We start from the raw sequence: 115,343 nt of genomic DNA on the forward strand, positions 1-115,343 counted from the left end.
CCCCCTTCCTCGTCCGAAGAGCGGTTCACGGATGTCGTGCCAACCCCACGACGACACCCTGCATCCAATCCGCGATGTCGGCAGTGACCCGCGCGTGCACCGGCTCGTGCAACAGGTCGTGCCCTGCGTCGATGTACTCCCGTAAATCTACCGATTCGTGGCGGCTAGTCCAGACCCTGATCGCATCGATCGGCGCGCGCCGATCGTCCACGCCGTGCACGGCGAGCACCGGAAGTTCGCGCGGCAGTGGCGTTCCCGGCGCGCCCGGCGCGCCACCGCCCAGCGCGCGCTTCGGAACGCCCGACAGCACCAGGCCCGTCAGAGCGCCTGCGGGCAGCGCGGGCCGCAGTGGGTAGTCCCGTTCCAGTACCGTCGAATGCGTTGTCGCATCGGCCGGATCCGGCACCGCCGCGCCGAGCATGCCCAGCACGGTCACCGCGCCGAGCGAATGGCCCATCAAGATCAACGGCCGATCCGCGCGAGCCAACTCGACCAGCCGCAGCGCGTCCGCCACCAGTTCGGCCAGCGTGCCGGGCCGTTCCGGATCGCCCTCGCTCAACCCGTGCCCGGCGGTGTCCAACGCCCATACCTGCGCCCCGCTGGGTTGCAAGGCGCGCGCGAAACGATGGTAGTGCCCGCTGTGCTGGCCGATTCCGGGCAGCAGCACCACGGTGCACAAGGAGTTCTCTGTCGACCACCGCCGATAGTGCATCCGGCCGCGCGCGCCGTCGAAGAATGGCATTCACCGATAGTGCCAAAGATCGTGTCGCGAATGGGACCGCACGATTCGGCGTCGAGCGGTTAGGATCCGCGGCGACTCCCACCTACCCGAGCCCGAGGTGCCCGCGTTGAGAATCCTCCGCCGTCCAGGCGCTCTTGTTCTGTCCGCCGCGACGTCGACACTCACCGCGATACTCGCGCCGGGCGCAGGCGCCGCGCCGCCGGTCGCCGCCTGCGACCCCGCGGTGGCGGTCACGGCCGTTCCGGCGCCCGTTCCGGTGCTCGACTGGTCGGAGAATCTGGGTTACGACGCGCAGGGCAACCTGTGGGTCTCGCGGCTCTATCGCAACGAGGTCCAGCGCTACGACGCCGCGGGCACGCTGACCGCGACCGTTCCGGTGGAATTCCCCGGCGCGGTCCGGCTCGGCCCCGACGGGCTGCTGTATGTCGTCTACGGTGACGCGCCGGTCAGCGTCGTCCGGCCGGGCGGCGTGGTCCGGTTCGATCCGGCGGCGGCCGTGCCGAAGCCGGAGATCTTCGTCTCCGGCTACACGATGCCCAACGGCGCGGCCTTCGACCCGAGCGGCAACCTCTACGTCGCGACCGTGTCCGGCGTGGTCAAGATCCGTCCCGACGCGTCCGTCGACACCGCGTGGGGCGCGCCGCTGGCGGGCCTGGCCGCCAATGGCGCGGCGGTGCACGACGGCGCGCTGTATGTCACCGCCAACGGCGGCCCGCTCGGCCGGATCGTTCGCATCCCGCTCGACGACCCCGCGGCCCGCGCCACCGTGACCGACTTGACCTCGCGGCTGCCCGGCCTCCCGGATTTCGCCGACGACCTGCTGATCGACCCGACCGGCATCCTCTACGCCACCACCCTCACCGGCCGATTGATTCGCATCGATCCCGCTACGGGCGCGGCCTGCGCCGTCCTCGAAACGCAGCCGCTCACCGCCGTTGCCGCCACTCCGGCCGACCCCCGACAACTGATCGCAGGCACCGAATCCGGTGCTCTCCTCCGCATCGACCTTTCCCGCTGAGCCCTCGGTCGGATGTCGCGGAGACGGTCGGGCGTCCTGAGCGGATCCGGAAGGGTGCTGGCCGAGACCCCGGACGACTCAGATGTATTCGGCGACGACTCGGTAGGGGGCCGGGTTCGCGGCGGCCGGCTTCGTAGGGGCGATGACCCTCCGATATCGCGGATCGAAGCGGCGCGGTCGCCGGGCCGCGCCGGATGCTCAGGCATCGGCACGGGGTGGCGGATTCGCGCCGATCGCGCGCCCGGCGCGGTCGGCGATGGCGCGCAAGTGTGCGATCAGTTCCGGCGGTTCGTGTACCTGGAAGTCCGCTCCCAGCTCGAGCAGCCGGTGGGTCAGCCATTCCGGTGCGTCGTCCCGCAGGGTATCGATCCGGCAGGTGCCGGCATCGATCGCGACGACCTCGCCCGGGTTCTCGCCCAACCGTCCCGCGACCAGGTCGGCGGGAGCGTGGATGGTGAGGCGAAGACGGAAGGTCGGTGAACCCCAGTCGGTGCGGCGGCCCGCGACGTAGGCGGCGGCATCGGCGGAGGGGAGCGGGCGCGGGGTGAACCGGGCGGCGGTGGGCTGCGGACGGTCGATCCGGTCGATCCGGTCGACGCGGTACACCCGCCAGCCGGCCCGGTCGAGGTCGTAGCCGACCAGATACCAGCGCCGCCGGGCGGGCACCAATCCCACCGGCTCGGCATTGCGCCTCGTTTCCGCCCCCGCCTCGTCGCGATAGGCGAAACGCACCCGCTCCCGGTTGGTCACGGTCGCCGCGAGTGTGGTGAGCACGTCGGGGTCGGCGGCGGGTCCGCGGCCGGTTGGCGGGATCAGGGCGGTGGCGAGGACCCGCACTCTGCGCCGCAACTTCGCGGGCAGCACCTGCTCCACTTTGGCCAGCGCCCGCACCGACGCCTCCTCGATCCCGGCCACCCCGGCCCCGGCGGCGGCGCGCAACCCGACCGCGATGGCGACCGCCTCGTCGTCCTCCACGAGCAGCGGCGGCATCGCCGCGCCCGCCCCCAGGCGATAGCCGCCCATCGCGCCGAGCGTCGCGGTGACCGGATAGCCGAGTTCACGCAGCCGGTCGACGTCACGGCGCACCGTGCGATCGGTGACGCCGAGACGTTCGGCCAATTCGCTGCCCGGCCATTCGCGCGGCGTCTGAAGCAGCGACAGCAGACGAAGCAGCCGGGCGGGGGTGTCGTTCATGACATCGAGGATGCCGGAAATCTAGGACCTGATCAGTCCTAGATGGTCCTTAACGTCGTCCTCGTACCGCAGCACCGACCGGCAAGGAGCCGACCGAATGACCGATATCCGCCCGTTCCGCATCGAGATCCCGCAGGCCGACGTGGACGACCTGCACGACCGGCTCGCCCGCACCCGCTGGACCGCGCAGCTCCCCGGCTCCGGCTGGGATCGCGGCGTGCCGGTCGGCTACCTGCGCGAGCTGGCCGAGTACTGGCGGACCGGATTCGACTGGCGCGCACGGGAAGCGGCGCTGAACGAGTTCCCGCAGTTCAAGACGCGCATCGACGGGCTCGACGTGCACTTCCTGCATGTGCGCTCGCCGGAGCCGGACGCGACGCCGCTCATCCTCACGCACGGCTGGCCCAACTCGTTCGTCGAATTCTCCGAGACCATCGGCCCCCTCGCCGACCCGCGGGCGCACGGGCTCGATCCGGCGCAGGCGTTCCATGTAGTGGTGCCCTCTGTTCCGGGTTTCGGCTTCTCCGAAGGGCCGCGCGAACCCGGCATGACACCCGCGACGGTGGCCGGGATGTGGCTGACGCTGATGGACCGGCTGGGCTACCGGCGCTTCGGCGCACAGGGCGGCGACCTCGGCGCCTACGTGACGCCGGAACTCGCCATCGCCGCACCGGACCGGGTGATCGGCGTGCACCTCGACGGTGGGATCGGGATGCCGACCGAGGCGGACGTGCCCACCATGACGCCAGAGGAACGCGCCGAGTGGGACCGGATGCAGCAGTGGATGACCGGCGGCGTGAACCATCACGTCCTGCTGCGCGCCGCCCCGCAGACCTTCGCCCACGCGTGGACCGATTCGCCGGTGGGTCTGCTCGCCTGGCTGATGCAGAAGTTCACCGAGTTCGCCCCGCTCGCCGACCGGGTGGAGGACGTGATCAGCCGCGACCATCTGCTGACCGGCATCAGCCTGTACTGGTTCACCGACACCGTGGCCTCGTCGTCGTGGCCGATGTACAACGGCCTCGGCGACGGGGGATTCGTCTGGCCGAAAGGCCAGAAATCGGTGCCGACCGGCACTTACGGCGGCGGTTCCGCGCTGATGCGGCGGCTCGCCGAACGCGACAACACCATCGTGCACTGGCCGGAGGGCAACACCGGCAACCACTTCATCGCGATGGAACGCCCCGACGCGCACGTCGCCGACATCCGCGCGTTCTTCGCCGCCCTGGATTGAGTGTCGCCGCCGACGGGTCCGGCACGGTCTCACTCGGTCCGTACTCTCGTGCCCCGCTGTCGCCTGCTGCGGACTGATGCTTGGGTAGTCGAAGGAACTCGACGCCCCGCGAGTTGCTCGGGTGCGTGACACGTGGATCCGGTTACTCGGGCAAGCAGGACCGTGACACGAAAGGCTGGACGTATGTCAGTTCTCCCGTATGACTCCGTGGCGACGTCGACGGACTTCCACCTCGGTCTACACCACGTCCAGCTGGCGATCCCGCCGGGTAGTGAGCCGGAATGCAGGCGGTTCTACGTCGAGGTACTCGGCTTGCGGGAGGTGCGGAAACCTCTTGTGCTCGCGGCTCGCGGCGGCTTGTGGGTTCGTGGCGACGGGCTCGAGATCCACCTCGGTGTCGAACAGGATTTCCGTCCTGCGCGCAAGGCGCATCCTGGCATTCTCGTGGGACGTCTCGACGAGTTGGCCCAGAGATTGACCGAAGCGGACGTCGAACTCTCGTGGGACGAAGAATTCCCGGGATTTCGTCGGTTCTACGCATTCGACTGTGTGGGCAACCGGCTCGAATTCATGTCCCCGCTCCATGAATCGGCACCGGAACATGAAATCGACTCGAGCAGTTGACGAAAACCATCACGCGCGATTCGCGCGGTAGCGATTACCGGGCATCCCGTCGCGGTGCGGCGGGCGTCTCGCCGAAACCGGCGTTCGCCACGCCGGTCCCGGCTAGGGAGCGGGCGCGGGCTGCGGGGCCGCCGGTGCCGGCTGAGGCGCCGCGGGCGGCGGAGCCGGGAAGTCCGGGACGGTGAACAGGCCGACGGTGGGGGTCATCACGCAGTGGGCGAACGGGTAGTCGATGATGCCCCACATCGAGGCGAGTACGGTGCCCGGTCCGCTCTTGACCGTCTTGGACAGCGTCGGCAAGTGGTACTCGGTCACGTCGTCGAGCGGGTCGAGGCCGCTGGCGCCGGTGTTCACGTTCACCCATGCGACGACGAGCCCGGAAGCCAGGGGAGCGCCGGAGTGCGACGGTGTCGCGCTGAACCGCAGTTCGCCGGGCGCGACGTTCAGGTCCCGGCCGTTGCCTGTCCCCTCGGTGGTCGCGGCCGCGATGATCGTGGTGATCGGCCCGTTGCTGCCGCAGCCGAAGGTGGGCGCGGCGTAGGAGAACGGCGTGAACACGCTGGAGACGTCACGCAGGTGCGCGGCGTCGATCAAGCCGGCGTATCGCGTGAGCGCACCGATACCCTCCTGGGCGGACGGGTCGGCGCCCGCGATCTCGGTCAGATGGGCCAGGCCGGAGTCGACCGGCGCCAGGTTCTGCTCCGCGCCGGCCGGCGCGGAGAACGTCAGCACCGCGCCGATGCCGAGGGATGCCGCGGCCGCCGCGGCGCGTGCGATGGTCCTGCCGTTCACTCGTTCTCCTCGATACCGAACCCTGTGGGACCCCGACCCACGTGCAGCAACGTACCAGCTCGCCGCTATCGCCGTCCCGGGGAGCGGCGGGGAATCCGGCCTGGTGACCGGCCCGGGCGGCCCGCTCCTGTGATCCAGTCGACAACGGAGGATTACCGAGGGGTAGGTTTGACTCGGACGTACGAGACACGCAGGGAGATGCGTATGAAACTATCCTTGTCCCCCGACGACGTCGCCTTCCGCGACGAACTGCGCAAGTTCTATCGGACCGAGATCCCGGTCGACATCCGCGAGCGCGTCCGGGACGGCCGTGAGCTGTCCCGCGACGACATCGTCACCGCGCACAAGATCCTCAACGACCACGGTCTCGCGGTGCCGAACTGGCCCGTGGCCTGGGGCGGCAAGGACTGGACGCCGATGCAGCGCCACATCTGGCAGGACGAGATGCAGCTGGCCTCGGTGCCGGAGCCGCTGACGTTCAACGCGCAGATGGTCGGTCCGGTGATCGCCCACTTCGGCTCGCAGGAGCTGAAGGAGCGTTTCCTGCCGCCCACCGCGGCGCTGGACATCTGGTGGTGCCAGGGCTTTTCCGAGCCGGACGCGGGCTCCGACCTGGCTTCGCTGCGCACCACCGCGGTCCGCGACGGTGATTCCTACATCGTCAACGGCCAGAAGATCTGGACCACGCTGGCCCAGTACGCGGACTGGATCTTCTGCCTGGTGCGCACCGACCCCAGCGCGGCGAAGAAGCAGGCGGGCATTTCCTTCCTGCTGTTCGACGTGAAGTCGCCCGGTGTCACCATCCGCCCGATCAAGCTGATCGACGGCGGGCACGAAGTGAACGAAGTGTTCTTCGAGAACGTGCGCGTGCCCGCCGATCAGCTGGTCGGCGAGGAGAACAAGGGCTGGACCTACGCCAAGTTCCTGCTCGGCAACGAGCGCACCGGCATCACCGGTGTCGGCCGCACCAAGGTCAAGATCGGCGTGGCCAAGCAGTACGCGGCGAAGACCAAGTCGGGCAATGGCACGCTGCTGGAGGACCCGGTGTTCGCGGCGCGGGTCGCCGAATTGGAGAACGAGCTGCTCGCGCTGGAACTCACCCAGCTTCGGGTGGTCTCCAACTCCTCGGACGGCAAGCCGAATCCGGCCTCGTCGGTGCTGAAGCTGCGCGGTTCGGAACTCCAGCAGGCCGCCACCGAGCTGCTGCTCGACATCGCGGGACCGGACGCGATCCCGGTGGGCGCGGACGATATCGCCTCGCCCGGGTGGGCGCAGCGCAGCGGCCCCGCCTACCTGAACTACCGCAAGACAACCATCTACGGAGGCTCCAGCGAGGTGCAGCGCACCATCATCGCCTCCACGATCCTCGGATTGTGAGGCGACACCATGGATTTCGATCTGACCGATGAACAGGTCATGCTCCGCGACACGGTCCGTGACCTGCTCGCCCGCAACTACGACGCGGAGTCGCGGCTGAAGGTCGTCGACTCCGAACTCGGCTGGAGTCGCGACGTGTGGCGTCAGTTCGCCGAACTGGGCGTGCTCGGCCTGAGTTTCGCCGAGGAGGACGGTGGCGTCGGCGCCGGTCCCGTGGAGACGATGGTGGTGCTCGAGGAGGTGGGCCGCAGACTCGCCCCCGAACCGATCCTGGACGCGGTGCTGGTGCCCGGCGGGCTGGTCGCCGCGGTGGGCAGCGCCGAACAGCGTCAGCGGATCCTGCCCGAGGTCGCGTCGGGAACGAAGCTGCTGGCCTTCGCCCACACCGAGCCCGGTGTGCGCTGGTCGTCGAGCGAACTGGCGACCACTGCCGCGGCGCAGGGTGATTCGTACACGCTGACCGGTGTGAAGAACCCCGTCCCGCACGGCGACAGCGCTGACGAGCTGGTGGTCAGCGCCGCGCTGCCCGAGGGCGGGGTGGGGCTGTTCCTGGTCGCGCCCGACGCGACCGGTGTGGTCCGCAAGTCCTACCGCACGGTGGACGGCCAGCGCGGGGCGCAGTTCGAGCTGACCGACGCGCCCGCCGAGCGGCTCGGCGGGGCGGACGCGGCCGAGGCGATCGCGTCCGTGCTGACGCACGCGCAGGCGAGCCTGTGCGCGGAGTCGGTCGGCGCGATGGAAGAGGCGTTGCGGCTGACCGCCGAGTACCTCAAGCAGCGCAAGCAGTTCGGCGTCACGCTGTCGAAGTTCCAGACGCTCACGCAGCGGGCGGCCGACATGTACGTCTCGCTGGAGCTGGCGCGCAGCATGAGCCTGTACGCCACGGCGTCGCTGGCCGACGGGGCCGACGATCCGGTGATCGCGTCGCGCGCGCGGCTGCAGGTCGGCCGCGCGGCCCGGCACATCGGGCAGGAGGCGATCCAGATGCACGGTGGTATCGGCGTCACCGCGGAGTACCCGGTGAGCCACTACGTGGCCCGGCTGACCGCGATCGAGCGCACGCTCGGCAGCGGACTGGAGCATCTGCGCGTGCTCAGCTCCCGGGTCGGCGACTACGAGCAGCCGGAACTGTAAGGACTGCCGCGGTGGTGCGTGCTTGCGCACCACCGCGTCTCACTCGTCGTCGCCCGGCGTGGCCCGCAGTTGCGTGGGCGCCTCGCCGGTCGATTCGTTCGTGGGCGTCCGCGCGGTGCTCGTCCTCGGTTCCTCGGCCGGTGCTGTCGCCTGCGAGGTGTCCTCGTGCGGATTACGTGGGGACGGCTCGGCGGTGGTGCTGCTGACGAAGCCCGCGAACGGGGTCGGGTGCTTCTGATCGGCCGGCGCGATCCGCCAGGTGGGGGATGGCGGGATGACGACCCTCGGGGTCGTCGAGCCGCCGGTAGTGCTTTCGTGGACCACCGGCTCGGCGTACTCGCCCGCTTTCAGCGGCGGGGGCGGCACGTAGGTGTCCTGTCTACCGACGCCACAGGCGCCGATCAGGACGAGTCCGATGGAAACCGCTCCCGCGGCGATCGCCGGACCGGCGATCTTGGCCCTGCTGCTTTCCAACGGTGACACTCCTCGTGTGTATCGAGTGGACTCACCTTAATCGAGGCCCGTCGGCCAGGCGAGGCGAGAGGTCGCTGGGGATACGCCGCGCGGCGCATATAAAACGGTACTAATTCAGATATCGAATTGGTCTCTTCGGCGTGTCGTGGGCACGTGTCGCTATCTTCCGGCGTCCCGGAGTCGTAGCGTGTGTGAGCAAAGTTACGCGTGAGACGCCGGTTTCAGGATGAGAGACACGTTGTGTGAGAACGTGATAGTGGTTCTCTTACCGGCGTCATCGAGGAGTTGATGATGGGAGCTTACTCGACAGCGTCGCGGCGTGGTTCATCCCGCGCCGCCGAGGATGTGGTGTCGGCAACGGCACAGCATCCCGCGTCGAACCAGCAGGGGCGCACGCTGTCCACGATTGTGTCGCGGACGCTCGCCTGGTTGATCTTCATCGGCGGACTCGTCGGGGCGGTGCTCGGCATCGCCGGACTGCACGTCGAAATCACGGTCGCCGGACTCATTCTCGCGTGCACCGCGGGACTGGTTCTGCTCAAACTCCGCGAGGGTGGCGGCGAAGCCGACTGAGGCGAACCGGCCGGTCGCCCGGTCGCCGGTCTCGGATCGGCCGCGAGAAAGCAAGGCGCGCAACACTTCAGGCGCCTACCGTGATTTCCATGAGGATCGAGATCACCACCGACGCCGCCGAGTTCCGCTCGGTCGCGGGGTCGTTCCTGCTCCGCGATCCGTTGCGGCACACGGTGCTCACCACGACCGTCGCCAACCACGTCATGGGCATCGACGCCCCGGCCGAGGTATCGCGATTTCTCTCCGTCCATGGCGAGGATGCCTCGGTGGTCGGTGCCGCCATGCGCGTAGCCGGTCGCGACGTGTATCTCGGCGCGCTACCGCCCGAGGGCATTCCCGCGGTGGCTCGCGCGCTGGCCGACATCGTCCCCGAGAGCGCGGGTGTGGAGGGCGTCGTCGCCGACGCCACCGCTTTCGCTCAGCGCTGGGGCGCCCTGCTGGGGAAAGGTTTTCATCAGTCCTACCTCACCCGGCTGCACCGGCTCGGCGCGCTGCGGATCCCGGACGTGGCCGGAGCGCCGCGCCGCGCCGTGGAATCCGATGTCGCGCTGTGCGGGGACTGGCTGACGGCCATGCGCGAGGAGTCCGGAATGGCGTCCGGGCTGGACGAGGCCGCGATCCGGCGTCGTGTGGACTCGGGCCGGTGGTGGCTGTGGGAACGCGACGGGAAACCGGTCGCTCTGGCCGCGCACCACGTTCCGATCCAGGGCTGGGCGCGGATCGGGCCGGTTTACACCCCGCCGGACGCGCGCGGGCACGGTTACGCCAGCGCGCTGACCGCGCATGTCGCCGAGCTGCTGCGCGCCGAGAGCCTGGACGTCTGCCTGTTCGCCGACATCGCCAACGCCACGGCCAACCGGATCTACCGGACGATCGGCTTCCACCCGACCCACGAGTTCGCGCACTACGTCTTCGAGTAACCCGCCGGGACGGTGCGCAGGGTCGCGGTGAACCAGGCGACTCCATGTTCCTACCTCGCGTCTCCCCCTGGGGGAAACTCAATTCAGCGGCGCGGATTTCCACCAATCCATGAACTCGGTGTCGGTGGCGATGAATCCGGCGCTGTACATCAGCATGGCTGCCCGGCCAGGATCCGAGGGGAACGCGGTGACCATGCGCGGGCGCAGGTCGCGGCTGCCGCGCAGGGTGTAGTTCGGGTAGCTGCGGCCACTGTCGGTGGTGGCGGTCGCGTGGTCGTTGGCCGGTAACGCGGCGAGCACCGCCTGGGCGTCGGCGGGCGAGCCGTAGAGGTAGAAGTCGAAGGACGCCTTGTTCGGGCCGCCGAAGCAGCTCCACATCACCAGCCAGGCACCGAAGTCGGGGTCTTCCGGGTCGCCGGGCGCCGGGGAATCCGGTGTGTGGGCGAAACAGCCCGCCTTGTTGTATCCGGTTCCGGAGTGCACAAGGCGCTGGGCGGAGGTCTCCGGCAGCATGTCCGGGAACGCCGCGCTCAACTCGGCCGCGCGGGCGCCGATCGTGGCACGGTCCGTGGTGGCCGCGACGGTCGTGGCCGGACGGCCGGTGACCGAGGGCGCGGGGGACGCGGTGTTCCGCGGGCGGGCGGGCGTCGTCGGTGCGGCGGTACCGGAGGAATCAGGACTGCTGAGGGCCATCGCGACGGCGCCGCCGAACAGGGCGACCACCAACAGCAGACCGATCCAGCCGCCCACCGAAGCGTGCCAACGGGAACGTCGTGCCGGGCCGAGGTAGGCGCGCGCCGGTCGCTGCGGGACGGCCGCGTCGGCCCGGGGCGGAGACGAATTCGGCGGCGGCGGTGGTGGCCACGGTGCCGCGGGCGCGGTCAGCGCCTGCCACGCGGCGGCGGCGAACTCCGTGCACGAGTCGAAGCGATCGGCCGCGTGCTTGGCCATCGCCTTGGCCAGCACGCCGTCCAGTGCCACCGGCAAGCCGGGCCGCAGCCTGCTGACCTGCGGTGGCGGTGCGCTGAGATGTCCATGGATCACCGCGACCGGATTGGTGGCGTCGAACGGCACCGTGCCGGTCAGCAGGCGGAACAGCGTGCAGGCCAGCGAATACTGGTCGGCGCGGTGATCCAGCGGCGCACCGGACAGCTGCTCCGGGGCGGCGTAGGCGAGGGTGGCGGTGAAGGTTCCGGTCTGGGTGAGCCGTCCGGTGTCGTCCCGGAGTCGGGCGATGCCGAAGTCGGAGAGGAAGACGCGCTCCTGCCCGCCTTCCACCCGCTCCAGCAGGATGTTCGCCGGTTTCACGTCGCGGTGCAGCACGCCGCGGCTGTGCGCGAAGTCCAGCGCCGTAGCCGTCTCGGCGATGATCTGCGCCGCCCGCTGCGGCGGCAGCGTCCACGCGTCCAGCGCGGCGGCGTCGGTGCCGTCGATATAGCGCATGCTGATCCACAGTCGATCGCCCTCGACGCCCCGGTCGAACACCGTGACGATGTTCGGGTGGTCGAGCCGCGCGACGAGGTCCGCCTCCCGCTCGAAGCGGGCGCGGATCTCCTTGTCGTCGAACAGCTCCGGGTTCAACAGCTTCATCGCCGTCAACCGGGGTAGCCGCGGATGCCGGGCGAGGTACACCGATCCCATCCCGCCGCGGCCGAGCAGGCGTTCGATGGTGTATCCCGCGAAGACCTCGCCGGTGTGCAGCATCGGGTCAGTTCAGCGGCGCCGAGCGCCACCAGCGCAGCGCTTCATCGATGGTGGTGTGGGCGAAGCCGTCGGTGTACATCAGGAACTGGGTCCGATCCGGGTCGCCGGTGAACGCGGTGACCATCTTGGCGCCCTCGTCGACGTACTTGTAATTGGTGTAGGTCTTCCCGCCGTTGGTGTCGCTGGACTTGGTGGCCGACGAGGGGAGCGTCTTCAGCACCGCCTGGACGTCGGCCGGGGTCTTGTAGACGTAGATGCGGTAGTACGGATCATCGTTGTTGCCGCCCTTGAAGCAGCGCCACTGCGCGGCCCAGTCGCCGAAGTCCGGGTCGCCCTTGGACGGCGAGGGCGGCGAACTCGGCGAAGCCAGCCAGCACTCCGCGCCGTTGTATCCGACATCCTCGGTCTGGGAGGCGGGCACCATCCGCGGGAATTCCGCGCTGATCGACTCCGGTGTCGCGTCGACGAGGTTCGGCTTCACCGCCGACGTGGTCGTCGTGCCCCCGTTGTTCGAGCCCGAATCGGAGACGGCGCCGATGATGCCGAGCACCACCAGGATCAGCACGACCACGCCCACCGCGAGACCGACGATCAGCCCGGTGTTCTTCTTCGGCGGCGGCGGGGCCGACGGGTGGAGGTGCGCGCCGTGCGGGGGTGCCGGTGGGGCGGCGAAGCCGGAGAACCCGGATTGCTGCCGGCTGTAGGGGTTGGTGGCCGTCGGCTGCGGCGCGGGGCCGGTCTGCGGCCGCGAGTTCACCACCGGCGCGGGCGGCGGAGTCGCTTGGGCGGCCGAGGCGGCGAGCGCGTTCGGACCGCTGGTGTGCGGAGTGTGCACCTGGTGACCGGGGCCGCTGACGTAGTGACCCTGCGCCACCGGATACGGCGAGCCGGTCGTCGGGATCTGCGGCCCGGTCGTCGGGCGCGGCCCTGCGGTCGGGTGCTGCGGCCCGGTGACCGGACGCGGACCGCCCACCACCGGCATCGACGGCGCGCTCGAACCGGTCAGCGCCTGTTTGGCGGCCGCGGCGAATTCCGCGCAGCTGCCGTACCGGTCGTCGGGCCGCTTGGCCATCGCCCTGGCCAGGACGCCGTCCAGCGCGAAAGGCAATCCCGCCCGGACGCCGCTCAGCGCGGGCGGCGCTCCCTGCAGATGTCCCTGGATGACCGCGGCGGGGTTCGTCGCGGAGAACGGGCCGGTGCCGGTGAACAACCAGAACAGCGAGCAGGCCAGCGAGTACTGGTCGGAGCGGTGGTCGAGCGAGGCGCCGGTGAGCTGCTCGGGGGAGGCGTAGGCGAGCGTCGCGGTGAAGGTGCCGGTCTGGGTGAGATGACCGGTGTCGTCACGCAGCCGCGCGATGCCGAAGTCGGTGAGGTACACCCGCTCACCGCGACCGGCGGTGGAGCGGGCCAGCAGGATGTTGGCGGGTTTCACGTCACGGTGCAGCACCCCGTTGCCGTGCGCGTAGTCCAGCGCGTCGGCGGTCTCCTTGATGATCTGCACCGCGCGTTCGGGCGGCAGCGACTTCGGTTCCACCGAGGCGGCGTCGATACCGTCGACGTACTGCATCGAAATCCACAGCTGCTCGTCGTCGAGCCCGCGGTCGTAGACCGTGACGATGTTCGGGTGATCGAGCTGGGCAACCAGATCCGCCTCCCGTTCGAACCGCGCCCGCACCTCCTTGTCGAAGCACATCTCCCGATTCAGCAGTTTCAGCGCGGTCATCCGCGGCAGCCGCGGATGTTTCGCCAGATAGACCGAGCCCATGCCACCACGGCCGAGTTGCCGCTCGATGACATAGCCGGCGAAAACGTCACCGCTGGCCAGCATGACTGCTCCACTTCCCGCCGCCCGCCGGGACCCACCGGCGAACAGGCGTACAGCATAAGAATGCGTGGCCGGAATGGGCCCGACCACGGAAAACATCGAAACCATAGCAGTAGTCGCGCGCCGCCTATCGCTCGTCGAGCATGGCGACGTGCGGGCGATCGGCGTGCGCCGTACCGCCCGGCGGTGGCCGGGGGTCCGGAGGTTGCTGGTGCTGTCGCACCGCGGATCCCGGGCGCATGGGCAAGTTCGGCAACTCGATCAGGCCGGGATGAACGGGACGGCGCGGCGGCAGGAAACTCGGCAGCGGCCGAGCGGTTTCCGGCTGCCTCGGCCGCTGCGGGGGCGGCGCGGCAGTGCGGTGCGTCGGCTCGGCCGCGCGCCCGTCGGCGTGGACGGCGTGCGGCGGCGCCGTCCAGTGCCCGGCGTGGTGTCCGCCGAGAGCGTGTTTCGCCGCGGCGGCGAACTCGGCGCAACTGGCGAATCGGTCCGCGGGCCGCTTGGCCATCGCGCGAGCCAGCACCGGATCCAGTGCGGGCGGCAGTGCGGGGCGCACGCGGCTCGGTACCGGGATGGGTGCGTACAGATGGTTGTTCACCACGGCCGCCGGGTTGGCGCCGGGATACGGCGGCGCGCCGGTGAGCATCCAGAACAGTGTGCAGGCCAGCGAGTACTGATCGGCGCGATCGTCCAGCGGCTGTCCGATCAGCTGTTCCGGAGCGCCGAAGGCGAGTGTCGCGGTGATCGTGCCCGACGAGCCGATCGTGGACTCCGCGCCACGGATGCCCGCGATCCCGAAATCGGTGAGCAGCACCCGCTCCGGCTGTCCGATCGGCGCTTTCGCCAGCAGGATGTTGGCCGGTTTCACATCGCGGTGCAGTACCTGGTTGGCATGGGCGAAGTCCAGTGCCGCGGCGGTATCGGCGACGATCTGCACCGCGCGGCCGGGCGCGAGCACGTCGACGTCCGCGCAGGAGGCGTCCGCGCCGGGCACGTACTGCATGGAGATCCACAGCTGCTGATGCTCGGCGCCGCGATCGAACACCGTGACGATGTTCGGGTGGTCCAGGCCCGCGACCAGATCAGCCTCGCGCTCGAAGCGGCGGCGGATGCCGGTGTCGGCGTAGAGCTCCCGTTCGAGCAGCTTCAGAGCCGTCAGGCGGGGCAGCCGAGGGTGCTGGGCCAGATACACGGTGCCCATGCCGCCCCGGCCGAGGACGCGTTTGATGACGTAGCCCGCGAAGACATCGCCGGTCTGCAACACCGCTACACCCCCTTCTCGAGTCGAGCGCGCGAACACTACCCATGTATCTCGGCGAGCCATGGGGATGCAACAGTCGCGGCGCAACTTCGATTGTCGTCGGTAGCTGCCAGTATGGTGGCCCGCATGCGCATTGGAGCACACGTCCGGCTCGACAGCGACCCGATCGGCTTCGGGGAGAAACTCGGCGCCGACGTCATCCAGATGTTCGTGGTCGATCCGCAGAGCTGGGACAAACCCACGCCGCATCCGCGGACCGAGGAGATTCTCGCCAGCCCGATCGATGTGGTGGTGCACTCCTCCTATCAGATCAACGTCGCGAGCCTGAACAACCGGTTGCGCATGCCGTCCCGCAACGCGGTGGCGCAGCAGGCGAAGGCGGCCGCCGAACTCGGCGCGTTCGGCCTGGTGGTGCACGGCGGGCACGTGCGTTCCGACGCCGAGCTGGAGACCGGGATCGACAACTGGCGCAAATTGTTCGAGCGCCAGCAGGACAAGGGCGGATTCGCGGTGCCGATCCTGATCGAGAACACCGCGGGCGGCAATCACGCCATGGCCAGGCATTTCGATTCCATCGCCCGGTTGTGGGACGCGGTCGGCGACTACGGCGCGGGCTTCTGCCTGGACACCTGCCACGCCTGGGCGGGCGGTGAGGAACTGATCGGCGTCGTCGACCGGATCAAGGCGATCACCGGGCGGATCGACCTGGTGCACCTGAACTCCTCGCGCGACGAGTTCAACTCCGGCGCCGACCGCCACGCCAACTTCGCCGACGGCACGATCGACCCGCAACTGCTCGCCGAGGTGTGCCGGACGGCAGGCGCGCCGGTGGTCCTGGAAACCCCGGGCGACGGCCTCGCGGAGGATCTGGCGTACCTGCGCGAGCACTGTGTTTGATTGGTAGCGCCTGCGGCGCTGCGTGTCGCGGCCCCGGGAAGTCTCGGGTTCGAGCGACCGGGACTCGCGACTGCGTCGCATGCGCTTCGGTCACTCGAACCCGAGACGGACCGCGAACTGCGCTCGTAAGACGCTGTGTCGGTTTTTGCAGCGACGGGCCGCGAACGGCGCTCGTAAGACTCGCACCCGTCGGAGGCGGGTCCGCTCGGTGGCGGCGGATTGGCTAGCTCGGTCGCGCGCTGAGCCGGATACGGTGTGCGCCGTGTTCGGGTGACGGCTGCTTCGTTTCGCATGCCCTGTTTGCGATCAGCGCGACGAAAACCCTGGTCAGCGGGGTGGTCTCGGTGATGTGCTCTGGGGAGCAGTAACCGATCTCGACAGCGAAGGTGATCTCATGACGGTCGCACCCGCCACCCCATCCACCGCCGTGGTGGCCAAGCTCGGCGCCCGTATCGGCGCGCGCGTCGACAACGTCCGGCTCGGCGGCGATCTGGATCCGGTCACCGTCGAGGTGATCCGCCACGCACTGCTGGAGCACAAGGTGATCTTCTTCCGCGGGCAGGACCACCTCACCGAGGACGCGCAGTACGAGTTCGCCGAGCTGCTCGGCTCACCGACCACGCCGCATCCGACGGTCACCTCGCACGGTGTGAAGAGCCTGGCGATCGATTCCGAGCACGGCCGCGCCAACAGCTGGCACACCGACGTCACCTTCGTCGACCGCATCCCGAAGGCGTCCATCCTGCGCGCGGTGCGGCTGCCCTCCTACGGCGGCGCCACCACCTGGGCATCCACCGTCGCGGCCTACGAGTCGCTGCCGGAGCCGCTCAAGCGGCTCGCCGAATCCCTGCGCGCCGTGCACACCAACGTCTACGACTACGCCCGCGTCGAGGAGACTCCGCGTCCCAACACGGCCGCCTACCGGGCGGAATTCGAGTCCACCTACTACGAGACCGAGCACCCGGTGGTGCGCGTGCACCCGGAGACCGGGGAGCGGGCGCTGCTGCTCGGCCACTTCGTCAAGCATTTCGTCGGGCTGTCCAGCACGGAATCGCACGCGCTGTTCCGGCTGTTCCAGGACCGGGTGACCCGGCTGGAGAACACCGCCCGCTGGAACTGGGCGCCGGGCGACGTCGCCATCTGGGACAACCGCGCCACCCAGCACTACGCCATCGACGACTACGACGACCAGCCGCGCAAGCTGACCCGCATCACACTGGCCGGCGACGTCCCGGTCGGCGTCGACGGCTCGACGAGCACCGTCATCGCGGGCAACGCCGAGCACTACTCGATCATCGAGGACACGCGGCTGCTCGCGTCCTGAGCGTGGGCCCCGCATGGTTGCCGGGACTTCCGGCTGTTGAGGGGCCATGCGGTGTCTTCAGTCGCCGAGCAGGGAGTTCTCCGCAGCCGTGATCGAGGCGACACGCCGTATCGGCGGGTCGGTCAACCGAACGCCGTCAGCCATCGGATCGCGAAGCGCGGGCTGGTGCGATCGAAACCGTCCTATGGCGTGCCGGGCTTGGAGCAGCGGCCCGGCTCACGGCACGGCGGGCGATGCGATCGAGTCTCGCTCGGATACGACTGAGGAAGGGGCTGGTGAACGCAGCGATGCCGGTCGCCGCACCAGCAATGTCCGGACGCAGCACCCGACTCGACCCCGTCGAGTGCGAGTCCTACGAGCACGTTCGCTGCCCGTCTCGCGTCCGAGTGACCGAAGCGCATGCGACGAAGTCGCGAGTTTCGGTCGCTCGGACGCGAGACTTCTCGGGGCCGCGAACACGCGGCGCCGCAGGCGCCGCAAAACCAACACGGCACCTCATGGTCCAGACTGGTTGCCATGAGTATTCGGCCGCTGGACGGGGTGCGCGTCCTGGAACTCGGCAATTACATAGCCGCGCCGACCGCCGGGCGCATCCTCGGTGACTTCGGCGCCGAGGTGATCAAGGTGGAACGCCCGAAAGCGGGCGACGAGCTGCGCAACTGGCGGCTCTACGGCGGCGACACCTCGATGCTCTACCGGACGATCAACCGCAACAAGAAGTCGATCACGCTGGACCTGCGCACCGAGGCGGGGCGCGGGATCGTGCTCGACCTGGTCCGCCGTTGCGACGTGCTGCTGGAGAACTTCCGGCCCGGCATGCTGGAGAAATGGGGCCTGGGCCCCGAGGTGCTGAACGAGGTGAATCCGGACCTGGTGATCACCAGGATCTCCGCCTACGGGCAGACCGGGCCGCTGTCGGAGCGTCCCGGGTTCGCGGCGGTGGCCGAGGCGGTCGGCGGGCTGCGTGAACTGGTGGGCGATCCGGATCGTCCGCCCGTGCGCACCGGCGTCTCGATCGGTGACTCGATCGCGGGCATCTACGCCGCGTTCGGCACCGTGATGGCGCTGTTCCAGCGCGAGCGCCGCGCCGAGCCGGACGCGCCGGTCCCGCTGCGGGAGCGGGTGATCGACGTGGCGCTCAACGAGGCGATCCTGTCGGTGATGGAGTCGCTGGTGCCGGACTATCTCGCCTACGGCATCCAGCGTGAACGTGTCGGCGGCCGGATGGAGGGCATCGCGCCGAGCAACGCCTACCCGTGTGCGGACGGCACCAGCATCATCATCGGCGGCAACGGCGACGCCATCTTCCAGCGCTACATGGCGGTCATCGATCGGCCCGATCTGGCCGCGGACCCGGAACTCCAGGACAACGCGGGCCGTTGGCGCCACCGCGAGCGGCTGGACGCGGCGATCGGCGAGTGGACGGTCCGGCACACCCGCGCAGAGGCGCTGAAACTGCTCGACGCCGCCGCCATCCCGTGCGGCCCGATCTACACCGCGGCCGACATCGTGGCCGACGAGCAGTATCGGGCCCGCAACATGATCCAGCCCTTCGCCGTGGATGTCGGCGCGCCGGAGCCGAAGGTCGTCGGCTTTCCCGGCATCGTCCCGGTGATCGGCGATCAGTCCCTGCCCATCCGGACCGTCGGCCCCGACCTGGGTGAGCACACCCGGGAGGTGCTGTCCGGTCTGCTCGGCCTGAGCGAGGCCGAGATCGACGCGTTGGAGGTGCGATGAGCACGCAGCCGCACGATCGGAGGCGTCCGAAGGGACGCGGCGCGCGGGAGCTGCTCTCGCCGGGCACCAGCAGGCCCGCCGTCCAGCCGAATCCGACCGGGGCGGGGGAGAAGCCCTGGGGCGGCGTGATGTGCGGGCACCACCGGGCTCGGGAGCAGCGATGACCGCGCCGGTGCTGCGCGACGTCACGTTGCGCGACGGGCTGCAACTGACCGGCAAACTGCTGCCCGTGCAGCGCAAGGTGGACATCGTGCGCCGCCTGCTCGCGCTCGGGGTGCCCGCGCTGGAGATCGGTTCGATGGCGCGCCCGGACCTGGTCGCGCCGATGGCGAACACCATGGAACTGGTCGACGCGTTGACGCCGGAGGAACTGCGCCGCTGCTGGGTGTGGGTGGCGACGCCGCGCCATGTCGAGAAGGCCGCCGCGGCGGGCGTGCGCAATTTCCAGTACTGCTTCTCGGTCTCCGACGCGCACAACCGGGCGAACATCGGGCGCGACACCGCCGACAGCGTCGCCGCCATGCCGGACGCGGTGCGCCTGGCCCGCGAGGCGGGTGGGTCGATCCAGCTCTGCTTGGCGACGGCTTTCACCTGCCCGTTCGACGGCCCGGTCGACCCGGAGCGGGTGCTGGCCATCGCCCGCGACTCGCGCACCGAGGGCGCGGACGACATCGTCCTGGCCGACACGCTCGGCCAAGCCCATCCCGGCGAGGTCGCCGCGCTGGTCGCCGCGGTCCGGGACCGGACGCCACCGCGCCGCGTGGTCTTCCACGGTCACGACACCTGGGGAATGGGCGTGGCCAACACCCTCGCCGCCGTCGCGGCCGGCGCGGACATGGTCGACGGCGCACTCGGTGGACTCGGCGGCTGCCCCTTCGCCCCCGGCGCGAGCGGCAACACCGCATCCGAGGACATCCTCTTCGCCACCAGACCGGATTGGTTCACCCCCGCCACGCTGGCCGCGTTGGTGAACATGTCGGAGGAGTTACTGGCCGAACTCGGCGAACCCAACCGCTCGCGCGCCCTCGAAGGCGCCCGCTCGAAAGCCTCGGCTTTCGAGTGGGTCGTGAGTAAGGCGTAGTCCGACCGGCCAGACCTGGTGACCCGAGCATCGGTGCGGCTGTGTAGGTAGCCGCGCGGTTCGAGGCCGAGTGGCGGGCGAAGCCCAGGCGCGGCAGGGGTTCCACAGCAACGAATTTCAGACCGGCACCCAGACCGGTCCGGCGATAGGCTATGTCGGCAATCATTCGGCATACGGTCGTTCGAGCAGGAGTTACGCCGGTGGACAAGCCTCACCTGACGGTGGAGACCTCGACCACGCACAGTGTCGAACCGGGCGAACGCGCGGACTATTGGGCGGAACTCATCACCTCCTACCACCGGCGCCTGGCATACGAATTCCCTGGCGGAAGCGACTTCAACGGGCGCACGAAAATGTGTCGCACCAGCAAGTACCAGCTGGTGGGCTGGAAGTCCGACGGCGTGACTTACATCCGGACGCCCCACCACGTGCGCAGCGACAGCGACGACGACTTCCGGCTCCTGCTCACCTTCACCGGTCACACCGAACTTCACGGCGATGACGGCCGAGCACATCTGCCGAGCGGCGCCGGCTGCCTGGTGGCCCTCGATCGGCCGTTCGGGTTCCAGCTCGGGCAGGGCACGAGCGGTGTGCTGATGACCATTCCGCGAAGTGAGCTCGAACATCGCCTCGACATCGGAGATTCTCTCCTCGCGCGACCGATGGACTTGACCGCGGGGCTGGGGCGGGTGGTGACCGATATGCTCACCGGACTGCTCGACGAGAGCGATGCCCTCGACGGATATCAGTTCGACGCCGCCTCGTCCCGTATCGTGGATCTGCTCTGCATGCACGCCCGGGCTCGGCTGACGACGAGCACCGACCACCTCGACGAACTGGACGCGGCGATACGGCATCACGTGCGATCGCACGCGACAGATCCCGACCTTTCCAGCGCGAGCATCGCGCACTCCCTCGGTTGGTCGATCAGACAGATCCAACTCGTTTTGCAGCGTTCGGGAATTACCCCGCGCGAGTTGATCCGAGAAGAACGCCTGCAATTGGCGCACACGCGGCTGAGCGATCCCTCGTCTCGTCACCAGAGCATCGCCTCGATAGCAGGCGGGCTGGGATTCGGTTCGGCCAGCGCGTTCAGCACCATATTCCGGCGGCGCTTCGGAGTCAGCCCCCGCGATGTCCGCCACTCGGCACTCGCTGACGGCAGGTGAGATCGGCGCCGGGCGGCACATCGTTCGAACCGTCCGGCGCGGGTCGACCCGCGCGACTGCGTGCGGTCGCAACGGACGCGGATCAACTTGCCGAAAACCCCGCACCGAGCGGCACGACCTCGCCGGCACCGCGGGGTTGAGCCGGAACTCGCGGCGCGCACCGCATTCGTCTCGCCGTCGAAGTGTCTCTGCAGCGTATCGACGAGACTCTGCGTGCGGGAGCAACATCGGTTCGCGCGGGAGCAACTGATGCCCGACGGCGGCGATTACCGTCCGAATCGCCCACCGAGGCGGCGTACCCATGGTGGATCGCAAGGAGGATCAGGTGCGCGAAGCTCTTACCACGACCGTCGGGGATTTCCGATGAGTCGCGTTCGCGCGGTCAGCGTTCCCGCCGACGTGAAGCGGTGCACGCTTTGACCATCGCGGTAATCGACAGACGTAAGCCGGCATCATTTCCCCCGGAAGTATGGATCGTTTCGGTCACCACTTTTCTCAGTCGGTCGGTGGGATTCCTAGCGCTGTACTCCACGGTGTTCTACAAATCGATCGGGCTCGGTGCCTCCGCTCTGTCTCTGGCGTTGTTCGCGGCCGGGTTCGCCGGCGTGCTCGGCTCGCTGGTCGGCGGGTGGTCCGCCACACGCTTCGGGTCGACCGATGTGCTGATCGCAGGCTCCCTACTCAATGTTCCGCTGTTGTTCGTGCTCGGGCTGGTGTCGAGCGAGCCAGTCTGGGCGATCATGTCGGCATCCCTGAGCGTTGCGGTGACACAGTCGTTCGCCGGGCCGGCGGCGGCCTTGATCACCGGATCCGGCTATCGGGGCGACACCGTGACCGTGGTCGCCTTTCACCGGATATTCCTCAGCAGTGGCGTCACGGTTGCTCCGATCGTTGTCGCGGTAGTCGGCGAAGACAACTTCTCGACGTTGTTCTTCCTGTCGTCGCTCGGTTCGCTGCTGACTGCGGTGCTGCTGCTGAGTGAACGTCCGAGGCTACGGGCGTCGGACAAACGCGCGCGAATGCGGGGGCGTGCACCGGAATTCGACGCGCTGCCCGCGGTGGCGACCGAATACGACACCTTCGGGGCGGCGCGGCTGTGGGCGGTTGTCGGGGTGTTCGGAACGGCCATGGCCATCTACGCCCAGAGCATGAGCGGAACACCACTTTCCGTCGAACGGATATCCGGTGGTGCGCAACTGTACGGCATTCTGATCGTGGTGAACTCGATTTTCATCATCGCTTTCGAGTTGCCGCTCAGCTTCATGACGTCCAAACTGCGATGGAATTACGCGCTCGGGCTCGGAATTCTCGTCACGGGGCTCGGCCTCGCCGTCTGCGGCCTCGGAACGAGTTGGAGCGTATGCATTTTCGGATTCGTCCTGTTCTCCCTCGGAGAGGCGATTTTCATTCCGCAGGCGAGTGCGGCGATAGCGAAGCTCTCCTCGCCATCGGAAAACCCCAGGTATCAGGGGTATCTCTCGGCCGCCCAGGCGATCGGGTTCGCGGTCGGGCCCGGGATCGGCGCCTTCGGAGTCCTGCACGATCTCTCGCTGTACTGGGCGCTGGTCGTCCAGATCTCATTCGTCACGGGGGCGGTAGCGGTAATAGCGGGGGTAAACAAGAACAGGAGCCCGGACCGTGTCGAATAAGTCGGTCTTGATCGTCGATCCAGTCAGCTCGGGAACGCTGTACCCGTCCCTGCTCGAAGAACATGGAATCGACACGATACTGCTGGATACCGACCAGGCGCTGGTATCGGGGTTCCGCACCGCGCCCACCCCCGGAGCGTTGAATTTCGAGGAGGACTTCGGATCGAACTACCGGCTGCTTCTGCGGATGTGTCTGGAGCGTTCGGTGAAATACGTGATCGCCGGGTCGGAGCCCGGCGTCGAGCTGTGCGAACGTCTGCGCTCGGACCTGCCGGACTGCCCTGGCAACGATACGACTGTGCCGATGCGACGTTGGGACAAGCAGTACATGTTCGAAGCATTGGCGGCCGCCGGTGTTCCCAGTCTGACGACACGGTCTGTCGACGCACGCCGGAACACCGTGCCGTCCGAAGCGTTCGCGGAACTGCGCCGCGGCCGGAAGCTGGTGGTGAAGCCGGCCCGGGGGGCCGCCTCCGTGGACGTTCGATTGGTGGAGACTCCGGATCAACTGGCCGCCGCCGTATCCGCGATCACCGACAACGCCGGACTCTTCGGGGCCGGCTCGGCCGCTTTGATCCAAGAAATGTATCCCGCGCCCAGAGTCGAATACGCCGTGGATACCTTCTCCACCCCGAACGGACACGAACTTCTCTGTGTCAGCGTGTACGACAAACGGGTCTCGGCTTCCGGCGACTTCGTCTACGAGAGGGGAAGGTGGGTCGAGGGCGATGACCCGGTGGTGGGCGAGCTGACCGATTACGCGAGGCGCGTGCTCGACGCGCTGGGTGTGCGCATCGGTCCCGCGCACATGGAGATCATGTCCGGTGCGCTCGGCCCCCGCCTGATCGACTTCGGCGCACGAGCGCACGGCATCGGCCACCCTCGGCGGACCTATCTGCTGACGGGGAACTCCCAGATCCATCGCGAATGCCAGTACGTCGCGGAACTGTTCGGGATCCGCGCTCCGGCGCCGGAGCGAAATGCCGGTTATGCCCTGTCCCAGCGCGGCGCGCTCGTGCTCTTCAGCATTGATCACCAGGCCCGATATTCGGGTGGGGCGGAAGCCGAACTCGGGGGGCTTCCCGGCGTGCTCGAGGTTCGGATGACGGCCGAGCCGGGCAAAACCTACCCGGCTACCAGATCCATGATGGATTCGATGTCGCTGGGACTCGCCTTCGTCGTCGGCGACGGCATGGACGAACTGGACTGCAGGTGCGCCGAAGTCCGCAAGCGAGTCCGAGACTTTTTCACGGCCGCTTGACAGAAGGCCAGGTTGTGCATCGCCGGCTGGGGAGGGTGGGCCATGGATCGAATACCGGCCTTATACGCCTTCAGATCGGCCCGACTCCCGGTTTCCAGCGAAACGAGACCGTGCTCGCAAATCCAACACAGGGTTTTCCCTGATGGCATGTGGAGGCCAAGCCGGTAAGACTGGACGGCATGACTTCCCAAGCCTTGGGCGCCGACATCGCCGACCTGGCGGCATCGACCGATGTCGCGGCCCACGCTATCGAACTGACCAAGGTCTACGGATCGGGTGACACCCAGGTCAGGGCATTGGACGGAGTGTCGGCCGAGTTCGCGAAGGGAGAGTTCACCGCGATCATGGGCCCGTCCGGATCGGGCAAGTCGACCCTCATGCACTGCCTGGCGGGGCTGGACAGCGCCAGTTCGGGCACCGTCCGCATCGGTGAAACCGACCTGACCAGTCTGTCCGACAAGCAGATGACGCGCCTGCGCCGGGACCGGATCGGCTTCGTCTTCCAGGCGTTCAATCTGGTGCCGACGCTGACGGCGCTGGAGAACATCACGTTGCCGCTGGATATCGCGGGGCGCAAGCCCGACCAGGAGTGGCTGGACACCGTGCTGAAGCGGCTCGGGCTGATCGATCGGCTCACCCACCGTCCCAGCGAGCTGTCCGGCGGACAGCAGCAGCGGGTGGCCTGCGCCCGTGCGCTCGCGGGCAAGCCGGAGATCATCTTCGGTGACGAGCCGACCGGCAACCTCGACTCCCGCGCCTCGGAGGAGGTGCTGTCGATCCTGCGCGCCGCGGTGGACGAGTTCGGGCAGACGGTCGTCATCGTCACCCACGAACCGCACGCGGCCGGGTTCGCCGACCGGGTGGTGTTCCTGGCCGACGGGCGCATCGTCGACGAGATGCGCGATCCGACCGCCGAGACCGTGCTCGACCGGATGAAAGCGTTGGATCAGGCGTGACGGGGCGTTCGCGGGAGAATCGGGGGCGGGCGTGATGGCCGGAAGTCCGATGCGCAAAGTCGCGCTGCGCAACCTCGCCGCGCACAAGGTGCGGCTCGCGCTGACCCTGTTGTCGGTGGTGCTCGGGACCGCGTTCATCGCGGGTTCGTTCGTGTTCACCGACACGCTGCAGAGCACTTTCGACGGAATCTTCGCCAACGAGGCGAAGGGCGTCGACGTCCGGGTGAGCCCGAAGGAGCGCCAAGCGCAGGGCGTGCCCAACAACGTGGTGGACGAGCTGGTGAAGTATCCGGGCGTCCGCACGGTCGCGCCGAGCGTGAACGGACCGGTGGTCCTGCTCGATCCGTTGGGCAAGAAAGCGGTGCAGACCGGCGGGGCGCCGACGTTGGGCAAGTCGTACCTGCCGCCGGAGAAGGCCGTCGCGGAGCCGGAGAAGTTCTTGCAGGGCGTCCCGCCCGCCCGGCCCGGCGAGATCGCGCTCAATACCGGCGGAGCCGAGCGGGCCGGGCTGAAGATCGGTGACCGGACGAAGATCCTCATCCCCTCCCAGCCCGATCCCATCGATGTGACCCTCACCGGCATCTACGAAGTCCCGTCCGACACCGGCGGCTTCATCGGGGTGCTGTTCGACGACACGCAGGCGCGCAAGTTGTTCACCGACGGCTTGCACGTCGCCTACGTGGATCTCGCGGCCACCGGCATCCCCGGGGACGAACTGCGCGACAACCTCGCGCAAGAGCTGACCGGCTACAAGGTGCAGAACGGCGACCAGGTGCGTGCGGACCTGAAGAAGGAAGTCTCCAACGCGCTGAACTTCATCAACTACTTCCTGCTCGCCTTCGGCGCGATCGCACTGATCGTGGGCACGTTCATCATCTACAACACGTTCTCGATGATCGTCGCGCAACGGCTGCGGGAGCTGGCGCTGCTGCGCGCGGTCGGCGCGAGCAGGCAGCAGGTCGGCACGTCGGTGGTGGCGGAGGCGTTCGTCATCGGGTTGATCGGCAGTGTGATCGGCCTGGCGGGCGGTGTCGGGCTGGCGTTCGGATTGTCGGCGGTGCTCAACGCTTTCGACCTCGGGTTGCCGACCGGCTCGATGGCGGTGCGTCCGCGCACCATCGCGGTGGGGCTGCTGGTCGGTCTCGCGGTGACGATGGTGAGCGCCTACGCGCCCGCTCGCCGCGCCTCGCGGATTCCGCCGGTGCAGGCCATGCGCGAGGAGTTCGCGTCGGCGGGGGAGTCGCTGCGCCTGCGCACGATCTGCGGCGTGGTGCTCGCCGTGCTCGGCGCGGGGTTCGTCGTGCTCGGTGCGCAGCGCACCGGTGGCACGGCGGCCGCCACGGTCGGTGTCGGCGCGCTCGGGCTGATCTTCGCGGTGCTGCTCGCCGCGCCGGCGCTGTCGCGGCCGCTGGTCGGTGGGCTCGGTGCGCTGGTGCGCCCGTTCGGACCGATCGGGCGGATGGCGCGCAACAACGCCTCACGCAATCCTCGCCGTACCGCCGCGACGGCGTTCGCGCTCACTCTGGGACTCATGCTGGTCTCGGCGATCGGCATGCTGGGCGCCTCGGCGAAGGCCAGCGTCGGTGTTCTCGTCGACAAGGGCGTGCGCGCCGACTACGTGCTGGCGGGACCGCAATTGCTCGGCGTGCCGTTCGGCGCGGCCGACGCAGCGCGCACCCAGGTGCCGGGAGTGGAACAAGCTGTGGGCATGCGGGGCGCCGGGTTCAAGCTCGGCGACGAGCAGGTGTTCGCCTCGTCGCCGGACGGTCCGCTGGCCGGCGTGCTGAACTACGAGATCGTGCGCGGCAGCGACGCCCTGGGCGCCAGGGACGTGCTCGTGTCGGAGGACGAGGCCGGTGACCGGGGATGGAAGGTCGGCGACCAGGTGACCCCGACCAGTGTGGACGGCAAGAAGGTTCCGCTCACCGTGACCGGGGTGTACAAGAAGAACCCGCTGCTCGGTCCGATGGTGGTGTCGCAGACGGTTTACGACGAGGTCGTCCCGCTGAACTTCCGGACCAACTTCCTGGTGCTGATCAAGGCGCAGCCGGGCGCGAACCTCACCCAGATGCGCGCCGACCTGGAGAAGGCCACCGAGCAGTTCGTGGTGGTGCAGGTGCAGGACCGCGAGGAGTTCAAAGGCGCGCAGGGCAAGCAGATCAACACCCTGCTGGCCATCCTGTACGGCCTGCTCGCCTTGGCGGTGGTGATCGCGATCCTCGGCATCGTCAACACGCTCGCGCTGTCGGTGGTGGAGCGACGCAGGGAGATCGGCATGCTGCGCGCGGTCGGTATGCAGCGCGCCCAAGTGCGCCGGACGATCTACCTGGAGTCGATGCTGATCGCGGTGTTCGGCGCGATCGTCGGCATGCTGCTCGGGCTGGGGCTCGGCGTCGGTTTCCTACGCACGCTGCGTGATTTCGGCCTCGACCAGATCGCCATCCCGTGGGGTCAGCTGGTGCTGGTCCTGATCAGCTCGGCGGTCGTCGGGGTGCTGGCCGCCCTCTGGCCGGGGGTCCGGGCGGCGCGCACGCCGCCACTGGCGGCCATCGCCGACCTCTGAAAGGCCCGTGCGGCGCACGTCCATCGTGCGCCGCACGCGGCGGTTGCCGACCAGGGGCCGGTATACCGCCGAGTTGTCACATCTGTGCGAAGACGTCCACGCCCTCCCGGATCTCTCCGCGACTCGGCGGTCGGCGCAGCGGAGGATGAACATCGCGTTGTCGGTGACGGATCAGCCGGTCGGTGGCAGGCCCCGGTACTCGCGCCGGGGTGTGCCACGGTGACCGTGTTCCCGAAGACGACTTCGTCCCCTCGGCGATTACATCCTCGATCGGCCGGAACCGCCGCCGATCCAGGATTCCGCCGCGATCATCGGCAACGGCATCAGGGATCAGTTCCCTTTCGCGCGGGCACCGGACGGCGATAGATCGCTTCAGCACAGCTCCACGTACCCGGTGACACCATCACCGACGCTCTCCGATCGGGCGGCATGAATCGCGAGTTCACTTGTGTCGCAAGTGAACTCGTTTCTCGGCGTGCCGGTGTCTGTCCCGTCACATCTTGCTGAAGTTGTCGGTTTCGTAGTGTTAGGTTAAACGGAGGTTACCACTCCACTTAATTCTCGGTAAACGGCCTGATTCAACGGGGAAGGAGGCCGCGCGATGGTCGCTGTGGACTTCGGTGCCGGACTGGAGTTCGCGCCGGGGGGAGTCGTCGAACGGGTGCGGGCGGCCGTACGCGGTCGCGGCGGCGAGGCGGTCGGGCAGCTCGTCCTCATCACGGTGCTCTACCTCGGCTATCGCGCGGGACGGCTGATCACCGCCGACGACACCGGGCGCGCGATGGTCAACGCGCACGGTCTGCTCGGCTTCGAAAGACGGCTCGGCCTGCTGGACGAGCGCACGGTTCAGGCATTGTTCCTCGACCGCGAGTTCCTCGCCGTTCCGGCCAACTTCTACTACGCCAGTGCGCATTTCACCGTAGCCGTCGGGGTCTTGTTATGGCTGTGGGTATTTCGCCCGGGTCACTATCGCTGGACCAGGAACCTCATGGTGGCGCTCACCGGAGCCGCGCTCGTGGTGCACATACTGGTCCCGCTCGCACCGCCGCGCATGCTGCCCGATCAGGGCTTCATCGATCTGGCCGCGCGGTACGGCCAATCCGTCTACGGCGACGCCGATTCCGGCGGGCTTTCCAATCAGTTCGCGGCCATGCCCTCGCTGCACGTCGGCTGGGCGCTGCTGCTCGGGGTGGCGGTGGTCGCCGCGACTCGCACGCCGTGGCGCTGGCTCGCGCTGGTCCATCCGGTGCTGACCACGGTCGTGGTCGTGGGCACCGCCAACCACTATTGGCTGGACACGATGGTCGCTGTCGGATTGCTGGCGGTGTCCGCCGCCCTGCATCCCTTCGTGGTCCCCGCTGCGGCCACCGCCTGGGGCGTGATGGGTCCTGTCTCGAGGAAACCCGTGCCGAACCGCTCGTAGTGGTTGCGCACACGCCCGGCGGAGCTGCCCGGAAAAGCTCGCCGCGGCGCGTACGATCGCAGAGCCGTCCTGTTCGCCCGTCCGGACAAGGAGTTGCCGTGGAGCCGATGACGATCCCGAATCTGCTGTCCTGGCTTGCGATCCAAGTGTTCTCCCTGCTGGGGGGATTCCCCGGGGGTTACCCCGGCTGACCCGTTCCGGCCGCGGCTCGCGCGCCCTCCGTTCCTTGACCGTCGTCGCGGTGTGCAGGCCGATTCAGTGGCGGGCGGCGTTGGCGTGCGCCCAGGCCTGGACGTCTCCGCGATCGAGAGCCAGCGCCAGTAGCTCCGGGAATTTGTCGGGCGTGCAGGCGAAGGCCGGGATACCCAGCGCGGCGAGGGCCGCTGCGTTGTCGTGATCGAAGGCGGGCGCGCCGTCGTCGGAGAGCGCGAGCAGCACGACGACCTGCACGCCGGACTCCTGCATCGAGCGGACGCGGCGCAGCATCTCGTCGCGGATGCCGCCCTCGTAGAGGTCGGAGATCAAGACGAACAACGTGTCGGCCGGGCGGGTGACCAGGGACCGGCAATAGGCGAGAGCCCGGTTGATGTCGGTGCCGCCGCCCAGTTGCGTGCCGAACAGCACCTCCACCGGGTCGTCGAGTTTGTCGGTCAGATCGACGATCTCGGTGTCGAAGACCACCATCGAGGTGCGCAGCGACCGCATCGAGGCGAGCACCGCGCCGAACACCGACGCGTAGACGACGCTCGCGGCCATCGAACCGGACTGATCGATGGCCAGCACCACATCGCGCCGCACCGCTTGGGCCTTGCGGCCGTAGCCGACCAGGCGTTCGGGGACCACGGTGCGATGCTCGGGCAGGTAGGTGGCGAGGTTCTTGCGAATCGTGCGATCCCAGTCGATGTCTCGCAGTCTCGGCCGGGTGACGCGGGCAGCGCGGTTCAGCGCGCCGGAGACCGCGGCGACGGTCTGCGCCGCGACGCGCTGCTCGATCTCCCGCACCACTTTCTCCACCACCATGCGCGCGGTCGCCTTGGTGGTCTCGGGCATCACCCGGTTCAGGCTCAGCAGGGTGCCGACCAGGTGCACGTCGGGCTCCACCGCCTCGAGCAGTTCCGGCTCCAGCAGCAACTGGGTGAGGTCGAGCCGTTCCACGGCGTCGCGCTGCATGACCTCGACGACGGAGGCGGGGAAGTAGCTGCGAATGTCGCCGAGCCAGCGGGCCACCCGAGGGGCCGAGCCCTGCAAACCGCCGGTGCGCTTGCCGGGCGAGGTCTCGTCATCGGTGTTGTACAGCGCCGACAGCGCCCGATCCATGGCCGCGTCCGTGCCGGAGCCCAGCCCGCCCAGTCCTTCCTCCGCGGCCGCGCCGAGCACCAACCGCCATCGCCGAGACTGTGCTTCGCCGGTCATGCCCTGTCCTCCCCGATGTGAGGGCGGACTCCGCGGCCGTCTGGCCGCGCTGCCTGATCACTCATGCTCTGTCCTTCCCGGCAGGTCCAGGGGTACTCGGTGGTTGGGCTGCGCCGCCGCCTCCGGTTTTGACCTCTCATACCGTCACCCCCAAGATCTCCGCCGCAGTGCGCACCGCGGCTGTGGCCCGGTCCACGTCGATGCCCGCGACGGCCGACGCGGCGGCGACCGATCCGCCGTCGCGGACCGCCTGCCCGATCGCGCGGCGCTCACCCGATTCGAACGCGCCGAACGTGCGGCGCAGCAGCGGCAGGGTTTCCACGAATGTGTCGTCGCCGAGCCCGCGCAGCCAGTCGTCGATGAGCCGCAACAGTTCCCGGTCGTGCACCAGCAACAGACCGCGACCGCCGAGAAACCCGTCGATCCACGCCGCCTTGGCCGCGGCGGTGGCGCCCACCGACAGCGCCGCGGAGAGTCTGCGCGCGGCTTCGGCGTCGTCGATGCGGCCCGCGTCGGCGAGCAAACGGACGGCGCGCCCCACCAGCGCGCCGTGCACGTCGTCGCGGTCGGCGACGCGGCGCAGCGCGGCCAGCCACTCGCCGGTGGCCCAGTCGTCGTCCCTGGTGTGGATGGCGGTGTGCGCCGCGTCCAGGAGACCGCGCAACTCGGTGGCGGCGTCGGTGTCCAATCCGGTCACCGCCGCCGACAGGCCCGCGCAGATGCGCACCAGCAGCCCGTCGGCGACATGGGCCAGAGCCTTGGTGTCGGTGCCGCGCACATCGCCGTAACGCAGTGTCCGGATCAGGCCGGGCAGCGCGGCCAGCAGGTGGGTGACGTCGTGGTCGAGCGCCGCGGTGGATTCCAGCCGGGCGATCAATCCGTCCGTGGCGCCGCCCAGGTCGGCCAGCAGCGCGACTTCCAGCTCGGCGGTCAGTTCGCCGACCGAGCGGTCGGCGCGGCTCGCGGTGTCGAGGATCTTCGACTCCGCCGCGCTGCGGATGGTGGTGCCCCAGCGCGAGGCCTCGATGATCGAGATCGCGTACTCGGGATGCCATCGCAGCGTCCAGGTCTCCCGGAAGGTGCCCGTGCTGCGGACCTCGCTGGTGGTGAGCGTGCCCCACTCGATGTCCAGGACCCGCAGCCGGTGCAACAGACGCGACCGCTCGACCTCGCGTTCCTTGCGCAGATCCAGGTCGACGGTGCGGATCGAGGGCTCCTGCTTCATCCGCAGCGACCGGATGGTGGCGCGCAGGTCAGCGTCCAGCGGCACGGTCGGCGTCTGCTCCGGAACGGCGCCGAGCGCCTCGCCGACGACGAGTTCACCGATCACCAACCGCAGCATCGTCTCGTCTCCGCCGCACAGCACTGACCGCGTGGCCTCGGTGACCTCCGACAGACCGGCGAGCGGGCGGGCGCGCAACGCGGCGAGGGCGTCGGCGAGCCGGACGGCTTCGATGACGTGCGCGCTGGAGACGGGCAGATCATGGGCGCGCAGCACGCCGGCCACCTTGGTCAGCCAGCGGGCGATCGGCCGCTCGGTCGCGGTGAACAGATGGTGGTACCAGCCGGGGGAGGTGACTCCCGCGCCGTAGCCGGAGGACGTGGACAGCCGCGAATGTGTCCACGGCACCCAGGTGAGCCGGGCTTTGGTCTTCGGCAGGCCTTTGAGCAACCGGGCGTCCGGCGCGGCGGGGCCGAGCGCGCCGGTGAGCGCGGGTGCGTGCCACGCACCGCACACCACCGCGAGCCGCCTCGCCCCGTCCTTGAGCGCCTTGCGCATCGTCTGGCGCATGTAGGCCTCGCGCCGCAGCGTGTGGGCGTCGACCACGAGTGGCTCGGATGGTGATTCGCGCGACGGCGCTTCGGCAATCGCTTCCGCGACCGAATCGGGCTCCGGCCCCGAATCGTCCGCAAGCTCCCCGGTGAGTTCGACCGCCGGCGGGTTGCGGACGGTCTCGACGTCCTCGCCGTTCGAGGGGTTCTCGTTCGCCTCCGGTGGGCCGGTTTCCGGCATCATGTCGCCCTGGCCGTCCGTGTGCTCGACGGATTCGCGCAGCGCGCCCATCGCCTCGGTGATCGCCTCGAACGCGTCGGTGTCCGGGACGGTCTCGACGACGGCGTCCCACCAGCGTTCGGCGTCGTCGTAGCCGCCCGCCTCGGCGAGCGCGGCCAGCGGATCGAACCGGTCGCCGGGCTCGTCCTCCGTCGCGAGCGTGACGGTGGCGGGCAGATCGCAGAACCGCACGGGCACGTCGTTGTCCACGGCGTAGCGCAGCGCCTGCCATTCGGGGGAGAACACCGCGTAGGGCCAGAACGCGGCCTTGGCGGGCGCGTCGGGGACGTAGGCCAGCAGCGCGACCGGCGGGGACATCCCTTCGGCGGCGACGAGGCCCACCAGCGGATCGGCGTCCGCGGGCCCCTCGATGAGAATCATGTCGGGCCGGAAGGCCGCCAAGGCCAGCCGCAGCGAGCGCGCCGACCCCGGACCGTGGTGGCGGATGCCGAAAACCCTTGTGGTCGCGGTGGTTTCGGTGCCGGAGGTCACCCGCTGACCTCACGGCAGGCGCGGTAGAAATCCGCCCAGTCGGGGCGCTCGCGGACCACGGCCTCGAGGTACTCGGTCCACACCACCGCATCGGCCACCGGATCCTTGATCACCGAACCGAGCACCGCGCCCGCGATGTCCGAGGCGCGCAGCACGCCGTCGCCGAAGTGTGCCGAGAGCGCGATCCCGTTGGTGATCACCGAGATCGCCTCGGCCGTGGACAGTGTGCCGGACGGCGACTTGAGCTTGGTCCGGCCGTCGGCGGTGCTGCCGGAGCGCAACTCACGGAAGACCCGCACCACCCTCCGCACCTCTTCGGCCGCCGCGGGCACGGTGGGCAGTTCCAGTGCGGCGCCGAGCTGCTCGACCCGCCTGCTGACGATGGCGACCTCCTCGTCCTCGCTCGCGGGCAGCGGCAGCACCACCGTGTTGAACCGGCGGCGCAGCGCGGAGGACAACTCGTTCACCCCGCGGTCGCGGTCGTTGGCGGTGGCGATGACGTTGAAGCCCTTGGCGGCCTGCACCTCCATGCCGAGTTCGGGCACCGGCAGGGTCTTCTCGGACAGGATGGTGATCAGCGCGTCCTGCACGTCCGACGGGATGCGAGTGAGCTCTTCCAGCCGGGCGATGGAGCCCGCCCGCATGGCCGTGAGCACCGGCGACGGCACCAGCGCCGCCTCGCTCGGCCCCTCCGCGAGCAGCCGCGCGTAGTTCCAGCCGTAGCGAATGGCCTCCTCGGCCGTGCCCGAGGTGCCCTGCACCAGCAGCGTCGACGCGCCGCTGATGGCGGCGGAAAGATGTTCCGACACCCAGGTCTTGGCGGTGCCCGGCACACCGAGCAGCAACAGCGCCCGGTCGGTGGCCAGCGTCGCGACCGCCACTTCCATGAGCCTGCGCGGGCCGACGTACTTGGGGGTGATCACCGTGCCGTCGGGCAGGGAGCCGCCGAGCAGGTAGGTGACCACCGCCCAGGGCGACAGTCGCCAGGACGGCGGGCGGGGCCGGTCGTCGGCGGCGGCGAGGGCGCGCAGCTCGTCGGCGTATGCCTGTTCGGCGTGGGGGCGCAGCAGATCCGGCGCCGGGTCGGTGGTGGTCACTGCAGCTCCTCGAGCATCATCGAGCGGTGGTTGAGGTCATGGGCGAGCTGGTCGAAGGCCCGCTCCCAGGCTGGATCGTCGCATCGGCGGGCCACCGCGGTCAGTGTGCCCGCGGCGGCGACGGGAAGGTGCACCGCGGCCGCCGCGAGCAGCGACCGGTGCGCGTTCGGTGCGGCGCCGTGTGTCTCGGGACGTCGCGCCGCCGCCCGCGCCCGCTCGAACAGCAGCAGGACCACGTGCTGGGCCAGCGCTTCCGGCCACGGATGGCCCATGGCGGGCAGCAGCGCCTCGATCTCGGAGAGCCACGAGCCGTCCAGCCGCGTCAGGTGCGCGGTCCGATCCGGCAGCGGCAGCAGCGCGAACAGCTCTCGCCTGCGCAGCATCGCCAGGTCCGTGGGCACACCCGCGTCGAACAGCGCTCGCGCCCATGCCGAATCGCGTTGCGCCAGAGCGGCATCCACCCAACCGTCGAAGATCGGCTGCCGGAACCGGTCGTCGATCGTGGCGCGCACCGCCTGCTGTGGTGTGCCGAGCACACCGGCCCAGTGCGCGAGCGGGGTGGCGGCGACCACCTGCCGGAGCCGGGCCGCGGATACGTCGGGCGCGCCGTTCCAGCGGTAGGCGAATTCGGTCGTGCGGTCGGTTATCCCATCGCGCTGTGCGGCGGCGTCGAGCGTATCCGGCAGTGTGAGCAGCACATTCGTGTGCAGCATCCGGTGCTCGGCGCGGATCCACGCGTTCGCCCGCTCACGCATCCGCTGGGAGAACGCCGATTCCGGCAGCAGGGCGAGCAGTCCGGCGGCGGTGCGGCGCACGTCCGCGCGCCGGTCGTCCAGCGCCGCTTCCAGCAGGGGCTCGTCGTCGGGGCCGAGCCGGTCGGCGAGCACGGCCAGCAGTTCGGCCTTCAGCGGCCCGGTTTCCTTCGGCCACGCCGCGGTCAGTGCCGCCCTGGCCGCGCCCGCGTCGTCGCGCCGGAGTTCGGCGAGCCAGTCGCGGCGCTCGGGCGGCCGGCCGAACAGCCAGGTGTCGGTGGAGCGCTCGGACGCGGTGGACGGCTGCCGGGTCAGGTCGCGCCAGTCCGGATGCCGGGCCGCCAGCCAGCTGCCGCGGGCGCCCGCGAGCCGGAGCAGCGGCTCGCGCAAGGTGGCATTGATCTTCGCGTGCTCGAGCAGTTGCTCGCAGAGCGCGTCCGGCGCCCGGTAATCGTGCGGTCGCGCCGCGTCGAACCATTCGGGCAGAAACGCCGAGCGCTCCCGCAGCATGCGGGACAGGCGTGCCGCCGCGGCGCGCGGCAACGACGGGCGCGGATCGTCCGCGGCGGGCTCGGGTGGGGCCGCGGTGGCAGGTTCGAGGCCGCCACGGAGGAAAAGGTCTTGCAGCGCGGCTGTTTCGAGGAGCCGCACCGCGGGATCGCTCGGCAACCGATTCGCCGCGCGCTCGATCGACGGTGCGAGCGCGGCGAGATCCGGCGTTCGGCGTGCGGTGCCCAGCAACGCGACGGACGTGAGGTCCGCGCCGCCGGCCGACCCGGCGGGTGGTTGGGACGAATCGGATCCGAAAACCTCGGTGCGCACCAGGTCGACGACCGCACCGGTGGTGAACACCGAAATCGGCTCCAGCCCGTCGGCGCTCCACTCGCCGACCACGGTCACCGGATGACCACCGGAGACGGCCAGCAGTGTCCACGGTTGCTCGCCCGGCCGGATCGGCAGCGCCGTGCCGTCGGATTCGGTGACATACCAGCCTTGTTCGGTGCGGGTGGGCACCACGTCGGCCAGCAGCATCGGCCAGGAACGCAACCACGGATCGGCGCCCAGCGCCGACGCGTGCGCGGCCAGCGCGGCGGCGATCGTAGCGGGACTGTCGGCGGCGGGCAGTGTGGTGAAAGGTTCGGCGGCGCTGTGCCGTTCCCCCCACAGTGCACGCAGCGGCGCGGCGCCCGGATAGAAATGCAGCTGCGCGTCGGCCATCTGCCCGAGCGCGGGAACGTCGGCGGGGAAGCCGGGGGACCCGAAGGAATGGTCGACCACCAGCGCCCATCGTCTGCTTTCCCGCCCGTACAGCCAGGTCCGCCGGGTGTAGAGGCGCTCGTCCTCGGTGATCCGCGATCCGAACACCATCCATCGGTCGCGGGCCGGAGGTTCGGCGCGCACCGCCTCGGCCGGGTTGGGATAGCCGACGTGGGTTCGGATGGTGGCGCGCAGCGCGGGAGCCACCGAGTCGAGCTGGCGGTGCGCGGCGATCAGCAGGTGCATCCGCGCGTACTCGCGCAGCACCACATCGGGCCAGTCGGTTCTGGTGGCGATGGCGACCGGGAGCCTGCGCAGGGCGGAGGCGAGGCCGGGTGCCTGCGCGTCGACCATTCTGGCGGCCACGGCCTCGAAGGCACGATACGAGCGGTCGGCCTGCGCGAGGCCGGTGCGTACCTGATCACCGAGCCAGACGTCGAGTTCCGCCAAGCCTGCGGTCACCCGCACCCGCCGCTGTTCGGCGGTGGCCGGGTTCGCGGTGCGCGGCCGGTCCGCGGTCGCGGTGGCCCGCGCCGCACGGCCGCCGATCCACGACGCCGCGTAGTCGGCGGTCTCGGGAACGAGGGCGACCTCGCCCGCGGCCCAGCGCAGCAACAGCGACAGCGCGTGTTTGCAGGGGAACTTGCGGCTCGGGCAAGAGCACCGATATGCCGGGCCGGACAGATCGACGATCGTCTGATACGGCGTGGCGCCGCTGCCCTGGCACTGACCCCACAGCGCCGTGCCGTGCTGCCCGCACTCCCGCCAGCGGCTCACCAGCTTGCGGGCCGCCGACAGTGAATTCGCGTCCGGCGCCAGCGCCGTGACCTGGTCTTCGGTCCACGGCGTCGTCATCGGGAGGCTCCAGCTCGGTGGTGGCTCATCGCCTTCCTTCGTTGCTCGGTTGACCGGATTTCTACCGCAGCGCACCGACAAGTGCCGCCACCGGTGCCCGGCCGCGCGCGGAACGGCTTGTCCCGGCGCCGTATTCGCCACCCGAACGAATCTTGCGCCGATCGTGGCGCTCTGGCATTCTGTCCTGTTCGGCTCGACCGAGCCACCCGGAACGGGTGTTGACACCATCGAGCTGCCCGCCGGGGTTGGCGAGGGGTGGACATCGAGACGCGGCGCAGGCGTTTCGATGACCATATCCATCCCCGCGGGCAGATTCGCCTGGGTGCGGTGGGCGATCCCGATGCCATCGGGTAGCGTTTCGCACAGCTTCGACAGGCGCCGCGCACGGGGTCGGAGGACGTGTGGCGGCTCGATGGTGGAGGGGATTTTTCGCATGCGCCTGGGTCCCGACGCTGTCCAGGCCGCCGGCTCCGCGGACGTGCCGCCCCGGCTCTCGGAGGTGGTCACCCGGCGCCTCGCCGAGGATCCGGCGGCGACTCCCTCGGTCACGCGGACCGTGCTGCGCGCCCTCGGCGCCGCCGAATCGGACGACGCGGCAACGGCGTTCGATCACTCCGGGATCTTCCTGAGCGCCATCCGGGTGCGCGGATTCCGCGGCATAGGTCCCGAGACGACGCTACAGCTGCCGCCGGGTCCGGGTCTCACCCTCGTGGTCGGCCGCAACGGCAGCGGCAAATCCAGTTTCGCCGAGGCCGCCGAATTGGCGCTGACCGGCGGGAACCGCCGATGGGACGGGCGATCGGCGGCCTGGCGGGAAGGCTGGCGCAACCTGCACGACGGCACGGCCGCCCGGATCGAGCTGGAGATGCTCACCGCCGGTGGCGCGCCCCGGCTCACCATCACCAAGGAATGGGCGGCCGACGCCGACCTGCCGGACGCACACTGGACCCAGCGGTATCCGCCCGCGGCGCCCACGGATTTCGACATGGACCGGTGGACGGCCCAGCTCGAGCTCTACCGCCCCTTCCTGTCCTACAGCGAACTCGGCGCGCTGGTGGACGGGAAACCGAGTGATCTGTTCGACGCGCTGCATCAGCTGCTGGGCCTGGACGAACTCACCTTGGCGCAGGAACGGATCCGGATGCGCCGCCTGGAACTGGAACGCGCCGTGCGGGATTCGCGTCAGGAACGACTGGAACTGCTGGAACTGCTCGCGTCGGTGGCCGACGACCGCGCGATCCGGGTGGCCGGGTTGCTGCGGCCCGCCCAACCCGATCTCGCCGCGGTAGGTCGCGAAGTGCTGGGCGTGGTGGACGATCCGGCCGGGCCGGACGGCTTGCGCGCGATCGTGCGGCTCGCGCTGCCCGACGACGCCGAAGTCGACGCGGTGGCCACCCGGCTGGAAGCGTGTGGCGCGGCCCTCGCCGAGGGCACGACCGCAGACGCCGAGTCCGATCTGCGCCTGCTCGAACTGCTGCGCAAAGCCCGCGAGCACCAGGCGGCGAGCGGAGCATGTCCGTGCCCGGTATGCGGCCGCGGCGCATTGGACGAGACGTGGGTGCGCGAGACCGATGCCGCCATCGAGCGACTCGCCGCCCGGGTGGACGCGCTCACCACCGCCCGCATCGAACTCGGCGACGCCGTGCGCGCCGCGCGGGCGCTTCCCGACCTCGTGCCGGCCGAACTGGATTTCGACCCGCGCAACCCTCCGTCGGTCGACACCACGGCGGTGCGCGAGGCCTGGGCGGAGTGGGCCGCGCTGACCGCCACCGAATACACCCCGGACCTGCCCGGCAGGCTGCGCAGCGCGCACGCGCGGCTGGTCGGCGAGCTCGACCTGCTGCAGAAGGGTACCCGCAAGGAACTCGACCGTCTGGACGAGGTGTGGACGCCGCTGGTGCCGCGGATCGTGGCCTGGCTGGAGGGCGCGCGCGAGGTGGCCGCGCACGCGGCGGAACTGCGCACGGTGAAGAAGGCCGAGGACTGGCTGAAGTCGGCCACCGCGGGCCTGCGCGGCGAGCGCATGACGCCGCTGGAGACGACGGCCCGATGGGTGTGGCGCACGCTGCGGCAGCAGAGCAACGTGGAACTGGGCGCGATCCGATTGCAGGGCAACGCGGGCACCGCGCGCCGCGTGCTGCTCGACGTCACCGTGGACGAGGTGGACGGCGCAGCTCTCGGCGTGATGAGCCAGGGTGAGTTGCACGCGCTCGGTCTCTCGCTGTTCCTGCCGCGAGCCACGGTGGAGCAGAGCCCGTTCCGCTTCGTCATGATCGACGACCCGGTGCAGGCGATGGACCCGGCCAAGGTGGACGGCTTGGCCCAGGTGCTCGCCACGGTGGCCTGGACCCGTCAGGTGGTGGTCTTCACCCATGACGAGCGCCTCGCCGAGGCGGTGCGGCGGATGCAGCTGGACGCGACCGTGCTCGAGGTGCAGCGGCGCGACCGCTCGGTGGTCGAGGTGCGGGTGTCCAGCGATCCGATCCGCCGCTATCTGGACGACGCCCGTGCCTTGGTGCGCACCCCGCAGCTGCCCGCGGCGATCGCCGACGAACTGGTGGCCACGTGCTGCCGTTCCGCGGTGGAGGCGGCCAGCCTGGCGAGGGCGCGGCGCACGCTGCTTGCCGCGGGCATGAATCACCGCGAGGTGGAGCGTCACATCGATGCCGCGCAGTCCACCAGGGCGAAGGTGGCGCTGGCGGTCTTCGGGGTCGGCAGCAAGGTCGACGATCTGAACAAGAACCTCATCGCGGCGGAAGGACGGTGGGTGGTGGACGCACTGCGCGACGCCACGGCGGGCGCGCACGTGCCGATCGGGCGCGACATGCGCGAGTTGATCGGCGAGACCGAGAAATTCGTCGCGTGGCTGGCCCGGTGAGGTGCCGATGAGCGGTCGGCGTCGGCCGGTCGGCGCACGTCGCGGCCCCGCGGGCGGCGGCCGCGCGTCCCGGCCCGGGCAGCGTGGGCGCAACGACGGAGCGCACCGGCCGCGCGGGAATCGGCCGTCGGTCGCCGAGCGGCTGGAGACAGTCGATCTGCTGCTCGCCGGATCGGTGACCGACGCGGGCGGGCTGTGGTCCCGGGCGACGGCCTGGATTCTGCGGATCGCCTTGGAGCAAGCCGTGGACGAATTGTGGCTGCGGCTGGCGCCACCGCTGGTCCGCTGTCCGATGCGGGCGCAGCTGATCGCGCTGCGCGCCTTCGCGGGCCCGGACGAGGCGGCGCGCGTGGCCGTGCTCTGGGCGGCGCTGTCGCGCGCCGCGCACCACCACGACTACGAGCTCGCGCCCAGCGTCACCGATCTGCGGCGCTGGCGGGAGCAGACCGTCGCCCTTGCGGCGGATCTGGCGGCGGTGCAGGCGCGCCGGGATTGACCCGGCGATCATGTCCGGCGGCAAGATCGGCCGGAACCGGCACGATGGAGCGGATCAGGACAAGCGGTGTCGAACGTGACCATGGACGGCGCTGCTCGGACCGGAAAGGACGTGGCGTGAGCGGAGCACGGCGCTGCCCCTGTGGGCGTGGCGAGGCCTTCGACGACTGTTGTGGTCCGGTGCTTCGCGGCGAGCGTCCCGCTGCCACCGCCGAAGCGTTGATGCGCTCGCGCTACACCGCGTTCGCGGTGGGAGATGTGGCCTACCTGCTGCGTTCCTGGCATCCGCGGACGCGACCGGCCGATCTGACCCTCGACCCCGCCCAGCGCTGGCTGTTCCTCGAAGTCACTCGGACCGACCGCGGTGGCCTGTTCGACGACACCGGAACGGTGGAGTTCGTCGCGCACTACCGGGACGCGGGCGGTCGCGGCGCGCTGCACGAGGCCAGCCGATTCGCCCGGTCCGATGGCGCCTGGGTCTACCTGGACGGCACGCACGCCGACTGACCGGTAGCGTCGGCGGGCATGGCACGCGTCGCGATCGAGTACTGCACCCAATGCCGCTGGCTGCTGCGGGCGAGCTGGATGGCGCAGGAATTGCTCAGCACGTTCGCCACCGACCTGGACGAAGTCGCGCTCCGGCCGGGTTCGGGCGGGATCTTCCGGATCACCGTCGACGGCGAGCAGATCTGGGAGCGCAAGACCGACGGCGGCTTTCCCGACATCGCGGTGCTGAAGCAGCGGGTGCGCGACCGGGTGGCACCCGAGCGCGACCTCGGCCACGCCGACCGGCGCGACTGAAACCGCGCCGGGAAGTCAGCCGCAGCAGCCGCCACCGCAGCAGCCGCCACCCGCAGGCGGCGCCGCCGGACTCGGCGCTGGCGCGCCCCCGCCGCCCCGGGAGACGGTGGCGAAGGTGGTCAGCAGTTTGACCGTGTCGTCGTGGCCGATCGGGCAGGTCGCGGGCGCCGACGCCTCGGCCATCGGGCGGGAAACCTCGAACGTGTCGCCGCAGCTGCGGCACCGGTAGCTGTAACTCGGCATCCGCTCAGTTTAAGCGCCGCGCCGCGCTGCGTTCGGATCGGACTGCGCCGAAATCTTCGCAGCCGCCCACCGCGTCCGTACCGTGGCTGGGCAGCGCGGCGATGAAGAGGTGACGGTGATGGCGGACGGCAGCGCGGGAGCGGTACTCCGAGCATTGCTCGAGCTGGGGCCGGCTCCGCGCAGCTCGATCGCCAGGCACGCGGGAATCTCACCCGCCACGGTGACCTGGCAGACCCGCGCGCTGCTGGAGGCCGGCCTGATCGTCGAGCTGCCCGAGACCGCAGGGGCCTCCGGAATCGGGCGGCCGCACAGCCCGCTGGCGCTCGACACCGCCGACAACGTGGCCATGGCGGTGCACATCGCCGCCACCCACACCACCATCGCCGTGGTGGACATCGGCGGCACGCTCCGGCACACGACAAAGGTGCCGCACCCCACCCACGCCCCGTACGACATCCTGGCCACCGCCGCCGCCGAGGTGAGCCGGGTCCGTGACGAGGCGGCGGGCCTGCGGATCGTCGGACTCGGCGTCGCGGTCGGCGGCCGGGTCGACCGGACGGCGGGGTCGGTCGTGGATCACTCGTTCCTGCGCTGGCGCGATGTGCCCGTGCGCGAATATCTCGCCGCCCGTACCGGACTGCCGACCCAGCTCGACAGCCACACCCGCGCGTTGATGCACGCCGAGCAGCTGTTCGGCCGCATGGGCGCGACGGCGAGTTCGGTGGTGCTGTTCGTCGGAAACGTGATCGATGTGGCTATCGCGGTGCACGGACAGGTGCACTACGGCCCGAGATCGGGTGCTGGTTCGATCGAGACGCTGCTCGGCCTCGGTGCCGGGAAGAACGCTGGGCCGCAGCAGGTTTCGTCGCTGAACGACTACTACTCCGATCACGCGCTGCTGGAGCGCTGTGGTGTCGCGTCGACCATGCCGGACCTGGTTGCCGCCGCGGCCGAGGAGGCGCCCGCGCGTGCCCTGTTCTTGGAACGGGCCCGCGAGCTCGGCCGGGTCGTAGCGGCGCTGATCGATCTGCTCGACCCGGAATCCGTGGTGATCGTCGACCGCGGTCGCAGCGTCGCCGGTGTGCACGAGGCGTATCTCGCCGCGGTCGAGCAACATTCGCTGCTGTGCGCCGACGCGGCCGAACTGGTGGTCGGCTCGTCGTTCGAGGGACGAGTCCTGGAGATGTCCGCGGGCGCCGTGGTGCTGCACGGGCTCTTCCACACCCCGCTGCGCGCGCTGGAGGCGGCCGTTTGACTCCGACTTATTTTAAGTAGAACGAATATTGACGTCCGGCGTGGGTATTCGGCAGAGTTCTTTTATGAAAGAAATGCATCACACCATCGCCGGAACCGGGTCGCAACAGCGGTGTTGTCCGGGAACGAAATGTCCCCGAATACACCGGATTCGACCCAGGAAATCACCGTGCGCAATTCTCTCCGGCGATTAGCACTCGTCACCTCCGCCGCCGCCCTGCTCGCCGTTTCGTGCGCCACCGATGAGGGTGGCGACACCGATCTGAAATCCGCTCTGCCGACCAGCGTCCCGGCGGGCACCTCGCTGTCGGTCGCGGTCCGCACCACACGCGTCGCGCTGGAAGCCTCCGGCGAAACCGGCAAGCTGCCGTTCACCGTCTCGGCATGGCCCGCCGTTCAGGCGGGGCCCGACGTCATCCAAGCCTTCCGCGGCGGTTCCGTGGATGTCGCGACCAACGCGGGCATCCCGCCCATCCATGCTCACGCGACCGGTCTCGAAGCCAAGATCGTCGGTGTCAAAGTCCGTGATGTTCCGAACTATCAGCTGGCCACCGCTCCCGGCGTCACCATCGGCTCGATCCAGGAGTTGCGTGGCAAGAAGATCGGCTTCTCGCCCGGTCAGGCCCAGGGCGTGGTGGTGTTGCGCACCCTGCGCGCCGCGGGCCTCGGCCCGAACGACGTGCAATTGGTGGAACTGAACAGCCCCCAGTTCCTCACCGCGCTGCAGGGCAGGCAGATCGACGTGGCGCCGCTCGGCGAGCCGTCGCTGACCAAATACCTGGAGAAGTACCGCGGGCAAGGCGCCACGGCGGTGGCCACACCCGCGGTGGACGCACTGACCGTGCTGTGGGCGCCGACCGCAGTCCTGCGCGACTCCGCGAAACTCGCGGCCGTGCGACAATTCGTCGATTTCTGGGCGCGCGGCGAAGTCTGGGCCTGGGAGCATCCGGAGGAATGGATCTCGTCCTACTACGTGAAAGATCAGGAAGTCTCCGCCGCGGACGGCCGCCGCATTCTGGAGACGACACCGAAGCCCTATTTCCCGGATAATTGGGACAAAGCGATCGCGTGGGAGCAGGAAACCGTCGACCTGCTCACCGGCTCAGGTTATTTCGGCAAACCGTTCGATGCGAGCCAACTGTTCGACCGTCGCTTCGAACGCGCCGCCGCCGAGGCGGTGCCCGCGAACTACCGCACCCAGGACAGCCGGTGAACGGCCGCCGCACAACCCAGGAGTCGCCATGACCATCGCACTGACTCGCACCGTAGCGGTGCCGCCGTCGCGGACCGACGGCTTCGTCGAACGCAGGCACTTGCGCAGGCTCGGGCTACGCAAATCCGTGCCGTTCGCCCGGATGCTCGGCGTGGCAGTGGTTCTGGCCCTCTGGGCGGCCGGTGCGCACTTCGGCTGGCTGGACGAACGCAAGCTCTCGGCGCCGTGGACCGTGCTGGAAACGGGCTGGGATCTGCTGGTGAACGGCTCGCTGGCGCAGAATGTGGCCGCCTCGCTCCAGCGCGCGGGCATCGGCCTCGGCATCGGCGTGCTGGTCGGCACGACGCTCGCCCTGATCGCGGGTTTGTCCCGGTTCGGCGAGTCGCTGGTGGACGGCCCGATCCAGGTGAAGCGCGCGATTCCCAGCCTCGGCCTGATCCCGCTGATGATCCTCTGGCTCGGCATCGGCGAATCGTTCAAGATCGTGCTGATCACCCTCGGCGTGGTGGTCACCATGTACATCCAGACGCACGCCTCGCTCACCACCATCGATCAGCGGCTGGTGGAACTGTCGGAGGTTCAAGGTGTTTCACGAGGCGTGTTCATCAGGAAGGTCGTCGTGCCCGGATCGCTGCCGGGATTCTTCCTCGGCCTGCGGCTCTCGGTGACCGGCGCGTGGCTGGCGCTGATCGTGGTCGAATCCGTCAACGCCATCGACGGGCTGGGCAAGATGATGCAGAACGCCCAGAACTACGGCCAGGCCGACGTGATACTGGTCGGCCTCGCGGTCTACGGCACCTTCGGCCTGTTGTCCGACGCGGGCATCCGGCTGCTCGAGCGAAAGGTGCTGTCGTGGCGACGGACGATCGCGGGTTAGGCGTACAGATCCATGGACTCACCAGGGGTTTCGGTGCACGCACCGTGCTGGACGGCCTCACGCTGACCATCCCGGCGGGACAGTTCGTCGCGCTGCTCGGCCGCAGCGGGTCGGGCAAGAGCACCCTGCTGCGCGCGCTGGCCGGGCTCGACTACGACGTGACGGGGTCGGGGACGTTGCGGGTTCCCGCCAAGACGTCGGTGGTGTTCCAGGATTCCCGTCTGCTGCCGTGGCAGCGGGTGCTGGCGAACGTGCTCTACGGCCAGCCGCGGTCGCGCAAGGCCGCGGCGGTGCGGGTGCTCACCGAGGTAGGTCTCGCCGGACGTGAACGGGCGTGGCCCAACCAGCTCTCCGGCGGTGAGCAGCAACGAGTCTCGCTGGCCCGCTCGCTGGTGGGCGAGCCGGACCTGCTGCTCGCCGACGAGCCCTTCGGCGCGCTCGACGCGCTGACCAGGATCAAGATGCACGAACTGCTGCGGGCGCTGATCCGGCGCCGCCGCCCGACCGTGCTGCTGGTCACCCACGACGTGGACGAGGCGATCGCGCTCGCCGACCGGGTGCTCGTGCTCGACGAGGGGCGCATCACGGTCGACCTGCCGGTGGACCTGCCCCCCGAGCGTGACCCGAGCCTGCCCGAATTCCAGCGCGTGCGCCGCGCATTGCTCTCTTCGCTGGGCGTCGCCCCGGCCGCTGTCTGAAAGGACCCGACCATGTCCGGTAAACAACTCCACCTCAACGCCTTCCTGATGTCGGTGGGACACCACGAGGCGGCCTGGCGGCTGCCGGAGAGCGATCCGTACGCGCACACCGACATCGACTATTACGTCCAACTGGCCCGCACCGCCGAACGGGGCAAGCTGGACTCGATCTTCTTCGCCGACAGCCCCGTGCTGATGGGCGATCCCGGACGCAGGCCCAGCGGCAAGCTGGAGCCGACCGTGATCCTCACCGCCGTGGCCGTGCAGACCAGCCGGATCGGCCTGATCGCCACCGCGTCCACCAGCTACAACGACCCCTACAACCTGGCGCGCCGGTTCTCCTCGGTGGACTGGGTGAGCAACGGCCGGGTCGGCTGGAACATCGTCACCACCGCGGGCGCCGACGCGGCACGCAACTTCGGCCTGGACGACACCCCGGACCACCAGCTGCGCTACGAGAAGGCCGCCGAGTTCGTCGAGGTGGCTACCAAGCTGTGGGACAGCTGGGACGACGACGCCATCGTCGCGGACAAGGCCCTCGGCATCCACACCGACGCGAGCAAGGTCCGCAAGATCGGCCACCACGGCGAATTCTTCAAAGTCGACGGGCCGCTGAACGTGCCTCGCTCGCCGCAGGGGTATCCGGTGCTGGTGCAAGCGGGCTCGTCGGAGGACGGCAAGAACTTCGCCGCCCGCTACGCGGAGGCGGTGTTCACCGCGCAGCAGACGCTCGAGGACGGCAAGGCGTTCTACACCGACCTCAAGCGGCGCGCGATCGCGTTGGGCCGCGATCCGGAGACGATCAAGATCCTGCCCGGCATCGTGCCCGTCATCGGCGACACCGAGGAGCAGGCGCGCGAGCTCGACGCCGAGCTCGAGCGACTGATCTCGCCGGAGTACGCGCGCCGCCAGCTGGCCGCGCACTTCGAGTTGCCCATCGAGCAACTCGATCTGGACAGCGAGCTGCCCGAGGATCTGCCCACCGAGGACGAGATCCAGGGCGCCAAGAGCCGGTTCACGCTTATCGTGAATCTCGCCCGGCGCGAACGGCTCACCCTGCGTCAGCTGATCGGCCGGCTCGGCGGCGGACGCGGCCACCGCACGTTCGCGGGCACGCCCGAACAGGTGGCCGACACGATCGAGCACTGGTTCCGGGAGGGCGCCGCCGACGGATTCAACATCATGCCCGCCGTGCTGCCATCCGGACTGGAGCGCTTCGTCGACCAGGTGGTGCCGATCCTCCAGCGGCGCGGGCTGTTCCGTACCGAGTACACCGAGACCACCCTGCGTGGGCACTACGGCCTCGCCCGGCCGGCCAACCAGTACGAAAGCGTGGACACGCTCGCGGTCGCCCGATGAGTTCGGGGCAAACGGATCCGTCCCGGCGGGGATGGATCCGGTACCTGACGCGCCGCTGTCTCGAGCACCGCCGCCTGGTGGGGGCCGCGGGCGCCGGTGCGCTCGCGGCCGCGTTGCTGACGGCGGTGCTGCCCCTCGTCGTGCGCCACGTGGTGGACACGCTCACCACGACGGCGGCGTCGGTGGCGCCGTGGGTGGCGCTGCTGCTGGTGGTCGGTGTGGCGCGGTTCGGGTCGTCCTTCACGCGGCGGGTGGCGTCCTCACAGTTGTCGCTGGGCGTGCAGCACGATCTGCGCCGAGATCTGTTCGCCGCGCTGCTGCGGCTGGACGGCCGCGAGCAGGCCGAGCTGCGGACCGGGCAGGTGGTCAGCCGGGCGATCACCGACGTCACGCTGATCCAGATGTTCCTGCAGCTCATCCCCATGGTGGCGGGCAATATCGTGCTCCTGGCCGGTGCGCTGACCCTGATGACGCTGATGTCGCCCACGCTGACGGTGATCGCGCTGCTGGTGGTGCCCGCCTTGTGGATCATCACCCGGCGCAGCCAGCGGAAACTCTTCCCGGCCAACTGGGACGCGCAGGCCAGCGCCGCCGAGGTGGCCATGCGGGTGGAAGCGGCCGTCGCCGGGGTGCGGGTGGTGAAGGGGTTCGGCCAGGAACGGCACGAACTGGACGGGCTGGCGGCCCAGGCGCGGGAGCTGTACCGGTCCCGGTTGCGCGTCGCGCGGATCACCAGCCGGTTCACCCCGGCGATGCAGGCCGTGCCCGCGGCGGGACAGGCACTGATCCTGATCGCCGGTGGGCTGCTCGCGCTGTCGCAATCCATCACGCTGGGAACTTTTCTGGCGTTCATGACCTATCTCGGCTCGTTCGTCAGCCCGATCCGGCAGTTCGCCATGCTGCTGACGGTCAGCCAGCAGGGCAAGGCATCGCTGGATCGGGTGCGCGAGGTGATCGAGGCGCCCGCTCCGGGCGAACGTCCCCAGGTGGGCGCGGTGCGCGGCGATGCGCCGCCGCGCGTCGAGTTCTGCGACGTCGGTTTCGGTTTCGACCGCACGCGGGTGCTCGACGGGCTGGAACTGACCGTCGAGGGGGGCGAGACCTTGGCGATCGCGGGCGGCGCGGGCAGCGGCAAATCGACATTGGTGCAGCTACTGCCGCGCCTGACCGACCCGGAGGCCGGGGCGATCCTGTTCGACGGCGTCGACATCCGCTACCTGGCCGACGCCCGCGACCAGGTGGCGATGGTGTTCGAGGACACCCACCTGATGGCCGACAGCATCCGGGCGAACGTGGCCTACGGTCGTCCCGCCGCCACCGACGAACAGGTCTGGCACGCCTTGCATCTCGCGGCGGCCGACGAGTTCGTCGCGGCGCTGCCCGAGGGACTCGACACCAGGATCGGCGAGCGCGGGCAGCGGCTGTCCGGGGGGCAGCGCCAGCGCATCGCCCTGGCTCGCGCGCTGCTCACCGACGCGCCCATCCTGGTCCTCGACGACGCCACCTCGGCCATCGACGCGCAGGTCGAGGAACAGATCTACGCCAGGATCGCGGCGGAGATGCGCAGCCGCACCACCATCGTCGTCGCACACCGGCTGTCCACCCTGGCGCTGGCCGACCGGGTGGCGGTGCTCGACGGCGGGCGGGTCGCGGAACTGGGCACGCTGCGCGATCTGCAACGCTCCGGTGAGCTCTTCCGCGCGTTGTTCACCCCGCCGGAGGTGACCGGAATCGGCGTGGACGCGGGCCTCGCCCGGCCCGAGACACCGACCTCACCGCTGTGGGTGGAGCCCGCCGGGGACGACGACGACGGCGCCCGGACCCTGGAGCAAGTGGCGAAGGCGTTCTCCCAGCGCGCCGCCGGTGCGCCGACCGGAGTCGGCCGGGCGGCGGGCCCGGGGATGCTGGCCGCCGCGCCGCCCAGTGGTGACGTGCAGGAGCTGATCGACCGCCTTCCCCCGCCGACCGGTGAACCCGAGGTTCCCGAATCCTTCTCGCGCACCCCCGACCCGGAGTTCTCGCTGCCGCGGCTGCTGCGGCCGTTCGCGCTGCCGCTGCTGGCCGGACTGGGTCTGGTGGGGCTGGATGCCCTGGCGCAGGTACTGATTCCGTTCCTGGTGCGCTACGGCATCGACCACGGCGTCCTGGCGGGCGCGCGCGACGTGCTGCTGGTCGCGGCGGCGCTCGCGCTGGTCGTGGTCGCGGTGGACTGGGCGATCAGCGTCGCGCAGGTGCGGGTCACCGGGCGCGCGGGCGAACGGCTGCTGTACGGCCTGCGAGTCAAGGCCTTCGCGCAGTTGCAGCGGCTGGGGTTGCAGTACTACGAGCGCGAACTCGGCGGCCGGATCATGACCAGGATGACCACCGATGTCGACGGGCTCTCGGCGTTCCTGCAGACCGGCCTGGCCACGGCGCTCACCAGCACGGTGACCATCGCGGGCGTGGTGATCGCGCTGCTGGTCATCGATGCCCGGCTGGCGCTGGTGGTGCTGGCATTGCTCCCGGTGCTGGTGATCTCGACGGCGGCGTTCCGGCGCGCGTCGGTGCCCGCCTACAACCTGGCGCGCGAACGGGTCAGCACCGTCAACGCCTACCTGCAGGAGAACGTGGACAACATCAAGGTGACCCAGGCCTATCGGCGCGAGGAGCGCAACCGGGCCGAGTTCGAGCGCCGGTCTTGGGACTACCGCGACGCGCGGCTGCGCAGCCAGGTGCTGATGGCCGTGTTCTTCCCGTTCGTCGAGTTCATGTCCGTGGTCGCCACCGCGGCGGTGCTCGCGGTGGGCGTGCACCAGGTGCGCGAGGACGTGCTCACCGCGGGCACGCTCATCGCGTTCCTGCTCTATGTGGACCTGCTGTTCACCCCGATCCAGCAGCTGTCCCAGGTCTTCGACAGCTACCAGCAAGCCGTGGTCGGCGTCGATCGGCTCGGTGAGCTGCTGCGCACGCCCGTCGCCACCCCGGACGCCGCCGACGCGCGTCCGGTGACCCGCTTGGACGGCGCGATCGAGTTGCGCGGCGTGGGGTTCACCTACGAAACCCGCGGCAAGCCGGTACTCTCCGGCGTCGACCTGCGGATCGAGCCGGGGCAGAAGGTGGCTCTGGTCGGCGAGACGGGTGCGGGGAAGTCGACGCTGGTGAAGTTGCTGGCCAGGTTCTACGACCCGACCGAGGGCGCGGTGCTGGTGGACGGCGTCGACGTGCGCGGCTACCGCTTGCGCGACTACCGCAAGCGGCTCGGCGTCGTCCCGCAGGAGCCGTTTCTGTTCGGCGAGACCGTGCGCGCGGCCATCGCCTACGGCAGGCCGGAGGCCACTCCCGCCGACATCGAGTGGGCGGCGCGGGCGGTCGGCGCGCACGAGATGATCGCCGCGCTGGAGCATGGGTACTACCAGCCGATCGGTGACCACGGGCGCAGCTTGTCGGCGGGCCAGCGCCAGTTGCTCGCCCTGGCGCGAGCCCAGCTCGTCGAACCGGACATCCTCATTCTGGACGAGGCCACCGCCTCGCTGGATCTGGCGACCGAGGCCAGGGTGCGGGCCGCGGTGGACGTGCTCACCGCCGGGCGTACGACCATCGTGGTCGCCCACCGTCTCGCCACCGCGGCGGACGCGGACCTCATCGCGGTGGTGGGCGAGGGCCGGCTGTTGCAGACCGGCACGCACCGGCAGTTGCTCACCGAGGCCGGTCCCTATCGCCGACTGTGGGCGGCCTATGTCGGCGACGACCCGGCCCCGGTCGGAGACCGGGAATCGGAGGCCGCGACCTGATCGTGCAGAGCTGCTGGGCCGGGAGAACAGAGCATTCCGCCGGCTATCGGGTGCGGCGGCCGGCGCGGTGACCGATTCGACACCGCGGCTGGGACAGGGGCCTGAACAGCGGATGAATCGGAGGCGACGCGGCGATGTCCCGGCAACGCGACTCGACATGCTGATCTTCGACGTACTCTCGAAAAAGAAGTATGAGGAGGTCGGCGATGCGTGCTCAATTCTCCGAGGCGGTGCCCGGTCCCGACGGTTCCGCCGAGCCCATCGCGCGAACGGTGCACGGCGACGTACGCGGCGTACGCGAGGGCGCGGTGTCCGTCTGGCGCAGCATCCCGTATGCCGCCGCCCCCGCCGGACCGGCCCGGTTCGCGCGCCCCCGGCCCCCGCAGCCGTGGGACGGAGTGCGCGACTGCACCGCTTTCGGGCAGATCGCGCCCCAGACGATGGGCACCATGGTCCCCATCGACTCGGGCCTGACCATGGGTGAGGACTGCCTGTGGCTCAACGTCTGGTCACCGCGGCCCGAGACCGGCGATCCCGCCCGGGTCGCGGAAACCGAACCGCGCCCGGTCATGGTCTGGCTGCACGGCGGAGCGTACTGCCTCGGCACCGCGGCGCAGCAGATCTACGACGGGCGCAAGCTGGCCGCGAACGGCGACGTCGTGGTCGTGAGCGTCAACTACCGGCTCGGCGCGCTCGGCTTCCTCGACCTGTCCTCGCTCGGCGACGACTTCGCGCCGAACCTCGGCCTGCACGACCAGATCGCCGCACTGGAGTGGGTGCGCGAGAACATCGCCGCGTTCGGCGGCGATCCCGGCGATGTCACGCTCTTCGGCGAGTCCTCCGGCGCGGGTTGCGTCACCGCGCTGCTCACCGCGCCGCGCGCGGCCGGCCTGTTCCACCGGGCGATCGCGCAGAGCCCGCCCGCGACCACGGTGTTCGGGCCCGAGCGCGCCGCGACGGTGGCGCAGCGCTTCCTGGAGCTGATCGAACTGCCCGCGACTAGGGCCGAGGAACTGCTTGAATGCCCGATCGACCGGATCGTGGCGGCGGCGGGCGTCCTGCTCGACGAGATACCGCTGAAGGAGCCGGGCAGGCTGGCGGCCGCCCCCGTGGTCGACGGCGATCTGCTGCCGACCTACCCGATCGACCGGTTCCAGCGCGGACAATCGCACCGGGTGCCGTTGATCATCGGCACCAACAAGGACGAGGCGTCGCTGTTCCGGCTGCTGCGCTCGCCGATCATGCCGGTGACGCCGGACGCGGTGAACGCGATGCTGCGTGACGTCGCCGCGGGCCACCCGGAGATGTCCGCGGAGCGGATCGCCGAGATCACCTCGGCCTACCCGGACCTGAACAAGGCACGCGGCGCGCTGGCGATGTCCACCGACGCGGCGTTCCGGATGCCCGCGCACTGGGTGGCCGACGGTCATGCCGAGCACTCGCCCACCTGGATGTACCGCTTCGACTACGCCACCCCGATGTTGCGGGCGGCCCGGGTCGGCGCGGGTCACGCCACCGAATTGCCGTATGTCTTCGGCAATTTCGGCACGATCAACCGCGACCCCACCTTCTGGCTCGGCGGCCGCAAAGCGGCCACGGAGGTCTCCGGGCGCATGATGCGCCGCTGGCTGGCCTTCGCCACCCACGGCGTCCCCGCAGCGCTCGACGGCTCCAAACACTGGCCGCCCTACCTCCTCGCGGACCGCGCCACCCTGCTCATCGACAGCGTCGATCGCGTGGTCGAGGATCCAGACCGCGACCTGCACACCGCCTGGGGGCAACAGGCCGTCGGCTTCTCCTGACCGGCGACTTCTCGCACCGTCGCGTGCGTGGTGTCAGACGGCGTGTGCGGCCCGGGGCAAGCGAAGTCCGTGGCGCGTCGATCCTGGTAACCCTGCGCGCGGCGCAAGCCACATGTTCGGTCGACCGCCGCCTCCCGAAGCCGCACGCCTGCGGCCCGCATCAGCCGGACGATCGCCGTGGGCGCGGCGAGCGGAACGCGCCTCAGACGTCGGTGGAGAAGCGGATGCCGCCGTCGGGAATCACCACACCGGGCCAGACGCGGGCTCCGCGCAGCAGTTCGCAGCGGGCGCCGATGTGCGCGCCGTCCCCGATGACGCCGTCGCGGACGAGCGCCCGCGGGCCGATGCGCGCCCCGAACCCGATGATGGTGCGCTCGACCGTGGCGCCCGCCTCGATCACCGCGCCGTCGAAGACCACCGCGCCGTCCAGGCGCGCGCCCGCGCCGATCTCGGCGCCGCGGCCGACGACCGTCCCGCCGATGAGCACCGCACCCGGCGCGACGCCCGCGCCGGGATGGACCAGCGATTCACCGCGCTGACCGGGCAGGGCGGGGGAGGGCGCGATGCCGCGGACCAGGTCGGCGGAGCCGCGCACGAAGTCCTCGGGAGTACCCATGTCGCGCCAGTAGGAAGCGTCGACGTACCCCTGGAGGCGGGCGCCCTCGGTCAGTAGCGCGGGGAACACCTCGCGCTCCACCGACACCGGGCGCCCGGCCGGGATCTTCTCGATGTACTCGCGGCGGAAGACGTAGCATCCGGCGTTGATCTGATCGGTCGGCGGATCCTGGGTCTTCTCCAGGAACGCGGTGACCCGGCCGTCCTCGTCGGTGGGCACGCAGCCGAACGCGCGCGGGTCGCTGACCCGGACCAGGTGCAGCGTCACGTCGGCGCGGGTCGACTCGTGGGTGTCGAGCACCGCGCCGAGATCGGTGCCGCCCAGCACGTCGCCGTTGAACACCATCACGTTGTCCGCGCGCAGCTTGGGCAGCACGTTGCGGATGGCGCCGCCGGTGCCGAGCGGCTCGGTCTCGGTGACGTACTCGATCTCCAAGCCGAGCTCGGAGCCGTCGCCGAAGTGCTCCTCGAACACCTCGGCCTTGAACGACGTGCCGAGCACCACATGGGTGATCCCGGCCTCCGCGATGCGGGCGAGCAGATGGGTCAGGAACGGCAGCCCGGCCGTCGGCAGCATCGGCTTGGGCGCCGAAAGGGTCAGCGGGCGCAGCCGCGTTCCCTGCCCGCCGACCAGGATCACCGCGTCGGTGCCTGCATTTCCTGCCATCAAGCTCCCCTGTTCACAAGGTCGTTTCTCGCCTGCGCCGCCGGTTACCCGGCGTCGCGCGCCTGCTGGCGCAGGGCAGATCGAACCGCAATCCGCGAGCGGATCGCAAGTCCGGCCCGCAACGCCAGCCGCAGCGGAGCCTGCCACCAGTGCGGATGCCGGTCGGCCTGGAACCGGTAGGCGCTGGCGTGATGGGCGGGCAGCATGACCTCGGGATGGCGGCCCGCCGCGTGGCCCTTGGCATGGGTCACCTCGGCGTCCGGCACGAACACGTTGTGCCAGCCCGCCTTGCCCATCCGGTCGCCGAAGTCGACGTCCTCCATGTACATGAAGTAGCGCGAGTCGAAGCCGTCGATCGAGTCGAACGCCGCGCGCCGTACCAGCAGGCACGAGCCGGACAGCCAGCCGACGGCCCGCTCGGAGATCTCCTCGTTCTCCTGCCGGTACCGGCGGGTCCAGGGGTTGGACTTCCACACCGTGCCCAGGATCGCGTGCCCGGCTCCGTCGAGCAGGCCGGGCACCCGGCGGGCCGACGGGTACACGCTGCCGTCCGGCTCGAGCACCAGCGGCCCGAGCGCACCCGCGCGCGGCCAGCGCTTGGCGGCGGCGAGCAGCTTGTCGATGGAATCGGTGCCCCAGCGGATGTCCGGGTTGGCGATCACGATGAACTCGATGTCCGGATCGATCTCCGCGACCGCCCGGTTGATCGCGCCGCCGTAGCCGATGTTGCCGCCGGTGCGCAGGAGACGCACGTGCGAATTCGCCTCGGCGGCCAGCTCCGGCACACCGTCCACCGACCCGTTGTCGGCGAGGATCACCTGCGGTTTCTCCGCGGTGGCCCCGGCCAGGGTGCTGATGAAGTGCTCGAGGTGCTCACCCGGCGAGTAGGTCACCGTGACGACGGCCAGGCCCGCGGGCGCCGCGGAATCGGAATCACTCACGACAGGCAACTCTAATGGGCGCAGCCGGACTCCGTTCGCCGATGGCCCGTCCGGGGCCGCGGCGAAGGCGGAGGTACGCGCTAGCCGGACCGTCGTGCCAGCGCGTCCCCCAGCGCGGTCCGCCAATCCCGCAGCGGACGCAGCCCGGCATCGTTCCAGGCCCGCGGCGACAACACCGAATACGCCGGGCGCCGTGCGGGTCTGGGAAAAGCGGACGAGTCGCACGGGCGGACACGCCCCGGATCGGCGCCGATACCCGCGAACACCGCGCGGGCGAGCTCGAATCGACTGGCCTGCCCCGCATTGGTGGCGTGCACCACCCGGGGGGCGTCCGGCCGGCCCGCCAGTTCCAGCAGCGCGGCGGCCAGATCGGCGGCGTAGGTGGGCGAGCCGACCTCGTCGTCGACCACGTCGACGGTGTCGCGTTCCCGCTCCAGCCGCAGCATGGTGGCGACGAAATCGCCACCGCGCCCGGTGTATACCCACGCGGTGCGCACCACGTGCGCGTCCGGGCAGCGGTTGAGCACCGCTTGTTCACCCGCGAGCTTGGACGCTCCGTACGCCGACGTCGGCCCCGTCACATCCGTAGTGTCGTACGGCCGATCCTGGGTACCTGGAAAGACGTAATCGGTGGACAGATGGATCAGCCGGGCACCGAGGTCGGCGCAGACCTCGGCGAGCACGGCCGGTCCGGTGGCGTTGCCCGCGTACGCCGCTTCGGCTTCGGTTTCGGCCCGGTCCACGGCGGTGTAGGCGGCGCAGTTCAGCACCACGTCGCCGGGCGCGAGTACCGCGCGCACGGCGACGGGGTCGGTGATGTCGAGTTCGGCGCGCCCGTAGCCGCTGGCGGCCGGAGCCAGACGCAGCAGTTCCCGGCCCACCTGTCCGTGCGCCCCCGTGACGACGAGGCGGACGGAGACGGCGGACTCGGGCGCGGTGGGGTCGGTCACGGGCGCAAGTCTGGCACGCCGCCGATTGCGCGGTTGCGGCCGTTCGCGATAACCGTTCGATAGCCTTGAGCTATCGGGGATCCCGAAATCGGGCGGGGCGAGCGGTAACCATGGTGGCGGATCGGTTGCGCACGCGTCGCCATGACACCGAGTTTCGGCGAGAGGATTGGGACTTGTCGCAGCGGAGGGGCACATCGGCGTTGTCGCGGACGAGGGGATCGCGCGACCGGTCCTTCGGGCCGCTGCGCTCGATCGCGGTAGCCGCCGCCGTGATCGTGCTGGCGCTCACCGGCTTCGCCTGGCGCAGCGTGGATGCGCTGGTCGCCGACATCGAGCGCCTGGGCGATCTCGGTCTCGGCGGTAATCGCGACGGCGCGGTGGACATCTTGCTGGTCGGTGTGGACAGCCGCACCGACGCACACGGCAACCCCCTGTCGGACGCCGAGCGCGCGATGCTGCACGCGGGCGACGAGGTCGGCACCAACACCGACACCATCGTGCTGCTGCGCGTGCCGAACGACGGGCGCTCGGCGACCGCCATCTCGATCCCGCGCGACTCCTACGTCAACATTCCGGGCCTGGGCATGGGCAAGATCAACTCGGCCTACGGCGCGACCAAGGCGACGCAGATCCAGAAGCTCACCGATCAAGGGGTCTCGGCCGCCGACGCCGATCGGCAGTCCACGCAGGCGGGCAGGCAGGCGCTGATCAAGACGGTGGCCGGGCTCACGGGCATCACCGTCGACCACTACGCCGAGGTCAGCCTGCTCGGCTTCGCGCTGCTCACCGACGCCGTCGGCGGGGTCGAGGTGTGCCTGAAGAACCCGGTGGACGAATGGATGTCCGGCGCACGGTTCCCCGCGGGACGCCAGCGCCTGGACGGGCCGCGAGCGTTGAGTTTCGTGCGCCAGCGTCACGATCTGCCGCGCGGCGACATCGACCGCATCGTGCGCCAGCAGGTGTTCATGGCCCAGCTGGTGCAGCAGGTGCTCAGCGCGAAGACGCTGGCCAATCCGCTCAAGCTCCAGCAACTCAGCGACGCGGTGGGGCGCACCATCGTGCTGGACGAGGACTGGGACGTGCTGGCGTTCCTGCAGCGGTTGAAGGATCTGTCCGGCGGCCGGGTGAAGTTCGAGACCATTCCGGTCGCCGACCTCAACGGAGAGACCGGCAACGGCGAATCCGTGGTCAAGGTCGAGCCGAAGGCGGTCCGGTCCTATATCGCGTCGCTGGTGGGCGACGCTCCGGCCCCGCGGACCGCCGAGCCGGGCTTCGACCCCGCGACGGTGACCGTCAGCGTCTACAACGCGGGCGGCGTCGGCGGACTCGCGGCCGAGGTGGCCCAGGCCCTGAACACCAAGGGATTCCGTCAAGGCGTGGTGACCAACTACAGCGGCAACCGCGTGACCAGCAGCCGGGTGCTCGCGGCGGACACTTCCAGCCCGAAGGCTCAGGCGGTGGCCAAGGCGCTCGGCGGCCTGGCGGTGCTCGCGGATCCGGCGCTGTCCCCGGATTCGGTGAGCGTCGTGCTGGCGAGCGACTATTCTGGTCCGGGCTCATCGGCGAGCCGGGTGTTCGATCTGTCCGGAACGTCGACCGCGGCCACGCCAGTCCCACCCGCTCCACCGATCGACGCAGGCCAGAACGGACCGAAATGCGTGAACTGAACCATGCGTGATAACGACCAGGCACACACTCTCACCGAAGCGGTACTCGATCCGATCCTCGCCCGCGAACCCGCGGGCCCGCGGGTCACCTACTACGACGACGCCACCGGAGCGCGCATCGAGCTGTCCGGCGCGACGCTGGCGAACTGGGCGGCCAAGACCGCCAACCTGATTCGCGACGAGTTCGGCCTGAGCCCAGGGGCCCGGGTCGCCGTCCTGCTCCCGGCGCACTGGCAGACCGCGGCGGTGCTGCTGGGCTGCTGGTGGGCGGGTACCGAGGTGGTGCTGCGCCCCGACGAGGACGCCGATCTGGCGCTGGTCACCCCGGATCGCCTGGACGACGCCGACGGCGCGGGCGAGGCCGCGGCGCTGTCGCTGGACGCCATGGGCTCCCCGGTGCGCGACCTGCCGATCGGAGTCACCGACTTCGCCACCTCGGTACGCGTGCACGGCGACCAGTTCCTGCCCCGCGGCGCCGGTGTCGCGCTGGACGGCATGCCGGTCTCCGAGGTGCTCGCCGAAGCGCGGAAATCGGCTATGCGCCAAGGCTTCGCCGAGGGGGACCGGGTGCTGTCCAGCACGCCATGGGACACACCGGCCGAACTGATCGACGGATATCTCGCGGTGCTCGCCGCGGGCGCCTCGCTGGTGCAGGTGGTCAACCCCGATCCGGCGTTGCGTGACCGGCGCATCACCTCGGAGCGGGTCACCGCGCAGCGCGGCTGAGCGGCTCCTACCACGGTATAACCGCCGAATCCGACCTGAGTACGTTCCACAACCCGGTGGCGTTCCGTACGGTGGAGTCATCCCACGACGACGAGGGTTGGACAATGAAGCCACACTACTGGTTCCGCTGGTTGTCCGTGCAGGGCGCGCCTCGGCTCGTCCTGCGCATGCAGGCGCGCCGCGGTGACCCGTTCGCCGAATTGATGGCCGGGACCGCGGGCTTCGACGACCCATACCCGCTGATCGAGCGGTTGCGCGGGCAGCAAAGGCTGCTGCGCACCTCGATCGCGTGGGCGACCTTCGACCACGAACTGTGCCGGTCCATCCTGCGCGACAGCCGTTTCGGCGTGCGCACCACGGAGAGCTTCAACATCCCCAAGCCGCTACAGAAGCTGGCCGAGCGCTTCCCGCTGCCGCCGAATCCGGTCGAGCCGCCGTCCATGCTGGTGATCGATCCGCCGGAGCACACGGCGATGCGCAAGCCGGTGGCCTCCGCCTTCACCCCGCGCGCGATCCGCAGGCTGCGCGACCGCGTCGAGACGGTCACCGAGGAACTGCTGGACGCGCTGCCCGCGCACGGTTCGGCGGACCTGATCCGGTCGTTCGCCGCCCAGGTGCCGATCGCGATCATCTCCGAGATGCTCGGCTTCCCCGACGAGGACAAGGCGAAATTCCTCGACTGGGGCGATCGGATGACGCCCCTGCTGGACGTCGGCATCGAGTGGCGCGCGCACCGCAGAGCACTGCTGGCCATGGAGGTGATGAACGCCTACCTCGACCGGCACATCGAACGATTGCGCCGCGAGCCGGGCGAGGACATCCTCTCCACCCTGGTCACCACCGGTGAGCTGGATTCCGACGCGCTCAAAGCCACCGCCAGCCTGCTCATGGGCGCCGGTTTCGAGACGACGGTCAACCTGATCGGCAACGGTGTCGCACAACTGCTGACCCATCCGGATCAGCTCGAGCGGCTGCGCGACGAGCCGGAGCTGTGGCCCAACGCCGTCGAGGAGATCCTGCGCTTCGACTCGCCGGTGCAGACCACCGCACGGACCGCGCTGACCGACGTCGAGATCGATGGGATGACGGTGCGCGAGGGCAACACGGTGGTGCTGTCGTTGGCCGGCGCCAACCGCGACCCGGCGATGTTCGCCGAGCCCGGCCGGTTCGATGTCGGGCGGGCCAACGCCAAGGAGCACCTGTCCTTCAGCAGCGGCGTGCACGTCTGTCTCGGGGCCAGTCTGGCCAGGATGGAAGGCGTCTACGCGTTGCAAGCCCTGTTCGAGCGTTTTCCGGACCTGCGCCTGGACGGTCAGCCCAAGCGTCGGGCGCTGTTCACCCTGCACGGCTACGAGCGGATGCCGGTGCGCCTCGGTCAGCGCGCGCAGGCGCCGGAGCCGGTCTGATCAGCCGGTCGTGGTCTTCCAGACGTAGCGGGTCTTCGGGCGTCCGGCCCTTCCGTAGTCCGAGCGGCGCACGACCAGACCGTCATCGGCCAATTTCTCCAGGTAGCGCCAGGCGGTGATGCGCGAGACGCCGATCGAGGTCGCGGTGTCCGCGGCCGTCACGCCCTCGGCTTCGGCCGCACGCACGGTGCGGGAGATCTCGTCGAGGGTCTGCGGTGCGACGCCCTTGGGGGTGGCCGCGCGCTGGTCGGGGGTGCGCAGCGCGCTCAGCGCCCGATCGATGTCGTGCTGGGAGATGGCGCTCTCACCGGCCGGAAGTGCGGTGCGGAACTCCCGATACCGCTCCAGCTTGTCGCGGAACGCGGCGAAGGTGAACGGCTTCAGCAGATACAGCACGACCCCGTGCGATACGGCGGTGCGCACCATGGCCAGGTCGCGGGCGGAGGTGATGGCGATGACGTCCGGGCGCGGTGCCAGGCCGGTCAGCGCGGCGGCCACGTCGAGGCCGCTCGCGTCCGGCAGGCCGATGTCCATCAGCACCAGGTCGATCGGCGTGCCCTCGGCCGCGGCGTCGGCCGCCGCGCGCATCGCCTCGCGCCCGGTATGAACGACGCCGACGGGCGTGAATCCGGCGATGCGCTCCACATAGGCGCGGTGCGCCTCGGCGATCAGCGGCTCGTCCTCGACGATCAGCACACGAATCATCGTGCTTCCTTCCGTGGAATCGTCACGGTCACCGCGCTTTCGGGGTCCCGTTGCGTGCGGATGCTTCCCCCGTGGCGGGCTACCAACCGGTGGACCAGCGCGAGTCCGAGCCCGTGGTGATCGGTCTTGGTCGAATAACCCCGCTGGGACGCGCGCGCGAACATCTCCGCCGACATGCCGGGGCCGCTGTCGGCCACCCGGATGTAGAGCAGGGACTCGTCCGTGGCGTCCGCGCGCTGGTGTCGCAAGGTGACCTCCACCCAGCCGGACGTACTGTCCGCCGCGGCATCGATGGCGTTGTCGACGAGATTGCCCACGAGCGTGACGGTCTCGTGCGGGGACAGCGGGTCCACCGAGTCGAGCGCGGTGTCATCGGTGATCGTCAGCTCGATGCCGCGTTCGGCGGCCTGATTCACCTTGCCGAGCAGCAAGGCGGCCAGGGCGGGCGCGCCCACCGCGGCGAACAGCCGGTCGATCAGCGACTGGGACAGTTCGAGTTCCGCGGTGGCGAACTCGACCGCCTCCCGGTGGCGGCCGAGCTCGACCATGGTGACCACGGTGTGCAAACGGTTGGCGGATTCGTGCGCCTGCGCCTGCAACGATGCCGCGAAGCCGCGCACGGAATCGAGTTCGCCCATCACCGACTGCAATTCGGTGTGGTCGCGGATGGTCATCACGGTGCCGATCGCCCGGCCTTCCCACTCCACGGTGTCCTGGTTGACCAGCAGGATCCGGTCGGTGGTCACGTGCATCTCGTCACGGACGGTGCCCCAGCTCATCCGCTGCAACGACAGCGGGAGATCGCTGCGCCGGACGTCGCCCGGGGGCAGGTCGAGCAGGCGGCGCGCCTCGTCGTTGACCACCTCGGCGTCCTCCCCGGAGGGCCCGAACACCACCAGGCCCTCGTGCACCGAGTGCAGGACCGCGTCGTGGTGCTCGTACATCGCGCGCAGCTCGTCGGGCGCCAAGCCGTGGGTCTGCCGCCGTAGCCTGCGGCTGAGCAGGAACGATCCGCCCGCGGCCAGCAGCAGACCCGCGCCGGCGACGCCGAGGATCACCGGGAGCTGAGTGGCGACCTGGTCGCCGATCTTCGCCCGCGTCACTCCCGCGGAGACCAATGCGACGATCCGCCCGTTGTCGTGCACCGGAGTCACCGCCCGGATGGAGGGGCCCAGTGTGCCGGTGAAGGTCTCGGTGAAGGTCTCCCCGGCCAGCGCGCGATCGATGGTGCCGCTGAACGGCAGCCCGATCATGGCCGGATTGGTGTGCGTATAGCGCGTGCGGTCCGGCGCCATGACCACGATGAAGTCCATGCCGGTCTCGCGCCGGATCTCCTCGGTCACCGGCTGCAACCGCGCCGTCGGATCCGTGCCGCGCAGTGCCTCGATGGTGGAGGGCGCGTCGGCCACGCTCACCGCGACATCGGTGACCTCCCTGGTGGTGGTGACGTCGCTGTCGTGCCTGGCGTCCAGGACCGCGAGCACCACACCGATCGCGATCATCACCGCGAGTACGACCAACTGGAAGACGAACGCCTGCCCGGCGAGGGAGAGCCGACCGCGTCTCACAAGCTCTGCCTCCGCTGAACGTAATGCACCAAACAGTGACCGGGATCACCCGGCCGACCATCATTCTGCCTGGAAGGCGTGAGTCAGTTCGCGTCGGTACCTTTCGAAGGGAAATCCTCGCTATGAGCGACTCGACCCGAACGCGGCGCGACCGCACCCATTGGCTGTATCTGGCCGTCATCGTGGCGGTGGTGGCGGGCGTCCTCGTCGGCTGGCTGGCGCCCGGCACCGCGCAGTCGTTCGCCCCGCTGGGGACCATCTTCGTCAACCTCATCAAGATGATGATCGCTCCCGTCATCTTCTGCACCATCGTGCTCGGAATCGGCTCGGTGCGCGCGGCGGCCACCGTCGGCAAGGTCGGCGGGCTGGCCATCGGCTACTTCCTGGTCATGTCGACCATCGCGCTCGGGATCGGTCTGGTCGTCGGCAATCTGCTGCAACCCGGCGCGGGATTGAACATCGCCAAGTCGACCAAGGCCGGTCACGACCTGGCCAACACCGCGCACAGCGCGGGCGGCACCTGGGAATTCATCCAGAACATCGTCCCGTCCACTCTGTTGTCGTCGCTCACCACGGGCAATGTCCTGCAGGCGCTGTTCGTCGCGCTGCTGGTCGGTTTCGCGGTGCAGGCGATGGGCACGACGGGCGAGCCGATCCTGCGCGGCGTGGCGCTGCTGCAGAAACTCGTGTTCCGGATCCTGGTGATGATCCTGTGGCTGGCGCCGATCGGTGCGTTCGGCGCGATCGCCAACGTGGTCGGCAAGACCGGCCTGGACGCCGTGGTGAAGCTGGGCACGCTGATGGTCGCCTTCTACCTCACCTGCCTGGTGTTCGTCTTCGGTGTGCTCGGGGTGCTGCTGTGGAGCGTCTCGCGGGTGTCGATCTTCAAGCTGGTCCGCTACCTCGCGCGGGAGTACCTGCTGATCCTCGCGACCTCGTCGTCGGAATCGGCGCTGCCACGGCTGATCGCGAAGATGGACCACCTGGGCGTGGAACGCACCACTGTGGGCGTCGTCGTGCCGACCGGCTATTCGTTCAATCTGGACGGCACCGCCATCTACCTGACCATGGCGTCGCTGTTCATCGCCGAGGCGATGGGCAAGCCGCTGTCCATCGGCGAGCAAGTCGGGCTGCTGCTGTTCATGATCGTCGCGTCCAAGGGCGCGGCGGGTGTCACCGGCGCGGGGCTGGCCACGCTGGCGGGCGGATTGCAGAGCCATCGGCCCGAACTCCTCGACGGCGTCGGCTTGATCGTCGGCATCGACCGCTTCATGTCCGAGGCACGGGCGCTGACCAACTTCTCCGGCAACGCGGTGGCCACGGTGCTGATCGGCACCTGGACCAAGACCGTCGACGTCGACCGGGTGCGCGAGGTGCTCGACCGCAAGATGCCCTTCGACGAGCGGACCATGGTCGACGACGGCCACGGGACGCCGGAGGCGGCGCTCACGCAGGAGGCCGAGGCCGCAGATCTGGTCAAGGCTTGACGGCGGTGGGAGAGAGGCCATCCGTAGCGTCGGGCTGAGGCGTGGCAGTCGCCCGGCCGCTGGGTGAAATGACGAAGGGCCCGCGGATTCGCTGATCCGCGGGCCCTTCGTCATTTCACCCAGCGTCCGGGGTCAGGCCGCCCATTTCTCCGGATTCAGGTGGTGCTGGGTGAGCGCGGTGGCGTGGCCGTGCCCGAATCCGTGCTCGGTCTTCAGCCATTCGACGAGTTCTTTGTGCGAGGTCAGTCCGGTGTCGCGCATGGCGGCCTTCCACTCCTCGATGGCGCGGCCGTATTTGGCCTCGATGGAGGGAAAGTAGGACGCGGGCCCGTGCGGCTTGGTCGCCATGTCGATCTCCTTGCTCGTCGTGCGTTCGATGGTGCGGACGGAGCGGGCTTCGGAAAGTCATCGGCGGTCCCGGAAAGTGTTCTGGATCACGCGCTCCCGCTACGTCGCCTCAGGCGGCCACGGCGACCGGATCGGCGGCGCGGCGCTTGTCCAGACTGTGCTCCCGGATCAACAGCCCACCGGTCAGCGCCACCAGGACGGCGGTCAGGCCGTGAATGCCGAATGCCGCGGCGGCGGAACCGTTCCAGCTGAGCACGGTGAGCATGTCACCGACCGGCACGAGCGCGACCACCGAAGTCACGATGCCGAGCGCGTACCGCTGGCGCAGGCCGAGCAGGACCAGGATCAACACGCCGAAGACGGTGTCCCGCACGCCTTTGAGGTTCATGAACGCCGCCGCCTCACCGTCCGGCCACGCGGGCAGGCCGAAGCCGGGAGCGATGGTGTCCGGCGCGAACAGGTAGCTGATCCCGATGTAGAGGATGAACGCGGCGCCGATCAGGGACAGGACGGTGGCGATGCGGGAGAGGGTCATGGCGGTGCTCCTGGCAGGAAGTCTCGGCTTCGAAATCTAGCGGCGCTAGAACTGGTAGCGATCATAATTGAGCTTCGATAGCTTGTCTAGCAACGCTAGAATCAAGCCATGACCACTCACACGCGCAAGGAAGGCGAGCGGGCCGAACGCAGGCAGCGCATCATCGACACCGCACGCGAACTCGCCGAAGCGCAGGGGTGGGAGGCGGTCACCGTGCGTCGTATCGCCGAACGGATCGAATCCAGCCAACCCGTGCTGTACAGCCACTTCGCGGGGAAGTCTGCGATCGTCTCCGCGGTCGCGGAGCGGGGATTCACCGAACTCACCGAGGTCTTGCGACAGGCGCGAGCCGAGGACTCCGACGATGCCGACCGACTGCGCGCGGTGTCGCGGGCCTACCTGGGATTCACCGCGGCCAACCCGGCGCTCTACGACGCGATGTTCCTGATGAACACCGATCTCACCTTCGGACCGGAAGCGCCCCTGCCGCTGCGCGAGGCGTTCGGCGAGCTGGAAGCCATGTTGCGCCCGTTCGTCGGCGAATCCGACCTCGGCGCTCGCGCCGAGGTCGCCTGGAGCACCCTGCACGGCCTGGTCACCCTCGAACGCGGAGGTCGTCTCCGACCGCGGCTGCGACATCAGCGAGGTGAACTCTTGGTGGCGGCGTGGCTCGCCGCGGTCGGTGCGCGCTAGCGGCGGGTTCGCACCTTCCGGCTCTCGTCGATGAACACGGAGCGTGCTCGGTGACCGGCCGCGCACGTACCGGAGTCCGTGCCAGGAGTGGTGAGCCCGATGCTCGGACTGCTGCTGGGTCGGGGTGTCGGTCGCGCGGGGGTGGTGTCGGCGAGCGCGTCGAAGGTCGGTCGGGCCGGTAGCGTGGGGTTATGGCTGATGTGGTGGTAGTCGGTTCCGGACCGAACGGGCTCGCCGCCGCGGTGATCCTGGCCCGGGCGGGGCTCGCCGTGGAGGTGTACGAGGCCGAGGATACGGCCGGGGGTGGTTCCCGCACAGCGGAACTGACCCTGCCCGGCTACCGGCACGACGTGTGTGCCGGCGCGCATCCGATGGCGGCGGCCTCCCCGTTCTTCCGGGCGTTCGATCTGTCCGCGCACGGCGTCGAGCTGCTCGCGCCGGAGGTCTCCTACGCCCATCCGCTCGACGGCGGCGTAGCCGGGCTGGCCTGGCGGGACCTGGAACGGACGGTCGAGGCTCTCGGTCCCGACGGCCCGACCTGGCGCAAGCTGTTCGCGCCGCTGGTGCGGCACTGGCCCGACGTGGTCGACATCGCGATGTCGGATCTGCGCCGCATCCCCTCCGGGCTCGCCACCGCGATCCGTTTCGGCCTGCGCACGGTGGAGCAGGGCTCGCCGCTGTGGGACATCAGGTTCCGCGAGCAGGTCGCACCCGCCCTGCTGACCGGTATCGCCACCCACGCGATCATCCCGCCGCGCGCGATCACGGCCGCGGGCGCCGCACTGCTGCTCGGCACGCTGGCGCATGTCGGAGGCTGGGTGATACCGCGTGGCGGCAGTCAGGCCATTCCCGACGCGCTCATCGCCGAACTCGAACGTCTCGGCGGCCGGGTGCACACCGGGCACCGGGTCGACTCGATCGACGAGTTCGCCGATGCCCGCGCGGTTCTGCTCGATCTCGCCCCTGCCGAACTGCTGCGGATCGCCGAGCACCGGTTGCCCGCGCGGTATGCGAAGCGGTTGCGGCGTTTCCGGTACGGCGGCGCGGCGTGCAAGATCGACTTCGCGCTCTCCGGGCCGGTGCCGTGGCAGGCCGAGGGCTGCGCGCTGGCCGGAACGGTACATGTCATCGGCACCCGCGCCGAGGCCATGGCCGCCGAGCACGCCGTGGCCATGGGACGGCACGCCGAACGGCCCTATGTGCTGTCCATCCAGCCCGGTGTGGTCGATTCCACCCGCGCGCCCGCCGGCGGCCACACCTTCTACACCTACGCCCACGTGCCCAACGGCTCCACCCGCGATGTCAGCGAGGACGTGATCGCTCAGGTCGAGCGGTTCGCGCCGGGCTTCCGCGATCTGATCGTCGCCAGGAACGTGATCACCGCCGCGGAAATGCCCTCGCACAACGCCAACTACATCGGCGGCGACATCTCCGCGGGCGCGATGACGTTGCGGCAGTTCGCGTTCCGCCCCGCCCCGCGCTGGAATCCCTATGCCACACCGATCCCCGGTGTCTATCTGTGCTCGTCCGCCACTCCACCCGGCCCCGGGGTGCACGGCATGAGCGGGCTGCACGCCGCGCGCCACGCCCTGCGCGAACGCTTCACCATCCGCACCGATCCGCTCGACCTCTTACGCACTCCCGCTTTCCAGCACCGCTGAACAGCCCGTTCATCGCCGGTCCCCGCACAGACTCGCGCGCCGTGCGAGGCACCGTCTCCGCTCTGGGCGGACCTATCCCTTGGCGAGTTCGGTGCGGTAGAGATCGGGTTCGAGGTAGATGACGCGCGCCGCGGGGACCGCCGCGCGGACGCGGGACTCGGCGTCATCGATGGCGTCGGCGATCGCGGCGACGTCGAGACCGGGCACCACGCCGATCTTCGCGGCCACGAGCAATTCGTCCGGGCCGAGATACTGCGTCTTGAGGTGGATCACCCGATCGATGCGGGTCTCGTCGACCAGGCTCGTCCGGATCCGCCGATTCTCCTCCGGCGTTGCGCCCTCACCGATCAGCAAGCTCTGCATCTCCACGATGAGCACCACCGCGATGACGCCGAGCAGGCCGCCGATGGCCAGGGTGCCGATGCCGTCCCAGATCGGGTCGTGGGTGAGCATGGTCAGGCCGACGCCCGCGAACGCGAAGACCAGACCGATCAGGGCGCCGGTGTCCTCCAGCAGCACCACCGGAAGCTCCGGACTGCGCGAATTGCGGATGAACCGCCACCAGCTCGCGTTGCCTTTGAGCGGCGCGGACTCGCGCACCGCCGTGGTGAAGCTGTAGGACTCCAACGCGATCGCGAGCACCAGGATGACGACCGCCACGATCGGCGAACTCAGCTCCTCGGGGTGCTGGATCTTGTGGATGCCCTCGTAGACGGCGTAACCGGAGCCGAGGGTGAACAGCACAAGCGCCACGATGAACGAATAGAAGTAGCGGTTGCGCGCGTACCCGAACGGGTGCAGCTCGTCGGCTTCCTTCGCGGCACGCTGCTGCCCCAGCAGCAGCAGTCCCTGGTTGCCCGTGTCGGCCACGGAGTGCACGGCCTCGGCGAGCATCGACCCCGAACCCGTGATCGCCGCACCGACGAATTTCGCCGCGGCGATCCCCGCGTTCGCGGTCAACGCCGCGATGATCGCCTTCTTGCCACCGCCAGCCGACATGGAAGCATGTCCTCTCTGTTTTCGAGATACCCGCGAACAGACTAGGGCACCTGGGGATAGGCGTTCCGGATCGGTCAGCCGGCCGCACCCACACACGCGCAGAACAGCTGCACGTGACCGTCCACCGCTTGGGCGCGGATATCGGTGTCGGCGGCGGAGATCCACGCCGCGCCGCCGCGAGTGAGTTCCAGCGACGAGCCGTCGCGGAACAGGCGCACCGTTCCCGCCGTGCACAGCACGATGCCCGGCCCCGCCGCGGTCAGCGGCACCCGCGCGGACCCGGGGACCAGGTCGAAGCGGCGCAGCGCGAACTCGGGGGCGGGCGTGCGATAGCGCACCGATCCGTCACCGGCCGGTTCGGGCAGCACGACCGGCAGGCCGATCGGCTCGAAATCCAGCACACGCAACAGCTCCGGCACGTCGACGTGCTTGGGGGTGAGACCGCAGCGCAGCACGTTGTCGGAGTTGGCCATGATCTCCACACCCACTCCGCGCAGGTAGGCGTGCAGATTCCCGGCCGCCATGAACAAGCCCTGGCCCGGCTCCAAGGTCACTCGGTTCAGCAGCAGTGCCGCCAGCACACCGGCGTCGCCGGGGTAGGCCTCGGCCAGTTCGAGCGTGGTGCGCGCCTCGGCGGTGAACTCGCGCGTGCCTTTGCCGGACAGATATCGCACGCAGCCATCCAGCACTTCGGGCAGCAGCGTGGCCAGCACGTGCTGCGGCAGCGTGATCCAGGTGGTGAACAAGGTGCGCAAACCCGCGGAATCCGGCTGGGCGGCGAGGAGTTCGCAGTAGGAGCGCAATCCGTCCACCGCCAGCGCGCGCAACAAGGCGACGGTGCGGTGCGGCTCGCGGAAACCGGCCAGCGCCTCGAAGCGCTCCAGCGCGACGACCAGCTCGGGTTTGTGATTGTCGTCGCGGTAGTTGCGCAGCGGGGAATCCAACGGCACCTTCGCCAGATTCTCCCGGTCGAAGCCGGCCCGCGCCTGGTCGGTGCTCGGGTGCGCCTGCAACGACAGCGGCTCCTCCGCGGCGAGGACCTTGAGCAGGAACGGCAGCTTCTCGCCGAACCTGGTTGCGGCCGAGCCCAGCTCCCGGTCCGGGTCGGCGGCGATCAGTTCCAGCAGCGAGGTGGAAGTGTCTTCGATCCTGACGTAAGCCGGGTCGGCCGGGTGCGCGCCGAACCACAATTCCGCTTCCGGATGCGCCGACGGCACCGGCCTGCCGCACAGCCGAGCGAGCGCGGTGCGCGAGCCCCAGGCATACGAGCGCAGCGCACCAACGAGTTCGTGCACTAGTAGCTTCCCCCGTACTGCCCCTGGCCGTCGGTGGCGGCGGTACGCGCGCCGATCAACCGCAGGTAGGCGGCGGCCATCTCCAGTCGCAGCGCGAGCACCGCGAGTTCCTCGAGTTCGGTGCCGTTCGCCTGCGCGGGCTCTTCGGCGTGGGCCTGCGCGGGAGCGGCGGGGTCGGTCATCTCGGTGTGCAGCAGATCGACATCGGCGTTCACCAGGTCGGCGTCCACCAGATTCGGTCCACCACCGCCGAAGATCGCGACGCGGCGGCGTGCGGCCGCACGATCGCGATCGGCGCTGAGCACGAACACCCGGATGCGCTCCACGGGCGCGGGGCCGTCCAGCTCCTCGTCGTGGAACATCGGGTCGAAGCCGGGCGCGGGTTCGCCCGCCGCCTCGGCGATCCGGGTCCGCGCCGACACGGCCTCGGCCAGATCCACCGCGGTGGCCACCTTGCCCGCGGTCTGCAGCAGCACCTCGGCGCCGTGCTCGGCCAGTTCGGCGGCGGCGGGCGAATCGCCCGCGAGCACGATGCCCCGCTGCTGCATGCGGGCCGCCAGCGTCTTGGCGGGGTTGTGGAAGACCTCGTTGTGCGGGCCGTCGCGCAGCGCCTCCGCGTCCAGCACGTCGGCCAGTTCGGCGAGTTCGGGCACGGCGGATCCGGTGCGCTGGGGGTCGACCGCGCGCAGGACCGCGATTCCGGCGGCCAGGAAGCGCAACAGGCGGTTGTGCCCGAGCACCTGCACCCTGGGTTCCAGAACGGCGGCGCGACCGGCCGCGGCGGCGCGCAGCGGCCCCTCGTGCGGCGCGGCGACGACCACCTCGGCGCCGCGGCGCAGCGCCCGGTCGACGGCATCGATCAGGCGGGGATCACCCGCGTCGTCGCCGGAGACCAGGACGACGTCGAGCGGCCCGACCCACGGCGGGAGGGCGGCGGCGGGCACGACGGGCAGGCCCGCGCGGTCCCCGAGTGCGGCCACGAGCAGTCCTGCGGCACGTGCGGCACGTCCGGAACCGGAGACCAGCACCACGCTGCGTGGCCGCAGATCGGCCAATCGGGCGAGCGCGTGCTCACCCACGGCGGCCGCGGTCGCGCGCACCTGGGCGCCGCCCGAGGCGGCCGAACGAAGGGCGCCGCCTGCGTCGGCGGCCTCGAGTGAAGCGGCATCGTCGAGGTCGAGCACCGGTGTTCCAGCGATCATCGGGCGTCCCACCTCCCCTCATCGCGCTGTATCTTTTCCGCCCCCGCGCCCACCCGGTCCAGCTGCCACACCGAGACCGAGCCGGGCGAATCCAAGGCCTGTGATTCCACTATTCCAGTCAGGAGCGCACGATGCTCAGGATCTCGGTCACGAGTGCGTCTACTTCCTCCGCCGATCGGGCCTCGACATTCAGCCGGAGCAACGGCTCGGTGTTCGACGCGCGCAGGTTGAACCAGGCGTTGTCGGCCAGCTGCACGGTCACCCCGTCGAGGCGGTCGACCGAGTGCGCCCGGTCCGCGAAGGCGTCCACCACGGCCGACGTCCGCGCCGCGGCGTCGGCCACCGTGGAGTTGATCTCGCCGGAGGCCGCGTATGTCGCGTAGGACGCCATCAGATCCGACACCGGCCGGTCCTTCTCGCCGAGCGCGGCCAGCACGTGCAGCGCGGCGAGCATCCCGGAGTCGGCGCCCCAGAAGTCGCGGAAGTAGTAGTGCGCGGAGTGCTCGCCGCCGAACACCGCTCCGGTGGCGGCCATCTCCTGCTTGATGAACGAGTGGCCGACCCGGGTGCGCACCGGCGTCCCGCCCAGCTCGTGCACCAGTTCCGGCACGGCTCGGGAGGTGATCAGGTTGTGGATGATCACCGCGCCGGGCTCCTTGCCCAGCTCGCGCTCGGCGACCAGGGCGGTGATCGCGGACGGCGACACCGGCTCGCCGTTCTCGTCGACCACGAAGCAGCGGTCGGCGTCGCCGTCGAAGGCCAAGCCGATGTCCGCGCCGGATTCGCGGACCAGCTTCTGCAGGTCCACCAGGTTGGCCGGGTCGAGCGGGTTGGCCTCGTGGTTCGGGAAGTTGCCGTCCAGCTCGAAGTACAACGGCACGATCTTCACCTGGGGCAGCGCGCCCAGCACCGCGGGCACCGTGTGTCCGCCCATGCCGTTGCCCGCGTCCACCGCGATGGTGAGGGGCCGGATGCCGCCGAGTTCGACCAGGCCGCGCAGGAACTCCGCGTATTCGGCCAGCAGGTCCAGTTCGGTCGCGGCGCCGCGCTCGCCCGCGTACGCGGGCACGCCCTCGATCAGCTCGTTCTTGATGGTGGCCAGACCGGTGTCCTGCCCGACCGGAAGGGCTTTGGCGCGGCACAGCTTGATGCCGTTGTACCGGGCCGGGTTGTGACTGGCGGTGAACATGGCGCCGGGGCAGTCCAGGCGGCCGGAAGCGAAGTACAGCTGGTCGGTGGACGCGAGGCCGATGTGCACTACGTCCAGGCCCTGGCCGAGCGCGCCGTCGGCGAAGGCGGCCGACAGCTCGGGTGAGGAGTCGCGCATGTCGTGTCCGATGACGATCCGGTGCGCGCCCTCGGCGCGCATCAGCCGGGCGAAGGACGCGCCGACATCCCTGACGAATTCCGTGTCGATCTGTTCACCGACCACACCGCGAACGTCGTAGGCCTTGATCACCGCGTTCACGAATTCGGCAGAGCGGGCGACTGTCATGCCCAACACCCTAGTGGTTGCGCCGGACCGGTCCGACACCGTCCTCGTCGATCAGGACGGCGGGTCGGGCAGGACGCGCAGATGGCCGCGGCGACCCGTTCGCGTGGTACGCGGCGGCGGGGGAGAGTAGTCGTGGTAGCCGCGCTGCTCGCGCTCCGGCGGGCGGCGGCGCAGCCCGGCCTCCCGCACCGCCTCGGCGAGCGCGGTCAGATCGTCGTCGTCCGGTGTGCTGGAGGAGAATCCGCCTTCGTGGCGAACCAGTTCCCAGCCTTTCGGAGCGGTGATGCGTGAGCCGTGCGTTTCGCAGAGATCCCAGGAGTGCGGTTCGGCGACCGTCGCGAGTGGTCCGACCACTGCCGTCGAGTCCGAGTACACATAGGTGAGCGTCGCGACGGCCGGATTCTTGCAGCCTGGACGGCAGCAACGACGCATGGGAATCACGCCGATGAGAGTAACCCCCCTGGCGCGTCGATGGGGACAGACACGCTCGAGGAATCTCGGTCCGCATGCCACGAAACGAGGGCAGCACGGCGTTCCGCAGGACGCGCGACGCGCTCTGCGGCGTTGTTGACGACGTCCCCCGGACGCGCGGGCGTCGGTCTGCCGGACGTGCGCGCGAGTGGTCTGTCGAGAGTGGAAGTGCAGGGGTACCCAGCAGACGGCCGCCCTACACGTGCGCGCGCTTGCCCCGCAACGGCATTCGAGGACCGCCGCCGCGTGGATGGGTACGACTCACTCGGCTTCCGGATCGATCACGTCCGGGTCGACGCCCAGGTAGGTCGCGACCTGCTGGACCAGCACTTCGCGCAGCAGATCCACCAGATCTTCGGGGTCGCTGGCGCGTAGTTCCAGCGGCTTGCGGAACAGCACGACTCGCGCCCTGGTCGCCGCGCCGTGCCGGTCGACGCCTGCCGGGATGAGCCGGGAGAGCGGGACCGGGCCGTCGGCGACCACCTCGTCCGGCCAGGTGACCGAATCGGGGTGCAGCGGACGAATTTTCGGAACGTCGTCGACCGCGATGTCGAGTTTGGTGAGCCGGTCGTGCCAGCGGGAGTCCAAGGGGGCGAACGCCTCCAGTACCAGCCGGTCGAACTTCTGGCCGCGGGTCCGCCAAGCGGGAACGGTGGGTGGCAGCATCGGCCCGCGTACTCCGCGGCCACGGCGGATCACCGACCGCGCGGTGGGCGGTCGACGCTTACGGGAACGTGCCATGAGACAAAATCTAGGCCAGCGGGCCGTGGCCGTCCGCACCGAGGCGGTGGGAGAACTTCGGTCGTGTCGCGCGCGCCCGGAGCGCCCCTGGTGGGCGGGCGGCTCCGGGCGCCGCGTACGTCTGTCAGCCGATGCCGCGCTTGAGGCGGCGGCGCTCCCGCTCGGAGAGGCCGCCCCAGATGCCGAAGCGCTCATCGTGCGCGAGCGCGTATTCCAGGCATTCGTCGCGTACCTCGCAGCCCATGCAGATCCGTTTGGCCTCGCGGGTGGAGCCGCCCTTCTCGGGGAAGAACGCCTCCGGATCGGTCTGCGCGCACAGGGCGCGCTCCTGCCACTGCTCCTCGATGGATTCGAACATCTCGTCGAAGCCGGTCACGACCAGGCTGAGCCGGGGCGTCGTGACTCCGTCACCCCCCTCTTGGTCCTTCCAGCCGCCGTTGTCTGCGCAGACGCCACGTGCTGCGCCTGCTGTGGAATCGGTCGGCGAGACCATCTCGTTGGCCATCGCTCCGCCTCCTCACTGTGTGTTAGCGCAGAATGATTCTTTCCGTCGGACCAACACATGCACCGACGGCCATACCCCGCGACGTTGTCCCGCGGACGTCCCCGAGCTTGTCACACCGATGCGAACAGGTGTTCGAAATACCGTTCGCGCGTTGATCTCTCGCGCGAACCCGGAATGACATGACTGTGATTAGACACGCCGGACGCGTCGATGGTCAAGCCGCCGTCGCTATTCCGTTACTATCCGCACCCGCATTCCGAGACGATCTTGTGATCTGCAATAGCAAATAAACAGCAAATTTGCCGCGAACGGGAGCCGCCACGCCAGCGCATAGGCTGTGCGGATGTGACTGGACAACAAGCGGACGCCACACCCGCGAACGGACCCCGGGTCGCCGTGCTGGTCGGCGGCGTCGGTGGCGCGCGTTTCCTTCAGGGCGTCAGGGAGCTGCTGCCCGAGGCGGACGTCTCCGCGATCGTGAACGTCGGCGACGACGTCTGGATGCACGGCCTTCGGATCTGCCCCGACCTCGACACCTGCATGTATACCCTCGGCGGAGGTATCGATACCGAGCGCGGCTGGGGCCGCGTCGGCGAAACCTGGCACGCCAAGGAGGAGCTCGCGAAGTATCGGGCCCAGCCGGACTGGTTCGGCTTGGGGGACCGCGATATCGCCACGCATCTGATCCGTACCGAAATGTTGCGCGCCGGATACCGGCTCTCGACGGTCACCGAGGCGCTGTGCAACAGGTGGCAGCCCGGCGTGAAACTGATCCCGGCAACCGACGATCGCTGCGAAACGCATGTCGTGGTGACCGATCCGGACAACCCTGGCGAACGGCGCGCGATCCATTTTCAAGAGTGGTGGGTTCGCTACCGCGCGAACATCGACACCCATGGATTCGCCACAATTGGCGCCGATGAAGCCAAACCTGCCCCAAATGTGATCGATATCATAGAATCCGCCGACGTGGTTCTCCTCGCTCCGTCGAACCCCGTCGTGAGCATCGGCGCCATCCTCGCCGTGCCCGGTATCCGCGGCGCGCTGCGCACCACCCCGGCCAAGGTGATCGGCGTGTCCGGCGTGATCGACGGGAAGCCGCTGCGCGGTATGGCCGACGAGTGCCTGTCGGTGATCGGCGTGGAAACCACGGCCGAGGCGATCGGCCGGTACTACGGCGCCCGCTCGGCCACCGGAATCCTGGACGGCTGGCTGATCCACAGCACCGACACCGCCAAGGTGCCCGGAGTGGAGGTACGCAGCGTGCCCTTGTTGATGACCGACCCGCCCACCACCGCCGAAATGGTGCGTCAGGCGCTGGATCTCGCTGGAGTCGCCCTGTGAGCACATCGATCGACCACGCGGCCGGAGAGCTGCGCATCCTGCCCGTCACCGGCCTGCCCGAATTCCGCCCCGGCGACGACCTCGCCGAGCAGATCGCCCGCTGCGCGCCCTGGCTCGCCGACGGTGACGTGCTGGTGGTCACCAGCAAGATCGTCGCCAAGGTCGAGGGCCGCATCGTGGAAGCTCCGTTGGACCCCGAGGAGCGCGACGCCGTGCGGCGCGGGCTCGTCGACCAGGAGGCGGTGCGGGTGCTCGCGCGCCGGGGTCGCACGCTGATCACCGAGAACAAGCTGGGGATCGTGCAGGCGGCCTCCGGTGTCGACGGCTCGAACGTCGAACAGGGCGAGCTCGTGCTGCTGCCCACCGACCCGGACGCCAGCGCCAAGGCGCTGCGCGCCGCGCTCGCCGAACGACTGGGCGTGACGGTCGCGGTGGTCGTCACCGACACGATGGGCCGCGCCTGGCGCAACGGGCAGACCGACGCGGCCATCGGCGCCGCGGGCCTGCGGGTGCTGCACGACTACGCGGGTGCGGTGGACGGCCAGGGCAACGAGTTGTTCGTCACCCAGGTGGCCGTGGCCGACGAGCTGGCCGCGGCCGCGGACCTGGTCAAGGGCAAGTTGGGCGGTGTCCCGGTGGCCGTGGTGCGCGGGCTGCCGATCGTCGACGACGGATCCGACGCCACCGATCTGCTCCGCGGCGGCACCGACGATCTGTTCTGGCTGGGCACAGCGGAGGCGATCGAACGCGGTCGCAGGGAGGCGATCCTGCTGCGTCGCTCGATCCGTCAGTTCTCCGACGCGCCCGTCGATCCGGAGCGGATCCGCTCGGCGGTGTCGATCGCGCTGACCGCGCCGGCTCCGCACCACACGCGGCCCGTGCGGTTCGTGTGGCTGCGCACGCCGGAGCTGCGCACTCGACTGCTCGAGGCGATGGCGCGGAAGTGGCGCGCGGACCTGACCGCCGACGGCCTGCCGCCGGAGCGGATCGAACGCCGGGTCGCGCGCGGGCGCATCCTGTTCGACGCACCCGAGGTGATCATTCCGTTCTGCGTGCCGGACGGTGCGCACGATTACCCGGACGAGCGCAGGCGGGCCGACGAGCGCACCATGTTCACCGTGGCGGTGGGCGCCGCGGTGCAGGGGCTGCTGGTCGCCTTGGCCACCGAGGGAATCGGCAGTTGCTGGATCGGGTCGACGATCTTCGCGCCCGAGGTCACCCGGGAGGTTCTGGGCCTGGCCGAGGACTGGAGTCCGCTGGGCGCCGTCGCCATCGGCCATCCACTCGAGGAGCTGACCCCGCGCCAGGCGCCCGGCGCGGGCTCCGGGCTGGTCGAGCTGTGATCGGACGGATCGCCTTCCGCGCCACGGCGGGTCACCGGTGAGCGCGGAATCGCTGCACGCCTCGGCGACCGAGCTGCTCGCGACCTGGGGTCCCGCGACAGATCCGGAGCGCTCGCTGCGCGAGGCGATGCTGGCCTTCCTCGGCTCCGCACCGCGTGGCTGCCTGCGCGAGCACGCGCCCGGGCACATCACCGCCTCCGCGGTGGTGTTCTCCCACGACGGTCGCGAGGTGCTGCTCACCCTGCATCCGCGGGTCGGGCGCTGGATCCAGCTCGGCGGCCACTGTGAGGAGGGGGACGAGACGGTCGCGGGCGCCGCGCTGCGCGAAGCGACCGAGGAGTCCGGCATCGCGGACCTGCGCCTGCATGCCGGCCTCTACGGCGCGCAGGCGCATCCCATCACCTGTTCGCTCGGTACGCCCACCAGGCACTTGGACCTCCTGTTCCGCATCACCGCCCCCGCGGGCGCGACCCCGGTGCGCAGCCACGAATCCACCGACCTGCGCTGGTGGCCGGTGGACGCCCTACCCGCCGACGCCGACGTCCTGCTGCGGTGAGCTAGCCGCGTTACTTCCAGAGGGGCCCCGGCCGGATGACTTCCGGCCGGGGCTTTTGGCATTCAAGCGCCTTTACAAATTGTCGCATTTGTATAGACATGCGACAAATATGCCTCTATCGTCCATAAGTGAGGTAATGCGCGTCACAGCCGACGCGCCGTTGGGAATGGAGACGACGATGTCGACGCACGCCGACATGTCCGCGCAGCCGGTCGAGGTGCCGGCCTGGCGGGACCGCAAGCGTTATATGTGGCTGTGGGGATTGTTCGCCCCGGCCGGCCTTTTCCTCATCGGCCTGCCGTTGATCTGGGCGTTGAACGAGCTGGGCTGGCATCGCCTCGCGCAGTTGCCGTTCTGGCTGGGGCCGATCCTGGTCTATGTGCTGATCCCGATCGCGGACATCTTCTTCGGCCCGGACGGCGACAATCCGCCCGATGAGGTGATGGAGTACCTGGAGAACGACAAGTACTACCGCTATCTCACCTACCTGTACCTGCCGTTCCAGTACGCCACGCTGGTGATGGCGGCCTATCTGATCACCGCCGACCACGTGAGCTGGCTCGGTATCGACGGCGGGCTGCACGTGGTGGACAAGATCGGCCTGGCGATCACCGTCGGCATGATCGGCGGCATCGGCATCAACACCGCGCACGAACTCGGCCACAAGAAGGTCGACTTGGAGCGCTGGCTGTCGCGCATCGCGCTGGCCCAGTCCTGCTACGGGCACTTCTACATCGAGCACAATCGAGGCCATCACGTGCGCGTCGCCACCCCCGAGGATCCGGCGAGTTCCCGGGTGGGCGAGACGTTCTGGGCCTTCTGGCCGCGCACCGTGTGGGGCAGCCTGAAGTCGTCCTGGCAGCTGGAGAAGGCCCGGCTGGAGCGGCTCGGCAAGAAGCCGTGGAGCCCGCGCAACGAAGTGCTCAGCGCCTGGCTGATGTCGGCGGCGCTGTTCGCGGTCCTGGTCGCGGTGTTCGGCGTCGAGTTGCTGCCGTACCTGATCCTGCAGGCGGTGGTGGGCTTCAGCCTGCTGGAGGCGGTCAACTACCTGGAGCACTACGGCCTGGTGCGGCAGCGCACGGCGAGCGGCCGGTACGAGCGGCCGGCCCCGGTGCACAGCTGGAACAGCGACCACATCGTCACCAACATCTTCTTGTACCACCTCCAGCGGCACAGCGACCATCACGCCTACCCCACTCGGCGCTACCAGACGTTGCGCAGTTGGGACGGCGCGCCGAACCTGCCGAGCGGCTACGCCAGCATGATCCTGCTCGCCTACTTCCCGCCGCTGTGGCGTCGTGTCATGGACAAGCGGGTGCTCGCGCACTACGACGGCGACATCACCCGCGCCAACATAGATCCGCGCAAGCGGGACAAGGTGCTGGCGCGTTACGGCGCCGCTGAGGCGGGAAAGGCCACGGCATGAGCGTCCGAGGCCGGAGGCGGCGAATGACCACCACGCAGGGGTCTGTCCGGGTCCGAAAGGAGACGCTGTGAGCGCGTATCGCTGCCCGGTCTGCGACTACGTCTTCGACGAAGCGAAAGGCGCTCCGCACGAGGGCTTTCCGCCGGGCACCCGGTGGGAGACGGTGCCGGACGACTGGTGCTGTCCGGACTGCGGCGTGCGGGAGAAGATCGACTTCGAGCCGATGGGGAGTATGAAATGACCGAGTACAAGCTGTACCAGTGCATCCAGTGTGGCTTCGAGTACGACGAAGCCGAGGGCTGGCCGGAGGACGGCATCGCCCCGGGGACCCGCTGGGACGACATTCCCGACGACTGGACCTGTCCGGACTGCGGCGCCGCCAAAGCGGATTTCTTCATGGTCGAGATCGAACGGTCGTGAGATTTTGACTGCGGCAGGCGCCCGTGACAGTGTCGCGGGTATGCCGCGGAACGGAACCAGGATTCCCTACCAGGAGGCCGCGCGGGATCTGCTGCGGACGTCGGTCCTGGACGCGATGCGCGAGCTGCTCATCGAGCGGGATTGGTCCAAGATCACGCTCGGTGACGTCGCGGCCAGGGCCGGCGTGAGCAGGCAGACGCTGTACAACGAATTCGGCTCGCGCAGCGGACTCGCCCAGGCTTACGCGCTGCGCTTGGCCGACTTTCTGGTCGACCACGTCGACGCCGCTATCAACGGCAACGTCGGTGACGTCCGCGCGGCTTTCCGCGACGGGATAACGAACTTCTTCTTCGACGCGGCGTCCGACCCGCTGGTGCAGTCGCTGGTGGCGGGCGAGGTCAAGCTGGATCTGCTGCGCCTGATCACGCTCGACGCGGGGCCGTTGCTGGAGCACGCGACCGAGCGGCTGTCGCGTGCCTTCCAGCGCAGCTGGGTGGCGTCGACGGCGGCCGAATCCGACGTCATCGCGCACGCGCTGGTGCGAATCGCCCTCAGCTACATTCCCACTCCGCCTGGTCCTGGGCGCGACGCGCCCGAGGAGCTGAGCGCGCTGCTGAGCCCTTATGTCGAAGCGATCCTCGCCGCGCGGGTGCAGAGCTGAGCCCTGACGGGCAACCTGCTCGCGACCTGGCGCATATGCAGCACATTGAAAACAGACTGCCCGGCTTGTAATAGCGATCACGTTTCAACCGACGGCATCGTTGTAACGGACCACAACTCAGGAAGTATTCTCAGGCGACGGTGTTCGGGTCTTCTCTGAGTGGAGCAAAAGTGCAAACGGTTGGCAAACCAATGGGATCGGCCGATCCCAAACGCCATCTGTGGGTTCTCGGCTTGCTCGCGCCCTCGTCGGCACTGCTGCCGTCACAACTGGTGCTGCACACCGGTTCCGCGGTCTTCTGGTGGATCGGCCCGATCATCGTGCTGATCGTCATCCCGGTGCTGGACTGGGCGGTCGGCGTGGACGGAAGCAACCCCAGGGACGAGGACTACGAGCTGCTGTCCAACGACCGGTACTACCGGTGGTGCACCTATCTGATGCTCCCGGTCCAGCTGATCGGCTTGGTCATCGCGAGCTACATGTGGGCCGGTGACGAACTGAGCACGGTCGACAAGTTCGGTCTGGCCACCACCCTCGGATTCGTCAGCGGAATCGGCATCAACGCCGCCCACGAACTCGGGCACCGGGTCGAGCACATGGAGCGCTGGCTGGCCAAGCTCGCGCTCGCCCAGTCCGGTTACGGGCACTTCTTCGTCGAGCACAACCGCGGCCACCACGTGCGCGTGGCCACCCCGGAGGATCCGGCCAGCGCCCGGCTGGGCGAGTCGCTGTGGGAGTTCCTGCCCCGCAGCGTGTCCGGCAGTTTCCGCTCCGCGATCGCCCTCGAGCGCGAACGGCTCGCGCGCAAGGGCAAGGGCTGGTGGAGCGTGCACAACCACATCCTGCAAGCCTGGTCGATGACGCTGGTGCTGTTCGGCTTCCTGATCGCGGCGTTCGGTTACCAAGTGCTGCCCTGGCTGCTGTTGCAGGCCGTGATCGGTTTCGGCCTGCTGGAGACGGTGAACTATGTCGAGCACTACGGCCTGCTGCGGGAGCGCCGCCCGAACGGCAGGTACGCCCGCTGCTCGCCGCGCGACAGCTGGAACAGCGACCATCTGGTCACCAACATCTTCCTGTTCCACCTGCAGCGCCACAGCGATCACCACGCCAATCCCGGCCGTCGCTACCAGACGCTGCGGACCTCCGAGCAGGCCCCGCAACTGCCCGCGGGTTATGCCGCCATGATCGTGCTTGCCGCCATTCCGCCGCTGTGGCGCTGGATGATGGACGACCGCGTCCTCGCCCATTACGGCGGCGACATCACGCTGGCGAACATCCAGCCGCGCAAGCGCCGCCGCATCCTGGCGGCCCGCGGGGTCACCGCGTAACGGCCGCATCGGTGCCCCGGTCCGCGCCGGGCCGGGCGTAGAGGACGGCCGCGTAGTCCGCACCCGGCCGTGAGCGACTAGCCTTGCCTCGGTACTTGCCGAACCAGGAGAGGCTGATGACCACCTCAGAACTTCCCGCACGCACGTCGTTGACCGCCGATGTCCGCAACGGCATCGACTACAAGGTGGCGGATCTGTCGCTGGCCGATTTCGGCCGCAAAGAGATCCGCCTGGCCGAACACGAGATGCCCGGTCTGATGGCGCTGCGCCGTGAATACGCCGAGGTGCGGCCGCTGCAGGGCGCGCGCATCTCCGGCTCGCTGCACATGACCGTGCAGACCGCGGTGCTGATCGAGACCCTGACCAGCCTCGGCGCCGAGGTCCGCTGGGCCTCCTGCAACATCTTCTCCACCCAGGACCACGCGGCGGCCGCCGTCGTCGTCGGCCCGAACGGCACCGTCGAGGAGCCCAAGGGCACCCCGGTGTTCGCCTGGAAGGGCGAGACGCTGGAGGAGTACTGGTGGGCCGCCGAGCAGATGCTCACCTGGCCGGGTGAACCGGCCAACATGATCCTCGACGACGGCGGCGACGCCACCATGCTCGTGCTGCGCGGCGCGCAGTTCGAGAAGGCGGGCGTGGTGCCGCCCGAGGACGAGGACCACTCGGCCGAGTACAAGGTCTTCCTGAACCTGCTGCGCGAGTGGTTCGAGACCGACCGGGGCAAGTGGAGCAAGATCGCCGAGTCGGTGCGCGGCGTCACCGAGGAGACCACCACCGGTGTGCTGCGTCTCTACCAGTTCGCGGCGGCGGGTGAGCTGGTGTTCCCCGCGATCAACGTCAACGACTCGGTCACCAAGAGCAAGTTCGACAACAAGTACGGCACCCGCCACTCGCTGATCGACGGCATCAACCGCGGCACCGACGTGCTCATCGGCGGCAAGAAGATATTGATCTGCGGCTACGGCGATGTCGGCAAGGGTTGCGCGGAATCGCTTGCCGGACAGGGCGCCCGGGTGCAGGTCACCGAGATCGACCCGATCAACGCGCTGCAGGCGCTGATGGACGGCTACGACGTGGTGACCGTGGAGAACGCGATCGGCGAGGCCGACATCGTCATCACCGCGACCGGCAACAAGGACATCATCACCCTCGAGCACATGAAGGCGATGAAGGACCAGGCCATCCTGGGCAACATCGGCCACTTCGACAACGAGATCGACATGGCGGCGCTGGAGCGTTCCGGCGCAACGAAGTTGACCATCAAGCCGCAGGTCGACCTGTGGACGTTCAAGGAGAGCGGCCGCTCGATCCTGGTGCTGTCGGAGGGGCGTCTGCTCAACCTCGGCAACGCGACCGGCCACCCGTCGTTCGTGATGTCCAACAGCTTCTCCAACCAGGTGATCGCTCAGATCGAGCTGTGGACCAAGCCCGAGCAGTACGACAACGAGGTCTACCGGCTGCCGAAGCACCTGGACGAGAAGGTCGCCCGCATCCACGTCGAAGCGCTCGGCGGCGAGCTCACCAAGCTCACCAAGGACCAGGCCGAGTACATCGGCGTCGACGTCGAGGGCCCGTACAAGCCGGACCACTACCGCTACTGAGCGCGCCGCCGGGTGTCCCGTCCGCGTCCGGCGGCGGACATCCGGCTCGCCGGGCAGCCCCGGCGTACCCGGCCTGGGCGCTCGGCATCCTCGCTGGTCAGTCGGTGCGAGCGCCGGGTAGCGGGCGGGGTAGTCTGCCTGGTCATGGGAGTGCTGATAGCGGTCGAGGGGCTCGACGGCGCCGGCAAGCGGACGCTGATCGAGCGGGTTGTCGCCGATCTGCGTGGGCGCGGGCTGCGCGTCGCGACGGTGGCCTTCCCGCGCTACCGCGCCTCGGTGCACGCCGATCTGGCCGCCGAGGCGCTGCGTGGCGCGCATGGCGATCTCGCGGGCTCGGTCAGCGGCATGGCCCTGCTGTTCGCGCTGGACCGCGCGGACGCGCTGGACGAACTGTCGAAGCTGTTGGCCGACAACGACGTTGTACTCCTGGATCGCTACGTCGCCTCCAACGCCGCCTACTCGGCCGCCCGCCTCGGGCAGTCGGCCGACGGTGAAATCGTGGACTGGGTGGGCGAATTGGAGTTCGGCAGATTCGCCCTGCCCGTGCCTGCCCTGCAGGTGTTGCTGGACGTGCCCACCGAACTCGCGGCCGAGCGTGCCCGCAGGCGTGGCGAACTCGACGCCGAGCGCGCCCTCGACGCCTACGAGCGTGACGGCGGTCTGCAGCACCGGACCGGCGCGGTGTACCGTGAGCTGGCCGAACGCGACTGGCGCGGACCCTGGTGGACATACCGATCCGACGACGGTCCGGCTGAGCTGGCCGCGCGGATCGCCGAAATCGTTGGTCGATAAGGTTGGCTGTGCCGTGGGTTCGCACCAGTGTTGGCGTGGCGGCCCGATCCTGGCCTGGGAGATGACAACATAGTAGTTATGAAGCCGAAGATTCTGGTCGTCGACGACGATATGGCACTCGCCGAGATGCTCACGATCGTCTTGCGCGGGGAAGGGTTCGACCCGCACGTGGTCGGCGACGGCACACAGGCCCTGGCGGCGGTTCGCGAGATCCGCCCCGATCTGGTGTTGCTGGACCTGATGCTGCCCGGCATGAACGGCATCGACGTGTGCCGTGTGCTGCGGGCCGATTCCGGGGTTCCGATCGTGATGCTCACGGCGAAGACCGACACGGTCGACGTCGTGCTGGGTCTGGAATCGGGCGCCGACGATTACATCGTCAAGCCCTTCAAGCCGAAGGAACTCGTCGCCCGGGTGCGGGCCCGCCTGCGCCGGACCGAGGAGGAGCCCGCCGAGCTGCTGTCGATCGCCGATATCGTGATCGATGTGCCCGCGCACAAGGTCAGCCGCGGCGGCGCGCAGATCTCGCTGACGCCGCTGGAGTTCGACCTGCTCGTCGCCCTGGCTCGTAAGCCGCGCCAGGTGTTCACCCGCGAGGTCCTGCTCGAGCAGGTCTGGGGCTACCGGCACGCCGCGGACACCCGCCTGGTGAATGTCCACGTGCAGCGGTTGCGGGCGAAGGTGGAGAAGGATCCCGAGAACCCGGAGATCGTGCTGACCGTCCGCGGTGTCGGTTACAAGGCCGGACCGCCGTGATCCATGGCGTGATCACGCGTCTGGAACGATCGCTGGCTCCGGTGGTGGCCTGGTTCCAAGCGGTCGGCATTGCCTTAGGCCACCTGTGGCGTCGTTCGCTGCAGTTGCGCGTCATCGTGTCCACGCTGACGCTGTCGCTGATCGTCATCACGATCCTCGGCGTGGTGCTGACCAGTCAGATCACCGACCGGTTGTTGGACGCCAAGATCAACGCCGCGGTCGAGGAGATGGACCGTGCGCGCAACACGGTGGAGAGCCAGCTGGCGGGTGTGCACGACATCGGCGCCCAACCGCAGCGGTTGGAAGAGGCCCGCAACGCGCTGTCCAACCGCGGCGGCACCGGCCAGTCCACCGGCGCGGCGGGCAGCTTCGATTCGGCGCTGAGCGTCATCGGCGGGATGCCGCCGCAGCAGATTCCGCGCGGCCCGATCCAAGAGGTACCCGACGAACTGCGCCGGTTCGTGCAGCGCAACCAGGTCAGCTACCAGTTCGCCACGGTCGACGACGCGGATGGCTACCGCGGGCGCGCGCTGATCATCGGCAGCCCGAGCGCGGAGATCCCGACCCTGGAGATCTACCTGATCTTCCCGCTGGCCAACGAGGAACGCAGCCTGTCGCTGATGCGCGGCACCATGCTGGTCGGCGGCATCGTGCTGCTGGTGTTGCTGGCCGCGATCACCGCGCTGGTCACCAGGCAGGTGGTCCTGCCGATTCGTTCCGCCGCCCGGATCGCGGGCCGGTTCGCCGACGGCAGGCTCAAGGAACGCATGCTGGTGCGCGGCGAGGACGATATGGCGCGGCTGGCCCAGGCGTTCAACGAGATGGCCGAGAGCCTCTCCAACCAGATCACCCAGCTGGAGGAGTTCGGCAATCTACAGCGCCGGTTCACCTCCGACGTCAGCCACGAGTTGCGCACCCCGCTGACCACCGTGCGCATGGCCGCCGACCTGATCCACGGCAGCAGCGACGACCTCGACCCCGCCCTGGCCCGCAGCGCCGAGTTGCTGGTCAACGAGCTGGACCGGTTCGAGGGCCTGCTCAACGATCTGCTGGAGATCAGCAGGCACGACGCGGGCGTCGCCGAACTGCAGGTCGAGTCGCTGGACGTGCGGATGTGCGCGCGGGCAGCGATCTCCACCGTGCGGCACCTGGCCAAGGACGCCGGGGTCGAGGTGATCAGCGATATGCCGGAGGACCCGCTCGTCGCCGAGGTCGATCCGCGCCGGGTGGAGCGCGTGCTGCGCAACCTGCTCGCCAACGCGATCGATCACAGCGAGGGCAAGCCGGTGCTGATCCGGATGCGCGGCGACGTGGAGGCCAACGCCGTCGCCGTCGTCGTGCGCGACCAAGGCGTCGGTCTGCGGCCGGGTGAGGAGAAGCTGGTCTTCAACCGGTTCTGGCGTTCGGATCCGTCCCGCATGCGCCGCTCCGGCGGCACCGGTCTCGGCCTGTCGATCAGCGTGGAGGACGCGAACCTGCACGAGGGCAAGCTCGAGGCCTGGGGCGAGGCAGGCCTCGGCGCCAGCTTCCGCTTGACGCTGCCGCTGGTGCGCGGCAAGAAACTCGGCCCGAGCCCGCTTCCGCTGGAACCGGCGCGCAAGTCGATGCGCCTGGTCGAGCCGGAACCGCCCGTCGAACCGGAGAAGGCGCCACCGGTCGCCGCCGAACCGGACGATGCCACCTACGACTCGACCGCTTCGGGCGCTGCGCAGGGGACGAGCGTCGTGCCGCACAGCGCGCGGCCGGGCAGTTCCGATCCGGCCGGTGCGCGGCAGGGCGAGTCCGGGACACCGCCCGACACCGGGCGTTCGGAGCACGCGAACGAGCCGGACGGCGACGGGCCGAGCGGCGACGAAGGAGACAGCAGGGGCGCGGAAGGCGGCTCGGAGGCTCGTGCGAATGAACCGCACGCCCCGGCCGGCAGCACGCAGCCCACCGAAGCCGCCTCGACCGACGAGGCGCACGCGTCCGGAACGAACGGCTCATCGGCATCGGAGTCGGCGCAAGCCGGGGGCGGCGGGGCGCGCGAACCGGGGGACGTACAGTCATGAGAATGCGTGTCAGATCTGCGCGGGGGCGGCGACTGACAGTGCTGGTGGCGACGATCCTCGCGGTCGTGGCACCGCTCACCGCCTGCGCCAGCCTGCCCGAGTCCTCCGCGCCGGAGGCGCTGGGCACCATCAACCGGGAGCCCACCTCCGAGGGTCCGCCGCCACCGGTCGCCAACCGCGATCCCGATCTGCTGCTGCGCGACTTCCTCCAGGCCACCGCCGATCCCGCCAACCGGCATCTGGCCGCCCGGCAGTACATGACCCCCGCGGCTTCCACCCAATGGGACGACGCGGCGGGCACCGTCATCGTCGAGAAGCCCGACACGTTGCGAGAGTCGCGCTCCGGAGACAAAGCCAACTATCTGATCCGCGCGCGCAAGGTCGGGGAGCTGTCCGCCGACGGCGGGTACCGTCCCAACGACGACATCCCCTTCGTCGAGAACAAGATCGAGCTGACCAAGATCAACGGTGAGTGGCGCATCGACGAATTGCCCGACGGCGTCGTCATGGACTCCACCGCGTTCTTCAAGTCCTACCGCCGCTACGTGCTGTACTTCATCGATCCGAGCGGCAATATGGCCGTCCCGGACCTGCGCTGGCTCGCGGTGCCGAAAGCCCAGCTGGCCCAGCGATTGCTCAGCTCGTTGCTCGAGGGGCCGCAGCCCGCGCTTGCCTCGGTGCTGCGCAGCGAGCTGACGCCGCCGATCGCGCTGCGCGGGGCGATCACCAAGGCCAACGGTGATCCCGACGGCGTCGGCATCGGGCTCGGCGGCGTCAAGATCGACCTGGCGGGCGCGTCGGCGTTGAATCCGCGCGAGCGCGAACTGCTGGCCGCGCAGGTGGTGCTCACGTTGTCCAGCGCCGACGTCCTCGGGCCGTACATGCTGCTCGCCGACGGCAAGCCGCTGGACGAGCGGTTCGCCGCGAACGGCTGGAGCGTGGCCGACGTGCAGCAGTTCAATCCGGCCACCTCCGCGCGCAACCAGACCGGGCTGCACGCGCTGCGCGGCGGGGGGCTGGTGCAAATCGCCGAGAACGGTGGCATCATCCCCGCTCCCGGCTACTTCGGCGGGGTGAACAACCTCCAGTCGGCGACGTTGTCCCCGGACGGTCAGCTCGCCGCCGCCGTCGCGGAAGCCGGAAGACCCCCGGGCGTGCCGTCGCGCACGCTGATGGTCGGCACCTACGGCGGCAACGCCTTTCCGGTGGCCGAGGGCTTCACCATCACCCGGCCCTCCTGGACCGCGGACGGTAGCGCGGCATGGGCGGTGGTCGACGGCGACCGGGTGATCCGCGCGGTCAATGACCGGGGCAGTGGCAACGTATCGGTGCAGAACGTCGACATCTCCGGGCTGACGGCGGCATCCTCGGCCACCTCGCCTCGGCTGCCGATCACCGAACTACGGATCTCCCGGTCCGGAGTGCGGGCGGCGATGATCGCGGACGGCAGGGTGTACGTCGCGGTCGTCGTGCCCAAACCGGACGGAAAGGTGGCGCTGACCTCGGCGCTTCCCGTGGGCGTCGGACTCAGCACGGCCGCGGTCTCGGTGGACTGGCTCGACGCGGACACCATCATCATCGCCCGTGAGGGCAATGTGGACCCGGTCAGCACGGTGTCGGTCGACGGCTCGGAGCCGACCCCGCTGACCTCACAGAATCTGACGGCGCCGGTGCGCTCGGTGAGCGCGAGCCCGGACCACCAGTATGTCGCCGACTCCCGCGCGGTGCTGGAGCTGACCTCCGCTCCGGACCAAGGGCAGCCGTACTGGCGCGAGGTTCCGGGTCTGGGCGCGAACGCCATACCCGTCCTGCCCGGCTGAGGTGCGTCCGGTCCCGGGTACGCGGCCGTGGTGGACCGCGTAAACGTCCTTGCCGCAGAGGCATACGTTCACCCCGGTGCAGCATCGCCGTCGACCTGAGCGAGCGAACTTGTCGGGGGACGGGCGCACACTCGGTCGATGCGAACCCTGCTCGATCTGGTGCTGCCCGCCGCCTGCGCGGGCTGCGGACGTTCCGGAGCCGATTGGTGCGCCGCCTGTGCTGTCACCCTGACCGGCCCTCCGGTGCGGGTGTGGCCGCGCACCGATCCGGGCGTGCCATGTTGGGCGCTCGGGCCGTACGCCGGGCCCGCGCGCCGGGCGGTGCTCGCCGTCAAGGAACGAGGCAGGCGGGATCTGGCGAAGCCACTCGGGGCGGCGCTCGCCGGCGCGCTCGCCGAGTTGCGTTCGCCGCGCCGTCCTTTGGTGCTGGTTCCCGCGCCGAGCAGGGGCGTTGCGGCGCGGCGCCGAGGCGGCGATCCGGTGCTGCGGACGGCAGCGGTAGCTGCGCAATGGCTCCCGGACACCCGCATGGTATCCCTGTTGCGAGTGGGGCCAGAGGTGCGTGATTCGGTCGGCTTGACACCCGCCGAGCGGGCTCGCAACCTGGAGGGGCGGGTGCGCACCGCCCCCGGCCGTTTCGCCGATCGGGGAATACCGGCGAACGCCGAGATAGTGCTGGTCGACGACGTACTGACCACCGGTGCCACGGCCCGCGAATCGGTGCGTGCGCTGCGGCACATCGGATTGCCGACACATGGCGTTCTGGTTACGTGTGTTGCTTGACTCCGGGAAATTTGCGTGAACACTGGCGATCAACGCGTCGGCGGACTAGCGTCGCGGACACACACCCGAACCGCAAGTTTGGAGGTGGCGCCTCGGACAACTTGTGCCGAGTAATTGTCGATCGGCACGGCTCAATCCCGCCGCACTGGAATCGGTCGGTGCGGCCAGATCCGGGAGGTACGCGTGACGACTTCTTCACGACCTTCAGTGAAAGATCCCGCTCCTTCGGTGCTGGACTCCGGCACCCAGGCAGCAGCACCCGAGCAACCCGCAGCGGAACGACCACGTGCGCCACGCGGCGACATCGTGGTGAAGGGCCGCAACGTCGAGGTGCCCGACCATTTTCGTATTTACGTCGCGGAAAAACTCTCCCGATTAGAACGCTTCGATCCATCGATCTTCCTCTTCGACGTGGAGCTGTTCCACGAGCGCAACCGGCGTCAGCGCAAGAACTGTCAGCGCGTCGAAATCACCGCGCGCGGAAAGGGTCCCGTCGTGCGGGCCGAGGCCTGCGCGGACAGCTTCTACGCCGCCTTCGAGTCGGTGACCGCGAAGCTGGAGAGCCGGCTGCGCCGCACCAAGGATCGGCGCCGGGTGCACTACGGCGACAAGACGCCGCTGTCGGTTGCCCAGGCCACCGCCGATCTGGTGGATGACTCCCTCTTCGAGCGGCTCACCGAGTCCGATGCCGCGCACACCCACCTCGAGCAAGGGCGCGAGCAGGATTACGAGGCCGGTCCCGGCCACATCGTGCGCACGAAGGTGCACTCGGCGACACCGATGTCCGTCGACGACGCCCTCTACCAGATGGAACTCGTCGGTCATGACTTCTTCTTGTTCCACGACAAGGAGAGCGACCGGCCCTCGGTGGTCTACCGCCGCCATGCCTTCGACTACGGCCTGATCCGTCTGGCCTGACGGCACGAACAACCATCGGTCCCACTTCTCCGGGCATTCAGCTCACCGGCTGGATGCCCGGAGAAATTATGTCGAGACCCCGCTCGCACCCTGCGGCCAGTCGCGTGCCATCGCGAGTAACAGCCGCAGATCCGAGTCGATGTCGCCCACCGGCGGCCCGGCGGGATGGTCCGACCGCCGCGTCCGCACCGCCGCGCCGCTCGATTTCGCGGCGATGGCGCGCTGGATCTGTGCCACGTAGTCGGCGTCGGCGGCGTCCTCGGGCAGGTAGTGCCGCAGGTGCATCAGAGCGTCGCGGATCTCGACCGTCATGCGGATCAGCCGCGCGTCGGATTCGGCCGCGGGCAGGTCCGGCTCGAGCACGACCTCCGGTACCGCCGCGGTCAGATCGCGCCACAGCGGACGCAGGCGTCGGCAGTATCGTCCGGCGCGGTCCCAGCCCGTGTGGGCCCGCAGCCAGGCGACCAGCGGCACGGCCAGGAGCGCCGCGCCGAGCGCCGAGACGGCGAAAGTCGGTGCGGCCCAGCGCACCAGAGCCGGGTCGGCCGTCGCGCCGGGCCCTGCGAGCTGTATCGCGGAGACGACCAGGCCTGCGGACCCGACGACCAGTGTGGCGAGCAGGGTGACGTAGACGATCCGCTCCGCGGCGGTCGATTCGTCCGAGCGCAGTTCGCGCACCGCCGCGCGCCAGCACAGCCGGCCGGCGGCCAGCAGCGGAATCCACAGGATCGCCCACACCACCAGCGCAGGCCAGTCCGGCGATTGCCCCACCAGCCGTCCCTCCTGGCGTGCCGCGGTCCCCACGACCAGGATGATCGCCGCTCCGGCCAGTCCGGCGAGGTCGTAGACCCGCTGCCGGGCGAGCGCGGACGCGGGTTCGGCGCCGGACCACAGCCGGGCCGCGCCGTACAGACCGACCACCTCCATCAGCAGCGTGCCCATCGAAAGCTGGTGCAGCAGACTGCCGATCTCCGGTGCGATGCCGCGTTCGAGCAGGATCAGCGTGGCGATGCCCCACAGCATGGCCCGGTTGAGCAGGCGATCCACGGTGGCGTGGTGCAGCACGAGGCGACGCCCGAGCACGACTACCGCGACGAACACGATCAGCGGAATCGCGATCGGCGCCGGGACCGGCGAGGTCACCGCCGCCGGTCGCGGAAGAACGTGCGGTGCAGCAGCGAATCGCGGCTCGGCGGACGCATGGCGTGCAGCATCACCATGTCGGCGAAGGTCTCCGCGTCTCGTTCGCGCCGGGTGCCGTAGTCGGTGCGGCCGAGCACGTGGGCGATCGACTCGGGCGAGATCGAGGGCAGTAGATCGGCGACCGCGGCCACGGTCGGTGCGCTCGTGGGCGCCTCACCGGATTCGGATTGCTCCGGGCCGTGTCCGAGCAGCATGTGCCCGAGCTCGTGCACGATGATGTGCTCGGCGTGCCACTCGGTGGTGTCGGCGCCGTAGGCGATGACATCGCTGTCCTGCTTCGCGATCCACAGGCCGCTGCCCGTGCCGCATCCGGTCCCCGCGAGCAGTGCGGTATCGATCGGTAACAGGCTGATGCTGCGGCCCCGGTACGCCGCGACATCATCGAGGTAGGTCTGCAAATCCCATGGGTGGGGTATCGGGAGGTCCCGGGTCAAGCTCCGGAACCGGGCCTGGATGGCCATGCGATCGGTCTCCTACAAAAGCTCGGTGGCCCATGTAGGGAAGCATGCTACCGACTCGGCGGCATCGACCCTGCCGTGCTCTGGATGATCTTGGCGAGCATGCCCCGATCGATATTGGAACCGCGCAGCGCGATGCTGGCGACGTTGGCGTCGCGCATGGTGGCGAGCAACTCGAGTTCCCGGTCGATCGCGTCGGCGGCGGGGCCACGGGTGAGCAGATACTCGGCGGCCACGCCGAAGCTGCGCGCCACCGCGGCGAGGATCTCGGGATCGACCACGCCCGCGTTCTCGTCGTCGAACTCGCCGTCGCGCAGGCGCGTCAGGAGGCCGGGCGGCACCGGGCGACCGAGAAAATCGCCTGCCTGCTCGGCGACGGATTCGACGCTGCGTTCCGGTGCGTCGCGCGGATGCACGACGGCGAACAGCCGATTGATCTTGCGGCTCAGCGCGAGTGTCGCGCGGTCGGGCCCGTTGTCGGTCATGGCTGCCTCGTCACTCACCATTTCGAACCGCTGTCGTCGCCATGTTGGCCGCCAGCCAGCGTGCGCGGAATCGGGCTTCGGTCGCCGCATCGATATCCTCCGATCGACCGGCCAGCCAGCGGCGGTACCGGCGTTCCTGTAGCTCGCCGGGGTCGCTGGCCTCCGCGGGGATCGCGAGCAGGTGCGCGAAGGCCATCTCCACCAGCGGATGCACTTGCCTGCCCGGTCCGCCGTTGCGTTCGAGCATGGCGGTCGCGTACCGCGCGGACAGCTTGGAGACCACCCGGTTGAGTTCCGCGATCGCCGCGACCACCTGCGGGTCGGTGGTGCGGCCGTTCTCGACGGCGTCGGTGAGCCTGCCCGAAGCCGCGAGAAGACCGGTGAGATCGGAGATTTCGAAGCGGATCGCGTCCGGGCCCGCCACCACCGATTCGCCTGCGCCGCGCGGAGCGTTCGCGGGTTCGTCGACGGCGGGAACACCGCCCGCGTAGGTGCGGGCGGCGCTGCCCGGCAACCATCGCAGCGGGGCGTCGAGCTTGTTCAGCGTCTGCATGCTGATGGTCGCCTCGCCGTCCTCGATCTTCCGGATGGTCGGCGCCGAAGGTCCCCCGAGGTCGCCGATCTGTAGCTGGGTGAGGCCGAGCTCGTCCCGGCGTTCTCTGATGATTCGCCCGAATCTCTTCTGCCGCGACAGCTCCGAAGGGCTATGCATAGTGCGTTCATGGTAAGCCGCTAGGAGGTCTTAGGCAAATCAATAGAAACTATTTGGAAAATCAGTCGAAAGTTTGTTACGGTTCTTTGCGTCGGAAGGTCCAGGGGAGGGCCTGCGGCGGTTCCGGGACGGGCAGGGGCGTTCGCCGGGACGGGCGTCTCCGGTCCGCCGCTCAACGGCGCGTGGCGGACCGGTCAGCGGCGGCGGAGGGGAGTGCCGCTACGTCGGGTTCACCGTCGGCGAAGGGGGTCGACGGTGAACTTACTTTAGAGTAAGTTTGGTGGACCGAGGCTTTCGAAAGGAAATCGCATGGCCACCAAAGCTGCTCGCCGTGCCGTGATCGTGTCCGGTGCGCGCACGCCGTTCCTGCGCGCGTTCACCGGATACACGCGGATGGATTCCATCGCGCTGGCCGACGCCGCGGTACGGGGACTGCTGGAGCGAACCGGGCTGCCCGGCGCGCAAGTGGAGGCGATCGTGTGGGGCGGTGTCATCCTGCCCGGCGCGGCGCCGAACATCGCCCGGGAGATCGCGCTGGACCTGCGGCTGGACGCGGGCTGCGAGGGCTACACCGTGACCAGAGCCTGTGCCTCCGGCTTGCAGGCGGTCACCTCGGCGGCGGCCGCGATCGAACGGGGCGAATACGACATCATGATCGCGGGGGGCAGCGATTCCACCTCGAACGCCGAGGTCAAGTTGCCGCAGAAGGTCGTGCACGCGGCGGCGCCGCTGGCCCTGGGCAAGCCGAAGCCGAAGGACTACCTGTCCGCGGTCGCGCGCCTCGCGCCGTTCACCGATCTGCTGCCGAGCCGGCCCAGGATCGCCGAGCGCACCACCGGTGAGGTGATGGGCGAATCGGCCGAGAAGATGGCTCGCATCCACGGCGTGAGCCGCGCGGACCAGGACGAGTTCGCCGCCCGCTCGCACCATCGCGCGGCGGCCGCCATCGAGTCCGGCCGGTTCGACGACGAAGTGCTGCGGGTCCGCACTCCCGAAGATGTGGAGATCCTGCGCGACGGCTTGGTGCGCGGCGATACCAGCACCGCGAAGCTGGCCGCTCTGAAGCCGGTCTTCGCCGCGGACGGCAGCGTGACCGCGGGCAACGCCAGCCCGCTCACCGACGGGGCCGCCGCGGTGCTGTTGATGAGCGAGGAGAAGGCGCACGCGCTCGGGTATCGACCGCTGGCTGCGTTCCGGTCGTGGAGTTACGTGAGCGTCGATCCGGCCGATCAGGTGCTGATCGGCCCGGCCATCTCGATGCCTCGGGCGCTGGAGAAGGCCGGGATGTCGCTGGGCGACGCCGATCTCGTCGATATCCACGAGGCCTTCGCCGCCCAGACCTTGGCGGTGCTGACCGCGCTGGCCAGTGACGAGTGGGCCAAGACCCGGCTGGATCGCGACACCGCCGTCGGTGCGGTGGACATCGACAAGCTGAACGTGCACGGTGGATCGATCTCGCTCGGCCACCCGTTCGGGGCCACGGGGGCGCGCATGGTGACCACCATGGCCAACGAGCTGGCCCGCACGGGGAAGAACACGGCACTGCTGGGGATTTGCGCCGCGGGTGGCATCGGCGCGTCGGCGGTGCTCGAACGCGTCTGACGCGAGCGGGGTGGCCGCACCCGCCGACCATAGTCCCCCGCCGGCCGGCGGTCGCCTCGGCTACCGTCGCCCCGGCGTCCTCACTTGCCCGTGGCGCCCCGCCGCTTACGTCCCTCGTCCGCGAGGATCCGCAGACAGGTCTGGTGCTTGGTCTCGCCGGGGATGCCTTCCCGACGCAGGCGCAACGTCGCCTGTGCCAGATCGATGCCCAGCTCGCTCGACAGCCGAACAGCATCGACATTGGCCATGTGCAAAAACCTCCTGGAACCGACGAACTCCCGTGAAGAACACTGCGTCAGAGGCAGTTTCGCCCTTGTCGTACCCAGTGGGCATCCGATTGAACCATGAACGATCCACACATTTGCGTAACGATGCGCGACCGAGACGGGGAGTCAGCCGCGATAGGTTTCGCGGTGCACCGCCTCGGTGAGCGGTCTGCCCGCGCGCCAGCCGAAGCGCTCGAGATCGGGGACGCGCTGGAATTCGTGCACCGGCCCGACGCACAGCCAGGCGACCGTGCGGACGCCCTCCGGAAGGCCGATCAGGTCGGACAGGAAGCCGGGATCGTAGAACGACACCCACCCGACGCCGATGTCTTCGGCGGTGGCCGCCAGCCAGAGATTCTGGATGGCGAGAACCGCGGAGTAGATACCGGTTTCGGGCACCGTGACCCCCCCGAGCACCTGCGGTCCGCCGCGATCGTGGTCGTAGCAGACCACGACCCCGGTACCGCTCTCCAGAATGCCCTCGATCTTGATCGGCTCGAAGGTGTCGGCACGCTCGGGCGGCAGCGCGTCTCGGAACTCGATGCGCTTGCGCGCCACATGGTCGGCGAACTTGCGCAGCGTCGCCGGATCGCGGACCACCACGAAATCCCAGGGCTGCGAATTCCCCACGCTCGGCGCCCGGTGCGCGGCGTCCAGCAGCCGCCACAACGTCGCCTCGTCCACGACCTCGCCGGTGAACTCCGCGCGCACGTCGCGGCGCCGCCGGATGGCCTCGTAGACGCTCAGAACCTCAGGATGCACCGCCTGAGTCAATCAAATCCGGCGAACTCGCCGCACACGGCCCGGCCGAGCGGCCCGTGACGCCCGTCGGCTCGGATTCCGAGACCGAGCCGACGTCATCGCGCGAGTGGAATCAGCGCGCCGCGGCCGCGCCGCGCCGGGCGAGTCGCCGCCGCCCCTGGGCGAGCGCGGTGCGCAGACCACGACGTCGACCGGTCACCGGATCGATGGTGGCCGCTGCGCTGCCCGCGAACTTGCGTTCCGAGGCCGTCTCCGGCGCGTCGTCGGCGGTGGCCCGCAGGTACTTGTTCGGCAGCGACAGCTTGAGGATGGTGCGCCACGCCTTGAAGTACTGCACCGGCAGCGAGCCGGTGGTGTAGGGCAGGTCGTACTTGTCGGCCAGCTCGCGCACCCGCACGGCGATGTCGGCGTACCGGTTGCTCGGCAGGTCGGGGAACAGGTGGTGCTCGATCTGGTGGCTCAGGTTGCCGGTCATGAAGTGCATGACCGGGCCACCGGAGATGTTGGCGCTGCCGAGCATCTGGCGCAGGTACCACTGGCCGTGCGTCTCACCGTCGATGTCGGCCTTGGTGAACTTCTCCGCGCCGTCGGGGAAGTGCCCGCAGAAGATGACCGCGTTGGACCAGACGTTGCGGATCGCGTTGGCGGCCAGGTTGGCCGTCAGCGTGGAGAAGAACGCCGGGCCGGTGAGGGCGGGGAAGATGACGTAATCCTTGAGGATCTGTTTGCCCATCTTGGTGAGCGCCTCGCTGCGCTTGCGCTCGAACTCGGCCCGCTCGGGGGAGCCCGGCTTGTACCGGCCCGCCACCAGCTTGCCCAGCTCCATGTGCTGGATGGCGACGCCGTACTCGAAGAACAGCTGCAACACCAGGTTGTAGATCGGGTTGCCCAGGTTGAACGGCTTCCAGCGCTGGTCGCGCGTCACCCGCAGCAGGCCGTAGCCGATGTCGTCGTCCATGCCGAGCACGTTGGTGTACTTGTGGTGCAGGTAGTTGTGGGTGTGCTTCCAGTGCTTGGCGGCGCCGGTGTTGTCCCATTCCCACGAGCTGGAGTGGATCTCCGGATCGTTCATCCAGTCCCACTGCCCGTGCATGACGTTGTGCCCGATCTCCATGTTCTCGATGATCTTGGCGGTGCCGAGCAGGGCGACGCCGGCCAGCCACGCGGGACGTTTCGGGCTGGCGAACAGCACCGCCCGGCCGCTGATCTCGAGGGCTCGCTGCAACCTGATGACATTGCGGATGTACCTCGCGTCGCGCTCGCCGCGCGAGGCTTCGATTTCCCGCCGGATCGCGTCGAATTCCGCGCCGAGTGCTTCCACGTCGGCCTCGGTGAGGTGCGCGTATTCCTTGACATCCGAGATCGCCATACGGGTTACTTTACCGTAAGTTACGAAAGCGTAGGTTGCGAGGTGCGCCGCGAGGATGTGTCAATCACCCTATTGCGATACTGGTTGTCGGCTGGTAAGTTAACGCGCCCTTCGGAGAAAGCGAAACCGCCTGTCCCGCATGGCTTTTTCGCGCAGCGCCGCTTGTTCGTGCCGGGCTCGCTCCTGGAACGCGACCTTGGCCTCCCGCAGTACCTGGCCCTCGTGCTCGGCCTTCTCCTTCAGTGCCGCCTTGGCCTCGCGCAGCATCTCCTTCTCCTGCCGCGCCTTGTCCTTCAGCACGACCTTCGCCTCGTGCAACGCCGAGCGCAGACCGCGCCGCTTGCCGGTCTCCGGATCGATGCGCAGCCAGTGTGTGGACTCCGTGCCGAGCGACGGCAGCGTGATACCGGCGAACTTGCGTTCCGACGAGGTCTCGGGCGCGTTGTCGGCGGTCGCCTTGAGGAACCGGTCCGGCAGCGCCAGCTTGTGGATCGTGCGGAAGGCGAGCAGATACTGCTTGCCCAGCGACCCGGTGGTGTAGGGCAGGTCGTACTTGTCGCACAGCTCGCGGACCCGCACCGCGATCTCCGGGTACCGGTTGCTCGGCAGATCGGGGAACAGGTGGTGCTCGATCTGGTAGCAGAGGTTGCCGCTCATGAACGCCATGGCGGGCCCGGCCTTGAAATTCGCGCTGCCGAGCATCTGGCGCAGGTACCACTCGCCGCTGGTCTCGTTCTCCAGCTGCTCGATGGTGAACTTCTCCGCGCCGTCCGGGAAGTGGCCGCAGAAGATCACCGCGTACGCCCAGAGATTGCGCACCAGGTTCGCCGTCGCGTTCGCTTTCAGCGTCTGCTTGAACGCCGGGCCGGTGAGCGCGGGATAGAACAGGAAGTCCTTGGCCACCTGACGGCGGATCTTGCGTCCGAACACCACGTTCGGCTCCGACATCACTTCCCGGGGAGGGGTGCCGGCCAGCTCCTTCTCGATGCTCCAGTCGTGCAGCGCGATGCCCCACTCGAAGGTCGCGGCCAGCAGCAGGTTCGCCAGCGGCTGCACCAGGTGGATCGGCCGCCACGGCTCGTCCCGGGTCATCCGCAGGATGCCGAAGCCGAGATCCTCGTCCTTGCCCAGCACATTGGTATAGGTGTGGTGGGAGTAGTTGTGCGCGCGGCGCCACTGCGCGGAGGGGCCGGTCATGTCCCACTCCCACGAGGTGGAGTGGATCTCCGGGTCGTTCATCCAGTCCCATTGCCCGTGGCTGACATTGTGCCCGAGCTCCATGTTCTCGATGATCTTGGCGACCGACAGCAACGCGGTGCCGGTCAGCCAGGCCCAGCGATTGCGGCTGCCGAACAGCACGGCGCGAGCCGCGACTTCGAGACCGCGCTGTGCCGCGATCGCGCGCCGGATGTACTTCGCGTCACGCTCGCCGCGGGACAGCTCCACCGAACGCCGGACGGAATCGAGTTCCTGCCCCAGTGTCTCGATATCGGCCGCGGTGAGATGGGCAAATGTCTTGATGTCGGTGATTGCCACCGGGGTCCTTTCGCTACTCGATCCCCTCGAGGGTACCCGCTGGACTACACGTCGAGGGTGCAGTCGCCCGCGGCCGCCGAGATGCAGGTCTGCACCTTGTCGCCTTCGCGGCGCTCCTCACCGTTGCGCAGGTCGCGCGCGTGGCCGGAACTCAATGTGACCACGCAGGTCTGGCAGATGCCCATCCGGCAGCCGAACGGCATCTGCACGCCGGCGGACTCCCCGGCCTCGAGCAGGCTGGTCGCGCCGTCGGCCTCGACCGTTCGACCGGTTTTACCGAAGGTGACCGTGCCGCCCGCACCGACCGACGAGCGCTCGATCTCGAAGCGCTCCACGTGCAGCCGTTCCGGCAGGCCCGCCGCACGCCAGTGGTTCTCGAGCTCGTCGAGCATCCCGGCGGGACCGCACGCCCAGGTCTGGCGTTCGCGCCAATCCGGGAACTCGGTGTCGAGTTCGGCGAGCGCGAACTTGCCTTTCTCGGCGGTGAGATGCAGACGGGTGTCGAAGCTCGGGTTGCGCTCGTGCAGCGCGCGCAGCTCCGCACCGAACATCACGTCGTCGGCGGTCCGGGCCGAGTGCAGATGCGCCACGTCGGTGAACAGCTCACGCCGGTCCATCGCGCGCAGCATGGACATCACCGGGGTGATGCCGCTGCCCGCGGTGAGGAACAACACCTTCTCCGGCGGCGGGTACGGCAACACGAATCCGCCCTGCGGGGCGGCGAGCCGGACGACCGTGCCGACCGGCACGCCACTGACCAGATGGCTGGACAGGAAGCCCTCCGGCATCGCCTTCACGGCGATGGAGATCAACCGCTTACCGGCGTGGCCCGGTACCGACCAATCCGGCGGACAGGTCAGCGAATACGAACGCCAATGCCAGCGTCCGTCGACCAAGAGGCCGATGCCGATGTATTGGCCGGGCTGATATTTGAAGTCGAAGCCCCATCCGGGCTGAATCACCAGCGTCGCGGCGTCGGCGGTTTCCTTGCGCACCTCCACGATGCGCCCGCGCAGTTCGCGCGCCGACCACAGCGGGTTGGCCAGGTGCAGGTAGTCGTCGGGTAGCAACGGCGTGGTCACCCGCGCCACGGCGCCGCGCAGCACGTTCAGTTTGCCGCCACGCTCGGCGACGCTTGCGGCGGGCGCCTCCAGCCACGCGCGGACGCTTCGCACGGAGAAGCTCCCAATTTTCGAACCCATCGCTGCCGTTGATCTCCCTGTCGTCCGGATGCCCAGGCCGCCGTCTCGCCGATCGGATGCCTCGCCAGCAAGGTTACGGCATCGTAGGTTATCGCGGTGGGTGAGCCCGCGTACGCGCCGCGAGTCAGAGCAGTTCGAGCAGGAACGGCAGCTCCTGAGCGGCGTACCAGGCCAATTGATGGTCCTCGGCGTCCCCGAGGACGAACTCGGCGTCGGTGTCGCCGAGATCGGCCGCGTCCACCACGTCGACGGCCTTGGCCACCTGCGGTTCGGCGTCGGCCAGATCGACGTGCACCGAGGCGATCTGCTGGTAGCCGATCGGGCCGGCCAGCCGGACCACCGCGTCATCGAGGTCGGGCCGCAGTTTCGCGCCGGTCACGTCGGCGGCGATCACCGCGCGCCGGTAGACGGGACCGCCGCCCGCGACCGGCGCGGCCTCGTCGTCGGACTCCTCCGACGATCCGATCGCCTCGCGTTCGGCGGCGAGCAGCCGTAGCGAGGCGCGGGCGGCCTCGTTCATGGCGACTTCGCCGAGTTCCTCGTCGTCGCCGGAGGCGTAGGCCTCGCGCAGCGCGGGCGTCACCGCGAACGCGGTCCCGCCGACGGCGGACAGTTCCCGGTTGTCGACCAGCTCGCGCAGCATCGGCACCGTAGCCGGGATGTAGACCCGCAGCTTGTTCTGATCAGACGCAGGCACCGAGCATCTCCTCCATGGAATCGCGCACCGCCGTGGCGAGCACGCCGATATCGGCCATCGCGTCGCGGTCGGCGTTGAGACCGTAGAACACCCGTCCGTCGTAGGACGTGATCCCGATGCTCGACGCCTGATTGCGCAGCAGTGGCGACACCGGGTACATCTCCAGCATCCGCGCGCCGCCGATGTACATCGGCGCCTGCGGACCCGGCGCGTTGGTGATCACCAGATTGAACGTGTGTTCTGCGAACGTACTCGCCGCGCGCACGCTCATCGCATGCAGGCTGGCCGGAGCGAAACCGGCCAAGTGCACGAGGGTGCGCGCGCGGACACCGCGCCGCTGACGTCCGTTCAGTTCGGTCGCGTGCGCGATGTGCGACAGCCGCATCACCGGACTCGGTTCGCCGACCGGCAGGTCGATCAGGAACGACGACACCTCGCTCGCCGTCTGCGCCTGGTCGCCGTCGGCTCCCTCGACGTACACCGACATCGGCACCACCGCCCGCAGCGCGGTCGACTCGGTGAGCGCTTCCCCGCGCGAGAGCAGCCAGTTGCGCAGCGCTCCGGTGACCACGGCGAGGATCGCGTCGTTGATCGAGCAACCGAAACGCCTGCGGATGGTGCGGTAGTCCGCCAGGTCGGTGCGCACCACGTCGAAGCGCCGGTTGCGCGAGGTACGGGCGTTCAGCGGGCTGGCGGGCGCGCCGGTCGCCGCGGTGCGCACCGCGGCGACCACCGACTCGACCGCCTTGCCCGCCGTCCCGAGCACCGCGAACGCACCCGCGCCCGCGTCACGGGCCACTTCCAGCGCCTTACGCGGCTGCGCGGCGAGATCGGCCAGCGCGCCCACCAGCAGCTCGACGTCGCCGGGTTCGCGCGGCGCGATCCAATCGTCACCGGCCAGTTCGCGGGGCGCGGGCCCCGCGTCGAGGATCACGTGACCGATCTCCAGCGCGGTGTCCCCGTCCACCAGGGCGGAATGCGTCTTGGTGAAGATCGCGCAGCGGCCGTCGGACAGCCGTTCGATCAGGTACATCTCCCATAGCGGCCGGGCCGGATCCAAGGGGTGGGAGGTGAGCCGGGCGACCAGGTCGTGCAGTTGCTCGTCGGTGCCGGGACCGGGGAGCGCCGAGCGCCGGATGTGGTAGGTGATGTCGAACCGGCTGTCCTCGACCCAGACCGGCCGCCCGAGCGACAGCGGGATCTCGCGCACCTTGCGCCGGTACCTCGGCACCAGTGGAAGCCTGCTCTCGACCAGGTCGACCAGCCGGTCGTAGTCCAGAACCGCCCGGCCCGCGCCGTCGCCGGGTTCGCTGTTCCGCAGGATCGCGAGAGAGCCGATATGGATCGGATTGCTACTCGACTCGAGCCGGTAGAAGGCCGTGTCCTGCGGCGTCAGTCTCGTGATCACGCTGCCCGGTACTCCTTTTCCCGATGCCGTCCCCCGCTTCATTGTGCTGCCGCAGCGACCGTTACCCCTACCGTTGCGGCATTTCCGATGAATCTCGTACACCCTATTCCCGCACCCCTGGATTCGGTGGCACGCCGCCGCCCACTCGCGCTCGGTGCCTCGATCCGATCACAGTCCGCACCGGGTCGCACGGTCGAAACTGCCTTCCGGTTGTCGCACATGTGACGAGGAAGTCGCGAACGATGCCGTTCACCCGCTCCACCGTGTCGCGCACACCGAGATCGCACGAGACCCACATCACCCGCCCACATCGGCCCAACCACCGGTTTCGAGCGAAGCGAGACCGAGCATGCGCCGTTCGCGGCCCGGCTCGCGTCCGAGTGGCCGCCGCGTCCGCGACGAAGTCGCCAGCGGCGGTCGCTCGGACGCGAGCCATGAGGGGGCCGCGAACACGCAGCGCCGCAGGCGCTGCAAATTAGATAGAGCATTACCATGAAGCATGCAGCGGATTCCGCGCAACCGCGTGGGCCCGCACCGGCCCGGGGGCCGACGACACGATTTGACACACCGACCAGAGGACTGACGAGACCCGTGCCTGCGCTGACACTGACGAGGTTGCTACGGATTGGTGAGGGTCGCATGGTCAAGCGGCTCGCGCATTTCGCCGACCAGGTCCTCGCCCTCGAACCGGATTACGAAGACCTCAGCGACGCGGAGCTACGGGCCAAAACGGACGAGTTCCGCGAGCGCTACGCCGAGATGGCCGAGGAAGGCGAGACCGATCCGCTCGGCCAGCTGATGGCCGAGGCGTTCGCGGTCGCGCGTGAGGCGTCCTGGCGGGTGCTCAACCAGAAGCACTACAAGGTGCAGATCATGGGCGGCGCCGCGCTGCACACGGGCAATATCGCCGAGATGAAGACCGGTGAGGGCAAGACCCTCACCTCGGTGCTGCCCGCCTATCTCAACGCGATCAGCGGTGATGGTGTGCACGTCGTCACCACCAACGACTACCTGGCCAAGCGCGACTCCGAGTGGATGGGCCGCGTGCACCGCTTCCTCGGCCTCGAGGTGGGCGTGATCCTGTCCGGCATGAGCCCGGCGCAGCGGCGGGTGGCCTACGGCGCCGACATCACCTACGGCACGAACAACGAGTTCGGCTTCGACTACCTGCGCGACAACATGACGCACTCGCTGGACGATCTGGTGCAGCGCGGGCACAACTTCGCCATCGTCGACGAGGTCGACTCCATCCTCATCGACGAGGCCCGTACCCCGCTGATCATCTCCGGCCCGGCGGACGCCTCCTCGAAGTGGTACGCCGAGTTCGCGCGCATCGCGCCGCTGCTGAAGAAGGACCTGCACTACGAGGTCGACATCAAGAAGCGCACGATCGGCGTGCACGAGGCGGGCGTCGAGTTCGTCGAGGACCAACTCGGCATCGACAACCTCTACGAGGCCGCCAATTCGCCGCTGGTGAGCTACCTGAACAACGCCATCAAGGCCAAGGAGCTCTACACCCGCGACAAGGACTACATCGTCCGCGACGGCGAGGTGATCATCGTCGACGAGTTCACCGGCCGCATCCTGGTCGGGCGCCGCTACAACGAGGGCATGCACCAGGCGATCGAGGCCAAGGAAGGGGTGGAGATCCAGCCGGAGAACCAGACCCTGGCCACGATCACACTGCAGAACTACTTCCGCCTCTACGACAAGCTCTCCGGCATGACCGGTACGGCCGAGACCGAGGCCGCCGAGCTGCACCAGATCTACAACCTCGGCGTGGTCCCCATCCCGACCAACAAGCCGATGATCCGCGCCGACCAGTCCGACCTGATCTACAAGACGGAGGAGGCCAAGTTCTCCGCCGTGGTCGACGACGTCACCGAGCGGCACGAGAACGGCCAGCCGGTGCTGATCGGCACCACCAGCGTCGAGCGCTCGGAGTACCTGTCCAAGCAGTTCACCAAGCGCGGCATCCCGCACAACGTGCTGAACGCGAAGTTCCACGAGAAGGAAGCCGAGATCATCGCCGAGGCAGGCAGGCCGGGCGCGGTGACCGTCGCGACGAACATGGCAGGCCGTGGTACCGACATCGTGCTCGGCGGCAACCCGGACATCATCGCCGACATCCTGCTGCGCAAGCAGGGCTTCGACCCGGTCGAGACGCCGGAGGAGTACGAGCGCGCCTGGCTGCCCACCCTGGACCAGGTGAAGGCCCAGACCGCCGAGGACGCCGACGCGGTGCGCGACGCGGGCGGCCTCTACGTGCTCGGCACCGAGCGGCACGAGTCGCGCCGCATCGACAACCAGTTGCGCGGCCGCTCCGGTCGTCAGGGCGACCCGGGCGAGTCCCGCTTCTACCTGTCGCTGGGTGACGAGCTGATGCGCCGGTTCAACGGCGCCGCGCTGGAAGCGATCATGACGCGGCTGAACCTGCCCGACGACGTGCCGATCGAGGCGAAGATGGTGTCCAAGGCCATCAAGAGCGCGCAGACGCAGGTCGAGCAGCAGAACTTCGAGATCCGCAAGAACGTCCTCAAGTACGACGAGGTGATGAACCAGCAGCGCACCATCATCTACGGCGAGCGCAACCGGATCCTGCGCGGCGAGGACATGGAGGGCCAGGTCCAGAGCATGATCACCGACGTGATCACCGCCTATGTGGACGGCGCCACCGCCGATGGCTACGTCGAGGACTGGGATCTGGACAAGCTGTGGACGGCGCTGAAGACGCTGTACCCGGTGAGCCTGGACTACCGCGACCTGACCGGCGAGACCGAGATCGGCGAGGCGGGCGAGCTGACCCGCGAGGAACTGCTCGAAGCGCTGCTGGACGACGCGCACGACGCGTACGAGCGCCGCGAGTCCGAGATCGACGGCCTGGCCGGCGAGGGCAGCATGCGCAATCTGGAACGGCAGGTGCTGCTGTCGGTACTCGACCGCAAGTGGCGCGAGCACCTCTACGAGATGGATTACCTCAAGGAGGGCATCGGGCTGCGCGCGATGGCGCAGCGCGACCCGCTGGTGGAGTACCAGCGCGAGGGCTTCGACATGTTCACCGCGATGCTCGACGGCCTCAAGGAGGAGTCGGTCGGCTTCCTGTTCAACCTGCAGGTCGAGGTGCAGCAGCCGCAGCCGGAAGGCGTCGCCGTCGGCCCGGGCCTGCGTTCGCCGGTCGGAGCCCCGCCCGCCCCGCAGGCGTTGCCCACCGAGGAAGCTCGGGTCGCCAACGGGCACGCCGCGCCCGCGGCCCTGCGCGCCAGGGGCATCGATGAGACCGCCCAGCGCGGTTTCAGCTACTCCGGCCCCGACGAGGGCGGCCGGGCCGCGGTGCACAGCGACGCCGAGGAATACGGCGCGGACGGTTCCCCGCAGCCCACCCGCCGCGAGCGCCGCGAGGCGGCTCGCGCGGACGCGAAGGGTCGTCGCGGCCCGAAGTCTCGCCGCCGCCACTGAACCGCTGAAAAACGAAGGCGCCCGAGGTCCCCTCGGGCGCCTTCGTCGTGTCGTGGAAAGCGCCGGAACAGCCGGGTGGACCGGCGTATCTTCCTGGCGTGGACCGCGCAGCTGTCGAAGCATGGATCGCCGGATACGAGCGAGCCTGGCGGTCGGCGGGCACGGAACAACTCGCCGACCTGTTCGCCGCGGACGTCGGATACCTCGTCTCGCCGTGGGCGCGGCCGCTGACCGGGCTCGATGCGCTCGCCGACTTCTGGGAAGGCGGCCGGGACGGGCCCGACGAGCCGTTCGTCCTGCGATCGAGCATCGTCGCGGTGGACGGGGACACCGCGGTGGTCCGGGTGGAGGTGGAATACGCACGGGACACCCCGGCGCGGTGGCGAGATCTGTGGATCCTGCGCTTCGATCAGGGTGGCCGCTGTGTGTGGTTCGAAGAGTGGCCGTTCGCGCCCGGACAGCCGGACGGTCACTGACCCGCTTACCAGGGATCGTTGGAGGTCAGGGCGACGAGCAGGAGGCGGATGGCGGCCACCCGGCGCTCCTTGCCGGGCAGCTCGTCCAGCGCGCATTCGGGGTCGGCGGGCGGGCCGAGATGGGTGCAGCCGCGCGGGCAGTCCTCGATGGCTCCGGCGAGATCGGTGAAAGCGGCGATCACGTCGTCCGGGGTGATGTGGGCCAGGCCGAACGATCGCACCCCGGGTGTGTCGATGACCCAGCCGCCATCCGGCAACGGGAGCGCGACCGACTGGGTGGAGGTGTGCTTGCCCTTGCCCACTCCCGACACCACGCCCACGGCCCGCTCCGCATCCGGCACAAGACGATTGACCAGCGTGGACTTGCCGACACCGGAATGGCCGATCAGTGCGGTGAGGTGGTCGGTGAGCAGTTCCAGGACCGGCTCGAGCGGATCATCGATGCCGCCGTAGACGATGGTGAGATCGAGATCGTCGAAGGCGGCGGCGAATTCGGAATCGGCGGCCAGATCGTGCTTGGTCAGGCACAGAACCGGTTGCAGCCCACCGGCGTACGCGGCGACCATCGCCCGTTCCACGAAGCCGGTGCGCGGGGGCGGGTCGGCGAGCGCGACCACGATGAACAGCCGCTCCGCGTTGCCGACCACGAGTCGCTCGAAAGGATCGGTGTCGTCGGCGGTGCGGCGCAACACCGTTCGCCGGTCGGCGACCCGGACGATGCGGGCGAGGCTGTCCGGTCGCCCGGACAGATCGCCGACCACGTCCACCTGGTCGCCGACCACGATCGGGGTGCGACCCAGCTCCCGGGCCCGCATCGCGACGATGCGGCGCTCCGGATCACCTCCGAGGACACACCCCCAGCGCCCCCGGTCGACCGAGACCACCATGGCCGGCTCGGCATCGTTGTGCTGCGGCCGGGTCTTGGTGCGGGGACGGGAACTCCGCCCCGGACGAACCCGGACATCGGATTCGTCGTAGCTGGCCGCGGAGCGCCGTCCCCCGCTCAGTGCGCCGCTCCTTCGTCGGATAGCGCGGGTTCGAGCATGCGCTCCCAGAGGGCGACGAAGTTCGGCAGCGTCTTGGCCGTGGTGCCGATGTCCTCGATCTCGATGCCGGGCACCCGGAGGCCGAGAATGGCTCCCGCCGTGGCCATCCGGTGATCGGCGTAGGAATGCCACTTGCCGCCGTGCAGGTCGGCGGGCACGATCTCCAGCCCGTCCTCGGTCTCGGTCACCTTGCCGCCGAGGCGGTTGATCTCGGTGGACAGTGCTGCCAGGCGGTCGGTTTCGTGCCCGCGCAGATGGGAGATCCCACGCAGCACGGACGGGGAATCGGCCAGCGCCGCCAGCGCGGCGACGGTGGGCGTCAGCTCGCCCACATCGTGCAGGTCGATGTCGATGCCCGCCAGCCGGTCCGGGCCGTGCACGGTGAGCACGCCGTCGAAGATCCGCGCTTCGGCACCCATCCGCACCAGGATCTCGCGGATCACGTCACCCGGCTGGGTGGTCAGCCGCGGCCAGTGCGGGATGCTGACCGTGCCACCCGTGACCGCGGCCGCGGCCAGGAACGGGGTGGCGTTGGACAGGTCCGGCTCGACCTCCCAGTCCACCGCGCGGATCGGTCCCGGTTCCACGGTCCAGGTCTGCGCCTTGAAACTGTCCGCGGGCGCCTGCACCCGCACGTCGGCGCGGCGCAGCATCTCCACCGTCATCTCGATGTGCGGCATCGACGGCAGCGGCTTGCCGTCGTGGTGCACCACCAGGCCTTCGTCGAAGCGCGCGGCCGACAGCAGCAGGCCGGAGACGAACTGCGACGACCCGGACGCGTCGATCGTTACCGTGCCGCCGCGCAGCGCGCCCTTGCCGTGCACCGTGAACGGCAGCGTGTCGCCGTCGACGTCGGCGCCGAGCGCGCGCAGCGCGTCCAGGATCGTGCGCAACGGACGGATCCTGGCCTGTTCGTCACCGTCGAACGCGACATCGCCCGACGCCAGCGCCGCGACCGGCGGCAGGAAGCGCATCACTGTGCCCGCGAGCCCGCAGTCGACCGTGCCGCCCCCCAGCGGCGCCGGGATCACCGTCACCGTGTCGCCCGCACCCTCGATGTCCGCGCCGAGCGCGCGCAGCGCGGTGATCATCAGGTCGGTGTCACGGCTGCGCAGCGCGCCGGTGATCGTGGAGGGGCCGTCGGCCAGGGCGGCCAGAATGAGCGCCCGGTTGGTGATCGATTTCGATCCGGGCAGGGTCACGGTCGCGTGTACGGGGACCTCGACATGGGGCGCTGGCCAGAAGTTCACTCGTCCATCATCACACGGTGCTGTTTTCCAGCGCCTGCGGCGCTGGGTGTTCGCGGCCCTCTTATGGCTCGCGTTCGCGCGACCGCCGCTTGCTCCTTTGTCACCTACGCGACGGCCACGCGAACGCGAGCCGGGCTGTGTTGTTTTCCAGCGCCTGCGGCGCTGGGTGTTCGCGGCCCCCTGATGGCTCGCGTTCGCGCGACCGCCGCTTGCTCCTTCGTCACCTACGCGACGGCCACACGAACGCGAGCCGGGCCGCGAACGGCGCATGCTCGGTCTCGCTTCGCTCGGAACCGGGAGTCAGGGTTTGCTGGGGGCGTCGGTATCGGAACTTCCTTGTTGGTGCACGGTTGCTGGTTGCTGGTTGCTGGTTGCTGGTTGCTGGTTGCTGGTTGTCGGCTCGGCTGTCACTCGCTTCTGCATGGCGGCCACTCGGGCGCGAGTGAGGCCGCGAACGGCGCACGCGCGGGTCGCTTTGTGCTCCGGCCGCGTGCTCAGCCAAAGTTGTTGCGCGAGAAGGGATTACCGGGGTCGGGATGTGGCTGGTGTGGCGGTGCTGACCGAGTGCCCCGGTTGCGCGGTTCCCGGGGCGCGGACGTTGCCCGACCGACTTTTTCATAGCGCTCGCCGTCGCGATCAGCGGTGCGCAGGGCGCTCTCCGGGGGAACCGCTCTGGCGCCACCTATGGCACGGGCCGGGTACTCGACGACGTCGAGTACCCGGCCCGGCCGTCGGATTCTTACTTATGCCGCCCGTGCAGGAACGGAACGAGCTTGCGCAGCAGCTTCATCGTGGAGTCGGTACGGCTGTAGCTCAGCAGCGCCATTCCGGGAACGGTGAAGCGCTGCACCGCGATCGAGTGCGGGCGGGTGAACTCGCGCAGACCCGGCTCGCCGTGGATGCGGCCGATGCCGGAATCGCCGACGCCGCCGAAGGGCAGGCCGGGGATGGCGGCGAAGGCGAGCACGGAGTTCACCGAGGTGGCGCCGACGCGCAGCCTGCGCGCGATGTCGAGGCCGTTCTTCTTCGAGTAGACCGCCGAGGACAGGCCGTACTTGGAGTTGTTGGCCAGTTCGACCGCCTCGTCCACGCCGTCGACGGTGCGGATGGTGATGGTCGGGCCGAAGGTCTCCTCGGCCACCGCCTCGGAGTTCTCGTCCACGTCGACCAGCACGACGGGTTCGATGAACGGCGCCTTGACCGACTCGGGCCCGCCGAGCACCGCGGTGCCGCCGTTCTTCAACGCGTCCTCGATGTGGCGGCGCACGATGTCGATCTGGCTCGGCATGGTCATCGGGCCGTAGGCGGCCTTGTCGTCCGAGCCGGGCTTGATGTCGGTGAGGATGCGCTTGACCTCGGCGACGAACTCCTCGCGCACCGAGCGGTCGACGTAGACCCGCTCGACGCCCGCGCAGGTCTGGCCGCTGTTGGCGGTGGCGCCCCAGGCGACCGCGTCCGCCGCGGCCTTGATGTCGGCGTCGGCGGCGACGATCACCGCGTCCTTGCCGCCGCACTCCAGCAGCACCGGGGTGAGCCGCTCCGCGGCGGCGGCCATGATCCGCTTGCCGGTGGCGGTGGAGCCGGTGAACGCGATCTTGTCGACCTCCGAGCGGACCAGCGCCGCGCCCGTCGCGCCGTAACCGTTGATCGTGATGAAGACGCCCTCGGGCAGCTCGGGGTTGGCCGCGGCGAACGCGTCGGCGAGGAAGTTGCCGATGCCGGTGGAGTATTCGCTCGGCTTGAACACGACGGTGTTACCCGCGGCCAGCGCGTAGGCGATGGAACCGTTCGGCGTGTAGACCGGGTAGTTCCACGGGCCGATCACGCCGACCACACCGAGCGGGCGCTGCTCGAGCCGGGCACTGAAATTCGACATCAGCGCGCCGGGGGAGACCTTCTTGGGTCCGAGCACCTTCTTGGCGTTCTTGGCCGCCCAGGCGATGTGCTCGAGCGCGAGCATCAGTTCCAGGAAGGCGTCGTCGAGCGGCTTGCCGTTCTCGGCGTGGATCAACTCGCAGAATTTCTCCGAGTCCTGCACCAGCTTGCTCGACCAGCGCAGCAGGTGCGTGCGCCGTTCGTCGAAACTCAGCGCGCCCCAGGTGGCGGCCGCTGCGCGAGCCTTGGCGACCGCGGCGGCCACCGCGGCGTCGTCGGCGATGACGTGCGTGCCGATCACCTCGCCTGTCGCCGGATTGACCGACGTCAGTGCCGTGTCGTGATCGGCCGGTTTGGTGTCGGTGGATGTCACAGTGGGTCTCCTCTTGCCGTCTCCGGTGGACGGTCGATGCGCGTGTCCGAGTGGACGGGCAGCCCGTCCTTCCGATGAGAGAATGCTATGCCACAACTCTCAACTGGTCACCAGCTATGTACCAATTGTCCCCGACTCTGTCGGTGGCGAGTGGGACTATCGGGATATGTGCGGACGATATGCGACCACGACCAACCCTGGCAGGCTCGCGGTCGAGTTGGATGCGATCGACGAGACCGACTCCGCGGACCAGAGCTCTTTCACCAACTACAACGTCGCTCCGACCACCCAGGTTCTCACCGTGGTCGAGCGGCACGATCAGGGCGGCGAGGACGACCCGAAGCGGCGGATCCGGCGGATGCGCTGGGGGCTGATCCCGGTGTGGACCAAGGCCGCCGAGCCCGGTGTCCCGGTGAAGGGCAAGCCGCTGTTCAACGCCCGCGCGGACAAGGCCGCCACCACGCCCTCGTTCCGCGACGCCGTGAAATACCGGCGTTGCCTGGTACCGATGGACGGCTGGTACGAGTGGGTCGTGGAGCCGAACGGCGAGAAGGGGGCGAAGGGGAAAGTCGCCAAGCATCCGTACTACATGGCCCACGCGGACGGTTCCCGCCTCTACATGGCCGGTCTGTGGTCGGTTTGGCGCGACCGGTCCCAGCCGGAGAGTCAGCCCCTGCTGTCGTGCACCATCCTGACCACCGACGCGGTCGGCGACCTGACCCGCATCCACGACCGGATGCCGCTGCCCATGCCGCGGCAGCACTGGGACGCGTGGCTGGACCCGGATCACCCGGCGCCCGCGAGCCTGCTCGAGACGCCGTCGGAGGAAGCGGTCGCCGATATCGTGGCCCGCCCGGTGCCCGCGCTGGTCAACAGCGTGCGCAACAACGGACCGGAACTGCTTGCCCGCGTGGAGGATCAGAAGGGCGCCGAGCAGATCAGTCTGTTGTGAACGAGTCGTCGGCCTGTGTCGGTCCGGCCGCCGCATGCTCACGCAAGCCGATCGGATAGCCGGCACTCCTGGCCCAGCGATATCTCGCGGGCCGAGGTGCCGGTGTGACCGCCTAGCGCGACCACACCGGCCCAACTACCGGTTTCGAGCGAAGCGAGACCGAGCATGTTCCGTTCGCGGCCCGGCTCGTGTCCGAGCGGCCGCCGCGTCCGCGACGAAGTCGCCAGCGGTGGTCGCTCGGACACGAGCCATGAAGGGACCGCGGACACGCCGCGACGAAGTCGCGGCCAAAATTACAGCGAGCACTTCACGCTCGGTGAGGCGATATTGAGCCCGCATTTGATGATTCCAGCGACCAGGTCGATCAGCTTGGTGGTGACGTTCCCGCTGAGTTTCTCGGCCTTTCCGGCCTTGTCATCACTCTTCGATCCCTGACCGTCGAAGTCGAACACGGAATCGCTGACCTGCGTGACCGGCGAGGTGCCCGGCGAGGCGGCGGCCTCGGGCGCTAGGAGCGTTACCGGACCGAGAGCCAAGACGAGCGCTCCGGACAACGCGACGATCACGGCGCGCACACGCTGGTGCGTAGACATTCGCATCACATCCTCACGAGTCGGGTCGATCTGGCCAGTTCAGTAACGCACAGATCGCGCCGATGGTGGACGAATTACGCGGATGTCACGGGGGCGGTCACGGCGGCGGTCAACCGGATCAGGTCGGCGGGCGCCAGCTCGATCTCCAGTCCGCGCCGTCCGGCGCTGCACAGCATCCGGTCCCAGCCCAGCGCCGACTCGTCGATCACGGTGGGCAGCGGCTTGCGCTGACCGAGTGGGGAGATGCCGCCGAGCACGTACCCGGTGGTCTTCTCCGCCCGCGTCTTGTCCGCCATGCTCGCCTTCGGCGCGCCGAGCGCCGCGGCCGCGGCTTTGAGCGACAGGGTGTTCGGCACCGGAAGCACGGCCACCGCGAGCGAGCCGGTGGCGAGTTCGATGACCAACGTCTTGAAGATCTGCTCGGCCGCGACGCCGAGTTCGGCGCCCAGCGCGTCGACCGCCTCGGTGCCGTAGGAGTCGGCGCGCGGATCGTGCTTGTAGGCGTGCACCCGATGGGACACCTTCGCCTGGGTCAACGCGCGGATCGCCGGAGTCGAGCCTGCTGCCATGGCCAAACCTTAACGGCGGCCGTAGCCCGGCCTGCAACGGGATTTCCTGCGCATTCGCCGCGAGCGGGAGGAACCCGGGAACACCGGACGGGTCGCGCATGTTGTAGCCGGTACACCGCGCTCGGACTGGTTTCCAGCGCGTGAGCAGGCCCTATGGATACGTGAAGGAGATGCCTGTGCCCGTGCTGCTCGACGACCGCCCGGTATGGACCGAGGTGTCCCCGGCGGACGGCGGATTCTCCTTCGATATGCCGATGCCGGTAGATTTGGCAGGTACGGCGATCGAAGGGACAGGTGTGACGAGCGACGATGACGTGGCGGCCGACGATGTCGGCGCCGTCGACGATGCCGAGCTGGCACAGCGGTTCGAACGGGACGCGCTCCCGTTGCTCGACCAGCTCTACGGCGCCGCGCTGCGCATGACCAGGAATCCGGCGGATGCCGAGGACCTGGTCCAGGAGACCTACGTCAAGGCCTACCAGGGCTTCAAGTCGTTCCGGGAGGGCACCAACCTGCGTGCCTGGCTGTACCGGATCCTGACCAACACCTACATCAACTCCTATCGCAAGAAGCAGCGCCAGCCCGCGCAGTATCCGACCGACGAGATCACCGACTGGCAGCTGGCCGCGACCGCCGAGCACACCTCGCAGGGTCTGCGCTCGGCCGAGGTCGAGGCGCTGGACGCGTTACCGGACGACGACATCAAGGCCGCGTTGCAGGAACTCCCCGAGGAGTTCCGCATGGCGGTGTACTACGCCGATGTCGAAGGCTTCCCGTACAAGGAGATCGCCGACATCATGGGCACGCCCATCGGTACGGTGATGTCCCGGCTGCATCGCGGCCGCAAGCAACTGAAGGGTTTGCTCGCCGATGTCGCGCGCGAGCGCGGTTTCAACCGTTCGGGGGAACGCCAGGAGGTCAAGCAGTGAGTACCGAACGGGACCCCGACATGGAGCTCGACTGCACGGCGGTGCTGGCCGACGTGTGGTTGATGCTGGACGGGGAGTGCGACGAGGCGACCAGGGCGAGGTTGCAGCACCACATGGAGCACTGCAGTCCGTGTATCGAGGCCTACGGCATCGAGGAGAAGGTCAAGAGCCTGCTCAGCCGCAAATGCGGCGGTGATCGCGCGCCCGATTCGTTGCGCGAGCGCCTGACCATCGAGATCCGCCGGACGTTCGTCGTCGGGGAGACCTCGGTCGACACCTCGGAGTAGCCGGTCGGTGAAACGTGAGCGGCACGCCTTCCCGCTGGAAGTGCGTGCCGCTTCGTGCTTTTCGAGCCGAGCGTCGCGCTCAGGCGTTGGGCCGCTTGCCGTGGTTGGCTGCGTTCCCCTTGCGGCTACGCTTCTTACGTCCGCGCTTACCCATGAGTAGTCTCCCTTCTGATTGAAGGCCATTCTTTCACGTGTGGTTGGCTGTACCGTCAGCGGATACAGGCCAACGAGTGAATGGGGTGCCATGGCTGAGGAAGTGCTCGCCGAGCTGGTGTCGGTCGTCTACCAGGTCGTCGCCAAGGAGGGCGACGAAGTCCGGGAGGGCGATACCCTGGTGATCCTCGAGTCGATGAAGATGGAGATCCCGGTGCTCGCGGAGTCCAGCGGTACGGTGACTTCGATCGGCGTCAAGGAGGGCGACGCGATCAAGGCGGGCCACCTGATCGCGGTCATCTCCTGATCGATTGCGGCGGTAGATCTGCATGGCGACACTGAGCGAGCTGCTGGCCGAGCACACCGACCTCCCCGGGGTCGCCGTGGACCATCTGCAGCGGGTGGTGGGCGATTGGCAGCTGCTGGCCGATCTGTCCTTCGCCGATCTGCTGCTGTGGGTCGGTGCGGGCCCGGTGACGGAGGGCGCGGACATCGTGTGTGTCGCGCAGTGCCGTCCCACCACCGCCCACACCGTGCACCAAGAGGATCTGGTCGGCACGTCCGCTGTGCAAGCCGAACATCCGCAAGTTTTCGAGGCGTTGGCCAGCGGCGATATCGTGCGAGCCGACAGCGACGTCGAGACATCCGGCGTCTACCACCCGCGTCCGGTGCACGCCATTCGCGAGGCCATCCCCGTGCGCTGCGGTGACGATGTGATCGCCGTGCTGAGCCGGGACACCGATCTGCAACGCTCCCGGGTGCGCAGTCAGCTGGAGAGCGCGTACGTGGCGTGCGCGGACGATCTGTGCCAGATGATCGCCGACGGCACCTTCCCGACCACAGAGGATCGCGCGGCCACCCATTCCAGCCCGCGCGCCGGGGACGGCTTCATCCGGCTCGACACCGACGGCATCGTCGTCTACGCCAGTCCGAACGCGCTGTCGGCCTATCACCGGATGGGCCTGCAGGCCGACCTGGTCGGCCAGGATCTCGCCGTCACCACCCGGTCCCTGATCACCGATCCATTCGACGCCCAGGAAGTGGTCGGCGATATCCAGGCCGCGCTGGCCGGGCGGACCGGCCGCCGGATGGAGGTCGAGGCGCGCGGAGCCACCGTGCTGCTGCGCACCCTCGTGCTGCGCCCGCACGGCGAGCTGGCCGGCGCCGCCGTGCTCGTCCGCGACGTCACCGAGGTCAAGCGGCGCGATCGCGCCCTGCTGAGCAAGGACGCCACCATCCGGGAGATCCACCACCGGGTGAAGAACAATCTGCAGACCGTCGCCGCGTTGCTGCGCCTACAGGCGCGCCGCACCGAGAACGAGGAGGCGCAGGTCGCGCTCACCGAGTCGGTGCGCAGGGTCACCTCCATCGCGTCGGTGCACGAGATGCTGTCGATGTCGGTGGACGAAGAGGTCGATCTCGACGAGGTCGTCGACCGGCTGCTGCCGATCATGGCCGACGTGGCCACGGTGCACACCACGCGCATCAAGGTGCGCCGCGCGGGCTCGCTCGGTGTGTTCTCCGCCGAACGCGCCACCCCGCTGGTGATGGTGCTCACCGAACTGGTGCAGAACGCCATCGAGCACGCCTTCGATTCGGGCGAAAACGGCACGGTGACAATCCGTTCCGAGCGTTCGGCGCGCTGGCTGGACGTGATCATCAGCGACGACGGCCGCGGCCTGCCGCCCGGGTTCAGCCTGGAGTCCTCCGATCGGCTCGGCCTCCAGATCGTCCGGACGTTGGTCACCGCCGAACTCGGCGGTTCCATCGGCCTGCATCCAGGCGCCGATATCGGCACCGATGCCGTCCTGCGGGTCCCGCTGGGCCGTCGTTCGGGCCGCTGACCGATCGGCGGTGGACGGATCCGCCGCTTCGGCACCGGTCGCGTGCGAACTCCCGGGACCTGTTGCTCGGAGGTCGCGGGTGGGCGCTACTCGGGTGCGGTCGGCGGCTTGCGGCGCAGTACCCGTCGGAATGTCCGTATCGGGTGGAATGCGAGGTGCGGGCCGGATTCGCTACTTGTCCCATGCGCTGGAGAACCGACTACTTTCGCACAGGTCCCGCGCATTCGCGAGTCGAATCGCCGACCGGTCGCAATTGCGGCAATTGCCGTTGCATGCAACCGTATTGGGTCGGTTCCCGTTTCCTCCGCGAAGCGAGACCGGGTATTTCCAGTTCGTGATCCGGCGGGCATAAACAACACAGCCCGGCACCTATGGGTGCCGGGCTGAAATGCGTTACCGGGCCGGGCTGAATGGCCCGGTAATGCTGATCGTCTGGCTCAGACGACAGTGCGGGTGCGGGTGCGCGCGTTGCGACGCTTGAGCGCCCGGCGCTCGTCTTCGCTCATACCACCCCACACGCCGGCGTCTTGTCCGGACTTCAGGGCCCAGGACAGGCAGTCGGCGGTTACGGGGCAGCGAGCGCAGACCAGCTTGGCATCGGCAATCTGCGCGAGCGCCGGACCACTGTTACCCACCGGGAAAAACAGCTCGGGGTCCTCATCGCGACAGATGGCCTTGTGGCGCCAGTCCATTCCTCTGCTCCTTTGCTGGGCGCCGCATGGGGCGCCTATGGGTTTGTGGTTCGTTCACTTGTGCGACTCGAATGTTTCCGCACGGTTGCTTGTGAATGCTTTCACGAACACCGTAGATGTCAATAGGCACGCGGTGCACCGTGGGGAAGCTCACGCTCTGAAGGCCCCCACAGGGGGAAGCCTGCCCGGTCCTTTGTACTCGCTCCACCGGGTTTTCGCAGCACTACCCGCGATGTTTTCGGGGGTGTTTCGCCCTCAGCGCGGCCGCGGAGCGACGACCGCGAGGACGTCGGGCACGGCAGTGAAATCCACCACGTTGCGCTTGCCGATGAAGTCGCCATCGATTTGCAGGCCGATGGGTTCTTTGGACTCGATTCGTACGGTGGGAACGTCGTCTTCGCGAAATAAATTGCGGGACTGAGGGTTTCCGT

At 69.2% G+C, this 115,343-nt stretch carries 103 protein-coding genes (1 of these 103 only partly in view); 58 read left to right on the plus strand and 45 right to left on the minus strand.

The window, feature by feature from the left end; all coding sequences use genetic code 11:
* Positions 1-25: 25 nt before the first annotated feature.
* On the minus strand, positions 26-742 hold the full coding sequence (locus ACGF7Y_RS28760; protein WP_393239037.1) for an alpha/beta hydrolase: 717 nt from the start codon (positions 740-742) through the stop codon (positions 26-28).
* A 106-nt stretch (positions 743-848) separates the two neighbouring features.
* Between ACGF7Y_RS28760 and ACGF7Y_RS28765 the strand changes: the two genes are divergently transcribed.
* A complete protein-coding gene (locus ACGF7Y_RS28765) occupies positions 849-1,760 on the plus strand; it encodes a hypothetical protein (protein WP_393239040.1) in 912 nt (303 codons plus the stop codon).
* Positions 1,761-1,958: 198 nt separating this feature from the next.
* Here ACGF7Y_RS28765 and ACGF7Y_RS28770 read toward each other — a convergent pair whose 3' ends face one another.
* Complete coding sequence (locus ACGF7Y_RS28770) at positions 1,959-2,954, minus strand: helix-turn-helix transcriptional regulator (protein WP_393239043.1); 996 nt, start codon at positions 2,952-2,954, stop codon at positions 1,959-1,961.
* 97 nt (positions 2,955-3,051) lie between these two features.
* On the opposite strand from ACGF7Y_RS28770, the gene ACGF7Y_RS28775 reads away from it, so the two are divergent.
* Both ACGF7Y_RS28775 and ACGF7Y_RS28780 read left to right on the plus strand, forming a co-directional pair.
* On the plus strand, positions 3,052-4,188 hold the full coding sequence (locus tag ACGF7Y_RS28775) for an epoxide hydrolase (RefSeq protein ID WP_357957563.1): 1,137 nt from the start codon (positions 3,052-3,054) through the stop codon (positions 4,186-4,188).
* Between the two features lie 312 nt (positions 4,189-4,500).
* Positions 4,501-4,812 (plus strand): glyoxalase, encoded by a 312-nt coding sequence (locus ACGF7Y_RS28780; RefSeq protein WP_393239045.1) that lies wholly within the window; start codon positions 4,501-4,503, stop codon positions 4,810-4,812.
* A gap of 102 nt (positions 4,813-4,914) precedes the next feature.
* Here ACGF7Y_RS28780 and ACGF7Y_RS28785 read toward each other — a convergent pair whose 3' ends face one another.
* Positions 4,915-5,604 carry a hypothetical protein gene (locus tag ACGF7Y_RS28785; RefSeq protein WP_393239048.1) on the minus strand — a complete coding sequence of 230 codons (690 nt, stop codon included), beginning with the start codon at positions 5,602-5,604 and terminating at the stop codon, positions 4,915-4,917.
* Positions 5,605-5,808: 204 nt separating this feature from the next.
* On the opposite strand from ACGF7Y_RS28785, the gene ACGF7Y_RS28790 reads away from it, so the two are divergent.
* Complete coding sequence (locus ACGF7Y_RS28790; RefSeq protein WP_393239051.1) at positions 5,809-6,981, plus strand: acyl-CoA dehydrogenase family protein; 1,173 nt, start codon at positions 5,809-5,811, stop codon at positions 6,979-6,981.
* 9 nt (positions 6,982-6,990) lie between these two features.
* The gene (locus ACGF7Y_RS28795; protein ID WP_393239054.1) at positions 6,991-8,115 is read left to right on the plus strand and encodes an acyl-CoA dehydrogenase family protein; all 1,125 of its coding nucleotides are present in this window, start codon (positions 6,991-6,993) and stop codon (positions 8,113-8,115) included.
* Positions 8,116-8,154: 39 nt separating this feature from the next.
* On the opposite strand, the gene ACGF7Y_RS28800 is transcribed toward ACGF7Y_RS28795, so the two are convergent.
* Positions 8,155-8,589 carry a hypothetical protein gene (locus ACGF7Y_RS28800; RefSeq protein WP_393239057.1) on the minus strand — a complete coding sequence of 145 codons (435 nt, stop codon included), beginning with the start codon at positions 8,587-8,589 and terminating at the stop codon, positions 8,155-8,157.
* A gap of 348 nt (positions 8,590-8,937) precedes the next feature.
* Here ACGF7Y_RS28800 and ACGF7Y_RS28805 point away from each other — a divergent pair, with 348 nt between their 5' ends.
* Both ACGF7Y_RS28805 and ACGF7Y_RS28810 read left to right on the plus strand, forming a co-directional pair.
* A complete protein-coding gene (locus ACGF7Y_RS28805; RefSeq protein ID WP_051175497.1) occupies positions 8,938-9,162 on the plus strand; it encodes a hypothetical protein in 225 nt (74 codons plus the stop codon).
* An 89-nt stretch (positions 9,163-9,251) separates the two neighbouring features.
* Entirely contained in the window at positions 9,252-10,082 is an 831-nt protein-coding gene (locus ACGF7Y_RS28810) for a GNAT family N-acetyltransferase (protein WP_393239060.1), read from the plus strand.
* Between the two features lie 78 nt (positions 10,083-10,160).
* On the opposite strand, the gene ACGF7Y_RS28815 is transcribed toward ACGF7Y_RS28810, so the two are convergent.
* The 3 genes from ACGF7Y_RS28815 to ACGF7Y_RS28825 all read right to left on the minus strand — a co-directional run bounded on the left by ACGF7Y_RS28815 (position 10,161) and on the right by ACGF7Y_RS28825 (position 14,875).
* Positions 10,161-11,786, minus strand: a complete 1,626-nt coding sequence (locus ACGF7Y_RS28815; RefSeq protein ID WP_393239063.1) for a protein kinase — start codon at positions 11,784-11,786, stop codon at positions 10,161-10,163.
* A 4-nt stretch (positions 11,787-11,790) separates the two neighbouring features.
* Positions 11,791-13,614, minus strand: a complete 1,824-nt coding sequence (locus ACGF7Y_RS28820; RefSeq protein WP_393239066.1) for a serine/threonine-protein kinase — start codon at positions 13,612-13,614, stop codon at positions 11,791-11,793.
* Positions 13,615-13,738: 124 nt separating this feature from the next.
* On the minus strand, positions 13,739-14,875 hold the full coding sequence (locus ACGF7Y_RS28825) for a serine/threonine-protein kinase (protein ID WP_393239069.1): 1,137 nt from the start codon (positions 14,873-14,875) through the stop codon (positions 13,739-13,741).
* Positions 14,876-14,998: 123 nt separating this feature from the next.
* Between ACGF7Y_RS28825 and ACGF7Y_RS28830 the strand changes: the two genes are divergently transcribed.
* The 11 genes from ACGF7Y_RS28830 (at position 14,999) to ACGF7Y_RS28880 (ending at position 28,932) form a co-directional block, all read left to right on the plus strand.
* The gene (locus ACGF7Y_RS28830; protein WP_393239072.1) at positions 14,999-15,769 is read left to right on the plus strand and encodes a deoxyribonuclease IV; all 771 of its coding nucleotides are present in this window, start codon (positions 14,999-15,001) and stop codon (positions 15,767-15,769) included.
* 394 nt (positions 15,770-16,163) lie between these two features.
* The gene (locus tag ACGF7Y_RS28835; protein WP_393239075.1) at positions 16,164-17,093 is read left to right on the plus strand and encodes a TauD/TfdA dioxygenase family protein; all 930 of its coding nucleotides are present in this window, start codon (positions 16,164-16,166) and stop codon (positions 17,091-17,093) included.
* 516 nt (positions 17,094-17,609) lie between these two features.
* Positions 17,610-18,830: a CaiB/BaiF CoA transferase family protein gene (locus tag ACGF7Y_RS28840; protein WP_393239077.1), complete on the plus strand. Its 1,221-nt coding sequence runs from the start codon at positions 17,610-17,612 to the stop codon at positions 18,828-18,830.
* A complete protein-coding gene (locus ACGF7Y_RS28845) occupies positions 18,827-18,994 on the plus strand; it encodes a hypothetical protein (protein ID WP_157106853.1) in 168 nt (55 codons plus the stop codon). The genes ACGF7Y_RS28840 and ACGF7Y_RS28845 overlap by 4 nt, the downstream gene beginning before the upstream one ends.
* The gene (locus ACGF7Y_RS28850) at positions 18,991-19,911 is read left to right on the plus strand and encodes a hydroxymethylglutaryl-CoA lyase (protein ID WP_393239080.1); all 921 of its coding nucleotides are present in this window, start codon (positions 18,991-18,993) and stop codon (positions 19,909-19,911) included. The genes ACGF7Y_RS28845 and ACGF7Y_RS28850 overlap by 4 nt, the downstream gene beginning before the upstream one ends.
* A gap of 200 nt (positions 19,912-20,111) precedes the next feature.
* Positions 20,112-21,080, plus strand: a complete 969-nt coding sequence (locus ACGF7Y_RS28855; RefSeq protein WP_393239083.1) for a helix-turn-helix domain-containing protein — start codon at positions 20,112-20,114, stop codon at positions 21,078-21,080.
* A 407-nt stretch (positions 21,081-21,487) separates the two neighbouring features.
* A complete protein-coding gene (locus ACGF7Y_RS28860) occupies positions 21,488-22,729 on the plus strand; it encodes an MFS transporter (protein WP_393239306.1) in 1,242 nt (413 codons plus the stop codon).
* Complete coding sequence (locus tag ACGF7Y_RS28865) at positions 22,719-23,990, plus strand: ATP-grasp domain-containing protein (RefSeq protein WP_393239086.1); 1,272 nt, start codon at positions 22,719-22,721, stop codon at positions 23,988-23,990. The genes ACGF7Y_RS28860 and ACGF7Y_RS28865 overlap by 11 nt, the downstream gene beginning before the upstream one ends.
* A 179-nt stretch (positions 23,991-24,169) precedes the next feature.
* Positions 24,170-24,946 (plus strand): ABC transporter ATP-binding protein, encoded by a 777-nt coding sequence (locus ACGF7Y_RS28870; protein ID WP_393239088.1) that lies wholly within the window; start codon positions 24,170-24,172, stop codon positions 24,944-24,946.
* Between the two features lie 34 nt (positions 24,947-24,980).
* Positions 24,981-27,509, plus strand: a complete 2,529-nt coding sequence (locus ACGF7Y_RS28875) for an ABC transporter permease (protein ID WP_393239091.1) — start codon at positions 24,981-24,983, stop codon at positions 27,507-27,509.
* 601 nt (positions 27,510-28,110) lie between these two features.
* Positions 28,111-28,932: a phosphatase PAP2 family protein gene (locus ACGF7Y_RS28880; RefSeq protein WP_393239094.1), complete on the plus strand. Its 822-nt coding sequence runs from the start codon at positions 28,111-28,113 to the stop codon at positions 28,930-28,932.
* A gap of 255 nt (positions 28,933-29,187) precedes the next feature.
* Here ACGF7Y_RS28880 and ACGF7Y_RS28885 read toward each other — a convergent pair whose 3' ends face one another.
* From ACGF7Y_RS28885 to ACGF7Y_RS28900, 4 genes are all read right to left on the minus strand, one after another.
* Positions 29,188-30,345, minus strand: coding sequence for a VWA domain-containing protein (locus tag ACGF7Y_RS28885; RefSeq protein WP_393239097.1), 1,158 nt, complete (start codon positions 30,343-30,345; stop codon positions 29,188-29,190).
* Between the two features lie 136 nt (positions 30,346-30,481).
* Entirely contained in the window at positions 30,482-32,890 is a 2,409-nt protein-coding gene (locus ACGF7Y_RS28890) for a DUF5682 family protein (protein WP_393239100.1), read from the minus strand.
* Complete coding sequence (locus tag ACGF7Y_RS28895; protein WP_062973846.1) at positions 32,887-33,987, minus strand: AAA family ATPase; 1,101 nt, start codon at positions 33,985-33,987, stop codon at positions 32,887-32,889. Before ACGF7Y_RS28895 ends, ACGF7Y_RS28890 begins: the two co-directional genes overlap by 4 nt.
* Positions 33,984-36,851 (minus strand): DUF5691 domain-containing protein, encoded by a 2,868-nt coding sequence (locus ACGF7Y_RS28900; protein WP_393239103.1) that lies wholly within the window; start codon positions 36,849-36,851, stop codon positions 33,984-33,986. The genes ACGF7Y_RS28895 and ACGF7Y_RS28900 overlap by 4 nt, the downstream gene beginning before the upstream one ends.
* Before the next feature lie 433 nt (positions 36,852-37,284).
* Between ACGF7Y_RS28900 and ACGF7Y_RS28905 the strand changes: the two genes are divergently transcribed.
* The 4 genes from ACGF7Y_RS28905 to ACGF7Y_RS28920 all read left to right on the plus strand — a co-directional run bounded on the left by ACGF7Y_RS28905 (position 37,285) and on the right by ACGF7Y_RS28920 (position 41,025).
* Entirely contained in the window at positions 37,285-39,729 is a 2,445-nt protein-coding gene (locus ACGF7Y_RS28905) for an AAA family ATPase (protein WP_393239105.1), read from the plus strand.
* A 7-nt stretch (positions 39,730-39,736) separates the two neighbouring features.
* Positions 39,737-40,225, plus strand: coding sequence for a hypothetical protein (locus ACGF7Y_RS28910; RefSeq protein WP_393239108.1), 489 nt, complete (start codon positions 39,737-39,739; stop codon positions 40,223-40,225).
* Positions 40,226-40,341: 116 nt separating this feature from the next.
* Positions 40,342-40,731, plus strand: a complete 390-nt coding sequence (locus ACGF7Y_RS28915) for a YchJ family metal-binding protein (RefSeq protein ID WP_357125102.1) — start codon at positions 40,342-40,344, stop codon at positions 40,729-40,731.
* Positions 40,732-40,749: 18 nt separating this feature from the next.
* The gene (locus ACGF7Y_RS28920) at positions 40,750-41,025 is read left to right on the plus strand and encodes a SelT/SelW/SelH family protein (protein ID WP_040869283.1); all 276 of its coding nucleotides are present in this window, start codon (positions 40,750-40,752) and stop codon (positions 41,023-41,025) included.
* A gap of 15 nt (positions 41,026-41,040) precedes the next feature.
* Here the strand turns inward: ACGF7Y_RS28920 and ACGF7Y_RS28925 are convergent, their stop codons facing one another.
* Positions 41,041-41,268 (minus strand): zinc ribbon domain-containing protein, encoded by a 228-nt coding sequence (locus ACGF7Y_RS28925; protein WP_393239111.1) that lies wholly within the window; start codon positions 41,266-41,268, stop codon positions 41,041-41,043.
* A gap of 118 nt (positions 41,269-41,386) precedes the next feature.
* Here ACGF7Y_RS28925 and ACGF7Y_RS28930 point away from each other — a divergent pair, with 118 nt between their 5' ends.
* The 7 genes from ACGF7Y_RS28930 to ACGF7Y_RS28960 all read left to right on the plus strand — a co-directional run bounded on the left by ACGF7Y_RS28930 (position 41,387) and on the right by ACGF7Y_RS28960 (position 52,241).
* Complete coding sequence (locus ACGF7Y_RS28930; protein ID WP_393239114.1) at positions 41,387-42,523, plus strand: ROK family protein; 1,137 nt, start codon at positions 41,387-41,389, stop codon at positions 42,521-42,523.
* A 168-nt stretch (positions 42,524-42,691) separates the two neighbouring features.
* Positions 42,692-43,735, plus strand: coding sequence for an ABC transporter substrate-binding protein (locus tag ACGF7Y_RS28935; protein ID WP_393239117.1), 1,044 nt, complete (start codon positions 42,692-42,694; stop codon positions 43,733-43,735).
* Positions 43,736-43,763: 28 nt separating this feature from the next.
* Complete coding sequence (locus ACGF7Y_RS28940; protein ID WP_393239120.1) at positions 43,764-44,612, plus strand: ABC transporter permease; 849 nt, start codon at positions 43,764-43,766, stop codon at positions 44,610-44,612.
* The gene (locus tag ACGF7Y_RS28945) at positions 44,588-45,310 is read left to right on the plus strand and encodes an ABC transporter ATP-binding protein (RefSeq protein WP_393239123.1); all 723 of its coding nucleotides are present in this window, start codon (positions 44,588-44,590) and stop codon (positions 45,308-45,310) included. Before ACGF7Y_RS28940 ends, ACGF7Y_RS28945 begins: the two co-directional genes overlap by 25 nt.
* A gap of 12 nt (positions 45,311-45,322) precedes the next feature.
* Positions 45,323-46,669, plus strand: a complete 1,347-nt coding sequence (locus ACGF7Y_RS28950) for an LLM class flavin-dependent oxidoreductase (RefSeq protein ID WP_393239126.1) — start codon at positions 45,323-45,325, stop codon at positions 46,667-46,669.
* Positions 46,666-50,439, plus strand: a complete 3,774-nt coding sequence (locus ACGF7Y_RS28955) for an ABC transporter ATP-binding protein (RefSeq protein ID WP_393239129.1) — start codon at positions 46,666-46,668, stop codon at positions 50,437-50,439. Before ACGF7Y_RS28950 ends, ACGF7Y_RS28955 begins: the two co-directional genes overlap by 4 nt.
* Before the next feature lie 206 nt (positions 50,440-50,645).
* On the plus strand, positions 50,646-52,241 hold the full coding sequence (locus ACGF7Y_RS28960; RefSeq protein WP_393239132.1) for a carboxylesterase/lipase family protein: 1,596 nt from the start codon (positions 50,646-50,648) through the stop codon (positions 52,239-52,241).
* Between the two features lie 202 nt (positions 52,242-52,443).
* Here ACGF7Y_RS28960 and ACGF7Y_RS28965 read toward each other — a convergent pair whose 3' ends face one another.
* The 3 genes from ACGF7Y_RS28965 to rfbD all read right to left on the minus strand — a co-directional run bounded on the left by ACGF7Y_RS28965 (position 52,444) and on the right by rfbD (position 55,414).
* Complete coding sequence (locus ACGF7Y_RS28965) at positions 52,444-53,523, minus strand: sugar phosphate nucleotidyltransferase (protein ID WP_063053916.1); 1,080 nt, start codon at positions 53,521-53,523, stop codon at positions 52,444-52,446.
* A gap of 44 nt (positions 53,524-53,567) precedes the next feature.
* Entirely contained in the window at positions 53,568-54,464 is an 897-nt protein-coding gene (locus tag ACGF7Y_RS28970; RefSeq protein ID WP_040869272.1) for a glycosyltransferase family 2 protein, read from the minus strand.
* An 80-nt stretch (positions 54,465-54,544) separates the two neighbouring features.
* On the minus strand, positions 54,545-55,414 hold the full coding sequence (gene rfbD, locus ACGF7Y_RS28975) for a dTDP-4-dehydrorhamnose reductase (protein ID WP_393239135.1): 870 nt from the start codon (positions 55,412-55,414) through the stop codon (positions 54,545-54,547).
* 242 nt (positions 55,415-55,656) lie between these two features.
* Here rfbD and ACGF7Y_RS28980 point away from each other — a divergent pair, with 242 nt between their 5' ends.
* From ACGF7Y_RS28980 to ACGF7Y_RS28990, 3 genes are all read left to right on the plus strand, one after another.
* A complete protein-coding gene (locus tag ACGF7Y_RS28980) occupies positions 55,657-57,081 on the plus strand; it encodes an LCP family protein (protein WP_393239309.1) in 1,425 nt (474 codons plus the stop codon).
* 3 nt (positions 57,082-57,084) lie between these two features.
* The gene (locus ACGF7Y_RS28985) at positions 57,085-57,807 is read left to right on the plus strand and encodes a TIGR03089 family protein (protein WP_393239138.1); all 723 of its coding nucleotides are present in this window, start codon (positions 57,085-57,087) and stop codon (positions 57,805-57,807) included.
* Between the two features lie 104 nt (positions 57,808-57,911).
* Positions 57,912-59,213, plus strand: coding sequence for a cytochrome P450 (locus ACGF7Y_RS28990; protein ID WP_393239141.1), 1,302 nt, complete (start codon positions 57,912-57,914; stop codon positions 59,211-59,213).
* On the opposite strand, the gene ACGF7Y_RS28995 is transcribed toward ACGF7Y_RS28990, so the two are convergent.
* Together ACGF7Y_RS28995 and ACGF7Y_RS29000 are read right to left on the minus strand one after the other, a co-directional pair.
* Complete coding sequence (locus tag ACGF7Y_RS28995; protein WP_040869265.1) at positions 59,214-59,918, minus strand: response regulator; 705 nt, start codon at positions 59,916-59,918, stop codon at positions 59,214-59,216.
* On the minus strand, positions 59,915-61,420 hold the full coding sequence (locus ACGF7Y_RS29000) for an ATP-binding protein (RefSeq protein ID WP_393239312.1): 1,506 nt from the start codon (positions 61,418-61,420) through the stop codon (positions 59,915-59,917). The genes ACGF7Y_RS28995 and ACGF7Y_RS29000 overlap by 4 nt, the downstream gene beginning before the upstream one ends.
* Before the next feature lie 188 nt (positions 61,421-61,608).
* On the opposite strand from ACGF7Y_RS29000, the gene ACGF7Y_RS29005 reads away from it, so the two are divergent.
* Positions 61,609-62,973 (plus strand): cation:dicarboxylate symporter family transporter, encoded by a 1,365-nt coding sequence (locus ACGF7Y_RS29005; protein WP_393239144.1) that lies wholly within the window; start codon positions 61,609-61,611, stop codon positions 62,971-62,973.
* Between the two features lie 132 nt (positions 62,974-63,105).
* Here ACGF7Y_RS29005 and ACGF7Y_RS29010 read toward each other — a convergent pair whose 3' ends face one another.
* Both ACGF7Y_RS29010 and ACGF7Y_RS29015 read right to left on the minus strand, forming a co-directional pair.
* Entirely contained in the window at positions 63,106-63,321 is a 216-nt protein-coding gene (locus tag ACGF7Y_RS29010) for a DUF4287 domain-containing protein (RefSeq protein ID WP_040869261.1), read from the minus strand.
* Positions 63,322-63,430: 109 nt separating this feature from the next.
* Positions 63,431-63,856, minus strand: a complete 426-nt coding sequence (locus ACGF7Y_RS29015) for a DUF4267 domain-containing protein (protein ID WP_393239147.1) — start codon at positions 63,854-63,856, stop codon at positions 63,431-63,433.
* Between the two features lie 108 nt (positions 63,857-63,964).
* On the opposite strand from ACGF7Y_RS29015, the gene ACGF7Y_RS29020 reads away from it, so the two are divergent.
* Both ACGF7Y_RS29020 and ACGF7Y_RS29025 read left to right on the plus strand, forming a co-directional pair.
* Positions 63,965-64,549, plus strand: a complete 585-nt coding sequence (locus ACGF7Y_RS29020; protein WP_393239150.1) for a TetR/AcrR family transcriptional regulator — start codon at positions 63,965-63,967, stop codon at positions 64,547-64,549.
* Between the two features lie 191 nt (positions 64,550-64,740).
* Positions 64,741-66,210 carry a phytoene desaturase family protein gene (locus tag ACGF7Y_RS29025; RefSeq protein ID WP_393239152.1) on the plus strand — a complete coding sequence of 490 codons (1,470 nt, stop codon included), beginning with the start codon at positions 64,741-64,743 and terminating at the stop codon, positions 66,208-66,210.
* 72 nt (positions 66,211-66,282) lie between these two features.
* Here the strand turns inward: ACGF7Y_RS29025 and ACGF7Y_RS29030 are convergent, their stop codons facing one another.
* The 7 genes from ACGF7Y_RS29030 to ACGF7Y_RS29060 all read right to left on the minus strand — a co-directional run bounded on the left by ACGF7Y_RS29030 (position 66,283) and on the right by ACGF7Y_RS29060 (position 72,771).
* Positions 66,283-67,209 (minus strand): cation diffusion facilitator family transporter, encoded by a 927-nt coding sequence (locus tag ACGF7Y_RS29030; protein WP_393239155.1) that lies wholly within the window; start codon positions 67,207-67,209, stop codon positions 66,283-66,285.
* 74 nt (positions 67,210-67,283) lie between these two features.
* Positions 67,284-68,504, minus strand: coding sequence for a mannose-6-phosphate isomerase, class I (gene manA / locus ACGF7Y_RS29035; protein WP_393239158.1), 1,221 nt, complete (start codon positions 68,502-68,504; stop codon positions 67,284-67,286).
* Entirely contained in the window at positions 68,504-69,706 is a 1,203-nt protein-coding gene (locus tag ACGF7Y_RS29040) for a tobH protein (RefSeq protein ID WP_393239161.1), read from the minus strand. The genes manA and ACGF7Y_RS29040 overlap by 1 nt, the downstream gene beginning before the upstream one ends.
* Before the next feature lie 118 nt (positions 69,707-69,824).
* The gene (locus ACGF7Y_RS29045) at positions 69,825-71,201 is read right to left on the minus strand and encodes a phosphomannomutase/phosphoglucomutase (RefSeq protein ID WP_393239163.1); all 1,377 of its coding nucleotides are present in this window, start codon (positions 71,199-71,201) and stop codon (positions 69,825-69,827) included.
* Between the two features lie 51 nt (positions 71,202-71,252).
* Positions 71,253-71,633, minus strand: a complete 381-nt coding sequence (locus ACGF7Y_RS29050) for a DUF3499 domain-containing protein (RefSeq protein ID WP_040869368.1) — start codon at positions 71,631-71,633, stop codon at positions 71,253-71,255.
* A 300-nt stretch (positions 71,634-71,933) separates the two neighbouring features.
* Positions 71,934-72,413, minus strand: coding sequence for a metallopeptidase family protein (locus tag ACGF7Y_RS29055; RefSeq protein WP_393239166.1), 480 nt, complete (start codon positions 72,411-72,413; stop codon positions 71,934-71,936).
* A gap of 124 nt (positions 72,414-72,537) precedes the next feature.
* Positions 72,538-72,771 (minus strand): WhiB family transcriptional regulator, encoded by a 234-nt coding sequence (locus ACGF7Y_RS29060; protein ID WP_029901515.1) that lies wholly within the window; start codon positions 72,769-72,771, stop codon positions 72,538-72,540.
* A gap of 492 nt (positions 72,772-73,263) precedes the next feature.
* Here ACGF7Y_RS29060 and cofD point away from each other — a divergent pair, with 492 nt between their 5' ends.
* The 15 genes from cofD to hpf all read left to right on the plus strand — a co-directional run bounded on the left by cofD (position 73,264) and on the right by hpf (position 88,717).
* Entirely contained in the window at positions 73,264-74,262 is a 999-nt protein-coding gene (gene cofD / locus ACGF7Y_RS29065; RefSeq protein WP_393239168.1) for a 2-phospho-L-lactate transferase, read from the plus strand.
* Complete coding sequence (locus ACGF7Y_RS29070; protein WP_393239171.1) at positions 74,259-75,605, plus strand: coenzyme F420-0:L-glutamate ligase; 1,347 nt, start codon at positions 74,259-74,261, stop codon at positions 75,603-75,605. The genes cofD and ACGF7Y_RS29070 overlap by 4 nt, the downstream gene beginning before the upstream one ends.
* Before the next feature lie 37 nt (positions 75,606-75,642).
* Positions 75,643-76,161, plus strand: a complete 519-nt coding sequence (locus ACGF7Y_RS29075) for an NUDIX hydrolase (RefSeq protein ID WP_393239174.1) — start codon at positions 75,643-75,645, stop codon at positions 76,159-76,161.
* Between the two features lie 178 nt (positions 76,162-76,339).
* Positions 76,340-77,587 carry an alkane 1-monooxygenase gene (locus ACGF7Y_RS29080; RefSeq protein ID WP_393239177.1) on the plus strand — a complete coding sequence of 416 codons (1,248 nt, stop codon included), beginning with the start codon at positions 76,340-76,342 and terminating at the stop codon, positions 77,585-77,587.
* A gap of 67 nt (positions 77,588-77,654) precedes the next feature.
* Positions 77,655-77,828 (plus strand): rubredoxin, encoded by a 174-nt coding sequence (locus tag ACGF7Y_RS29085; protein ID WP_040869243.1) that lies wholly within the window; start codon positions 77,655-77,657, stop codon positions 77,826-77,828.
* Complete coding sequence (locus ACGF7Y_RS29090) at positions 77,825-78,007, plus strand: rubredoxin (protein ID WP_040869242.1); 183 nt, start codon at positions 77,825-77,827, stop codon at positions 78,005-78,007. The genes ACGF7Y_RS29085 and ACGF7Y_RS29090 overlap by 4 nt, the downstream gene beginning before the upstream one ends.
* Before the next feature lie 40 nt (positions 78,008-78,047).
* A complete protein-coding gene (locus ACGF7Y_RS29095) occupies positions 78,048-78,668 on the plus strand; it encodes a TetR/AcrR family transcriptional regulator (protein WP_393239181.1) in 621 nt (206 codons plus the stop codon).
* A gap of 191 nt (positions 78,669-78,859) precedes the next feature.
* Entirely contained in the window at positions 78,860-79,996 is a 1,137-nt protein-coding gene (locus ACGF7Y_RS29100) for an alkane 1-monooxygenase (RefSeq protein ID WP_393239184.1), read from the plus strand.
* Positions 79,997-80,112: 116 nt separating this feature from the next.
* Positions 80,113-81,597, plus strand: coding sequence for an adenosylhomocysteinase (gene ahcY, locus ACGF7Y_RS29105; RefSeq protein ID WP_393239187.1), 1,485 nt, complete (start codon positions 80,113-80,115; stop codon positions 81,595-81,597).
* 144 nt (positions 81,598-81,741) lie between these two features.
* On the plus strand, positions 81,742-82,389 hold the full coding sequence (locus ACGF7Y_RS29110; RefSeq protein ID WP_393239190.1) for a dTMP kinase: 648 nt from the start codon (positions 81,742-81,744) through the stop codon (positions 82,387-82,389).
* A gap of 78 nt (positions 82,390-82,467) precedes the next feature.
* A complete protein-coding gene (gene mtrA / locus ACGF7Y_RS29115) occupies positions 82,468-83,145 on the plus strand; it encodes an MtrAB system response regulator MtrA (protein WP_039800350.1) in 678 nt (225 codons plus the stop codon).
* A 44-nt stretch (positions 83,146-83,189) separates the two neighbouring features.
* Positions 83,190-85,196, plus strand: a complete 2,007-nt coding sequence (gene mtrB / locus ACGF7Y_RS29120) for an MtrAB system histidine kinase MtrB (protein ID WP_393239316.1) — start codon at positions 83,190-83,192, stop codon at positions 85,194-85,196.
* Positions 85,193-87,016 carry an MtrAB system accessory lipoprotein LpqB gene (gene lpqB / locus ACGF7Y_RS29125; protein WP_393239193.1) on the plus strand — a complete coding sequence of 608 codons (1,824 nt, stop codon included), beginning with the start codon at positions 85,193-85,195 and terminating at the stop codon, positions 87,014-87,016. Before mtrB ends, lpqB begins: the two co-directional genes overlap by 4 nt.
* A gap of 138 nt (positions 87,017-87,154) precedes the next feature.
* Entirely contained in the window at positions 87,155-87,799 is a 645-nt protein-coding gene (locus ACGF7Y_RS29130) for a ComF family protein (protein ID WP_393239196.1), read from the plus strand.
* Positions 87,800-88,102: 303 nt separating this feature from the next.
* The gene (gene hpf / locus ACGF7Y_RS29135; RefSeq protein ID WP_245664033.1) at positions 88,103-88,717 is read left to right on the plus strand and encodes a ribosome hibernation-promoting factor, HPF/YfiA family; all 615 of its coding nucleotides are present in this window, start codon (positions 88,103-88,105) and stop codon (positions 88,715-88,717) included.
* A gap of 66 nt (positions 88,718-88,783) precedes the next feature.
* On the opposite strand, the gene ACGF7Y_RS29140 is transcribed toward hpf, so the two are convergent.
* The 4 genes from ACGF7Y_RS29140 to ACGF7Y_RS29155 are packed head-to-tail and all read right to left on the minus strand — an operon-like array spanning position 88,784 to position 91,575.
* Positions 88,784-89,860: an MAB_1171c family putative transporter gene (locus ACGF7Y_RS29140; RefSeq protein WP_393239199.1), complete on the minus strand. Its 1,077-nt coding sequence runs from the start codon at positions 89,858-89,860 to the stop codon at positions 88,784-88,786.
* A complete protein-coding gene (locus ACGF7Y_RS29145; RefSeq protein ID WP_357125022.1) occupies positions 89,857-90,381 on the minus strand; it encodes a hypothetical protein in 525 nt (174 codons plus the stop codon). Before ACGF7Y_RS29145 ends, ACGF7Y_RS29140 begins: the two co-directional genes overlap by 4 nt.
* A 47-nt stretch (positions 90,382-90,428) precedes the next feature.
* The gene (locus ACGF7Y_RS29150) at positions 90,429-90,863 is read right to left on the minus strand and encodes a hypothetical protein (RefSeq protein WP_393239202.1); all 435 of its coding nucleotides are present in this window, start codon (positions 90,861-90,863) and stop codon (positions 90,429-90,431) included.
* 10 nt (positions 90,864-90,873) lie between these two features.
* The gene (locus ACGF7Y_RS29155) at positions 90,874-91,575 is read right to left on the minus strand and encodes a multiprotein-bridging factor 1 family protein (protein ID WP_393239205.1); all 702 of its coding nucleotides are present in this window, start codon (positions 91,573-91,575) and stop codon (positions 90,874-90,876) included.
* A gap of 309 nt (positions 91,576-91,884) precedes the next feature.
* Between ACGF7Y_RS29155 and ACGF7Y_RS29160 the strand changes: the two genes are divergently transcribed.
* Entirely contained in the window at positions 91,885-93,177 is a 1,293-nt protein-coding gene (locus ACGF7Y_RS29160) for an acetyl-CoA C-acyltransferase (RefSeq protein ID WP_393239208.1), read from the plus strand.
* Between the two features lie 80 nt (positions 93,178-93,257).
* Here ACGF7Y_RS29160 and ACGF7Y_RS29165 read toward each other — a convergent pair whose 3' ends face one another.
* From ACGF7Y_RS29165 to ACGF7Y_RS29195, 7 genes are all read right to left on the minus strand, one after another.
* Positions 93,258-93,425, minus strand: a complete 168-nt coding sequence (locus tag ACGF7Y_RS29165) for a hypothetical protein (RefSeq protein ID WP_157172863.1) — start codon at positions 93,423-93,425, stop codon at positions 93,258-93,260.
* Positions 93,426-93,569: 144 nt separating this feature from the next.
* On the minus strand, positions 93,570-94,190 hold the full coding sequence (bluB, locus tag ACGF7Y_RS29170; protein ID WP_393239320.1) for a 5,6-dimethylbenzimidazole synthase: 621 nt from the start codon (positions 94,188-94,190) through the stop codon (positions 93,570-93,572).
* 127 nt (positions 94,191-94,317) lie between these two features.
* Complete coding sequence (locus ACGF7Y_RS29175; RefSeq protein WP_393239211.1) at positions 94,318-95,574, minus strand: fatty acid desaturase family protein; 1,257 nt, start codon at positions 95,572-95,574, stop codon at positions 94,318-94,320.
* A gap of 99 nt (positions 95,575-95,673) precedes the next feature.
* Positions 95,674-97,110, minus strand: a complete 1,437-nt coding sequence (locus ACGF7Y_RS29180; RefSeq protein ID WP_393239214.1) for a fatty acid desaturase — start codon at positions 97,108-97,110, stop codon at positions 95,674-95,676.
* A 44-nt stretch (positions 97,111-97,154) separates the two neighbouring features.
* The gene (locus tag ACGF7Y_RS29185) at positions 97,155-98,312 is read right to left on the minus strand and encodes a ferredoxin reductase (RefSeq protein WP_393239217.1); all 1,158 of its coding nucleotides are present in this window, start codon (positions 98,310-98,312) and stop codon (positions 97,155-97,157) included.
* A gap of 124 nt (positions 98,313-98,436) precedes the next feature.
* Positions 98,437-98,985, minus strand: coding sequence for a DUF6912 family protein (locus ACGF7Y_RS29190; protein ID WP_393239323.1), 549 nt, complete (start codon positions 98,983-98,985; stop codon positions 98,437-98,439).
* A 10-nt stretch (positions 98,986-98,995) separates the two neighbouring features.
* A complete protein-coding gene (locus tag ACGF7Y_RS29195; protein ID WP_393239220.1) occupies positions 98,996-100,417 on the minus strand; it encodes a wax ester/triacylglycerol synthase family O-acyltransferase in 1,422 nt (473 codons plus the stop codon).
* A 591-nt stretch (positions 100,418-101,008) separates the two neighbouring features.
* Here ACGF7Y_RS29195 and secA point away from each other — a divergent pair.
* Positions 101,009-103,873, plus strand: coding sequence for a preprotein translocase subunit SecA (gene secA / locus ACGF7Y_RS29200; protein WP_393239223.1), 2,865 nt, complete (start codon positions 101,009-101,011; stop codon positions 103,871-103,873).
* A 98-nt stretch (positions 103,874-103,971) separates the two neighbouring features.
* Positions 103,972-104,349 (plus strand): YybH family protein, encoded by a 378-nt coding sequence (locus ACGF7Y_RS29205; RefSeq protein ID WP_393239225.1) that lies wholly within the window; start codon positions 103,972-103,974, stop codon positions 104,347-104,349.
* A 5-nt stretch (positions 104,350-104,354) separates the two neighbouring features.
* On the opposite strand, the gene rsgA is transcribed toward ACGF7Y_RS29205, so the two are convergent.
* The 3 genes from rsgA to ACGF7Y_RS29220 all read right to left on the minus strand — a co-directional run bounded on the left by rsgA (position 104,355) and on the right by ACGF7Y_RS29220 (position 108,893).
* A complete protein-coding gene (rsgA, locus tag ACGF7Y_RS29210) occupies positions 104,355-105,236 on the minus strand; it encodes a ribosome small subunit-dependent GTPase A (RefSeq protein ID WP_393239228.1) in 882 nt (293 codons plus the stop codon).
* A 116-nt stretch (positions 105,237-105,352) separates the two neighbouring features.
* Positions 105,353-106,645, minus strand: a complete 1,293-nt coding sequence (gene aroA / locus ACGF7Y_RS29215; protein WP_393239231.1) for a 3-phosphoshikimate 1-carboxyvinyltransferase — start codon at positions 106,643-106,645, stop codon at positions 105,353-105,355.
* Between the two features lie 739 nt (positions 106,646-107,384).
* Positions 107,385-108,893 (minus strand): aldehyde dehydrogenase family protein, encoded by a 1,509-nt coding sequence (locus ACGF7Y_RS29220; protein ID WP_393239234.1) that lies wholly within the window; start codon positions 108,891-108,893, stop codon positions 107,385-107,387.
* A 166-nt stretch (positions 108,894-109,059) separates the two neighbouring features.
* Between ACGF7Y_RS29220 and ACGF7Y_RS29225 the strand changes: the two genes are divergently transcribed.
* A complete protein-coding gene (locus ACGF7Y_RS29225; RefSeq protein ID WP_393239237.1) occupies positions 109,060-109,845 on the plus strand; it encodes an SOS response-associated peptidase in 786 nt (261 codons plus the stop codon).
* A gap of 293 nt (positions 109,846-110,138) precedes the next feature.
* On the opposite strand, the gene ACGF7Y_RS29230 is transcribed toward ACGF7Y_RS29225, so the two are convergent.
* Both ACGF7Y_RS29230 and ybaK read right to left on the minus strand, forming a co-directional pair.
* The gene (locus ACGF7Y_RS29230) at positions 110,139-110,420 is read right to left on the minus strand and encodes a hypothetical protein (protein ID WP_393239240.1); all 282 of its coding nucleotides are present in this window, start codon (positions 110,418-110,420) and stop codon (positions 110,139-110,141) included.
* Between the two features lie 92 nt (positions 110,421-110,512).
* Positions 110,513-111,007 carry a Cys-tRNA(Pro) deacylase gene (gene ybaK / locus ACGF7Y_RS29235; RefSeq protein ID WP_393239243.1) on the minus strand — a complete coding sequence of 165 codons (495 nt, stop codon included), beginning with the start codon at positions 111,005-111,007 and terminating at the stop codon, positions 110,513-110,515.
* A 296-nt stretch (positions 111,008-111,303) separates the two neighbouring features.
* On the opposite strand from ybaK, the gene ACGF7Y_RS29240 reads away from it, so the two are divergent.
* Entirely contained in the window at positions 111,304-111,936 is a 633-nt protein-coding gene (locus ACGF7Y_RS29240) for a sigma-70 family RNA polymerase sigma factor (RefSeq protein WP_063053296.1), read from the plus strand.
* Positions 111,937-111,956: 20 nt separating this feature from the next.
* Complete coding sequence (gene rsrA, locus ACGF7Y_RS29245; RefSeq protein WP_393239326.1) at positions 111,957-112,223, plus strand: mycothiol system anti-sigma-R factor; 267 nt, start codon at positions 111,957-111,959, stop codon at positions 112,221-112,223.
* 79 nt (positions 112,224-112,302) lie between these two features.
* Here the strand turns inward: rsrA and ACGF7Y_RS29250 are convergent, their stop codons facing one another.
* Positions 112,303-112,377, minus strand: a complete 75-nt coding sequence (locus ACGF7Y_RS29250; RefSeq protein WP_022597109.1) for a 50S ribosomal protein bL37 — start codon at positions 112,375-112,377, stop codon at positions 112,303-112,305.
* A gap of 90 nt (positions 112,378-112,467) precedes the next feature.
* Here ACGF7Y_RS29250 and ACGF7Y_RS29255 point away from each other — a divergent pair, with 90 nt between their 5' ends.
* On the plus strand, positions 112,468-112,683 hold the full coding sequence (locus ACGF7Y_RS29255) for a biotin/lipoyl-binding carrier protein (protein ID WP_357131864.1): 216 nt from the start codon (positions 112,468-112,470) through the stop codon (positions 112,681-112,683).
* Between the two features lie 22 nt (positions 112,684-112,705).
* Positions 112,706-114,220, plus strand: coding sequence for a histidine kinase N-terminal domain-containing protein (locus ACGF7Y_RS29260; protein WP_357046112.1), 1,515 nt, complete (start codon positions 112,706-112,708; stop codon positions 114,218-114,220).
* 437 nt (positions 114,221-114,657) lie between these two features.
* Here the strand turns inward: ACGF7Y_RS29260 and ACGF7Y_RS29265 are convergent, their stop codons facing one another.
* Both ACGF7Y_RS29265 and ACGF7Y_RS29270 read right to left on the minus strand, forming a co-directional pair.
* Entirely contained in the window at positions 114,658-114,912 is a 255-nt protein-coding gene (locus tag ACGF7Y_RS29265; RefSeq protein ID WP_011211115.1) for a WhiB family transcriptional regulator, read from the minus strand.
* Between the two features lie 255 nt (positions 114,913-115,167).
* Positions 115,168-115,343, minus strand: the end of a protein-coding gene (locus ACGF7Y_RS29270; RefSeq protein WP_393239250.1) for a diacylglycerol/lipid kinase family protein. 769 nt of this gene lie beyond the right edge of the window; 176 of the gene's 945 nt are visible here — the last part of the coding sequence; its start codon lies off the right edge, out of view; it ends in the stop codon at positions 115,168-115,170.

Source organism: Nocardia sp. NPDC047654, assembly GCF_043205035.1.
Taxonomy (GTDB): domain Bacteria; phylum Actinomycetota; class Actinomycetes; order Mycobacteriales; family Mycobacteriaceae; genus Nocardia.

Coding starts and splice junctions, on each gene's coding strand:
- ACGF7Y_RS28760 (WP_393239037.1), bottom strand. CDS start 742: ATGCCATTCTTCGACGGCGCGCGCGGCCGGATGCACTATCGGCGGTGG.
- ACGF7Y_RS28770 (WP_393239043.1), bottom strand. CDS start 2,954: ATGAACGACACCCCCGCCCGGCTGCTTCGTCTGCTGTCGCTGCTTCAG.
- ACGF7Y_RS28775 (WP_357957563.1), top strand. CDS start 3,052: ATGACCGATATCCGCCCGTTCCGCATCGAGATCCCGCAGGCCGACGTG.
- ACGF7Y_RS28790 (WP_393239051.1), top strand. CDS start 5,809: ATGAAACTATCCTTGTCCCCCGACGACGTCGCCTTCCGCGACGAACTG.
- ACGF7Y_RS28795 (WP_393239054.1), top strand. CDS start 6,991: ATGGATTTCGATCTGACCGATGAACAGGTCATGCTCCGCGACACGGTC.
- ACGF7Y_RS28810 (WP_393239060.1), top strand. CDS start 9,252: ATGAGGATCGAGATCACCACCGACGCCGCCGAGTTCCGCTCGGTCGCG.
- ACGF7Y_RS28815 (WP_393239063.1), bottom strand. CDS start 11,786: ATGCTGCACACCGGCGAGGTCTTCGCGGGATACACCATCGAACGCCTG.
- ACGF7Y_RS28820 (WP_393239066.1), bottom strand. CDS start 13,614: ATGCTGGCCAGCGGTGACGTTTTCGCCGGCTATGTCATCGAGCGGCAA.
- ACGF7Y_RS28830 (WP_393239072.1), top strand. CDS start 14,999: ATGCGCATTGGAGCACACGTCCGGCTCGACAGCGACCCGATCGGCTTC.
- ACGF7Y_RS28835 (WP_393239075.1), top strand. CDS start 16,164: ATGACGGTCGCACCCGCCACCCCATCCACCGCCGTGGTGGCCAAGCTC.
- ACGF7Y_RS28840 (WP_393239077.1), top strand. CDS start 17,610: ATGAGTATTCGGCCGCTGGACGGGGTGCGCGTCCTGGAACTCGGCAAT.
- ACGF7Y_RS28845 (WP_157106853.1), top strand. CDS start 18,827: ATGAGCACGCAGCCGCACGATCGGAGGCGTCCGAAGGGACGCGGCGCG.
- ACGF7Y_RS28850 (WP_393239080.1), top strand. CDS start 18,991: ATGACCGCGCCGGTGCTGCGCGACGTCACGTTGCGCGACGGGCTGCAA.
- ACGF7Y_RS28870 (WP_393239088.1), top strand. CDS start 24,170: ATGACTTCCCAAGCCTTGGGCGCCGACATCGCCGACCTGGCGGCATCG.
- ACGF7Y_RS28875 (WP_393239091.1), top strand. CDS start 24,981: ATGGCCGGAAGTCCGATGCGCAAAGTCGCGCTGCGCAACCTCGCCGCG.
- ACGF7Y_RS28880 (WP_393239094.1), top strand. CDS start 28,111: ATGGTCGCTGTGGACTTCGGTGCCGGACTGGAGTTCGCGCCGGGGGGA.
- ACGF7Y_RS28885 (WP_393239097.1), bottom strand. CDS start 30,345: ATGACCGGCGAAGCACAGTCTCGGCGATGGCGGTTGGTGCTCGGCGCG.
- ACGF7Y_RS28900 (WP_393239103.1), bottom strand. CDS start 36,851: ATGACGACGCCGTGGACCGAAGACCAGGTCACGGCGCTGGCGCCGGAC.
- ACGF7Y_RS28905 (WP_393239105.1), top strand. CDS start 37,285: ATGCGCCTGGGTCCCGACGCTGTCCAGGCCGCCGGCTCCGCGGACGTG.
- ACGF7Y_RS28910 (WP_393239108.1), top strand. CDS start 39,737: ATGAGCGGTCGGCGTCGGCCGGTCGGCGCACGTCGCGGCCCCGCGGGC.
- ACGF7Y_RS28920 (WP_040869283.1), top strand. CDS start 40,750: ATGGCACGCGTCGCGATCGAGTACTGCACCCAATGCCGCTGGCTGCTG.
- ACGF7Y_RS28925 (WP_393239111.1), bottom strand. CDS start 41,268: ATGCCGAGTTACAGCTACCGGTGCCGCAGCTGCGGCGACACGTTCGAG.
- ACGF7Y_RS28930 (WP_393239114.1), top strand. CDS start 41,387: ATGGCGGACGGCAGCGCGGGAGCGGTACTCCGAGCATTGCTCGAGCTG.
- ACGF7Y_RS28940 (WP_393239120.1), top strand. CDS start 43,764: ATGACCATCGCACTGACTCGCACCGTAGCGGTGCCGCCGTCGCGGACC.
- ACGF7Y_RS28950 (WP_393239126.1), top strand. CDS start 45,323: ATGTCCGGTAAACAACTCCACCTCAACGCCTTCCTGATGTCGGTGGGA.
- ACGF7Y_RS28955 (WP_393239129.1), top strand. CDS start 46,666: ATGAGTTCGGGGCAAACGGATCCGTCCCGGCGGGGATGGATCCGGTAC.
- ACGF7Y_RS28960 (WP_393239132.1), top strand. CDS start 50,646: ATGCGTGCTCAATTCTCCGAGGCGGTGCCCGGTCCCGACGGTTCCGCC.
- ACGF7Y_RS28965 (WP_063053916.1), bottom strand. CDS start 53,523: ATGGCAGGAAATGCAGGCACCGACGCGGTGATCCTGGTCGGCGGGCAG.
- ACGF7Y_RS28985 (WP_393239138.1), top strand. CDS start 57,085: ATGCGTGATAACGACCAGGCACACACTCTCACCGAAGCGGTACTCGAT.
- ACGF7Y_RS28990 (WP_393239141.1), top strand. CDS start 57,912: ATGAAGCCACACTACTGGTTCCGCTGGTTGTCCGTGCAGGGCGCGCCT.
- ACGF7Y_RS28995 (WP_040869265.1), bottom strand. CDS start 59,918: ATGATTCGTGTGCTGATCGTCGAGGACGAGCCGCTGATCGCCGAGGCG.
- ACGF7Y_RS29000 (WP_393239312.1), bottom strand. CDS start 61,420: ATGATCGCGATCGGTGTGGTGCTCGCGGTCCTGGACGCCAGGCACGAC.
- ACGF7Y_RS29005 (WP_393239144.1), top strand. CDS start 61,609: ATGAGCGACTCGACCCGAACGCGGCGCGACCGCACCCATTGGCTGTAT.
- ACGF7Y_RS29010 (WP_040869261.1), bottom strand. CDS start 63,321: ATGGCGACCAAGCCGCACGGGCCCGCGTCCTACTTTCCCTCCATCGAG.
- ACGF7Y_RS29015 (WP_393239147.1), bottom strand. CDS start 63,856: ATGACCCTCTCCCGCATCGCCACCGTCCTGTCCCTGATCGGCGCCGCG.
- ACGF7Y_RS29020 (WP_393239150.1), top strand. CDS start 63,965: ATGACCACTCACACGCGCAAGGAAGGCGAGCGGGCCGAACGCAGGCAG.
- ACGF7Y_RS29025 (WP_393239152.1), top strand. CDS start 64,741: ATGGCTGATGTGGTGGTAGTCGGTTCCGGACCGAACGGGCTCGCCGCC.
- ACGF7Y_RS29030 (WP_393239155.1), bottom strand. CDS start 67,209: ATGTCGGCTGGCGGTGGCAAGAAGGCGATCATCGCGGCGTTGACCGCG.
- ACGF7Y_RS29040 (WP_393239161.1), bottom strand. CDS start 69,706: ATGATCGCTGGAACACCGGTGCTCGACCTCGACGATGCCGCTTCACTC.
- ACGF7Y_RS29045 (WP_393239163.1), bottom strand. CDS start 71,201: ATGACAGTCGCCCGCTCTGCCGAATTCGTGAACGCGGTGATCAAGGCC.
- ACGF7Y_RS29050 (WP_040869368.1), bottom strand. CDS start 71,633: ATGCGTCGTTGCTGCCGTCCAGGCTGCAAGAATCCGGCCGTCGCGACG.
- ACGF7Y_RS29055 (WP_393239166.1), bottom strand. CDS start 72,413: ATGGCACGTTCCCGTAAGCGTCGACCGCCCACCGCGCGGTCGGTGATC.
- ACGF7Y_RS29060 (WP_029901515.1), bottom strand. CDS start 72,771: ATGTTCGAATCCATCGAGGAGCAGTGGCAGGAGCGCGCCCTGTGCGCG.
- ACGF7Y_RS29080 (WP_393239177.1), top strand. CDS start 76,340: ATGTCGACGCACGCCGACATGTCCGCGCAGCCGGTCGAGGTGCCGGCC.
- ACGF7Y_RS29090 (WP_040869242.1), top strand. CDS start 77,825: ATGACCGAGTACAAGCTGTACCAGTGCATCCAGTGTGGCTTCGAGTAC.
- ACGF7Y_RS29095 (WP_393239181.1), top strand. CDS start 78,048: ATGCCGCGGAACGGAACCAGGATTCCCTACCAGGAGGCCGCGCGGGAT.
- ACGF7Y_RS29100 (WP_393239184.1), top strand. CDS start 78,860: ATGGGATCGGCCGATCCCAAACGCCATCTGTGGGTTCTCGGCTTGCTC.
- ahcY (WP_393239187.1), top strand. CDS start 80,113: ATGACCACCTCAGAACTTCCCGCACGCACGTCGTTGACCGCCGATGTC.
- ACGF7Y_RS29110 (WP_393239190.1), top strand. CDS start 81,742: ATGGGAGTGCTGATAGCGGTCGAGGGGCTCGACGGCGCCGGCAAGCGG.
- mtrA (WP_039800350.1), top strand. CDS start 82,468: ATGAAGCCGAAGATTCTGGTCGTCGACGACGATATGGCACTCGCCGAG.
- lpqB (WP_393239193.1), top strand. CDS start 85,193: ATGAGAATGCGTGTCAGATCTGCGCGGGGGCGGCGACTGACAGTGCTG.
- ACGF7Y_RS29130 (WP_393239196.1), top strand. CDS start 87,155: ATGCGAACCCTGCTCGATCTGGTGCTGCCCGCCGCCTGCGCGGGCTGC.
- ACGF7Y_RS29145 (WP_357125022.1), bottom strand. CDS start 90,381: ATGGCCATCCAGGCCCGGTTCCGGAGCTTGACCCGGGACCTCCCGATA.
- ACGF7Y_RS29150 (WP_393239202.1), bottom strand. CDS start 90,863: ATGACCGACAACGGGCCCGACCGCGCGACACTCGCGCTGAGCCGCAAG.
- ACGF7Y_RS29155 (WP_393239205.1), bottom strand. CDS start 91,575: ATGCATAGCCCTTCGGAGCTGTCGCGGCAGAAGAGATTCGGGCGAATC.
- ACGF7Y_RS29160 (WP_393239208.1), top strand. CDS start 91,885: ATGGCCACCAAAGCTGCTCGCCGTGCCGTGATCGTGTCCGGTGCGCGC.
- ACGF7Y_RS29165 (WP_157172863.1), bottom strand. CDS start 93,425: ATGGCCAATGTCGATGCTGTTCGGCTGTCGAGCGAGCTGGGCATCGAT.
- ACGF7Y_RS29175 (WP_393239211.1), bottom strand. CDS start 95,574: ATGGCGATCTCGGATGTCAAGGAATACGCGCACCTCACCGAGGCCGAC.
- ACGF7Y_RS29185 (WP_393239217.1), bottom strand. CDS start 98,312: ATGGGTTCGAAAATTGGGAGCTTCTCCGTGCGAAGCGTCCGCGCGTGG.
- rsgA (WP_393239228.1), bottom strand. CDS start 105,236: ATGGTGGTCTCGGTCGACCGGGGGCGCTGGGGGTGTGTCCTCGGAGGT.
- ACGF7Y_RS29225 (WP_393239237.1), top strand. CDS start 109,060: ATGTGCGGACGATATGCGACCACGACCAACCCTGGCAGGCTCGCGGTC.
- ybaK (WP_393239243.1), bottom strand. CDS start 111,007: ATGGCAGCAGGCTCGACTCCGGCGATCCGCGCGTTGACCCAGGCGAAG.
- rsrA (WP_393239326.1), top strand. CDS start 111,957: ATGGAGCTCGACTGCACGGCGGTGCTGGCCGACGTGTGGTTGATGCTG.
- ACGF7Y_RS29255 (WP_357131864.1), top strand. CDS start 112,468: ATGGCTGAGGAAGTGCTCGCCGAGCTGGTGTCGGTCGTCTACCAGGTC.
- ACGF7Y_RS29260 (WP_357046112.1), top strand. CDS start 112,706: ATGGCGACACTGAGCGAGCTGCTGGCCGAGCACACCGACCTCCCCGGG.
- ACGF7Y_RS29265 (WP_011211115.1), bottom strand. CDS start 114,912: ATGGACTGGCGCCACAAGGCCATCTGTCGCGATGAGGACCCCGAGCTG.